This window comes from Nonomuraea mangrovi (assembly GCF_042681425.1).
GTDB lineage: Bacteria > Actinomycetota > Actinomycetes > Streptosporangiales > Streptosporangiaceae > Nonomuraea > Nonomuraea mangrovi.
The window spans coordinates 1-112,175 of record NZ_JBHUFV010000046.1; the positions used below are offsets into that span (position 1 = coordinate 1).

Sequence of the window (112,175 nt, forward strand, 5' to 3'; positions counted from 1 at the left end):
GAGCTTGCGGATCACCAGCGCGGAGATCTCCTCCGGCGTGTACTGCTTGCCGCGGATCTCGAAGCGGGCCTCGCCGTTCGGGCCGGGCACGACATCGAACGAGACGGCGGTCTGCTCGCTCGTCACCTCGTCGAAGCGCCGGCCCATGAAGCGTTTGGCTGAGTAGATCGTCCCCTTGGGGTTGAGGATGGCCTGCCGTCTGGCCAGCTGTCCGACCAGGCGTTCGCCCTGGTCGGTGAAGGCCACCACTGAGGGAGTCGTGCGCGATCCCTCGGTGTTGGGAATGACGGTGGGTTGCCCGCCCTCCATCGCGGCGATCACTGAGTTCGTCGTACCGAGATCGATGCCGACTGCCTTGGCCATCGGAGTGTCCCCTCGTTGTCTTCTAGATCGGGCGGATCTGGAGCAGCTCCCGCGCGCGTTCGGCGTGTGCCGGGGCGACGAGCACCTCGTACCTGTCAGCGATCAGCTGGCTGCTGGCGACGAAGTCCCTGTGTCCGCCGGTGAACAGGTGCGAGATGAAGCCGAACACGGCGCCGGCGATCGCCCCCCAGATCAGGCCCCAGACGATCAGGGCGAGCAGTGAGACCCTCACCGCGAAGATCGCGAAGAACAACCCGACCAGCAGGCCGAACCAGGCGCCGGACAGTGCTCCGAGCCCGGCCGCCTTGAGGGCGGTCATGCGTCCGAGCACCTTCTCCATCAGCTTGAGGCCGCTGCCGACGATGGCGACCTCCTGCACGGGAAAGCGCTCGTCGGACAGGCGGTCGACCGCCTTCTGGGCTTCGAGGTAGCTGTCATAGCCGGCCACGGGCACGTAGCTCGCGACCACCGAGTCAGATGATGCGGCCATCGCTCATCCCGAGATCTTGATGTGCCTGGGCCTCGCGGTCCTCGAACGCGCGAGGCAGCGAGACGCGGCAGGGGCCTTGGTCGCCTCTGCGGTTCTGAAGCAGTCCCATTGCCGGACCTCCTTCTGACGAATAGGGCCCACACCTTCGAGGCTTGCTCCGGACGGCTGACTTGACATCCTCAATTCGGGTAGTCCTTAGGGGCGATATGGGGGTTCGCCGACGGGGACTACCTGGATGGGGGTTGTGCGAGCGGTGCGCATATGCTGCTCGCAGTCGTTTCGTTATCCGCAGGGGGGACGCTCTTCGGAGTGACGGATGCGTGGACGTGAGCGCGAATGGCGCGCTGTTCTTGGACTCTTCCGAGCGGCGAGGCCGGGAGCCGGTGGGGTGCTCCTCCTCGACGGAACCTCAGGCGCGGGCAAGAGCGCCCTTCTGGCCGAGGCCGCCGACACGGCCTCCGCATGGGGATTCTCGCTCGCCGTGGGCCGGGCCGAGATGCTCGGCCGGCTCGTTCCGATGGCGCCGCTGCTGTCGGCGTTCAACGAGTCGTTGACGAATGCCATGGACAGGCCGGTCGTGCTCCTCGAGCGGTTGCGGGGCCGAGCCGAAGTGTTGGCGTCCGTCCACCCCGTGGCCGTGGTCCTCGACGACCTCCACTGGGCCGACCCCGCCACCCTCATGGCGCTGAGGACCCTTCAGCCGCAGCTGTCCGCCCACCCTCTCGTCTGGTTGCTCGCCAGGAACACCGACTTCCGCGGAGCGGAGGCCGAGCAGCTGTTCGCCCTCATGGAGGCGGAGGGCGCCACGCGGATCGAGCTCGGCCCGCTGCCCACCGACGCCGTGGCCGCGCTGGTCGCCGACTTCCTTCCCGCGCCTCCCGGTCGTGAGGTGATGGAGCTGGTGGCGGGAGCCGAAGGCAATCCTCTCCTTCTGACCGAGCTCCTGGCCGGGCTGTGCGACGAGGGCGTGGTCCACGTCGCGGGCGGGCAGTCCCGGCTGATCTCTGAGCGACTTCCGCAACGGCTCAAACGGGCCGTGGGGCGGCGCCTCGAACGACTGAGCGGCCAGGCGCGCCAGGTGGTCGAGACCGCCGCCGTGCTCGGAGGCTCCTTCCTGCCCGAGGACGTCGCAGAGGTTCTCGGCAGGACGCCGGCCGCAATCCTGCCCGCCCTGCAGGAGGCCATGGTCGCCGACGTCCTCGCCGACGCCCCCGACTTCCTCTTCTTCCGGCACGATCTCGTGAGGAAAGCCGTCGTCGACGGACTGCCTCCACCACTACGCCAAGCCCTGCACCACCAGATCGGCGGGATCCTCCTGGACCGCCGCGGCTCCGCCATGGAGGCCGCTCATCTGCGGGTCGACGCCCAGGATCCCGGCAGGAGCACCCTCGCCCGGCTGGGCCAGGTGGTGGACGAACTCCGCGCCGAGACCCCGGAGGCCGCGGCCGCCGCCGGCGGGCGCGCCATGAAGCTGCTCACCGGTGACTCTGCGAGTCGCCACACCCTCACACTCGACGTCGCCCGGGCCATGACGGAGGCCGGGCGGCTGACGGAGGCCGTCGAGCTGATCACCGAGGCCCTGGACCGGGACCCCTCCCCGGCGGACGCCGCCCGCTTGCGCTGCGCGCTGTCGGCCGCGAGCCTCCTCGCAGGCGAGACGGCGCACGCGGTGACCGAGGCCGAGAAGGCACTGGCGACACCCGACCTGCCCGACGCCGTACGGGACCAGGCCAGGCTGGTGCTGCTCCAGGCTTCTGCCGAACAGGAGGACATCGAGCCCGCCGTACGGCAGGCCGCGTCGATCCTCGAAGACGTGGACGGCCACGCCGACGCCGTCGTGGTCGCCGCCTTGACCGTCATGTCGGTCGCGAGCTGGAACGAGGGCAGGCTCGACGACGGGATCCGCCTGGCTCGCGAGGCCGTACGGCGGGCGGGCGAAGGGTCGATGGCGGCGCGCCGTACCCATCCGGGGCTGGCTCTGGTGTCGATGCTCCTCGACGCCGGCTGCCTGGACGAGGCGGAGACAGAAGTGCGCGCGGCGCGCGAGGAGGTGGAGGCGCTCGGGCACACCGCCTGGGCGGCGGGCCCCGCGCTTCTGCGCGCCCGTTGCGAGCTGGCCGGACACCGCCTGGCCGCGGTGGTGTCGGCGGCGGAAGCGGGTCTGGTCGTCGCCGACGCGCTGGGCACCCATCTGTTCACGTCACTGGGCATGGCGGTGCTCGGAGCGGCCGCGTTGCGCCGCGGAGATCTGCAGGCGGCGGCGGCCCTCGTGGAGGGTGAGCGCGCGGAACTGTCCCCCTACGCCGCGGCACACGGGCGGGTACGCTGCCTCCTGCTCGCCGCGCAGGTCGCTGAGGCGCTGGGACGTCCACGCCGGGCCATGGCGCTGATCGCCGAACTCCGCCCCATGATCGAGCGGCGCCGCTCCGTCCTCATCGTCGATCCGAGCATCGCGGCGTGGCTGGTCCGGCTGGCGTTGAGCGAGGGCGATCGGGCGCGGGCCGAGACGTTCACCGCGGCGATCAACGCGCTGGCCGACGACAACCCGGACTTCGCCGTCGTGGTGGCCGCGGCGGCTCACGCCCGCGGCCTGCTCGACGGCGACATGGCGGCTCTGGGCGTCGCCGTCGCCCACGCCGCGGACGCCTACGCGCGGGCGTCGGCCAGAGAGGATCTCGGGGCGGCACTCGCGCTGACAGGCGAGTGCGACCAGGCGATCAGCAGCTTCAACAAGGCGCTCGCCGAGTACGAGGCGACGGGAGCGGTCCGAGACAGCGCGCGGGTGCGTCGCCGGCTGCGCAGGCTGGGCGTACGGCACCGGCACTGGACGCGAGGCGGGGGCGCGACGCTCGGATGGGCGAGCCTGACCGACACGCAGCGCGCCGTCGCCCGCCTCGTCGCGCAGGGGCTGACCAACCGCCAGGCCGCTGACCAGATGTTCATCAGCATGCATACCGTCGCGTTCCACCTGCGCCAGATCTTCAGGAAGCTGGATGTCAGCTCCCGCGTCGACCTGACCCGCTTCATCGTCGAAGAAGATCATCTGCGCGACCGGTCGCCGATCTAGCGCAGATCGTACGGGCGCCTACCGGATCCGCGCGTACGTCACCGAGGAGGAAGGCGAGCCGTTCCCGAGGCTGCACGGCGCGGCCGACGACGAGCGGCCGGGGCAAGGGCCGAAGGTGACGCCGTGCCCGGTCCCGGCGGCAGGAATGGGCACCCCCAGAGAAAGTGACTTATCGCCATAAAAGGTGGAATAACTCCGCCGAAGGGGAATGTGGCAGGTGAGGTCCAGCAGCGGCCTTCGCGTCGGATCAGGCGTGCTACCGGCTGAAATGTCCCGCGCGGCGGCCGCCTGCAAGCTAAGGATCAGAGATGGTCGTCCAGGACACCACGTTCGAAGACATGACCGCCGAAGAACTCCTGGCTGCCATGGCGCACCCGGAGACATCCCCGCTCCGCCGGGAGCGGCTGCGTGAACACATCGTGCGCATGCACAGCCGGCTGGCCATGAAGATCGCTCGCCGCTACCGTAACCGCGGCGAACCCTTGGAGGATCTTGTCCAGGCCGCCTACGTCGGCCTGATGAAGGCCATCAACGGCTACAACGCCGGCCTCGGCCACGACTTCGGGGGATATGCGGTCATCACCATGATGGGTGAGGTCAAACGGCATTTCCGTGACCGTACCTGGGCCATCAGGGTGCCGCGCGTCTACCAGGAGCGCCGCTCGGAACTCAACCGGCTCATCGCCGACCTGAGTCAGACCCTGCAGCGCTCGCCCACCGTGGCCGAGCTGGCCGCCAAGATGCGGCTGTCGGAGGAGGACGTCCTGCTCACCCTCGACGCCGCGACCGCCTACAGCACCTTCTCCCTCGACGCGCCCCTCACCGGCGACGAGGACACCTGCCTCGGCGACCTCATCCCCGACCGGGACGACTCGCTCGAGGTGTTGATCGACACGCAGGCCGTCAAACCGCTCATCGACGCCCTGCCGCCCCGCGAGCGGACCATCCTGCTCCTGCGCTTCTACGGCAACCTGACCCAGGAGGAGATCGCTGCGGAGTGCGGCATCTCGCAGATGCACGTCTCCCGCATGCTGCGCGACATACTCGGCAGGCTGCGAGCCGGGCTCTGCGCGGAAAGCCCGCTCACGGGATGAGCGCGGGCTTTCGTCTCCCCGGACCTTCGACGTGTGGTCGCGCCGGATCCGTTACGGCGACGGCGCGTCGGTCCAGCACTCGGCGCGTTGTCGGCTCGGCGGACATTTCGACCATAACGCATATGGCCTGCTAGACGGGGGTAAAGCGGTCCATGTGGCCTGCGCCGGGGGAGGGCAGGCCGTACTCATCCGGCAGTCATGACACCCGCCACGGTGGCGGAGGGGGAGTGTCCGATGACCATTCACAAGCCACCCGAAGACGAGCCCCTCACATCACCACTCGCTCCGGCCGCGCGTCGGCGCAAGGGAGAGGTGATCGCCAACTGGCTGTCGACGACCGATCACAAGGTCATCGGCTACATGTACCTGATCGCCTCGTTCATCTTCTTCGCCCTGGCCGGTGTGATGGCACTGATCATCCGTGGCGAGCTCGTCCAACCGGGGCTGCAACTGGTCACCGCCCACCAGTACAACCAACTGTTCACGATGCACGGCACGATCATGATGCTGCTGTTCGCCACCCCCCTTTTCGCCGGGTTCGCCAACGTCATCATGCCGCTCCAGATCGGCGCGCCCGACGTCGCCTTCCCCCGCCTGAACGCGGTCAGCCTCTGGCTGTTCCTGTTCGGCGGCCTGATCGCCTTCAGCGGATTCGTCGTCACCGGAGGCGCCGCCGACTTCGGGTGGTTCGCCTACACGCCGCTGTCGGACGTCACCTACAGCCCGACTCCTGGCGGCGACCTGTGGATCATGGGCCTGGCGCTGTCGGGGCTCGGCACGATCCTCGGTTCGGTCAACTTCTTCACCACGATCATCTGCATGCGCGCGCCGGGCATGACGATGTTCAGGATGCCGATCTTCACCTGGAACGTGCTGCTGACCAGCATGCTCGTGCTGATGGCCTTCCCCGTGCTGGCCGCCGCGCTGCTCGCGCTGGAGGCCGACCGCAAGTTCGGCACCCACGTCTACGACCCTGCCAACGGCGGGCCGCTGCTGTGGCAGCACCTGTTCTGGTTCTTCGGCCACCCCGAGGTCTACATCATCGCGCTGCCGTTCTTCGGCATCATCACCGAGGTCCTTCCTGTCTTCAGCAGGAAACCGGTCTTCGGCTACGTCGGGCTGGTCGGGGCGACGATCGCCATCTCCGGGCTGTCGATGGCCGTGTGGGCGCACCACATGTTCCCGACCGGCCAGGTGCTGCTGCCGTTCTTCTCGTTCATGACCTTCCTCATCGCCGTGCCCACCGGCGTGAAGTTCTTCAACTGGATCGGCACCATGTGGCGGGGGCACCTGAGCTTCGAGACGCCCATGCTGTTCGCGGTCGGGTTCCTTCTCACGTTCCTGCTCGGCGGGCTGACCGGGGTCATCCTGGGCTCGCCGCCGCTGGACTTCCAGGTCACCGACAGCTACTTCGTCGTCGCGCACTTCCACTACGTGGTGTTCGGCACCGTCGTGTTCGCCATGTTCGCCGGCTTCTACTTCTGGTGGCCGAAAATGACCGGCCGTATGCTGAACGAGCGACTCGGCAAGTGGCACTTCTGGACGCTGTTCATCGGCTTCCACACCACGTTCCTCGTCCAGCACTGGCTGGGGGCGATCGGCATGCCGCGACGGTATGCGGACTACAGCGCCGCCGACGGTTTCACCACGCTCCACCAGATCTCCTCGGCGGGCGCGTTCCTGCTCGGCGCCTCGACGCTGCCGTTCCTCTACAACGTCTGGTGGGCCGCTCGACGGGCGCCCCGGGTCACCGCGGACGACCCCTGGGGGTTCGGCAACTCCCTCGAGTGGGCCACCTCCTGCCCGCCACCCCGGCACAACTTCAAGAGAATTCCCGCCATCCGGTCCGAACGGCCCGCCTTCGACCTGCACTACCCGCAAGTGGCCATCGGCCCCCAAGCCCACGACAGGGCAGGCGTGGAGAGAGGCCAACCGTGAAGCCCGAACGGGTCACCTGATCCGGAGGTCGCTCATGGAACTCACCAGACGAGAGCGCCAGATGCTGGTCGAGATCGAGAAGGGGTTGATGCGGCGGGACCGGGCCCTCGCGCGCCGGTTCGGCGCGCTGGGCGCGGTCGAGTCGAGGCTGGGCCCCCAACGCTTCGCGTGTCAGGTCAGTCTGCTCGAGATAGTCGTCGTCCTCGTGGTGGCGGTCATGGCCGTCATCCTGCCGGTGCTCGTGATCCTCGGAGCCTGACCCCTGGGGTCAGCTGGAGACGACGTCGCTGCGGGCCAGGGTGCGCAGGTCCTCCAGCATGCGCTCGGGGGTGTCGGCGAGGGCCTGGACGCAGACATGGTCCGCGCCCGCGTCGAGATGGCCTCGAACCCGCTCGATGATCGTCTCGGGGTCACCCCACGCCACGATGGCATCGACCAGCTCATCGCTGCCGCCGTCGGCGAGGTGCCGGTCATCCCAGCCCAGATCGCGCAGGTTGTTGGTGTAGTTCGGCAGGCCGAGGTAGAGCGACATGAAACGGCGGGCGGTCTGCCGCGCCCGATCCGGGTCGGTGTCGAGCACGACCGTCTGCTCCGGCGCCAGCACAGGATCGGGGCCGAGAACGGCGCGCGCTCGCGCCGTGTGCTCGACGGTGACGAAATAGGGGTGTGCGCCGTGGGTGCGTTGCCCGGCCAGTTCCAGCATCCTCGGTCGCAGGGCGGCCAGCATCCGCGGAGCCGGTTCCGGCAGCGGGCCCTCGTACTCCGTGGCGTCCATGGCGTCCAGGTAGGCGCGCATCGCCGACACCGGTCTGCGGTAGTCGTGGCCTCTCGCCGACACGGTGGGCGCGTGGCTCACGCCCAGGCCGAACACGAACCGGCCGTCGAACGCCTCCTCGAGAGCGTTGGCCCCGTTCGTGGCGGCGACGGGGTCGCGGGCCCAGATGTTGGCGATACCGGTAGCGATCATCAGCTGTTGTGTTGCGCCCAGCAGGATCGCCGCATGGGCCAGCGCCTCCTTGCCCTTCGGACTCTCACCGACCCACAGCGTCCCGAAACCCAGGCCCTCCATCTCGGCGGCGGCCTCCCGCTCGAACGAGGCCGGCGCCCCGCTCAGCGTGCTCGCCCAGACCCCCACCCGGCCCAGACGCCGCTTCAGCTCCGCCGCGTCGATGCTGCCATCAGGCATCGCGATCCACCCCGTTCTTGTCACCTGTCGTCGCAGGTCACTGGACTCGCCCCTGTTCACGATAGGCACAGCATCGCCGGGGCGGGTTAATGCCCGATTCATGGCTTGCCGTGATCCTGGAGATCCGGTGCGCGGTCCGCGCACGCCCCTGGCCGCCGACCGGGATGCGGCCCGGGCGCGCCTCCGGCGTGCCGGTGCGTGGAGGGGGCCGGGTGTCAGCGTGGTGGCTCCGCATCGGACGGCCGAGGGGCCCGGCGCTCTCGGCGCTGGGCGAGCTCCTCGGCGTCCACGAGGGTGAGCATCGGCTGGCCGGGTTCGCACAGCATGGTGACGGTGAACCGGAGCGGGACGTCGTCGCGGTTGTTGCCGTCCTGGTAGTGGATGACGTCGACGCCCGGCTCCCAGAACGCCTCACCTGCGCGGACGACCCGCTCCGGCTCGCCTTCCAGCTCCAGCAGCATCTCGCCTTCCATCACGTAGCCGAACGCCGGGCCTGAGTGCCGGTGCGGCGGCGTGCCCGGATCGCCGGGCGGGAACTCGATGACCACGGTCATCACGTGCGCGCCCGCCGGGATGAAGGGCGGTTCGGCCTCCTGCAGCAGTGTGAGCGCCGTCTGCCACGCGGTCGACCTGGGCTTCTGCTCGTTTCCGGTCGGATCGGTGCCTGGCATGGACGTACCTCCGTGACGAATCGGTGATGGTGGGGCCGGGCCGGTGCCGCCGACCACCACGATCTCCATGACGAACCTTCCTGTCCTCGGGGTGTCGGTCGCCTCCGGTCACCAGCGAAGACAGGGCGGCCCTCCGGCCTGTGACAGTCCTGGCGAAGTTCTTCCCGGTCGTCGGCCCACCTGGCCGAGCTATCACATACCGGGACACCGTCCTGTCCTTTCTTGGTACTGGAGGACCGGACTCTCTCGAGGACGGGGGCCGGATTCGTCCGGTTACCGGGCCGGCTCCCCAACCGTGCGCCCGGCGGTCATGGGGCGGAGGCCGTGCCCTTCGCCCCCGCCATGCGGACGCCGCTGAGCAGTTGTCGAATCGCCTGGGAGTACTCGTCCCTGACCCGGCGCTTGTCCGCTTCGGGCGCTTCGGCGAGCGCCATCCCCGCGGCGCCGAGGATGTGGAAGGTGATGCGGGTCATCGGCTCGACGGGCAGCGGCGGCAGATCTCCGCTGTCCACGAGCGCCCTGACGAGGTGCTCGATCAGCCCGTACGCGTACTTCTCTTCGCACTCCTTCCAGCGCCGCCACCCCATCGCGATGGGCGCCTCCTGCCAGACCACACGCCCGTAGTCCGGCTCGCAGCAATGGTCGAGGAACCGCTCGGTGGCCGCCATCGCCGCCTGCCAGGGGTCGGCCGCCTGCGCGCTGGACTCGATGACCTGGTGGATCATGTCGGTCTCCAGCGCCTCGACCACCGCCTCGAACAGCGCGGTCTTGTTCGCGAAGTGGTGATAGACCGCGCCACGGCTGGCCTGGATGTCGGCCGCGACGTCCTCAAGCGCCGTCCCGGCGAAGCCGTGCTCGGCGAAGCGACGTCTGGCCGCTTCGAGGAGGGCGGACCTGGTCGCCTCCGCGTACTGCTCGCGCCGGCGCTTGACAGATGACATGCGTTGAGCATACGACATACACTGTGTATGTGACCGACACGGAGTAGGTGAGACGATGTCGTGGGATCGGGTGCGCCGCCGCCATCAACTGGTCCATGCCGTCCTGGACGACATCGCCGCGACAGGGAAGCCGGAGGTTCCGTCCGGACTGGCGGGGGAAGTCGTCGCCGAGTTCGGTGGATTCGCGGAGTTCCTGTGCGACGTTCAGCGCCGCTGGTACCGGTCCTTCGACGCCCGTCTCGACGCCCTGCTCGAGGAGTCGTCGAAGGACATGCGGGACGCCGTGGTCCGGACGTGGCACGAGCTCGCCGCCGCCATGCCGTCCGCCAGGTTCCTGCTGGACGAGCATGACGGCCATCCGGCCCTGGCCGAGCTGGACGAGCATCACCGGCGCGTGCTGCACGCCGCGACCGGCGTCGACCTGGACCTGGTGCGGTCCGCGCGGCCGTCCGTACGCGCCCCCGCCGCACCGTGGCGTTGGGCATGGCCGCCGTCCGTCGCCCCGAGGCGGCCGCCGTACGGGCCCTTCCGCCGGATGAGCAGGCGCACGAGCTGGTGATCACGACCGGCCGTCCGCTTCGGTCGCCGCCGTACTCGGACGGCGCCCCGGGGCGTCGATCCCGGCGGCGGCGTCGTGCCACAGCAGGGTGGCCGGGAGGCCTTCGAGGGTAAGGCCGAGAATGACGCCTGCCCGTCAGGAACCCGGGCCCCGGCCCGTTCGTCATCACCCTTGTCGACCACATCCGCCGAAAGGGGCCCTCATGCGCAGCGCGCTCTTCGGAAACCTGGACACCCAGGTACCCGCCAACTTCGCCCTGCAGAATGCCAAGATGCTGCGCGTTCAGCTGCCCCACGACGTGCTCGCCAGGCAGGGCTCGATGGTCGCCTTCCAGGGCCAGATGGACTTCGACTACGAGGGGGCGGGCGGGGTCGGGAAGCTGTTCAAGAAGATGGTGACCGGCGAGGGCGCGCCGCTCATGCGCGTCAGGGGTCAGGGCCTGCTGTTCCTGGCCGACAACGCCGACGACATCCATCTGTTCTACCTCGAGAACGACGCCCTCACCGTCAACGGCCGCAACCTCCTGGCCTTCGACGCCTCGCTCACCTGGGACATCAAGCGCGTGCAGGGGGCGGGCGTCGCCGCAGGCGGGCTGTTCAACATGACGGTCAAGGGCACCGGCTGGGTCGCGGTCACCGCCCACGGCACTCCCGTGCTCCTCGACACCGCGCAGATGCCGACCTTCGCCGACGGTCAGTCCGCCGTGTGCTGGAGCGCCGACCTGAACGTGGGCGTCAACCGTACGATGAAGGCCGGAGCACTGATCGGCCGCGGCAGCGGCGAGGCCATGCAGCTCGCCTTCCACGGGCAGGGATTCGTGCTGGTCCAGGCGAGCGAGGGCCCGCCGGTGGTCCAGGCGAAGTAGCGCGAGGCCGCGCGGTCCAGGCGACGTGGCGTTCCGGCGAGGCGGGGCGCTGACCGGGAAGCCGTCACCTCGCTACTGTGCCCTCATGCTGAAAGGTCGAGGCCCGGAGCGCAACCGCCTGGAGCGGATGCTCGCGGACGCCAGGGACGGCCGCAGCGGGGCGCTGGTGGTGCGGGGCGAGGCGGGGATCGGCAAGTCCACGCTGCTCGAGGACCTCGCCTCGGCCGCAGGGGAGATGAGGGTGTTACGGGCACTCGGCATCGAGTCCGAGGCCGAGCTTCCGTTCTGCGGCCTGCACCTGCTGCTGCACCCGTTCGCGGACCGGCTGGAGGGATTACCGGACCAGCAGGCGGCGGCGATGCGCTCGGCGTTCGGGATGGCGGAGTCGCCGGTGCGCGATCCGTTCCTCATCGGCGCCGCCACCCTCACGCTGCTGTCGGACCTGGCGGCGCAGCGGCCGCTCGTGTGCCTGCTCGACGACACCCAGTGGCTGGACAGGGCGTCCTCGGACGCGCTGTTCTTCGCGGCACGGCGGCTGCACGACGATCCGATCGCGATGGTCTTCGCGGTCCGGGACACCGTGCAACCCTTCCCCACTCCCGGGATCGAGACCATGCGACTCGACGGGCTGGACCGGGCCTCCGCCACGGACCTGCTGGCCGAATGCGCGCCCGAGCTGACCGTCCCGGTCCGCGACAGGCTCCTGGACGAGGCGGGCGGCAACCCGCTGGCCCTGATCGAGCTGGCGCACGCACTGAGGGACGGGTTCGTCGACCAGGCAGGGCCGCTACGGGTCACCGGCCGCGTCCAGGACGCCTTCAGAGCCCAGCTGGGGGAGCTGCCCGCGGCCACGCGCCTGCTCCTTCTCCTGGCGGCCGCCGACGGCGCCGCCGAACTGGGCGTGGTCCTGCGGGCAGGGGAGACTCTCGGGGCGTCCCCCGCCGACCTCGGCCCGGCCGAGGAGGCCCGTCTCGTCGTCACGGCAGGCGACGAGATCAGGTTCCGCCATCCGCTCATCCGTGCGGTCGCCTACCAGGACGCCCCCCACCACCAGCGCATCGCCGCGCACCGAGCGCTGGCCGAGTCCCTTCCGGTCGCCGCGGACGCCGACCGGCGCACCTGGCATCGGGCCGCCGCCGCCACCGGCCCCGACGAGGAGGTCGCGGGCGAGCTGGAACGCACCGCCGAACGTGCCCGGCACCGTGGCGGGACCGTGGCCGTCGCCTCGGCGTACGAGCGTGCCGCCCGGCTCAGCGCCGGCCGGCGGGGCAAGGCCCAGCGGATCGTCCGCGCGGCGCGCTCGGCCTACGACGCCGGCCGCCCGGACTGGGCGACCAGGCTGGCGACCGAGGCCGCGGCCCTCACCGACGAGCCAGGCGTCGTCGCCGAGGCGGCCTACGTGCGCGCCCAGGTCGCGTACGAACGCACCTCGCCGGCCGCCGACGCGGCCCTGGCGCTGGAAGGCGCCACCCTCATCAGCCGGAGCGACCCCGAGCGGGCCGTGTCCATGCTGACCGAGGCGGTGTGGGCGGCACGTGACGCCTGCGCTCACGACCTCCTGCGGCGTGGCGTCGCCCTGCTGGAGACCGTGCGGCTGCCCGTGGGCTCGGCGCTCACGCCGGTCGCCGCGGCGCTGATCGGCTACGGCCGGCTCAGCGACGGCGACCCTGCCGCTGCCGTACCGCCGATGCGTGCGCTGGTCACGGCGGTCCAGGCCGGAACCGTCCAGGACTTCGTCGAACGGGTCATCGCGGGATTCATGGGCCTGCTGATCGCCGACGACGAGGCGGCGACGGACCTGCTGGAGGCGCTGGCGGCCGACGTCAGGGCGGCGGGATCGCTCGGCTGGCTCCCCTACCTGCTGGAGCCGCTGGCGATCGGACGGCTGCTGCGCGGCGACTTCCGCGGCGCAGGGGCCGACGTCGCCGAGGGCGTCTGGCTGGCCTCCGACATCGGCATACTGAAGGCCATCTCCGTATGGCTGGCCGCGGTGAGCGGCGACGCCGCCCGATGCCAGGAGCTGGCCGGCGAGGTGCTGGAACACGCGGCACTGCACCCCACCAACGCGGCCCTGGCCTCGTGGGGCCTGGGCCTGCTCGACCTCGCCGACGGGCGCAGCGAGCAGGCGCTCGACCGGTTCGAAGCGGTGTGCTCGGGACCCGCCCGGCACGATCTGCTGATCCGGGCGGTGCCGGACCACGTGGAGGCCGCGGTGCGCTCAGGCCATGCGGACCTGGCTCGGCGGCACGTGCCTGTGCTGTCGGCGTGGGCCGAGCACAACGTCCTCGGCCGCGCCCTCGAGCTGCGTTGCCAGGGGCTGCTCAGCGAAGGGGACCAGGCCGAGGAGCACTATCGCGCCGCCCTGGACCTCGTTCCCGGCCGGCCGTACGAGAGGGCGCGGACCGGCCTGGTCTACGGTGAGTGGCTGCGCCGCCGGCGCCGCCGCTCCGAGGCCAGGGCCGTCCTGGTCCAGGCGGAGGACGCCTTCGCGCGGCTCGGCGCGGCGCGGTGGGCCGCGCGTGCCCGCGCCGAGCTGAGCGTGCTCGGCGACCGGCCCGTGGCCCGCGACCAGGCCGATGACCCACTCCAGCGGCTCACGCCGCAGGAACTCCAGGTCGTGCGGCTGGCCGCGGCCGGATACAGCAACCGGGAGATCGCGGCGCGGCTGTACCTGAGCCCGCGGACCGTGGGGCACCACCTCTACCGGGCCTACCCGAAGATCGGCGTGACCCGGCGGATGGAGCTGACGCAGCTCGAGCTGTGAGCTCGTATCAGTCGACCTACTTACCCGCACCCCGCCGCGAGACCCGCACCCCACCGTCACGGGGTACGGCGCCGCGCTCGCTTGCCGTCCTGATCAGCGGGTCCGCCGGCACGGTCATCCGGCCGATGCCGGTCCTGCCCCTGCGCTCCTAGGTTCGAGCCATCGAATCCGACGGATGGAGTCAGAGATGCTGCTCGAGAACAAGACCGCGGTGATCTACGGTGGCGGCGGGGCCATCGGCGGCGCGATGGCACGGGCGTTCGCCTCGGAGGGAGCACGAGTCTTCCTCGCCGGCCGTACCCCCGGCAGGCTCGACGCCGTCGCCGAGGACATCCGCCGCGAAGGCGGACTGGCCGAGACGGCCGTCGTGGACGCCCTGGACGAGGCAGCCGTCAACGGCTGGGTCGACTCGATCGCGGCGCAGACCGGCAGCGTCGACGTCTCGGTGAACCTCATCTCCCAGGACGCCCTGTTCGTGCCGCTGCTCGACATGCCGGTCGCCGACTTCGGCCAGGCGATGGACAAGCTCGCGCGCTCGTTCCTGCTGACGACCAAGGCCGCCGCCCGGCACATGGTCAAGCAGGGCTCGGGCGTCATCCTGCACTTCGGCGGCGCCGACGCCACCAACTCCACGCCCGGCCTGGGCACCGTACAGGTCGGCTTCGACCTGGTCGAGGCCATGCGCCGCCAGTGGGCCTGCGAACTCGGCCCGCACGCCGTCCGCGTCATCTCGATGCGGACCGGCGGAATCCCGGAAAGCATGCCCGACGTTCCGGAGACGGCGCCGTTCCGGCAGAAGATGGTCGACGCCACCCTCCTCAAGCGGGCCGCGACGCTCGCCGACGTCGGCCGGGTCGCCGCCTTCCTGGCCTCGGAGCACGCCCGCACACTCACCTCCACGCAGGTGAACATCTCCTGCGGCGCGCTCGTCGACTGACGAGGAGAGGCAGCCGAACATGAGCGAGGCGGAATTCGGCGGGGCCGGGGAGGCGAAGGTTCCCCTCCGCCTGGACGCCGAGTAGACGTGCCGGCTCTTCCCCGGCGGGACAGGAACCACCGCGGGCCTGCGATCCGCAGGCCCGCGGCTCGTCGCGTCGCCATCGCGGACTCAGGGTGACATGATCAAAGGAGGGGGAGCGCGGGCGCCGTCGCCTTTCTTGCGTGAAGGGCGTGCGAGGCGGCCGAAGCCTTGTTCCGCCGCGCCGCGGCGGGTTCCGAGCTGAAGGAGCGAGCATCAATGATCTTCATCACCGCGAAGTTCCGCGTGCTGCCCGAGCATGCCGACCGGTGGCCAGAGATCACGGATGAGTTCACCAGGGCCACTCGCGGCGAACCCGGTTGCCTGTGGTTCGACTGGTCGCGCAGCATCGAGGACCCCAGCGAGTACGTCCTGGTCGAGGCCTTCCGCGACGACGAGGCCGGGGCCGCGCACGTCCGGTCCGAGCATTTCACGAAGGCCCGGCAGACGCTCCCCGCGTACCTGGCGGAGACCCCGCGGATCGTGAACGCGAACGTTCCCCAGCAGGACTGGTCGCTCCTCGGCGAGATGGCGGTGCCGCAGGAGCGCGCGTAGCCGTCGCCAGCCCCTTGGCACGGTTGAGGCTCCTGTCTCATGCCATGGAGCGACAATCGTTTCCCTTCGTCGTCCGGGAGGACCCCTTGTCCACCCCCGTCATCCTCGTCGCCGGCCTGCACGCCTCGGCCCGCACCGCCGCCGTCGACCGGCTGCTGCGAACGCACCCCGGCGCCGTCGCCGTCCATCACGATCTGCGCGCCGTCACCGACGACCGGGTCGAGCGCGTGGTCCGCACCGCCCACGGCACACTGGACGTGGCCGACGTTCGGCTGGCGCACGGCTGCGTCACCTGCGCGGTCCGCGAGGACCTGCTCCCACAGCTGATCCAGCGCGCGGGCACCGCCTCGCTGCTGGTGGCCGACCTGTGGGACTCGGTCGAGCCGCGCTCGGTCGCGGAGGCCCTCGACGTCGACGAAGCCGCCGACCTCCTGCGCCTGACCGCGGTGCTCACCGCTCTGGAAGCCGAGCACATGCCCGTCGACATCTCCCGCGGCGACCGCCTCTCCGAATCGGGCAGGGCCGCGGCGGCCGGCGACCAGCGCTACCTCGCCGAGGTGCTGGCCCGGCAGATCGAGTACGCCACCGGGCTGGTCCTGCACGGCGGCGACGAGGAGGACCACGACCTCACGCGCGCCGTCCTCGGTCACCTGGCGCCCTTCACACCGGTGTTCGCCGGACACGTGCCCGATGTGACAGGTGCCGCGCTGTGCACCGCCGAGCTGGCCGAACGCGTCGATCCGGCGACCGCCCAACTGCCCTGCGACGCCCGGACCGGCGAGATCACCACGGTCGTCTGGCACCGGCTGCGCCCGCTCCATCCTGCCCGCCTGTACGAGGCGGTCGACGACCTCGTCAGCGCGTCGGTCCGTTCCCGCGGACGGTTCTGGCTGGCGAACCGGCACGAGCGGATGCTCGCCTGGGACGCCGTCGCCGGGGTCGTCTCGGTGGAGGACGCCGGCCCCTGGCTGGCCACGCTTCCCGAGGCCGCATGGGAACTGGTCGCCCCCGCCCGCCACGCCGTCGCCTCGCTCGACTGGAACGACATCCTGGGCGACCGCGTCCAGCACCTGGTCTTCACCGGCCCGGACCTCGATCGCGAGCGCATCCACGCCCTGCTCGACTCCTGCCTGCTCACCGAGGAGGAGGCCGGGGCCGGCTCCGGCGCGTGGGCCGGATACGAGGATCCGTTCGCCCACATCCTCGATCTCAGGGAGAACGCGTGAGGCCCCCTCCGTACCCTCCTCCGCTGAGGAAGGACCCTTCCTGAGCGTCGGCCGCGCCCCCCATGAGCACGCCGCCGCGGCCCGCTGGTCTACGCTGTGCGCGTGACAAGCGAACGCACGGATGACGACGCGTCGCCGCCTGTCATGCGCGTGGGCGGCCGCCATGGCGTCGGCGGCCGGACGCGGAGGATCTGCTGGGGCGCGCTCGCCCTGTTCCTGGCCGCGTTCGCCGTCTTCGAGAGCGTCAAGTACGGCCTGCCGACCACGGCCGCCATGTTGCTGTTCGTCGCGCTGCCCGACCTGGCGCGGCTGGGTGGAGTCCGCCCGCCAGGGCCGGCCCATCAAGTGGTGCACCGTGTGTGGATCCCGTTGGGGGTGCTGGTCGGCTACACCTTCGGGCCCATCGTGTGGCCGCCGCTCTTCACCGCGGGCCTGGGCTGGCTGACCCGCATCGCCGTCGAGCGAGCCCTCGGACGCGGACCCTCCTCGAGCGAGTGATCGACCCGCTCGCCCTGTGCTGACGCGCGGCGTTCGTGCCCGGTCCGGCACGCTCGCTTCGGCCGCGCCCATCTCGGCCTTCACCCTGGAAGCGTGATCGGCATCCACTGATCCGCAACCGGGTTCCAGGTGATCCACAGTTCCTCTGCGATGGACTCTTTCGCGTTCCGACGAGTACCGACAATGAGAAGGAGTCATCGATGTCGCGTTTCTCCAGGGCCGGCAAACGGATCATGGCCGTCATGCTCGGCCTCCTCGCCGCTGTCCTCATCGGCGGTGCCACCGCCTCCCCTGCCCAGGCGCAGCCCAACGACGGTTACATCGTCTGGGAGTGGTGTTACGTCTGGGACTACGGCTTCTTCGGCCAGTGCGGCCACTATCTGTGATCCGATGACCCGGAGCCTCGAGGGGCTCCGGGTCATCCGGTCAATGAGCAGGGGTCTGGGGTGACCTGGTGGTGTCCGGGGTGACCACCAGGCGGCCTCCTGTCATCACCAGCAGTGGGTATTCGAGGTTCTTGACGCCGCCGTGCCCCTGGCGGATGTCTCCGGCCGCGACGATCAGATCGGCGGGCGCGCCGGGACGCAGGGTGCCCAGCGGTGCCAGCCCCAGTTGTTCGCCGGCGAGCGAGGTGGCTCCCGCCAGGGCCTGTTCGAGGGTCAGCCCGACATGCATCATCAGGCTGAGCTCCTGCGAATCGAATCCGTGAGGGATCTCCGGGTGGGCCATGTCGGTGCCGTAGAGCAGCCGGCCGCCGTGGGAGACGAAGATCCTGGCGTTGCGCAGGGCCCCTTCGGTGTGGGATTCGGTGTCGAGGGTGCTGATCATGCGGACTCCCTTGCGGGCGGCCTCCTTCAGCAGCTCTTCGGGAACGAGGGCACTCGGGCTGTGCGCCCACTCGTCCACGCCCGCGGCGAGCGCGATGCGCACGCCCTGCTCCTCGCCGACATGAGCGGTGACCTTACGTCCTCGACGATGGGCCTCCTGTACGACGGCGCGGGCCTCCTCGATCGACGGCAACGGCCATGGCGGGGGCGTGGATGCGTGCTCGCCGCTCCATGGCGCTCCCGCCTCGCCTCCTGGTTCCAGCGCCATCTTGATGATGGCGGCCCCCTGATCGACCAGCCTGGCCACCGTCGCGCGAGCCGACGCCGGGCCCTTGATCACCGCGGACAGGCCGGTTCCCCACACGGGGGTGGGGTAGCCGTCCTGCACGGTGACGAGAGGTCCCGCGCCCACGTAGCGGAGGCGGCCGGGGCCTTCGTGCGTCGGTCGCAGGTCTCCGCCGAGGTCGCGGATGGTGGTCACTCCGTGGGCCAGGATTCTGTCGAAGGGCACATGACCCTGTGTGGCGTGCACGTGAAGGTCGATCATGCCGGGGGTGATGGTGGCCGACCCCATGGCCAGCCTGCGTGCGGAGGCGTCGCGTACCGAGCGCGCCGGGCCGGAGCGCACGACCTTGCCCTTTCTGACGAGCACGGCGGCGTTCTCCACGAAGCGGTGGCCGTCGAACATGGAGTCGGCGGTGATGAGCAACCCGTCGTCCGCTTCGTTCTGGAAGGTCCAGCCCGGCGCGCCGGCCAGGGCCGCAGCGGCCACGGCCCCTGCCTTGAGGGTCTCGCGTCGGTTGATCCGTGTGCGCATTTCTTTCCATCCCTGTCACCGCCGCGTTCGGAGGGGCGGCGGCGTGGTTCGGCGCCGTAGGCCCGGGTCGGGGGTCCGCCGACGCGGGCCGCGGCAATGTTCTTGTAGTGTCACTACGACAATATTTTTAGAGTGGCACTACAGTCAACTCTGGGAAGAGGGTGAGCGACAGGAAAGGAGAACAGAGGGGGAGAGCTTGCCCGGATAGGCGTCAGAGGTCACGGTCGCGCCGGGTCCGCGGATATCCGGCGGGAGCGCTATGCCGGGTCGGGCAGCGTTGTGAGCAGTCTGGTGAGGGCGTCGACGGCCCATGCCTGCCAGCGAGCGTGTTCCCACTGCTGGTGGTTCACCAGCAGGTTGTAGGTCTCGGGCGACAGGAGTGCCAGGACGGTGTCGGTCGCGCCGTCGACGGTCATGCCGTCGCGGAGAGGTGTCTTGCGCGCCAGTGCCTCGATGAAGACACGCTGGACGATGCGGCGCTGCCGAATGTTGTTCGCCCAGAGCTCGCCCAGGTCGGAGTCGGCCATGGCGGCGCTGCGCACGACATCCAGAAGTGGCGCCGCTCGCAGGTAGATCTCACCGGCGCCGGTCACGTGGCGACGGATCTGTTCCTGTGGGTCGGGGTGGGCGAGGGCGTCCCGTACCCATGAGCGTTCGAGCGTGGGAACGGGCTCGTCGTCACCGGCGACGGCCAGGTCGATGGCGGAGGAAAGGATGGCCTTCTTGGTGCCGAAGGCGTAGTAGACGGTCTGCTCGCCCACGCCTGCCTCGGCGGCGATGGAGTTGATGCTCGTGGCGGTGTAGCCGGCGGTGGTGAAGAGCTCGGTCGCCGCGGCGATGATGCGGGCTCGGGTCGCGCGCGACCGCTCCGTCCGCCCGTCCACGCGGTCGGGACTCTTGCCGGCCGTTCCGCCGGGGCGCGGCGATCTTCCGCTCACACGCTCACTGTAGCAGTGCTATGAAAACATCCTCGTGCGGCAGCCGGAGCGCCCTTTGCGCCGGATACGGCATGTCGCCTGCCGTGGGCGGCGCCGATCTGCCGGGCACCGAGCCGGAGCGCCGCTGCGCCCGGCCGCGGTCCCACCCGCGGTCCCACCCGCGGCCGGCCGGCCCGGCACCCCGGCTTCCACATCCGACGAACATGGGCGAGGCGCGGGCAGGCGGGGTTCGGCCATCCGGTCGTCGCCCGCGAGAGGCGACGGCGGCCCTGATCCACGGTCGAGGTACGTCCCTTACGCGATCGGATGCGGCCTCTGGGAGACGGGGTCGAGAGGTGGTCCGGGCTTTGTCGTTTTGTGTGGTGGAGCGGGTATCGCCCCGATTGTGGGTGGTCCTAGGATCAGGGCTCTAAACGCGCCGTGATCTGGGGGGACGCATGGCTGACCTAGACCTGCCCGAAGATGTGATCCAAGCTCAACGGGCCTATGACGCCGCGGACGCTCGTGTGCAGGAACTGGCCGCGGCGCTGCCGGCGTCGGTGACCGTGGTGAACGGCGAGGCCGCGTTCGACGAGCAGGCGATGGCGGATCTGATCGAGGCTCGTTCGGAGCGGATGCGGATGCTGGAGGCGTTGCGGGACCTTCCGTGGTGGGGGACCGTGCCGAGCAAGCTGGACGCGAACAGGCAGTTGCGGAGCGCTGCCCGCGGTTGATCGGGGACGAACGACCTCACCTTTCCGGCGAACCAGGACCGTCGCCATGAGCCGGTGAAGACGCTCGGCCGGGATGTCCCGGCCGAGCGTCCTTCATGACCGGAGGAGCAGTTCGGCGGCGTACCCGATGCCGGCCGCCGTGACGCCCGGCCGGCTCACGACTAGCGGCCCTCCTGATCGCGGGCGCGGGCGCGCACGACGCCGGGATACCAGCCGGTGAAGCGAAGGGCCCCGACGATCGCCGCGATCTGGATGATCCAGCCGGTCCAGATGTTGTCCGGGTCGCGCAGGACGAGATCCCCGTAGCCGCCCGCGACCGCCGCGATCAGGAAGGCCAGGCCCCAGACGCCGGTGATCACGTAGTTGGCGCGGACGAAGGCGGGCGAGTTCCAGTACGCGCGGTCCACCTGCTCACGGGCGTACTGGAGGGTGAACGGCCTGCGGAACGCCATGGAGCCGAACGCGATCACGGCCAGGGCGGTGTTCGCCACCTCGCCCGCGTAGGTCTCCAGCCAGCGGTGCGTGCCCGCGCTCGCCACCGCGCCCACGGCCGTCAGGCCGGCGAAGAACACCAGCTCGCAGACCTCGAGGAATTTCCAGGAGCTGCCCCGCCGGAGGACGCGGTCCGCCACGATGACAACGACGGAGGCGGCCAGCGCCGACGCCACCGCCATCTCGAACCGGCCGGGGCCGACCAGCAGCGAGAAGATGATCCACGGAGCCATGCCGACGACGGGACTGTCCAGCACGCGGGCGAGCCTCCCGCCGGCCTCGGCGTTCATGGATGAACCTTCCGTGACAGGATCCGCACCACCAGTCTGCGCCTCGCGGCGCGGGCCAGGCACACGGGGTGTCCGCCGCCGTGTACGCCGGCCGGCTGGCGACCGGCGCGCCTCCGGGCCTGCCGGGCGAGGCCGTCAGCGCCGCGCAGGAGAACATCGCCAACGCGGTGGCCGTGGTCGGGGATCTGCCCCCGCGGCTGGGCGGCTCGCTGCTCGCCGCGGCAAGGGACTCCTTCGCCGACGGCATGAACGTCTTCGCCACCGCCAGTGCCGGCGTCCTGATCGTGGCGGCGGTCTTCATCATCACCAGGCTCGGGCACGTGCCACCCACGGGCCAGGAGCAGTCTGTTCCCGCAGGTGAGATCGACGCGGGGCCGGAGCGCGCATCCCCACCGGCCGGGGTCGCCGAAGAGCGTTGACGCCGGTGCTCGGGTGGCGGCGCGGTGGGCGGCTGACAGATCAGTGGGCGGCTGACAGAGCCGCGGCGAGAGCCGCCTCGACGATCAGGTAGAGGACGGTGGGATAGAACCGGGACGGACGCTCGACGATCATGGAGATGATCCGTCCCGCGGCCATGCCGGCGAGTGCCAGGGCCACGGTCGTCGTGACGCCGACACGCAGCCGGACGTCGTGCATGGCGACGGCGAGGGCCGCGGCCACGGCCAGGCCGAAACCGCCGTACACGGCGCGGACCTCGTTGCGGGCGTCGGCCGACAGCAGGGCCGTCCCGAACGGTGCCACCAGCGAGGCGGGCGAGATCAGACCGTAGATCCCCATCCCCGCGAAGAAGACCATCACCACACCGATGACCACCTGGCTCATGGGTTCCAGCATCACGGAACGGCCGTCGCCCGTCGATGACCTCTCAGGTAGGGGGCGGGCGCGTGACGCCTCCGGGCTCGATCGCCGCTGCGTTCGCGCCCGCTCAGGCGACGGTGGCGGGCAGGGTGACGCCGGTGAGGCGTTCGGCCTCGGCCCACAGGCGGGCGATGGCCGCGGAGCCTGCCGGCCTGGTCGGGGACGGCGTGCCGCCGGTCGGGGCGCACGTCACGGCCAGCCCGCCTGAGGCACGCCGACCTGCGTCGCGAGCACCTGGCCTGAGCCTGGCGTCACCATCTCCGGTTCGGTCATGCCCCGCCATTCGGCGGCCACGATGAACAGGGTCGTCCCGTCGGTGCCGCCCAGGGCGCAGGCGAAGGCGCCGCGGTCGAGTGTGACGGTGTCCAGCACCGTGCCGCCCTCGGCCACGCGTACGCACCGCCGGTTGGGCACGTCGGCGTACCACACGGCGTTCCCCGCGTCGAGGCAGATGCCGTCGGGTGTGCCCTCGCCGAGGTCGGCCCAGACGCGCCGTCGCGACAGCCCGCCGTCAGCGCCGATGTCGAAGGCCACGAGGCTGTGCCGGTAGGAGTCCGCGACGATCAGGGTGGAGTTGTCAGCGGTCACCGCCATCCCGTTGGGGAAGGCGATGTCGTCGGCGACCTGGCGCACCGAGCCGTCGGCGGTGGCCAGGAAGACGAAACCGGGTCTGAACGGCTCACCCGCCATCGGGTTGAAGCCGCCGCGGTTGACATAGGCGTTGCCGCGGCCGTCCGCCACGATGTCGTTCCAGCCGGGCGGGCCGAGTTCGGCGTGAGTGACGAGGGACCCGTCGGGTTCCCTGCGCAGCAGCCGCCCGTCCCGGGAGGAGACGATCAGCAACCGATCGTCCGGCAACCAGGCCGTGCACAGCGGCAACGACTCGACGTGCGCGACCACCTCGTCGTCGCCGTCGAGGTCGAGGGCGATGACCTCGCCCGCGGACCAGTCGGAGAAGTACAGCCGGTCACCGTGCCAGCGCGGCGACTCGACCAGTCCCCGGCCGGTGAGCAGCGTCCGGAGCTCGGTCTTCCTCATCACGGCCCCTCTCGCGCGCCGGCACCGTGCCGGCGTCTCGACATCCATACGAACGGCCGCCGGCCGGATCGACAGGCTCGGATCGCCCATCTCTCCGATCGGCAGGGGTGGCGCGATGCCGCAAGCCGTTGACGCGCACGCGCCACAGAACTTAAATTCCATTCAAGTTCGTGGGACGTGCAGCTCTCCCTCGGCATGACGCAGCGCGGCCCTTACGGCCTGCGCCTGGTCAAGCCGTCCGATGAGCACATGAACCGCGAGCCCGTCCAGCAGTGCGTTGAACGACGGCAGGAACTCCTCGACGGTCACCGAGCGGAAGACCCCGCACGCCATGCCGTCCCGGACTATCGCGGACAGATCCCGCATCCACCCGCTGTCGATCTCGTCAGCCGTGCGGCTCATCGCGTCATTGGACACCGCGCGCAGCCAGGCCTCCAGCCACAGCTTCCAGGAGACGTCATGCCGATCCACGGGCAGATAGATCCGTACATACCGCTCGAGCCGCTCCTGCGGTTCGCCGACCAGTTCCCTGGCTCGCCGCTCGGCCAGCTCGCGCTCGCTCCACCGGAAGGTCTCGGCCAAGATCTCATCCCTTGACGGGAAGTAGTAGAGCACCCGCGCCGGGCTCATCCCCGCCCGATCGGCGATCTGCTGCACCTGGATCTCCGCCACCGGCCGCTCGGCGATCACCGAGAGCGCCGCCTCCACCACCTTGCGCCTGGCCTGCCTGCCGCGCTCCTGCGTCTTGCCGCTCTGTCCAGCCATCCACCCGTCGCATTCTGAGGAGAACCCCGTGGAGAATAACCCGCCCCGCCGGGCCGTGCTGGCCGCCGGCGCCGTGGTGGCAGCCTCGGCCGTCGCCGACGGCTTCACCGCGCCCGCCGAAGCCGCCTCGGCCGCCGACCTCGTCCTGACCAACGGCTACGTCTACACCGTCGACGCCCGCGACAGCGTGCACCGCGCATTAGCCGTCTCCGGCGGCCGCATCGTCTACGTCGGCAGCGTCGAGGGCGCGGCCCGCCACATCGGCGACGGCACCACGGTGGTGGACCTGGGCGGCCGGATGGTCATGCCGGGGCTGCACGACGGGCACATGCACCCGATGTCCGGCGGCCAGGGGCTGATCGGCTGCGACCTGAAGTACGCCTCCCTCACCGTCGAGCGGTTCCAGGACGAGATCCGCGCCTACCTGGACAAAACCAAGGACAAGGAGCCCGGCGCCTGGGTCGTCGTCTCCCACTGGTACGTCCAGGCCATGCGTCCCAAGGGAACCAAGCTGACCAGGGCGCACCTGGACGCGCTGGACACCAAGCGGCCGATCATCGTCCAGTCGACCGACGGCCACACCACCTTGGTCAACACGCGCGCGCTCAAGCTCGCGGGGATCACCGCCAGGACGAAGAACCCACCCGACGGCACCATCGAGCGCGACGGGTCGGGCGAGCCGACCGGAGTCCTGCAGGACGGCGCGTCCACCCTGGTCGAGAGGAAGATCCCCAAGCCGACCGCCGCCGAGAACGTGGAGATCGCCCGCACCGCCCTGGCGGCGCTCGCGCAGCAGGGCGTCACCACGTTCATGGACGCCGTCGCCTCCGAGGAGGGGCTGCGGGCGTTCACCACCCTGCAGAAGCGGGGAGAGCTCACCGCCCGAGCCCACTTCGCCCCGCTGATCAACGTCACCGACGCCGACCCGCTCAAGGAACCGGCCCGGCTGCGCCGCCGCTACGACAACGGCAGGGTCACCGCCAGGGCCAAGGTCGCCGTGCACAACGTCAAGCTGTTCATGGACGGGGTCCTGCAGTACCCCGCCCAGACCGCCGGACTGCTCGAGCCGTACCTCGTGCACCGGCACGACCGCTGGGTGCCGGGCCGCGAGAAGGGCGCCCAGTACTGGGAACAGGGGAAGCTCGACGCCGTCGTGCTCAAGCTGGCGAAGGCCGGGTTCGACCCGCACATCCACGCCATCGGCGACCGGGCGGTGCGCGTCGCGCTCAACGCCTACACGCTGCTGCGCCGGTCGGGGTACACCGGCACCCGCCCCGCGATCGCGCACGCCGAGCTCGTCGACCCGGCCGACATCCCGCGCTTCGGCAGGCTGGACGTGGTCGCCGCCATGGGCTTCCACTGGGCCAAACCCGCGCCGGACTCCGTCGAGACGGTCAAGCCGTACCTGGGCGCCGAGCGCTGGGCCACCTACGAGCCCGAGGGCGACATCTTCCGCAAGGGCGGCCGCGTCTCCCTCGGCAGCGACTGGCCGGTGGACCCGCTCGACGAGTGGACCGCGATCAAGACCGTCATCACCCGCACCGCCGCGCCCGGCAGCGCGTTCGCCAAGCAGGGCGCGATGACCCCGCACCAGCGGCTGACCCGCGCCGCCGCCCTCCGCGCGGCGACCGTCAACGGCGCCTACCAGCTACGGCAGGAACGGCACACCGGCTCGCTGGAGGTCGGCAAGCTGGCCGACCTGATCGTGCTCGACCGCAACGTCATGAAGATCCCCGCGGAGGAGATCGCGAAGACCAAGGTCCTGCTCACCATGGTGGGCGGCACCATCGTGCACGGCTCGGCGGACTTCGGCTGACGGGTGGTGGACGCGGGAGGACCCCGGCGGGTACTCCCGCGCCGCGCCAGGCACGGAGGGCGCGCTAGATGGCGCGTTCGAACGTGACCAGCGCGGTGCCGGGGCCCGCGTAGCCGGGAACGGGGTCGCTGACGGTGAAGCCCATGCGCCCGTGGAACGCGATGGACGGCGCGTTGACCGGGGAGGTCACCGCCTTCACCGTCCGCCTGCCGTGATCGCGGGCGATCGCGAAGAAACGGTCGTACAGGCTGCGGCCGACGCCGCCTGCCCTCGCCTCAGGGGAGACGCCCACGAAGTGGATGTAGGCCTCGTCCAGCAGGGAAGGGGAGGGGAAGCCGATCAGGAACCCGGCCATCTGGCCGTCCTCGCGCTCGGCGACCAGGCTGGTCCGGTGGAAGTGGTCGAGGAACAACCTGGGCAGCGACGGCAGGATCGGCCGTCCCCACCAGTCGTCGACCACGCCGGCGATCGGGTCGTAGTCCTCGGGGACCGCGGGACGCAGGACGTAGGCAGTCATCATCCCATCGTGCCAGGGAGATCGTGACCCTCATCAGGGAGCGGTACGGCCAGGGCGGATCCTCGGAGAACGGGTCGGCCACACGCGCCCGTGGCCGACCGCCGCATCACGTCATCGCAGGTCGGTGGCGATGATCTTCTCGATGTTCCGTTCGGCGAGCGCCGTGATCGTGACGAACGGGTTGACGCTGGTGTTGCCCGGGATCAGCGAGCCGTCGATGACGTACAGGCCCGGGTGACCGGTGAGGCGGCCGTAGTTGTCGGTGGCCTTGTTCAGCACCGCGCCGCCGAGCGGGTGGTAGGTGAGGTGATCGCCCCAGATCTTGTAGACGCCGAAGAGGTCGGTCCGGTAGATCGTCCCCTCCTTCGCGTTGATCTTGTCGAAGATCGTCTTGGCCATGTCGATGGACGGCTGCTTCCAGGCCGTCTGCCAGTTGAGGTCGACCTGGCCCGTCGCGGCGTTCCAGGAGAACTGCGCGCGGTTCGGGTTCTTGGTGATCGACAGGTAGAACGAGGCGTAGGTCTCGATCCCCGTCGGCAGCGGCGCGACCTCGGCGAACGCGCCACCGGCGGCCCAGTTGTCGATACCGGAGCAGGGAATGGTCGACTGGAGCTTGCCCGTCGGGTCCCACAGATGGTTGGCGCGGCCGCACATGACGTTGCCGTTGTCGCCCCAGCCCTTGCCGACCTCGTCGTTCAGGTTGGGCAGCGCGCCGGTCGCCTTCAGCTTGACCAGCAGCTTGCTGGTGCCCACGCTGCCCGCGGCGAAGAACACCCTGTCCGCGGTCACGGTCTTGGTGGCCGTGGTGTCGCCGTTGGTGTTGAGCTGTTCGATGACGACCGTGTAGCCGCCACCGGCCGCCGGGGCGACCGAGGTGACCTTGTGCAGCGGCGAGACGGCGACCCTGCCGGTGGCCTTCGCCTGGGCGATGTAGGTCAGCTGCAGTGATTTCTTGCCGTGGTTGTTGCCGTAAAGGATCTCGCCGGCCAGCGCCGACTTGGTGACGGTGCCGGCCGCCTCCTGCTTCATGTAGTCCCAGTCGTACACGTCGGGCACGAAGACGAACGGGAAGCCCGAACGCTGGGCGTGCTTGCGGCCCACCCTGGCGTACTGGTAGCAGGCGGCGGAGTCGAACCAGGCCGGGTCGATCGTGTTGACCCCGAGCCCCGCGTTGGCGCGCGGGTAGTAGATGTCGTACATCTCGTCGGCGTTCACCGACGGCAGGACGGCGCCGAAGTTCTCCCGCCTGGGGGTGACCGCCATGCCGCCGTTGACCAGCGAACCGCCGCCGACCCCGCGACCCTGGTAGACCGTGATGCCGCTGAAGTCCTCGGCGTCCAGGATCCCGGTGTAGCGGGAGATGTTCCTGTCGATCGGGAAGCCGAGGAAGTAGTTGAGCGGCGCCTTGGTCCTGGTGCGCAGCCAGTAGGACCGGTGGTCGGGCTCGAGCGTGTTGCAGAAGATCTTGCCGTCGGGGCCGGGGGTGTCCCAGGCCATGCCCATCTCGATCATGTGCACGTCGACGCCCGCCTGGGCGAGTCGCAGGGCGGCGACGGAGCCGCCGTACCCGGTGCCGACCACCAGGGCGGGGACGTGGGCCCCGTTGGCGATCGGAGGGGCGGACGCTACGGCCTGCGCCCTGGCCGCGCCGGCGCGGCCGGTGAGAGCCGCGACTCCCAGAATGGAGCCGGTTCCAGCGATGAATCCGCGGCGCGACAGATCTCTGGGGCCTGTAGAACGCGAGGTGGTGCTCATGCGACGTTCCTCACACTCGACTAAATGAGAACAGGTTCTACATGGTGCTCGCGCCTTGAATCGGTAGCCGGTTGTCTGATGGTCGGGTCGCAGCGGGGCTATCGCCTGACAGAGGGCGATGGACCGCTGGGCAGCATGCACACGGTGTCGAGTCCCAGCACGCGGTTGAGTCGGCCGAACGCCAGCCAGGAACCGAGGCTCATGGTCAGCTCCACGATCTCGAGCTGGCTGTAGTGCGCGGTCATCCGAGTCCAGAACTCCTCGTCGAGGCCGTGGTGATCCAGGGCGTACCGCTCGGCGTACTCCGCGGCCAGCCTGGTGCGGTCGTCGAAGGCGTCGGTCGTGCGCCACTCGGCCACCGCGTCGGCGAAGCTCTCCTCGACCTTCTGCCCGTCCCGTTCGGTCCGCCAGTCGAGGCAGAAGACGCACCCGTTGATCTGGGCGATCCGCAGCCGTGCCGCCTCGAACTCGCGGAGCCCGAGAGTGGTGTTGGCGTAGACCGACAGCGAGAAGTTCGAGGCGGCGATCCCGATGCCGGGGACCATCTCGCCCCACACGTACTCGATCGCGTCCTTGCCCTCAGGGATGTCGATGTTCACGGCTGTTTCCTCCCGAGTTTGCCGACCGCGGGGCGCAGGGGGACGTCGAGCGCGTCGTAGAGGCCGGGTTCCGCCTGCACCAGCCAGTCGATGGCGCTCACCAGCCGGCCGGCCGCGGTGGCGTTCCCGCCCGCGGACCGGTTGCCGCCCTCGTCGGTGGCCTCGACCGTGACCTCGATGCGCGGGCGGCCCTCGATGATCACCCGGTGCGCTCCTTCGCCGTCGGGCGGCGTCGGCCAGTCTGGCGCGCAGGACGGGTGGATGCGGGTGACATGCTCGACGACGATGCGGGGTTCGCCCTCGACGACGCCCTGCACCTCGAACCGCACCGCGCCCTGGGTGCCGGCCTCGAACGCGCCCATCGTCCTGGTGCTCACCGTGGATTCGAGCGGACGCCGGTCGACGGTCTCGCGGATCTCGTCGAGTTCGACCCCGAGAGCCCTGGCCATCAGCCGTACCTGCCCGCCCCACACCATGGTCGGGACCGTCGGCGCGATCATCGGCGGCTCGTAGTCCATCGGCTGGCCCATACCGACCAGGTACCTGACCGAGTCGGGCTGGTCGTAGGTCGAGTAGTCGAAGATCTCCTGGCAGCGGATCACGTCCACAGTGGTGCCGAGCCCGCTGATCAGCAGGGGCAGCACGTCGTTGCCCCAGCCGGGGTCGACGCCGGAGACGAACAGCGAGCCGCCGCCGTCCGCGATGGCGGCAAGCACCGGCTCCCGCAGTTCCCGCGGGGCGTTGCGCTGGTCGTAGAGCGCGTACATCGAGGGAGTGACGACCACGGCTCCCGCCCGGATCGCCCTGATGATGTCGGCGAGGGCCTCATCGGGGCGGATGTCGCCGGACGCCGCGTAGACCACGGCGCGGGGGCCGGCGGCCAGCACCGCGGCGACGTCGTCGGTCGCCGCGATCCCCAGGTCGTAGCCGAGGTCGCCGAGATCGCCTGCGTCGCGGCCGACCTTGCCGGGGTCGTGGACGAGCACGGCCGTGAGATTCAGCGCCGGATGGGCCTCGACGGCACGGATGGCCGCACGGCCGACGTTGCCGGTACCCCAGACGATCGTGGGCGTCATGGGCGGAGCGTAGCAAGCGCTTGGTTCGGTGTATAGTGCCGCCGCGATACCCGCCGCAGGCGGCGATCAGAGGGTGCTGCCCGGCCGTACCGCCGACGCCGCCCACCCTGGCGGCGTGGACGGCGGACGACTGGACACACCCGGCGACGGCGGGCCCTGGTGCGCGTGCTGAGGCGTCAGATCGGCCAGGGCTCGTACCCCGGCGGCCGGTAGTCGGAGTCCACGGGCACCCGTCCGCACCAGTCGTGGACCTCGCAGATCACCATCACCGACGCCTGGACGATCTCCAGGGTGAGCGTGGCGTGCGAGCCATCATGGTCCTCCGCGGCAGGCACGTATCGCGCCGGCTCCCATCCGGTGATGCTCAACCGGTCATAGTGGGGGACGACCTGACACATTGGTCCACGACTCATGGACATACCTGCCTCCAACCCATGCTGAAACGGATATCACCGAAGGCGGGGGTTATCTGAGTACAACACATCACGGAGCGTCACCTCCGCGTGGGGGTGCCCCGCGTCGTTCAACCTTTCCCCACACACCCCTCAGAGTCCGGTCGCCAGGAACGTCACATGATCTGGAGGGTCTCAAGGATGTGGGGCCACGCCGCGGTCCCCAGCGCGGCATCCGCCTCGTCGGAGCCTCCGTAGACGTAGGCCGTGGACGGCGGGGCCGGCGCTTCGCCAGGAAGCCGGGGGCGATGGCCGGCGTCCGGACTGCTGACGAGGCGCGTCGAGTGCCCCGACGCGGTACGGCGGGCCACCAGCTCCTCGGCGAACGGCAAGGAGGGCCACATGAGGTCGTCTCCGCCCGCGACGAGAAGGAGGTCGCAGGCCGCGTGCTCGATCGGGATCGCCGCGGCCTCCGCTTCACGCGCGAAACGCTGTCGGCTGCGTTCGTAGAGCGCACGGAACGCGACGGGCGCGCCGGAGCGCGACCACGGCGTCGACGCGCGGATCGAGTCCGGCGACCAGCAAGGCGGCCTCGGCGCCCTTGGACAGACCCACGATGCCGACGCGCCGGACGCCGCGGCGCTCCAGCAGACCGATGGCGGTGGAGAACCGCTCCAGTGGGACCTCGCAGATTCCCTCCTGCTGGCCAGGTCCGCCGAACCAGCGGATCGACAACGCCACGGCGCCTGTCCGCGCCAGCAGGCGCGAGCGCTCCGTCGCGATCCGGCCGCTCGAGCCCGCCAGGACCAGGACGCCGACGTCTCCACCGCCCACGGGTTCCACCATCACTCCCTCGAAGGGGACGGTGAGGGCGCGTTCGACGAGTTGTGGAGGGGAGAACGCCACGAGGCTACCGTTCGTGATCGGCGGCGTGGTCCTCGTCGAAGATGTCGGCGGCGGAGATCACGATGCGTGGATCGGGGATGCCCACCACGTCGGCGTCCTTGTCGTCGTAGTCGAACCTGCTGAGGACGTGGCGCATCGCCTCCAGCCGGGCACGCTTCTTGTCGTTGCTCTTGATGACGGTCCACGGCGCCGCCTCGGTGTCGGTGTGCAGGAACATGTCCTCCTTGGCCCTGGTGTAGTCGTTCCACTTGTTGAGCGAGGCCAGATCCATCGGCGACAGCTTCCACTGACGTACCGGGTCGACCTGGCGGATGATGAACCGGGTCCGCTGCTCGGCGCGCGAGACCGAGAACCAGAGCTTGATCAGGTGCAGCCCCGACTCGACGAGGAGCTGCTCGAAGCGCGGCGCCTGCTCGATGAACTCCCGGTACTCCTCCTCGGTGCAGAACCCCATCACCAGCTCGACACCCGCGCGGTTGTACCAGGATCGGTCGAACAGCACCATCTCGCCCGCGGCGGGCAGGTGGGCGACGTAGCGCTGGAAGTACCACTGGGTGCGTTCGCGCTCGCTGGGCTTCTCCAGCGCGACCACGGTGGCGCCGCGCGGGTTGAGGTGCTCCATGAAGCGCTTGATGGTGCCGCCCTTGCCCGCGGCGTCGCGCCCTTCGAACAGCACCACGAGTCGCAGGCCCGTGCGCTTGATCCAGTACTGCAGCTTGAGCAGTTCGATCTGCAGGAGCCGCTTGTCGTGCTCGTACTCCGCTCGCTGGAGGCGGACCGGGTAGGGGTAGTGCTGGCGCCACGTGTCGACCGGGCTGCCGTCGGCACGCAGCAGCACCGGGTCGTCGTCGTCGCGATCATCGACCCACAGGCCTGGTGTGGCGTCGAGCAGCTCGCTACCGTCGGCCGCGGCGAACGGATCGACCACGATCCGGGGTCGCATCTGCGAGTTGCTCATGCGGCCGGGCAGGCGAAGATGATGGCGTCCATATCGTCACCCTTCACAGCCAGAAGGTCGTTTAACCACATGCCGGGGTGTTCTCCTAAGAATTCACCCTACCGCCGCCCGGACGCCGCCGGATGCGGCCGAGAAAGGCGACATCACGAGGCTGCCGCGTCCCGGCGGGTCCCGGCCAAGAGAGATCATCGGCATCATGGACGAGGGGCGGAACGGCTAGGCTCAGGTCATGATCGTCTGGTTGAACGGCACTTTCGGCGCGGGCAAGACGACCACTGCGGGCGAGCTCGTCGAGGTCGTTCCCGATGCGCGGATCTTCGACGCCGAGCAGGTGGGCTACATGCTCTACCACGTCGAGGGCCTGCCCAAGGTCAGGAACTTCCAGGAGTGGACCCCGTGGCGCGCGCTGGTCGTCCAGACCGCCTTCCGCCTGCTCGACTACGTGGGCGGAGTGCTCGTCATCCCGCAGACGGTGCTGATCGAGGAGTACTGGACGGAGATCCGCGCCGGGTTGGAGAAGGAGGGCATCCCCCTGCGTCACGTCGTGCTGCACACCGACCAGGACACGCTCACCCGGCGGATCGAGACCGACACCATCGAGACCGGCGCACGCCAGTGGCGGCTCGACCACCTCGCGGACTACCGCGACGCCTTGCCGTGGCTGACCCGCGAAGCCGAGGTCGTCGACACGACCGGCGTCGCGCCCGCGCGGGTCGCCCAGATCATCGCCGAAGGGTCAGGCGGCTGACCTTTCGGGGCGCAGATAGCGGAGCAGGACGACCCCGTTGCCGAAGGCCCTGGTCTCGATGAGCCGCAGCTCGGCCCTGGAGTCCGATGGCCGGAACAGGGGCCTGCCCCGCCCGATGACGACCGGGTGGACGTAGAGCCGGTACTCGTCGACCAGGTCCTCGCGCATGAAGGTCGCGGCCAGATCAGCCCCGCCGAGCGCCATGTCGCCACCTGGCCGCGCCTTGAGCTCCCTGATCTGTTCAGGGTCGACGTTCCGCAGCACCGCGGTGTTCCAGTCGGCCTTCTCCAGGGACCGGGAGAACACGATCTTCGGCATGTCCCGCCAGATACGGGCGAACTCGACCATCGGCCGGGTGCTCGACGGGTCTTTGTCGGCCGTCGGCCAGGCCTCGGCCATCAGCTCGTGGGTGACCCGGCCACTGAGGAAGGCGCTCATGGCGCCGAGTTGTTCGTTGAAGTGGTCGTGCAGCTCGTCGTCGACCAGATGCCAGTCGAGCTCGCGGTCCGGTCCCTCGAAGAATCCGTCAAGCGACACCGACATCATCAAGATGATCTTTCTCATCGCGGTTCCCTCCGCACTCGCCCAGGAGTCACCGTGATTGTTTCCCAGGCATGCGCGCGCGTGCAGGCCGTTCGCGAGGACGAGGCTCCAGGAGGAGTCGCCGAGCATGGCGGCTGCGCTGCCGCGTGCGGGAGGCGCTCGAGTCGCCCGCTGTCGGCGAGAGGGGCGAGCGGAAGGGCTTGAGTCTCCAGCGGCTGGAAGGTCCACACTCATGGTCATGGACGACGACCGCGGCGAACCGCTCACCATCGGCCGGCTGTCCCAGCATACGGGGATGCCGGTGCGCACGATCCGGTACTGGTCCGACGTCGGGGTGCTGCCGCCGGCGGGCCGGAGCGAAAGCGGCTACCGGCTCTACGACGCCCGGTCCGTGGCCCGGCTGGAGCTCATCCGGAGCCTGCGCGAGCTCGGGCTGGGACTGGGGGACGTGCGCCGGGTGCTGGAGGAGCGGACCACGATCGCGGACGTCGCCGAAACCCACGTCATGGCACTGGACGCGCAGATCCGCGTCCTCCGGCTGCGCCGGGCGGTGCTCAGCACGCTCGCCAGGCGACGCCCCCGACCAGAGGAGTTGACCCTGTTGGACAGACTGGCCAGGCTCACCGGCGACGAGCGCCGTCAGATCATCGAGGACTTCCTGGAGGAGGTCTTCGGCGGCCTCGACGCCGACCCCGAACTGAAGGAGGGCATGCGCCACACGCCGGCGGACCTGCCCGCCGACCCCACCCCCGAGCAGGTCGACGCCTGGATCGAGCTCGCCGAGCTCGTCCAGGACAGGGACTTCCGGCGGCGGATGCGCGCCATGGCCGAGCAGCACGCCGCCGGACGTCCTCCGGAGGGGCCGGGCCGCGAGCCCGGCGCCTACCAGTGGTTCGCCAAGAAGGTAGGCGGGATGGTCGGCGAGGCCCGTGAGCGCGGGATCGGCCCCGACTCGGCCGCGGCGGCCCACGTGCTGGACCGGCTCCTCGGCCCGGCCGACCGGACCCAGGTGCTGGCGCGGCTGGAATCCGGAGGCGACGCTCGAACCGGGCGCTACCGGCAGCTCCTCGCGACCGTCAACGGCGAACCGGCCCCCTCCTCGCGCCTGGACGACTTCGCCTGGCTGGCAGCGGCGCTCCGAGCTCATCCCTGACCGCGCGGTGCGGGCCGGCGGGGGTCGGCGCGCGACGATACAGGAGCCCGTCGCTCTGCTGTGCTCGGGCGGAGCGACGGTGGCGGCGTGGGTGTTGATCCAGACGATGCCCGTGTCCAGAGCCCGGGCGGCGCTTCCAGCTCATTCAGGGCATGCTCGCCGACAGTGCCCAGCTTCAGGCCGCACCCCCGCGGGCGAGCAGGTACCAGCCGGAGCGGGTGAACCCGGTCACCCGGTAGCCGCGGCCGAGCGCGTCCCCGAGCCCGCGTTCCAGCGCCGCCCGCCACCGCCCGGCCGCCGCCGGGTCCGCCGCGCGCATCGACTCGACGTCCGCCGGGGTCGCGCAGAGCAGCAGCGGCGCGTCACCGGCTTCCCGTATCGTCCCGGCCTCGTCGACCACCACCACACCATCGTGGTCCGACAACGGCGGGGGAGCGGCCGCATCCGTCGGCCAGGTGACGTAGAGCCGGTCGGAGGGTCCGCCGTCGTTGATGCCGTCGGTCATCGGCCCGTAGAAGTCGGGCAGGTAGGCGTCGACGCGGGCGCCCAGCCGGGCCAGGTTGAAGAAGGCGTTGCGCCGCACCAGAGGGTCGAACGTCCACGACACGGCGGCCAGCCCCTGCTCGGCGGCCCACGCCCGCTGGTGCTCCTTCAGCGCCCTGCCGACGCCACGCCCGCGTGCGCCCGCAGCCACGCCCGCGACGTGCGAGTGCAGGCTGCGGTCCGCCGCGCGGAACCCCGCGGCCACCCCGACGAGCTCCTCGCCGATGAAGGCACCGCCCACATACCCGCCGGTGTGGGCGAACGCGCACAGCAGATCCAGCGGGATCGGCGGGTCGTCGCCGCGTCTCGTTCCCCAGACCCCACGCAGAAGTCGGTCGGCGCACTGCAGTGCCCGCGTGCCATGGAGGGAACGGATCGTGACCCCGGCCGGGGCGGAGATGAGGAGTTCGGCCATGAGCTTCAGCATCGCGGCACGCGCCGTCCTGCGCGTTGGCGTCCACGCCGAACTTCACCCCCTCCCTTTTGTGGCGCCGTTCAGCCGCGCAGGCTCGTCCTCCCACCTCTCAACGCGGTGTCGGAGGGCTCCGCTCCACCTTGGCGGGAACGCGCAGCCCGAGCGCACCGTCCTGCTCGGGCGGGACGGCCGATCTCCAGGAGATCGGCCCCGGGGCTGTTCAGGCCGATGTCCAGTGCACAGCACCGGCATTGCAAGCGGTCGTCAACCGGCGTCCCGCACGGTGGTAGCCCGAGACAGCCGCCGACGGGGGGACGATGGTGACGTACACGCGGCAATCCGCCTCGGCGGCCGTGCGCGAAGCCGGCCGCCCACCGGAACCGAGCGCGGGACGAGACCCGCGGGTGAGCCAGGTCGAGCGATGGTTCGTGCGCCAGGGGCTGCCCACGCTCCGCCTCGATGACGGCCGGCGCGACACACTCGCCCGGATGGCACCCGTGCTGGCCTTCGTGGGCGTGACGGGCCTGTTGGAAAGGCCGCTGCAGAACATGGTGATCGTCCTGTACTGCGTCGCCGCCGCTGGAGCGTTCGCGCTGCGTTACTGGATCGGCGTCACGCGTCGCTCCGTCGCCGTGCGCTGGACGAGGTTCGCGTCCGTCTGCCTCTACTGGGCGAGCGCGATCGGGATGGTCGAGTTCTCCGGGCCGGAGGTGACGGTAAGCGCCGTCGGCAGCGTAGTGATTTTGGGGACGTTCTTCCCTGTGGCCTACCTTGCCACCGCCTACGGGCTCGTGCCGCTGGCCGGGCGCGCCCTCCTGCACGTCGTCCGCGACGTCAGGGACAGCGTGCAGTTGCAGGCGCGCAGCCTGCCCCTGTTGCTGTTCCTCACGCTGTTCTTCTTCTTCACCGGCGAGTTGTGGCAGCTGGCCGACAGGTTGTCGTGGTGGCGGGAGAGCGTGGTGATCGGGATCTTCGCGACCGTGACCGTCTGCGCCTCCGCCGCCCGGCTGCGCGAGGAGATCCAGCAGATCGAGCAGCGCCTGTCCATCCCGGAGATGCTCTCCGCCTGTCGCGGGACGCCTCTCGAAGGGGCGTTGGACGAATGCGCCGCCGCGGTCCCGCTGACCCGCAGACAGAGCTTCAACCTGCTGCTCCTGCTGGCCGGCAGGCAGCTCACCCAGGCGGCCGTGGTGGGCGTCGGCATGTTCCTGTTCTTCGTCTCGATCGGGCTGGTGCTCATCGACCCGGCGACGATGCAGCAGTGGATCGGATCGCCGCCGAACCCGTCCAATCTGATCCCCGTGCTCCCGGTCGCGCTGTTGCGGGTGTCGCTGCTGCTCGCCGGGTTCGCGAGCATGTACTTCGCGATCTCCACCATGACCGATCCGCACTACCGCAAGGAGTTCTTCCCGCCGGTGATCCGCGAGCTCGAGCGCGCGCTCGCCGTACGCGCGGCCTACCTGACGCTCATGGGTCGAGGCGGTAGAAGCGCCACAGGTCATGCTCGACAGGCAGGATCGTGACGTTGCTGAAGCCGGCTTCGTGGGCGTAGCGGCGGACCGTCTCCGGGCGGATCACCGTCCCGGTGGCGGCCGACTCGGGGTCGACCATGGAGGCGGCCAGGCAGTGCAGGGCGCTCCAGCCATACTGGAAGCGCTCGACGTCGTCGCCGGGCGCGGTGAAGGTCTCGGCGACCTTTTCGTCGCCCACCAGCACCGTTCCGCCGGGAGCGAGCATGCCCCTGACCGCCCGCAGCACCTCGACCGGCCTGGACATGTCGTGCAGCGTCTCGAAGAGCGTCACCAGGTCGTAGCGCCCGCTCAGGCCGGGGTCGGCCGCGTCACGGCAGGCGAAGGTGACCCGCTCGGCCAGCCCGGACCGCTCGGCCCTGCCGCGGGCCGTCTCGATCGACCCCTCGTCGAGGTCGATGCCGTCGACGCGGGCGTCAGGGTAGGCCTGGGCGAGCGCGAGGGTCGACCAGCCGGTCCCGCAGCCGAGGTCGGCGACGCGCGCGGGAGGGTCGGTACCGCGTAGCCTGGCCTCGATGTCGGGCAGCGCCGGGATCCACTCGGCGGCGAGCTGGTTGACGAACATCGGTCGGTTGCCGCGGGCGATCGCGTCGGCCACGCCGGGATAGGCCTCGTACGGCACGCCGCCCCCGCTGCGGAACGCCTCGACGACCTGCGGCAGCGCCTGGGCGAGGCTGACCACGAGCGGCGCGAACGGCGCCATGTAGTACAGGCTCTCCGGCTCGCACAGCACCTCGTCGGCCCCGGGCGGGAGCCGGTAACGGCGCCTGTCACCGTCGTCTTCCATCACGTCCAGGATGCCCGCGACGGCCTGCTGTTCCAGCCACTCGCGGGCGTACCGCTCGGCGATGCCCGCCTGGTCGGCGAGCTCCTGCGGGGACATCGACTCGGCTCCCGCGAGCGCGGTGTAGAGCCCGAGCCGGTCGCCCACGTAGATGTGCAGCATCTCCTGCATGGCGATGGTGTCGCGGAAGAGCCTGTCGGCGAGCGCGTCGCGCCGCTCGGTGTCTGCGTTTGCACTGGTCTCGGGCATGCCGTCCACTCCCCCCGTCCCGCCTCCCCCAAGGCGGGGCCGTACTTCACCCCACGATAGTTGCGGCACCACGACTCCTCTGCGCGGCCCGGCGATGCCCGGGTGACGATCCGTACAGGCGGGTGGTCGGCCCATGTTCCGTCGTGCCGACGGACGGGCTGATCAGCGCCTCGCACCCGCCGGAGATCTCCGAGGGCGAGGAGATCGAGGTGAGGAACGCCGCCGGCGGATCTGCCTCTCGTCGAAGGACTGCCCGCAGCTCACATGGGTCGACTTCGTGATCACGTTCTGCGGCGGGGACCCGGACCTGTTCATGCTCATGTCCGGCTACCGGACGGTCCTGGGACTGGAAAGGTCACTCTTCGGGGCACAAGCGGGTGCCGACCACCGCGAGCGCATGCCGTCGTCCGCGAAACGCGGATAACGGCTCTGCGGGGCCGCAACAAATGCGGACATACGCCAGCAAAGAGTGAGGTTGATCCGCTAGATATATGACCATGCAAAAATACGCGCCTCACTCATCCGAAACGGCGGCCGGAAGGTGGACGCGGGAATGCTGAGCAGGCGGAGATTCCTCCAGGCCGGTGCCGTGACGGTGCCGGCCATCACATGGGGCGCCACGGCGGCCCGCTCCGCACTCGCCGCGACGGTGGAGACCTCAGGGGTGGCGCCCACCGCGCTCGCCGGCTTCGACAGGGTGCTCAAGACCTTCATCGTCGAGCGCGGAATCTCCTGCGCCCAGCTCGCCATCTCCAAGAACGGCAAGCTCGTGCTCGCCAGGGGCTACCGGTACTCCGACGACGGCAGGGCCATCCCCGCGGTGACCCCGACCTCGCTGTTCCGCATCGCCAGCCTGAGCAAGCACATCACGGCCACGGCGATCATGAGGCTGGCGCAGGACGGCAAGCTCAACCTGTCGGCGTCGGTCGCCACCCTCCTGGGACTGCCGACCACCGCCGACGCCCGGCTGGCGAAGGTGTCGGTGTGGCGGCTGCTGCAGCACACCGGCGGCTGGGACCGCGACGTCTCCGGCGACTACCTCTACATGGACCACGCCATCTCCAAGGCGCTCGGCGTCCCGCTGCCGATCACCCAGGACCACATCATCAAGTACGCCGGCAGCCGCCCGCTCGACTTCGAACCCGGCACGAAGTACGCCTACAGCAACTACGGCTACATGCTGCTCGGGCGGATCGTCGGGAAGGTCTCGGGGATGAGCTACGAGTCCTATGTCAGGCAGCGCATCCTGGCGCCCGTGGGCATCACCCGCCTCAGGCTCGGCCGTACCCTCAGGTCGCAGGCGGCGCCCGGCGAGGTGATCTACGAGTCCGACGGCACCGCCGTGACCGTGACGGACGCGTCGGGCGCGGTGGTGCCGAGGCCGTACGGCGGCTTCAGCATGACCAACCGCGGGCCGGGCGGCGGATGGCTGGCCTCAGCGGTCGACCTGGTGCGGTTCGCGAAGGTGCTCGACGCGCCGGGAGCGGTGCTGAACGCGACGTCCATCAACAGGATGCTCGCCAAGCCGAACCCACTCCTCACCGACGGCGTCGCCTGGTACGGCGCCGGCTGGTGGGTGCGCCAGGTGCCTGGACACCTCAACACCTGGCACAACGGGTCGTTGCCCGGGACCTACACCTACCTGGCCAGGCTGCAGAACGGTTTCACCTACGCGGCTCTGTTCAACAGGGGCGAGGAGAGCGGGTCCCCCGACTTCGACGGGCTCAGCCCGCTGATCAACGCCGAGATCGGCAAGGTGACCACCTGGCCGACCACGGACCTCAGCTCGCGCTACTTCTAGCTCGGCCTCGCCTCGCCGGCTCAGCATGCGTCGCCTCGCGCGGGCTCACGTTCGTCGCCTCGTGTGCAGGGGCGTCCAGCTCCGTGATCGTCGGGTACGGCCGGGCAGGGGTTCCCCGCCCGGCCGTACCCTCCACGCCGTCACACCGCGGGCTGCCAGGAGGCCCGAACCAGGGCCCGTTCCGTCGCGGCGAGATGCGTCGCGGCGGCCAGCCACGCCCACGCGTATCGATCGGCGTCGGACTCGGCCAAGCGGCCGAACACGTCGCGAGACCTGCGGTCGGCCTCGGCGGTGAGCTCGGTGACCAGCTCCGCGGCGGCCATGAACCCGGCGCCGCGCAGGGCGGAGGCCTGGACGCGGGCGTCTCCGCTGCGCGCCGGTTCGGCCACCGCCCTGCGCCCGCCCGACACGGCCAGCTCGACCAGGCGACGCACCCGCCACAGCGGCGCGCCCGCCAGCGGGTCCACGTCGTCGCCCGCTTCCGCCTGCCACGGGAGGCACGCGTCCTCCGGGGGAAGGTGGGAGCCCTGCAGGCGGTCGTAGCCGAGGTCGGCCCTGCCCTGCCATTCGGGCGGAAGGCGCAGGGTCGCCTCCGCGCCCGGCACGGGCCCCACGGCGAGCGGCACCAGGGTGGCGGCCCTGTCGGGATCCACCCGGCCCACCACGCGCACCAGCAGGCCGGGGCGTGAGGCGAGCCGCCGCAGGTTGTCGAGGTGGGCCAGGGCGGGATGCAGGCCGGCGGGTACGAGCCGGATCAGCGGCCCGCCAGGCCGCGCCCGCGGTACCGGACCGCCGGCCGTCCGGCCCGCGCCGGACGGACCGCCCGGGACGGAGTCGTCGGCTGTGGTGACGGAGCCGGTCGTCACGCCCCCTGCGGCATCGGTCGTTTCGGCCGCGGGGGCGGGCAGGAGCTCGCGAGCGAGTACGGCGTCGCCGGCCGTTCCGACGATCACCAGGTCGCAGCCGACCGGTTCGCGGGCCACGTCCTGCTCGCGCCACGCGTCACCCGACAGTCGCGTCCCTGTGACGTCGGCCAGCGGGCGCGCGAACAGCGCGGCCAGCGGACCGGTGGTCCACGGCCTGCTCGGGAGCGGGGTGGCACGCACGCCCGCGCCCGCGCCCAGGCGGCCGTCGGGCGAGATCGTCGCACCGGTGATCAGCAGTCCCGCCCGCGCCAGTTGCGCGTGGTTCAGCATGGCCGAGCCGATGGCGACGGTCGCGGTGGCCGCACCACGGGCGCGCGCCGCCCCGCCCGGCTTGACGTCGGCCACAGAGAACCACCGGCCGTCCTCGGTGACCAGGTGGGTGACCACGCCGCCGTATCCGGTGGCGCTGATCAACGGCTCCCTGCAGACGCCGTGCACCCGCAGGCTCCCGCCCTGCTCGTAGTTCCTGCGAACGCTGCCGACCAGCGCCGGATCAGGGTCGGCCATGGCCAGCCTGCCCGCGGTGAGCAGGAGCTCGCGAAGGGCGGACACCAGGTCGGCGAGGCGGTGACTGTCGTGGCGTTCGCGAGCCGCTCTCAGGCCGCGCACGACGCGCAGCGCGGCGGCCTCCGCGTTGGGCAGCCCGGCCAGCCGGGCGGTGTGGGCGGCTCTGAGCAACTCCGCCTGGGGGACCGCTCCTGCCGCGGGCACCCCCGCCGAAAGCACCGCCGCCGCGGCGTCCCACAGCGCCGAGGCGGCCGCGACCTGCGCACGGGTGGGATCCGCCTGTTCGGGCGTGCCCGCGTGTCCGGCCGCGCCGGCGGAGGAGGCGGGATGGGGACCTGATCCGGAGCCGGTGTGGGATGCGGGAGCGGGGACCGCGCCCCCCTGGGCATCGGTGCCGGCCCCGGTGACGGTGCTCGTCACCGGGTCGGTGACAGCCGTGGTGACGGCGCCAGTCGCGGTGCCGGCATCCACCACCGTGTCGGCGGGTGCGGGGGTGTCGGCGTCCGGTACCGGGCAGGCGCTCAGTACCGCCGCGCGATGCAGGCAGCGGGGTGCCAGCAGGCAACTGCACCGCGCCTGCCCCTCTTCCGCGATCACACCCGACGACCCCGGTGAGAGGGTGACCACCGCGTCCTCGCCGCAGGTGATGGTGATGCCCTCGCCGTCGGTGACGGCGGGCACGGCGGCGTACTGCTCGACCGCCGCGTCCAGCTTCTTCCGCAGCCTGGAGGTCAGGCTCTCGACGGCCGCGGCCACCACGGGCGGCGCGGCGGGCGGGAGTGCTCCCGCTGACGGATCGGTTGACATCGGGGCGTTCACCGGGCTTCTCCGCGGAGGCGGTCGCCCACCCATCGGGCGAGGGCGAGCGGGCTGAGGGCGGCGACGGGCATCCCGGCCGCGACGAGCTGCTGGGCGACGGGTATCGAATAGCGGGGGACACCGCTGTCGTCGAGCGCCGCACACCCCAGCAGGTGGACGCCCGAGCCCGCCAGGGAGCGGACCTCGGCGAGCAGGCCGCCGATCGGGTACCCCTCCTCGAAGTCGCTGACGACCACGACGAGCGTGCGGCTCGGCACGGTGACCAGGGACCTGGCGTGGGCGAGCCCGGCGGCGATGTGCGTTCCGCCGCCGACTTGCACCTCCAGCAGCAGGGAGAGCGGGTCGGCGACCCTGCCCGTCAGGTCGATCACCTGCGTGGAGAACGACAGGAAGTGGGTGGAGAGCGCCGGCACGCCCGCCAGGACCGCGGCGGTCAGCGCCGACCAGATGACCGACGCCTCCATCGAGCCGGACACGTCGACCACCAGGATCAGCCGCCAGTCGGCCTCCTTGCGGGCTCTGGTGCTGAACACGGGCCGTTCGGGGACCACCATCAAGCTGCCGTCGTCCATGCGGCGCGTGTGCGACAGGTTGGCCCGCAGGGTGCGGGGGAGGTCGAGCCGTCCGCCAGGACGGCGGGTCGGGCGCGGCGTGGCCAGCCCGCTCAAGGCGGGCCGCAGCCTGGTGGCGAGCTCGCGGGTGAGCTCGGCGACCAGGTGGCGGACGAGTGGCCTGAGCTTGGCCAGCCGCTGCTCGGGCAGGCCGCCCGCCAGCGTCAGCACGGAGGTCAGCAGCTCGACGGACGGCCGCACCGCGGCGGGGTCGAGGACGTCCAGCACGTCGGTTCGCCCGGCCTCGGCGGCTCTGGCCAGTACCTCCTCACGGACGTCCGTGCCGAACAGCGCCTCGAGCTCTTCGGCCCACTCGCGAGCGGTGGGGAACGAGTCGCACCTCCCGCCGGAGTTCCCTCCTTCGTCCTGGCCGGGCCCGAAGTCGTTCGCGCCTTCGCCGCGACCGGCGCCGTACAGCTCGTCCAACGCGCGCGCGTAGGAGCGCGCGCCCGCGGGGAGCCGGTCGGACTCCCTGCCGAGCAACAGCCGCCACCGGTCGGCCGGCCTGAACCTCCGCGCGACGACGAGCCCCGGAGCGGCCATGCCATCCGGTACGGCCGGGCGGCCCTCAGGGAGCGCGTCACCCGGAGGTGCCTGCGGGGCGTCGGCCGGCTGATCCGGATTCTCGGATGGCCGGCTTCCCGCGTCGAGCGATGCGTCGGCCGGCTGATCCGGATTCTCCGGTGGGCGGCTCCTCGTGTCGAGGGATGCGTCGGCCGCGCGATCGCGCGTCTCGGGAGAGGCGCCCGGCTCGTCGGAGAATCCCTCGCCGAGAGGGAGCCGGAGCGCCCGCAGGGCGGCCAGGCCCGCCGCGTCGGCCGCGGCCCACATCGCGAGCAGCGCGGGCGGGGCGTCCAGCGCCACGTCGAGCCGGTCGCCGAGCCGTTCCGACACCGCGTTCAGCAGCCTGGCGCGTCCGGCAGGGGCCAGGGTGTCGAACCCGCCCCGCAACGCCGGCAGCCGGTCGAGGAACTCCTTGTCGGCCAGCGCGTCGACCCGGTCCATGAGCGGGCCGAGCGCCGCGGGAGCCGACTGGAGCAGGGGCGCCGCCGCCGCGAGCACGCCGCTCAGCAGCCGGCTCAGGCGGCGGCGCCCGTCCGCGTCGGTGGCGGTGTCGACCCATCCGGCAGCCCTTGCTCCGAGCACGTCGGGGCCGTCGAGGTCGAGCAGTACCCGAGCGGCCAGCGCCGCCCCCTGGATGAGCGGCGATCCGGAGCGCGCGAGAGCGGCCAGCGTGTCGTCCATCCGCAGCCCGAGGCGTTCCTCCCCGGCCCTGCCTGCCAGGGCGACCAGCGCGGCCGCGTCCTCCGGCTGGTCGCTTCCCGCCAGGCCGGGCAGCGCGCGGACCGCGGCGTCGAGCAGTGTGCCCGCCAGCTCCGCCGCGTGCTCGCGCCCCTCGGGCGTGGTGCCGGGCAGGTGCTCGCGGCGCAGCGCTTCGAGCAGGTCGAGCGCGTCGAGCAGTTCGGCGAGCGTGGCGGCGGCGGGCAGCGCGTCGGCGGCGTCGGAGAGACGGTCGGCCACCAGTTCGGGCAGGTCGCAGCGGGCCGCGGCGCGCAGGCCGTCCAGGATCAGCGCGCAGGTGGGTCCTGCCTCGGCGGACTCGCGGCGGAAGTTCTCGCGCAGCGTGCCCGCGGCGGCCTGGGCGAGGGTCACCCCGCGGACGCCCGCCAGGTCGAGCAGCGCGGGGACCGCAGGAGTCCAGGCCAGGCGCCATCTGGTGGAGAGCGCGGTGCCGTCACCTGTTCCCGCCACCTCGACGGGTTCGCCGTATCCAACGCCGCAGACCACCAGGCGGCGCAGCGCCACCTCCCTGCGGGCGTCCAGGTCGGAGCGGAGCGGGTCGAGCCGTACCTCCCGGGGCTCGGGGTTGTCGGGGCACGGGAGCCGCAGGGCGGCGAGCTCGGCCTCGACGGCGGGACCGAGCCCGGACCGGGGAGTGCCGGGGGCGGTCCTGCCTCGCTCCGCGCCGACGAGCACCTTGTCGAGAGCCTGGGCCAGCGCGCGGCCCCTGCCGAGGGGTTCGCCCTGGCCGAGTACGGTCGTCACCGCTTCGAGCAGCTCGCCCCTGCCGGGGGCGGGCAGCCCGCGCAGCCGCGCGAGGTCGCAGGCCAGGCGGAGAGTCTCCACGGCCTCGCCGGTGCCCGCGGTGTGCCCGGCGGCGCGCAGCTCCCTGCACACGTCGGTGATCGCGCGGGCGGCGCCGTCCCTGACCAGGTCGGGGTCGCCGCCCGCCGCGAACACCGCCTGCTGCCAGCGGGGGTCGCGGATGCCGGCGGGGTAGCCGGACCGCGAGTCGAGCAGGTCGAAGGCGTAGGGCACGAGCGAGGTGACAGACGCAGGAGTGCCGGGCACCGCAGGATCGGGCGGCGGATCGGAGGAGACCAGCGCCGGAGCGTGGAAGGCGCCGACCACGGCCGCGACGCGCCGCCCACCGGCCGCCGCGCCGGCGAGGACACGGCGCATGTGCGCCTCCCGCGCCAGGTCCCTGGCCGGCACGCCGCCTGCCGCCTCGGCGTCGCGGCGCAGCGCCCAGCCGACGCCGAGGGCGGCACGCCGCACCGCTTCGGGCGGGCAGCCGGGCGCGAGGACCTCCACCGCCCTGTCCCACATGTCGTCACCCTCGCGGCCCGTGCCGGAGGCGGACAGCCCGCGGGCGTACGGCGCGCCGCCCGAGCCGCCGGCGGACGCGTCGGGCGCGTGCCAGCCGGGGTCCGACAGCGGGAGGTCGCAGCAGATCACCTCGGCGCCGCGCTTCCACGCCCACCGGACGGCCACCAGCTCGGGAGAGAAGTCGGCGAACGGGTAGAACCCGAGCCGCCCTTCCGCCCCCGACCCCGCGAGGGCCACCGGCGCGATGGTCGCGGGATCGGCCAGGTACTCCAGCCACGGCTGGAAGTCCGAGGGCAGCTCGACACAGACCACCTCGACGTCGGCCGCGTCGAGCAGCGCGGGCAGCGCCACCGCCAGCGCGGGGCTGTGGTGGCGCACCCCCAGCAGGTACGGCACGCCGGACGCCGCCAGCGCGGCGACGGCCCGCCGGGGATCGGCTGCCCGGTCGTCGTGAACCAGTGCGGTCAACGGAGGCTCTCCCGCAGGTCCCAGAGCCTGCGCCACATGGCCGAGCCGTCCTCGGCCCTGCGCCGCACCGGCCCGTCCCAGTAGCCGAGCAGCCGCCCGTGGTCGGCGGGGTCGTCCTTGCGGACCACGCCGAGCAGGTGGCCGGGCACCAGGTCGAGGACGTCGCCGCTCGGCAGGTAGGCGGCGGCGACGCCCAGCGAGGCGGCGACCTGCACGGCCTCGGCGGTGGACATCACCGTGCCGGGCCGTTCGACGTCCCAGCCCTCGTCCGAGCGGCCGGTGCGCAGGTCGCGGAAGACCGTGACCAGCGCCTCGAGCACGGCGTCGTCCACGGCGAACGCGGCGCCCGCCCGCTGGACGACCGCGGTGGCCTGCCGGCGGACGAGGGTGGTCTCGGCGCCGGCGTCGGAGATGGGGTCGACGGTCTCGAAGTTGAAACGCCGCTTCAGCGCGGCCGACATCTCCGAGACGCCGCGGTCGCGAAGGTTGGCCGTGGCGATCACGGTGAAGCCCGGCGCGGCGGCCACCTGCGCGTCGGCGGTGCCGGCGAGCTCGGGCACGCTGACCCGCCGGTCGGACAGGATCGACACGAGCGCGTCCTGCACCTCGGGCAGGCAGCGGGTGATCTCCTCGATCCTGGCGACGCGTCCCGACCGCATGGCGGTCAGCACGGGGGAGTCGACGAGCGCGCCGCGGCTGGGGCCCTGCGCGAGCAGCAGCGCGTAGTTCCAGCCGTAGCGGAAGGCGTCCTCGGTCGTGCCCGCGGTGCCCTGCACGGTGAGCGCGCTGGTGCCGCACACCGCGGCGGCCAGCAGCTCCGACAGCATGGACTTGGCGGTGCCGGGCTCGCCGACCAGCAGCAGTCCGCGTTCGCCCGCGAGGGTCACCACACACCGTTCGACGAGCGCCCGTTCGCCGATGAACTTGGCGGCGATCTTCATGCGGGCCGGGGTGCCGTCGTCGGGACGGCGGTTCTTCGGCACCTCCAGCGTGTCGTCACCGCTGCCGCAGATGAACGTCACGACCGCGCGCGGCGTCAGGGCCCAGCCGGGCGGGCGGGGGCCGTCGTCGTGGGCGGCGAGGAAGGAGAGCTCGGCGGCGTGCCGCTCCTCGGCGGGCAGCACCTGCCGGGGAGCGGTCGCCTGGTCTTCTGTCAGGGTCATGGAAGGGAAGTCCTCGAGGTCGTGGATTGGGGTAGGTGACCGGGCTCAGCGGCGCTTGCCGCGCCTGACCTGGAGCTCGGCGAACCGGGGGGCGTCGCCGTCCTTCACGCGCCGCCAGGCCCTGCCGTACAGGCCGGCGGCGGGCTCGGCGGGAACGAGCGGGCCGTTCCGGTTCTCGGACACGTCGAACAGGGGCGTCTTCCACTGTTCCAGCGGAAGGCGCGGCGACCTGAGCTCGCGCCAGCCGCCGGGCAGGAACAGCGAGCGCCCTGCCCGGTTCCTGGTGGCCTCGACGACGAGGTCCGTGGCGGCCAGCTCGGCGCGGGCCGACCTGAGCCTGGCGGGCTTCCAGCCGGTCCATCGGGCGACGTGGCGATCGGTGGGATCGGGCATGGCCAGCAGCATCAGGTACAGGGCCGCGGCGTCCTCGCCGAGGCCGTGCTCCTTCGCCACCTCGACCACCAGGTCGGGCACCGACCTGGTGGGGTCCTGCGGCCACCATGTGCCGTCGGCGTCACGCTCTCCCGCCACGGGGTCGCCGGGGTCGGCGAGGAGCGCCTCGAACCGCGGGTCGCGGGCGGTGCGCAGCGCGATGTCGACGGGGAACGGCTCCTCGGTGGCGAGGAGGGCGCGCAGGTAGGGATCCTCGCCCGCCGCGTCGAGCAGGGCGACGCGGATGCCGGGCGCGGGCCGGTCGTCGTAGGTCGGCATGACGAGCGCGCCGTACCTCTCGTAGCCCTCGGTGACCTCGGTCGGCGCGCCTGCGGCCTTCCTGAACGCGGGCAGGTCGACGTACCGGTCGAGGTCGAGCATCAGGCCAGGGGCGGCCAGCCGCGCGCGGACCGCCGCCAGTGTCTCGGGCAGCTTCGCGCGGATCGGGTCGCCCGCGGGGAGCCGGTGCGCCAGCCAGCCCGCCGTGTCGACGGCCACGACGAGGGCGTCGCCGGTGAACCCCGCGCTCGCCCCTTCGGTGGCCGCGACGCGGTCGCCGCTGACCGTCCACACCAGGTCGCGGGTCAGCTCGGGCGCGGCGGCCGGGTCGAGGAGCATGCCGAGCGCCCGGGCGCTGTCCCATTCGGTCTTCAGCGCGCGGCCGGCCTCGGCGGCGAGCCATTCGGGGATCGGCCTGCGCCGCCCCACCGCCTCGATCCAGATCCGGGCCGCGCGGGCGACGTCGGGGCCGTCCGTCCAGAGCCTCGCCGGGTCGTCCGGCAGGAGAGCCGCGACGACCGCCCTGCGGACGGTGACGCTCACCTCGCGCAGCTCGTCCTTGGCGATGGCGGCGTCACCGACCTTCACCCCGAGCGCGGCGCGCGTCTCCTTCGGCAGGAAGCTCCGCTCATGGCTGTCCACGTACGGCATGCCGGACACGACCAGCCTGGCCAGCGTCGGCGAGACGCCGGTGAGCAGCGCGAACTCCTCCGCCGCCGCCGGCCGCCACGGCGCGGGGCCCCGCGCGTCCAGCTCGGCGAGGAACGCCTCGAGCCAGCCCGCCTGCCCGGTTCCGCCGACAGGGGAGGATGACTTGACGGTGTAGGGGGCGGGGACCTCGAACCGGCCCGCGGGGTCGTGGAACAGCGCCGTCCACTCACCCCCCGCGTCGTCGACCGTCCAGCGTACGAAGGCGAGCAGCGCGCCGCCGGCCAGCGGGAGCAGGCCGAGCCAGGTGCCGGCGCGCAGGCCGCCCTCTGCCGTGCGCACGTGGTGGTTGTCGAGGCGCAGCGACATCCGGCGCCACCGGTCCTGACCGGCCGTGACGGGCAGGCCGAGGCCGTGCAGGTCGCCGAGCAGGCCGCGCAGTACCGTGCGGTGATCCTCCTCGGTCGTCGCCGCCGCGGCCTTGACCGCCGCCGCGGCGGGGTGGTCGAGCAGCGCGTCCCAGTGCAGCGCTGAGTCGGGCAGGCCGGGCAGGTCGAGGTGGGTGCGGCCGGCGGGCGCGGCGGGCGCGCCCTCCGCCACCGCGGCGCCGATCGCGTGCATGTGCCGGTGGGCGCCGTCGGTGTCCTGGCGGTGCCAGTAGTAGGGAACGAAGCTGCCGAGGCCGTTGAGCGCGGCGTCGATCAGCTCGTCCGTGGGCCCCACAGGTGCTGTCTCCCTGTGGCCGCCTTCGAGCACCTCGGTGAGCCTGGTCACGACGTCGCGCAGCGCGGTGCGCTGGGCGGCGGCGAAGCGCACGACCCCGGCGATGCCGGCCACGAGCGCGTCGTCGCTCACCTGCGGCAGCACCGCACGGATCCGCGCGGGCAGGTCGTTCTCCTTCGCCTCGCCCGCGTCGAGCAGGGCGGACGCGGTGTCCCTGCCGACGCGGCGCAGCGCGGCGGAGCCGTCCGCGTCTCTCGGCCTCAGGCAGTGCCAGTAGCGCACCGGCGGCAGGATGAGCGTGCCCGCCGCGAACGCGCCGGGAGCGGCGTCGGTCCTGGCGGTGGCCGTGACGACACCGTCGGCGTCGACCAGGGCGACCTGGTAGCTCCCCGGCCGCACGACGGCTGTGTGCCGCTCGTCCGACGGGAACGTCAGCGCGCGCACCGGAGGCCCGCCGTCGGGTCCGACGGTGACGGTCCGACCGGACAGGTCCTCGCCGCGCATCGATCCGTCGGGCAGCCGCACCACCCGCCAGCCATATACGCCGTCCACGGGGACGGCGGCCGGGGTGACCTCGTCCGAAGGGGCGGGCAGCACCCAGCCCGCGTGGAAGGCGCTGCCGGCCGGCGCGGAGCGCAGCGCGTCGGCGAGGAAGCCCGGCCTGGCCTTCCTGCCGCGGCGTCCGCCGACGGGGTCGAACTCGTGCCAGTCGGCTCCGCCCCGGTCGTCCTCCTCCCACGTCCACACCCAGAACGAGGTGCCGTCGCTGATCACCGATCGCTCGTCGGGCATGGCCGTGTCGCCCTTGTGCAGCAGCGTGTGGCCGGTCGTCCGCCCGCCCCCGGGAACCGGCAGGGTGACGGGGTCGTCGCCGCGGTACCAGTCCATGCGGGTGCCGCGGGGGCCGCTGCCGCCTTCCATCGGGCGCGGACGGTCGGGGGCGTTGTGCCAGTATCCGCGCAGCCCGCCGTCCAGCGCGCGGGACTGCCAGTAGACGAGCAGCTCGCCGTCCACGTGGTGGAAGCCGAGGTCGCTCCAGGTGTCGTCGGCAGGCACGCGGAGGTCGTGGGTGAGCACGGCGCCCTCGGCGCCGAGCACGCGGACCTGCGCCGAACCCCCGACGACGAGGTACGGCCAGGCGTCGGCGACCACCAGGTCGTCGATGTCCTTCTTCGGCACGAGGGCCGCGGCCGCCTCGTCCCACGCCGGCCAGCCCAGCTCGTCGAAGAGCCCGGCGCGCAGGGTCCTGGCGAGCACCTCGGCGACGTCGGCGCCGGCGGCCGCGCGCACCTCCTCCTCCGCCAGGGCCAGCGCCTCGCCGGGCAGCCAGGCCAGCTGCCGCATGGCGCCCGGCAGGTCGGGCAGCCCCGCGGCCGACGACCGCGCGGCCACCTTCCGCACCCACTCGGCCAGCAGGGGCCGCCCGCCGGGGGATCCGGCCAGGAGCCGGACGGCCCGCCTGCCGTCCTCGTCGTCGCAGAACCTGTCGGCGGCGTAATGGAAGGCCCGGTGATAGCGGGCGTCGGCGGCCAGGGCGAGCAGGTCGCGCTGGCCTTCGCCGCGTGCCCACTCCTCCAGCCGCAGTGAGCCCGACGCCGCCGAGTCGGCCACGGGGATGTCGAGAGCGAGCAGGAGATCCAGCAGGTCGACGTCGTACTCGACGGTCAGCGCCCCTCCGGAGGCGGCGAGCTCGGACCGCACGACGTCGGCCACTCGCTCCACCAGCGCGTACAGGGCGGGCAGGCGGGGCGGGACGCCCCAGGCCTCGTCGCGGGCCTTCAGGAAACGCTCGAGCCAGCCCGCGGTACCGTCGCCCGGCCGCTCCTGCTCGGGCACCTCGCCGCCGGCCAGGCCCACGGTCGCGCCCGACCCTTCGAGGATGTCCAGCCAGAGACCGGGCAGGTCGTGATCCCCGGCCTGCGGCATGACGTTCAGCAGCTTCCCGCGCGTCTCGGGATCGCGCAGGGCCAGCGCCGTGATCGCCGGACGGTGCGCCTTCCACCAGCCGGTCGGGGCCAGCAGGGTGGCAGACAGGCCGAGCAGCCGGGCCAGGAACGCCTGCTCCTCGGCGTCGGCGTCGGCGCCCGCGGCCTTGGCCAGCCTGCGCAGATCCGTCGCCATCTGCGTCGACGGCGGGAGCCCTCCCGCGGTGCGCCGCACGCACAGCCGCGCGAACCTGCGCAGCGCCTCGTCCGCCGGCAACCGGGCAGCCAGCTCCCTCGCGTAGCCGGACAGCACCTTGACCGGTAGCGCTCCCGCCAGCGCGAACTCGAGGAACACCGCGTCGAGCCGGTCCTCGTCGACCGCCAGGCCGTGCTGCGCCTCCGCCTTGCGCGCGTGGCCGAACAGCTGCGCGGCGTAGGTGGCGTTCTCGACCTCGAGGAACACCCGGCCGGCCTGCTCGTAGAACGTGGGCAGGAAGTGCGGGACCGACGCGGCCAGCCTGCCGGCGAGCTCCTGGTAGGCGTCCAGCGCGGCCTTGGGCTTGGACTTGGCCTGCCGCGCCGTGCGCTCCAGCTCCGGCACGACGGCGAGCGCGTGGTGACCGTCCTCAGGATGGTGCACCAGCACCCACTCGGGGAAGCCGAGAGACCGGCGCGAGCCGAGGCCGACGACCTCCGGCTCCCTGTCGGGCGACAGGCCGAGGAAACTCGCCGCCAGGTCCTCGGCCGCGCCGAGCTCGGCGGCGACCAGGCGGACCACCACCCGGCCGTCTAGGCCCGGATGGCGGTAGGTCCTGGCGGTCAGCGGCACCGCCCGCTCGCCGGCCCCCTCGGTGCCCGGAGGCAGCACCGCGCCCGCCCTCAGCAGCTCCTCCGCCGGCGACATCCGCATGCTCACGCGTCCTTCCCCTCGTCGACCCGCCGTCCGGCGTAGAGCGCCGCCGCCATCCGCATCCCCTCCGACCAGGCCACAGGGCCCACCTCGCGAAGCGGGAGCGACCTGCCCTCCTGGTCGTTCCAGCTGAGGCCGCCCGTCGTCACCTCGTCGTCCCAGTACGGCTCGCCGATCCACACACTGGCCTCGGTGATGCGCTCCGCGTCGCGGACCCTGCAGGTGGCGTAGCCGCCGGACACCCGGTAGCCGAGCGAGGTGGCGCGCGCGGCCAGCCCGAACCTGGAGTCGTACCTGCCTCCGGCGAACTCCTTCACCTCGGTCGCCTTCTCGGCGAGCTCCGCCGGCTTGTGCCAGGTGGCGCGGTGGATCTGCTCGACCTTCTGGACGAGGCCCAGTTCGGCGGCGAACTCGCGCAGGTCGTCGAGATCGGGCAGCAGCACCGGGTGCGGCAGCGTCACCGTCGTGGGCGACAGCCGTACGGTCTCGCCGTCGAGGTTGACCACCCGCAGCTCACCGGCATCGGTGGCGTCGCGCAGGAACCCCACCTCGTCGGGGTCGTCGCCGACCACGGCCATGTCCCGCAGCGCCGACTGCCAGGCCTCATCCGGCCACACGCGGGCCAGCAGGCCGGTCGGGACGGGCAGGGCCGAGACCATCCAGAGGTCGACCTGGGCCACGCACGCGGCGGCGTGCCGGTCGAGCCACTCGGCGAGGCGGCGCAGCCGGTCGACCTCCGGATGCTCCTTTAACGCCTTCGGCAGCGATTTCAGCTGCCGTCCCGCCGCCCTGCCGGACGTGGCCCTCGCCGCGACCCTGCCCTCTATGAGGGCGACTTCGTACCCGTCGCCCGCCGCCAGCCAACCCAACGCTGCCCCGCCTTTCGCCGTCGTCGAACACACGGGAACGTCAGCTCCCGCCCGCTGTGATGCGCGGAACGCTAGCGGCGCCGACCGACAAAAGCACCCGAGTCCGACACTTCGGGGTAAGGGGGCGGCCGAAGAGATCGCGTACCGGCGCGGCTGCCGCCCCGCGACCCGCCGGGGTCAGCCGACGGCAGGACCGACAGGGAAGGAGTGGTGCTCATGGACGACCACCCAGCGGCCGTCGTCCTTGCGGAGGCCGAGCGTCAGCCGCAGGCGATTGTCGGGGTTGGCGGCGAACTCCTCCCGGGTGCCGCACCGCAGCAGCGCGTGGGCGAAGGCGACGTCCTCACCGGCGGTGACCTCCAGCGACTCGATCTCGAACGAGGCGCCGTTCGCCTGCCACTGGAAGAAGGGCGGCCACGTGTCACGGTAGGCGTCGAGGCCGCGCACGCCCTCGTAGGGCGGCGGAACGTCGAACATCACGATGTCCTCCGCGTGATCAGCGAGAACCCCCTTCAGGTCACCGCCGTGGACCGCTTCGGCCCAGAGCTCGATCAGTGCGCGGATCCGCTCGTCGTCGGTCTGCATGACTTTCCTTTCGGGTCGGTGCGTCCTTCAGGACTACAACCCGCGCGGATCCGCAGACTCATCGCGAGGCCGCCGAGGGCCGGAACCCGCTCGCGCCGCGGGCTCCGACCGTGCCTGGCGGCGAACCTAGGCGGACGGGAAGCTGGCGAAGTAGCCGGCCGCCATGTCGTCGTCGCCGTGCCCCTGCGACTCGGCTCGCCTGAACCGCTCGCCGGCGGCCTCGGCCAGGTCCACCGACACGCCCGCCCTCGCGGCCGCCTCGGCGATGAGCCGCGTGTCCTTCTCGGCGTTGCGCACGGTGAAGCTGGGCGTGTAGTCCCCGCCGACGATGGCCTTCATCTTCGCCTGCAGGTAAGGGCTGTCCATCGGCCCGCCGGTGATGACCTCGCCGAACAGCGCGGGGTCCACCCCGAGCCCCTTGGCCAGCGCGAGAGCCTCGGCCAGCACGGAGGTCAGCGCGATCCCGAAGCCGACCGTCGTGAGCTTGAGCCGGGTGGCCGCCCCCGGCTCGCCGACCCACAGCGTCTTGCCGCCGACGGCGGAGAAGACAGGTTCGAGCCGCTCGTCGGCCGGCCCCGCCGCCAGGATGACCAGGGTCCCCGCTTCGGCGGGCTGCCTGGTGCCCTGCACCGGCGCGTCCACGAAGACGAGACCGTGGGCGCGGGCGAGTTCGCCGAGCCGTTCGAGGGCGGCCACGCCGACCGTGCTCATCTGCGCCCATACCTGACCGGAGCGCAGTCCGGGGGCGGCGGCGGACATGGCGTCATGGACCGCGTCGCCGTCGTTCAGCATCGTGATGACGACGTCGGCGCCGGTCACGGCCTCGGCAGGGTCGGCGGCGACGACGGCGCCGTCCGCCTGCAGCGGCAGCGCCTTGTCCTTGGTCCTGTTCCAGACCCTGACATCGAGGCCGGCCTTCAGCAGGTTGCGTGCCATGGCCGCGCCCATGATCCCCGTACCCAGCAGCGCGACGGTGGTCATAGCGAACTCCTATCGTGAATGAACAGTACAGATAGCGCCAGATCGACGACCGCCACGAGGCGCCGCCGGTCGGCGCCCGCCTTGCCCTGGACGCGCAGCCCCTGGATCGTCGTCATGACGAAGTCGGCCATCGCGGTCACGTCGGCGTCGGGCGGCAACTCGCCGCGCGCCCTGGCGCCGCGCAGCAGGGCGGTGAGGGCCATGGCATTGCGGTCGAGGGCCCCGCCGGCCACGCGGGCGGCCACGGGGTCGCCCGGCAGTCGTTCCGTCACCGTGTTGGTGATCAGGCAGCCGCGCCGCTCCGGGTCCGCGACCGTCGCGTCCACGAGGTGAAGCAGCACGTCACGGAGCACCTCGTGGACGGGGGCCGCGCTCTCCATCCGGGCGATCAGTTCGGCTGAGGACCGCTCGGCGTAGCGCGTGAGCGCGGCCTCGTAGAGCCCCTCCTTGCTGCCGAACGCGGCGTACAGCGAGCCGCGGCCGATCCCCGTCGCCTCGACCAGATCCTGGACCGAGGTCGCGGCGTAGCCCTTTCGCCAGAAGACGCCGACCGCCTCGTCGATGACCGCGTCGGTGTCGAACTCCCTCGTCCTTGCCACGCGAGGTACTCTAGTCCAGATCTGGAACAAACAGTCAAGATTCGAGGTCGGCCAGGGCCCTCCGCGCGTAGGCGCGCACGTCCGCGTCGGCGTCGGTCAGCACCGATCGCAGGGCGGCGCCGACCTCAGGGGAGGCCGCCCACGGTGTGAGCGCGAGCACGGACGCCTTGCGCACGTCGAGGTTGGCGTCCGACAGCGCCGCCACGAGCGGCTCCACGGCCGTCGACCGGTCCGCCGCGCCCAAGCAGCGGGCCGCGCCCACCCGCACCTGCCAGTCGGCGTCCTTCAGCCCGCGTACGGCCTCCGCCTCCAGCGGCTGCCCGACGGTGCCCGACGACTCCAGCGCGGCGGCCCTGACCAGCGGATCGCCGTCGGCGGCGAGCACCGCCAGCGCGCCCGACGGCTTGCCGAGCAGCACGTCGAGCCCGGTCGCCCGGACCACGGCGTCCGCGCTGGCCAGCCGTTCGGAAAGCGCGGCGCCCAGTTCGGGGGTGGCGGGCAGGACCTCGACGAGCTCCCTGAGACCGGTGGCGGCGGCCCGCCGCTCGGCCAGGCCGAGCAGCCGGTGCAGGCCGTGCGGGTACTTCTCGGCGGCCACCGTGGTGCCCACGCCAGGGCAGCGCTCGACCAGACCCTCGTCGCGCAGCAGGTCGAGCGCCTCGCGGACGGTGTTCCTCGAGACGCCGAACTCGCGTGCGAGCGCCGCCTCCAGCGGCAGCTGGCCGCGCGCGACCTGCCCGTGGACGATCTGCCTCCTCAGCAGGTCCGCGACCTGCCTCGCCCGATCCGCCCGGCGTCGTCGGACGTCCGGCACGGCCGCAACCCGGTCCATACCCGCCTCCCTGCTCGCCCTCCGTCGCGCATCAAGATCTGCCACCGCCGCCGGCCGTACGTCCGGCTGTGGCGGGCCGTCAGCCCGCGTGACGGCGACGTCACCACCCCGCGTGCGGTCCCGCGTCGCCGCCGGTCAGCAGCCCGTCGGCGCTAGTCGGGGAGCAGCGGTCGCATGAACGTCCGTTCGTACCGCACCACGCAGCCGCTCTCGTCCCTGATCCTGTCGGCGGCGATGAAGTCGGGATGCTTTCCGAACAGCCCGCGATACTGCTCATAGGCGGCGAGGCTGGGGAAGCTGAACAACGCGAGCGCCTTGTCGCTGGCGCCTTCGGCGGGAAGGAAGTACCCGTGATGTGATCCGCCGTGCCGGTTCACCAACGCGATCCAACGGCGCGCGAACTCCTCGAACGCGGCCAGCTTCGTGGGGTCGATCGTGTAGTCGACGACACAGGTGATCACTTCTGTTCCCTCGGTGGGTTGTCGGTCGGATGTGCGTACCTGTCAAGGCCTGGTGAACGGTGAGCTCTTGCCCGCCGTCGTGACCTTCCATGCGCAGGCCGATCCAGCCGCGGGCTTCCATCCGTGTCGGGCCGGGCACGTCCTGCGGCGGTCGGGGGAGACGATCGCTTGACCTGCACCCGAAGGGACAGGTTTAGCGTGGGGGAGAGAGGTGACGCGAAGGGAGATTCCGTTGCGCGCGAGTGAGGCCGCTGTCGCCGCCGGGGTGAGCGTGAAGGCCCTGAAGTACTACGAGGACCTCGGCCTCGTGCGGCCTGCGCGCCTTCCCAACGGCTATCGGGACTACAGCGGGCAGGACGTCAGGCTGGTGGCGGAGATCCGCAACCTGACCTCGCTCGGCCTGTCACCGAAGGAAACCCGGCCATTCCTCGACTGCCTGCGCGAGGGGCACGAGGTCGGTGACGACTGCCCGGAATCGCTGGCGGCGTACCACCGCAAGATCCAGCAGCTGGACGCGTTCATCGCACGCCTTTCGCGGACCCGCCGGCAGCTGACGCGGCAGATGCACGCGGCGGCAGGGCGGGGCTTCGGATCCCATCACCCTGACCAGGAGCCGCCTGACATGCTGCCCCAGCCCGACATCCTGCCCGACGACCTGCCCGCTCCCGTCGACGACGGGGCCGCCCGGCACCTGCCGGGGCTCACCTTGCCGAAGCTCGCGTTCCCCGCCACCGACGGCGGAGAGGTACGGCTCGACGACGTGTGCGACGGACGCTGGGTACTGTTCGTCTATCCGCTGACCGGCAAGCCGGGGGCCGACATCCCCAGGGCTGGGACGAGATCCCCGGCGCCCGCGGATGCAGTCAGGAAGCGTGCGGCTTCCGGGACCTTCTGGCCGCCCTGCGTGCGGAGGGCGCCGAGCGGGTCGTCGCGCTGTCGACGGACCGAGCCGAGTACCAGCGCGAGCTGGTCCGGCGCCTGCATCTGCCGTACCCCATGGTGTCCGACCCGACGTTCGCCCTCGGTCGCTCGCTTGACCTGCCGACGTTCGAGGCGAACGGCCTGACGTTGTACAAACGCCTCACCATGGTGGTGCGAGGCAACACGGTCGAGCACGTCTTCTATCCGATCTTCCCGCCGGACACGCACGCCGCCGAGGTGCTGGACTGGCTGCGCCGGAACCCGCTTTCCCACGCGTGAGCAGGTGACGCGGCGACGGGTCGTGGTCCGTCTCAGCCTCGCCGGGAGGCGCGCGGTCGCAGGACGTCGGCGATGTCGTCGGCGAGCCGGGAGGCGTCGGCGAGGTCGAGGGTCGACGTGGTGACGCGGATTCCCGGAGGGCAGGTCTTGCGGTAGGCGCCGCCGGGGCTGACGGCCCAGCCGCGGTGAGCCAGATCCACGGCCGCGTTGCCCTCCTGGTGGACGGGCACCCACACGTTCAGCCCTGTCGCTCCGTGGGCGGGCACGCCCCTGAAACGCAGCTCGGCGAGCAGCGCGTTGCGGCGCGCGTCGTAGAGCTCCCTGGCCTGCCGCAGCCCCGCCTGGACCGCCGGGTCGCGCAGCAGGTGGACGACGGTGCGCTGCAGGACGTGCGACACCCAGCCAGGGCCGAGCGCGTGCCGGCCGAACACCCTGGCGAACAGGTGCGGCTCGGCCGCGACGATGGCCAGCCGCAGGTCGGGCCCGAGTGACTTGGCCACGGACCGCGCGACCGCCCACCGCTGGACCCGTCCGGCCAGGCTGGCGCGCGGCGGTTCCATGAGCGACAGGTGCTGGTCCTCGATCACGACCAGGTCCGGCCGGTCGGCGAGCGTCTGGGCCAGCTCGGCCGCCCTCCTGCCGGACAGGCCGGAGCCGAACGGGTTCTGCCCGCTCGGGGTGTGGACCAGCGCGGACGCCCCCCGCTCCAGCGCGGCCCGTACGGCCTCGGGCCGGAGACCCTCGTCGTCGACGGCGGCAGGGACGGCCTGCAGCCCGGCCGCGCGGATCAGGTCGAACAGGTCCGGGTAGCCGGGGTCCTCGACGATCACCCGGTCGCCCGGGCGGCAGCAGGCCAGCAACGCGCGTTCGACGAGGTCGAGCGCGCCGCTGGTGACCCCGACGTGATCGGCGGACAACCCCTTCACCAGCTCGTGCAACTGGGGCAGGACCAGGGAACGCAGCTCGGGGTCGATTGTGGGCTGGCCGTACAGCCGGGGGGTGTGGCTCTCCTCGGCGGCCGCGAGGAGGGCCGGTCGTAGGCTCGGCAGCAGCGCGCGGTCGGGCCCGCCGTGACTGAGGTCGATGCCAGGCGGCTGCGAGGGCGGGGCAGGGCTCGCGGGCAGGTCCAGCTTCAGCGGCGGTACAGGTGCGACGACGCTGGTGCGGCGCTCGTTCGTCACGATCACCCCGCGTTGCCGCAGTTCTGTGACGGCGCCGACGACCGTCGAGGGGCTGACGCCGAGATGGCGGGCAAGGACGCGGACGGAGGGGAGCGGCTGGCCGGGCGCCAGCGTTCCGGCGCTGACCGCGCGCTCGACGCTGAGCACCAGCTCCTTCCTGCTGCGTCCGGTGATGACGTCCTGCCAACCGCTCACTGTGCCTCCTCGTCGCCGACGCCTGGGTTCATCATGCCGAGCGCCTTGACCTCTCACCACGCTGGATGCTTCTATGACAGAACAGATGAACAACTGTACCAGTACAGAAGTCCTCATGGGGAGGAAGACGATGATCGCCCGTATCTGGCACGGCGCCACCTCGCTCGACAAATCCGGCGACTACCTGAGGCTGATGCGCGAAGTCGCCATCCCCGACTACCGCTCCACCCCCGGCAACCAGGGCGCCTACGTGCTGCACCACGAGGACGCGGAGGCGGCCCACTTCCTCACGCTGACGTTCTGGGAGTCCGAGCGGTCGATCGCCGCCTTCGCAGGCGACGACGTCACCGTCGCCAAGTACTACGACTTCGACAGCGACTACCTGCTGGAGAAGGAATCCCGTGTGACCCACTACCACCTGTACGACCGGTGAGCGCCCTGGACCTGCTGGTGGTCGGCGGGGGAGTGACGGGTACCGCCACGGCCTCGGCCGCCGCCCGGCGGGGACTGCGCACCCTCCTGGTCGAGCAGTTCCACATCGGCAACCCCCACGGAAGTTCCCACGGGCCGTCCCGCATCATCCGACTCGCCTACGACGGCGCCGACTACGTCGCTCTCGCGCGCGAGGCCTACGGGCTGTGGCGGAGGGTGGGGCACGATGTCCGGCAGCGGCTGCTGCGCGGGACCGGCGGGCTCGACTTCGGTTCAGCCGACACGCCGTCATTGCGGGCCACCGCCAGGACGATGGAGGCGTGCGACGTCGAATTCGAGCGGCTGTCGCCGGACGAGCTGGCCGGCCGGTTCCCGCAGCTGCGCCCGGACCCCGGCATGGAGGGCCTCTACCAGCAGGACGCCGGTGTGCTCGACGCCGACACCTGTGTACGCGCGCTGGCCACGGATGCCAGGGCGCACGGGGCCGAGATACGCGAGCAGGCACGCGTGCGCCGGCTCAGGCCCGTGCCCGGCGGAGTGGCCGCCGACGTCAACGGCGTGGACGTTCGCGCCGCGGCGGCCGTGATCGCCGCGGGATCGTGGACCCGTCCGCTGCTGGCCGAGATGGGACGCCCCCTTCCGCTGTCGGTGACGCGCGAGCAGGTCGCCTACTTCGCCGCCCCCTCCACCGCCTTCGGGCCTGACCGCTTCCCCGTCATGATCGAGCACCGGGCCGGCCGGCCCCCGATGATCTCGATGTTCCCCGAGCTCGAGCCGGGCGGCGGCGTGAAGCTCATGCTCGACCGCGACGGCCCGGAGATCGATGCCGGCGATCTGTCAGGAGTCGTGCACGAGCCGGCGCTCAAGCGGCTCATGGCACACGCCCGCCACCGGCTGCCGGGACTCGGGCCGCTCGTCCGTGCCGAGACCTGCCGGTACACCATGACACCCGACGAGGACTTCGTCCTCGACCTGCTTCCCGGCCAGGCCACGATCGGCGTCGCGTCGGCATGCTCGGGTCACGGCTTCAAGTTCGGCCCGGTCCTGGGGGAGATCATGGTCGATCTGCTCACGACGGGAACGACGGCGCGCCCGGTCTCCCGGTTCTCTCTCGACCGCCCGGCCCTGGCCGTACCGGCCTCCTCGCGATGACCGCCACGGCCCCACGACGCCGTCGAGGCGCCGCCGACCTCCGACCACAGGACAGGAGCGAACACATGCTGCTCGACCGCGACGTCGCCGAGATCAGCACCATGGCCGGACGGCTCCGGCCCGAGACGCGCGCCTTCATCGACGGCGAGTACCGCACCGGCGCGCTCGGTCACGCCTTCGCGACCGAGAACCCGGCGACCGGCGAGGTGATCGCCAAGGTGGTGATGTCCACCGGAGAGGACGTGGACGCCGCCGTCGTGTCGGCCAGGGCATCCTTCGACGACGGGCGCTGGTCAGGCCGCTCGCCCCGCGAGCGCGGCCGTGTGCTGCGACGCCTGGCCGAGCTCATGGACGAGCACCGGGAGGAGCTGGCACTGCTGGAGTGCCTCGACACCGGCAAACCCGTCCGCGACGTGCTCACCGGGGACATCGCGAAGTCGGCCGACATGACCCGATGGTACGGCGAGGCCGCGGACAAGCTGTACGACGAGGTGGCGCCGACGAGAACCGACGTGCTGGCCGTGGTACGCCGCGAGCCGCTCGGGGTGGTCGGCTGCGTCACCCCGTGGAACTTCCCGCTGTACCAGGCCGCCTACAAGCTCGGCCCTGTGCTGATGTCCGGGAACAGCCTGATCATCAAGCCTGCCGAGCAGACCCCGCTGACGACCATCCGGATCGCCGCCCTCGCCATGGAGGCAGGCCTGCCGCCCGGCGTGCTCAACGTGGTTCCCGGCGACGGCCCGACCACGGGTGCCGCTCTGGGCCGCCACCCGGACGTCGACGTCCTCGCCTTCACGGGCTCGACGCGGACGGCACGCCGGTTCCTCGGCTACGCCGCCGAGTCCAACGCCAAGAAGGTGTGCGTCGAGGCGGGCGGCAAGTCGCCGCACATCGTCTTTCCCGACGCCGCCGACCTCGAGGTCGTGGCCGAGGCGGTGATATGGGGGATCTTCTACAACCAGGGCCAGGTGTGCAGCGCGGGAAGCAGGCTGTTCGCCCACCGGGAGATCGTCGACGACCTGCTGGACCTCGTCGTACGGCGCGCACGCGAGCTGCGCGTCGGCGACCCGCTCGATCCGGCGACGCAACTGGGCGCGCTGATCAGCGCGGAGCAGAAGGCGCGGGTCATGCGGTACGTCGAGCGCGGCCGCGCCGAGGGCGCGCGGCTGGTCACCGGCGGCCACGAGGTGCTCGCCGAGACCGGCGGGCACTTCCTCGCGCCGACCGTGTTCGACCAGGTCCGCAACGACATGACGATCGCCCAGGAGGAGATCTTCGGGCCTGTGCTGTCCGTCCTCACCTTCGACGAGGTCGACGAGGTGGTGCGCATGGCCAACGACACCGTCTACGGCCTCGGCGCCGGACTGTGGTCCAGGGACATCGATCTGGCACTGCACGTGGCCGGGCGGCTGCGGGCCGGGCAGGTGTGGGTGAACGACTACGACGGCAGCGACTGGTCGGTCCCGTGGGGCGGGTTCGGGCAGTCGGGCACCGCGCGCGACAAGTCCCTGCACGCCGTCGAGGAGTACACCGCGCCGAAGGCGACCTGGATCCAGACGAGACCTCCCCGGCTCACACCCCGCTGACGCCCCTCTGCTCGCCGCTGAGCCCGCCAGGGCGGTTACACACCGTAGCGGAAGGATACGAAAGCCCGTACAGGGTGCGCTGGAATGGGGGACCGCATGCAGGGCAGTGCCGATCCGCCGGCGAAGAGCCTGCGCACTCCCCGCGCCGCGGGCGCCGCGGGCATCCTCGCCGCCCTGATGCTGGGCGGCGCCATGGTCCTGGTGCGCCTGGCGTTCCCCGACCGGCCGCTCGACGCGGCCGAGTACCTCGCCGACACCTCAAGCCACCGTGCCCTGCGGGTGGCCCTGGTGCTGCTGCCGTACGGCGGGATCTTCTTCCTGTGGTTCATGGGGGCCCTGCGGGACTCGATCGGCGCGCGTGAGGACAGGTTCTTCGCGACGGTCTTCTTCGGCGCGGGCCTGCTGTACGTGGCGATGCTCCTCGTCTTCGGAGCGACGGCAGGCGCCTACCTCGACACGATCGAGGAGATGAAGGCCGCCGGACAGCCGGGCAACCTCCACCATTTCGGGCGCTATCTCACGTTCACCCTGCTCGCCGAGTACGCGCCCCGCATGGCCGCCGTGTTCACGCTGACGGCCACGACCATCGCCACCCGTCTCGGCATCTTCCCCCGCTGGCTCAGCGCACTCGGCTATCTCGCCGGGCTGGTGCTCCTGCTCGTCGTCAGAACCGTCGTCTGGACGGAGATGCTGTTCCCCGTCTGGGTCCTGGCCGTGGGCTGCTTCCTGCTCGGCGCACCGCCGGCGGGCAATGGCGTCCGCCTGACCGCGAAAATACCCAATCCATGACCTTTCCTCGCTTATCGCCGAGAGAGTGCCGGGTAAGGGGGTGTCAGATCGGCCTGGGGGCGTGTCCCGGCCCAGATCGACGGGGGAGTGGCTGTGAGAGTTGTCGTTGATCTCACGCGCTGTCAGGGATACGGGCAGTGCGCCTTCCTGGCGCCTGACGCGTTCACGATGCACGGCCAGGAAGCCCTCATGTACGACACCGACCCTGGCGACGAACAGCGGGAGAAGGTGCTGCAGGCCGCCGCCGCATGTCCGGTCCAGGCCATCCACGTCGACAGGATGGCCACCCAGCACAGAACCGTGGACCCCGAGTTGCGCCATCCCACCAGGGACGGTGACGACGAGTTCAAGCGCAACGGGCACATCGTCATCGTCGGCGCCTCGCTCGCCGGTGGCCGGGCCGCCGGCGTCCTGCGAAGGGACGGCTTCAAGGGCACGGTGACCCTGATCGGCGACGAGCCGTACCCGCCGTACGACCGGCCGCCGCTGTCCAAGCAGGTGCTCGCGGGCAAGGTCGACGCCGAGCACACCATGCTTCCCCAGCTGCGCGACATCGACGTCGAATGGCTCGCGGGCACCCCGGCGACGGGACTGGACATCGGTGCCAAGCAGGTGCGCCTGGCCGACGGCAGGCAGATCGACTTCGACAAGGTGCTGATCGCCACGGGCGCGCGCGCCAGGCCATGGCCGAAGAAGGAGGAGGCGGCGCTCGACGGCGTGTACGTGCTGCGCACGCTGGACGAGGCCGACCGGATGCGCGAGCGGCTGGCCGCAGGGGTCGGGCGGGTGCTGATCATCGGGGCCGGGTTCACCGGCTCGGAGGTGGCCTCGGTCTGCCGCAGCCTCGGGCTGGAGGTGACCGTCGTCGAAGCGGGTCCCGCTCCGCTGGTCGGCGCGTTCGGCAAGGTGATCGGCGACATCGCCGCTGACATGCAGCGCGAGGCCGGAGTGGACCTGCGCTGCGAGGTCACGGTCACGGCGCTGGAAGGAGACGCCGACGGGCGGCTGGTCGGCGCGCGGCTGTCCGACGGCAGCAGGGTCGAGGCCGACATGGCCGTGGTCGCGCTCGGCGCGCTCCGCAACGTCGAGTGGCTGGAGGGTTCCGGCCTCGCGGCGGGACCCTGGGGGGTGGCCACCGACGCGGGCTGCCGCGCCGTCGACATCAACGGCCTGGTCACCGATGACATCTTCGTCGCCGGCGACGTCGCGCGGTTCCCGCACCCGGTCTACCACTACCAGTTCATGGCGCTGGAGCATTGGGGCAACGCCGTCGCCCAGGCCGAGATCGCCGCCCACAACATGCTCAGCGACCAGGCCCACCGCTGGCCGCACCTGTCGCTGCCGGTCTTCTGGTCCAACCAGTTCAACACCAACATCAAGTCCGTCGGCGTGCCCAGCGTCGCCGACGAGGTCGTCATCGCGCAGGGCTCGGTCGAGAACCGCCGGTTCGTCGCCGTGTACGGATACCGCGGAAGGATCACCGCCGCGGTCACCTTCGACCAGGCGATGTGGCTGGACTTCTACCGCGACCTCATCGAGCGGGCCGAGCCGTTCCCGCCCGACTTCCACATGGTCGGCAGACCCGAGGAACTGCGGCCCGTCCCGGCCGAGGTCCCGCAGCGGATGGCTCCAGCGGAGGGCGCGACCGTCGTGGTGACCGGCCACGATCCGGCCGAACGCCGCGTCTCGCTCGTTCGGCATCAGCAGTAGGACCCTCGAACGACGAGACAGGGAGGCACGCTCCGTGGAGCCGGCAACCATCTACGAGCAGATCCACCAGTTCGCCAACCGGGCGAACCCGTACCCGCTGTACGCCGAGCTCCGCAAGACGCCCGTCTTGAGGCTGGAGGACGGCAGCTACGTCGTCAGCACCTACGACGAGATCGTCGCGCTGCTGCACGACCCGCGCATCAGCTCAGACAAGCGCAAGGCGGACAACCCGCCCCCCGAGGAACCGCTGCCGCCCTCCTTCATCACCACCGACCCGCCCGAGCACGACCGGCTCAGGGCGCTCGCGATGCGTCACTTCGGACCACCCCATGCGCCACGCACTGTCGACGACATGCGCGGAGAGCTGCACGAGATCGTCAAGGACCTGATCGACGGCATCGCGGACAGGACGCAGGCCGACGTCGTCGACGACATCGCCTACCCGTTCCCCGTCACCGTCATCTGCCACCTGCTCGGCGTGCCCCGCGAGGACGAGCCCAAGTTCCACCACTGGGCGGAGGAGATCGTGGAGACCCTCGGCGTCGGCGAGGGCGGCGTGGAGGAGCGGGCCAGGCGCCGCCACGCCGCCATCATGGCGCTGGCCACGTACCTGGGTGGACTGGCCCAGGCCCGCCGCGAGAACCCGGGCGACGACGTGCTGTCGGGACTGGTCACCTACGAGGGTCCCGACGGGGCGCTCTCGGAGATCGAAGTGATCACCACCGCCACGTTGCTGCTGATCGCGGGGCACGAGACCACGGTCAACCTGATCACCAACGGGATGCTGACCCTTCTGCGCGATCCAGGGCTGATCGAACGGATCCGTAACGAGCCCGACCTGGTGATCCACACGGTCGAGGAGCTCCTGCGGTTCGAGCCGCCGGTGCAGTTCCTGCCGCAGCGTGTCGCGCTCGACGACATCACGATCGCGGGCGTCACCATCCCCAAGGGCTCCTCCATCGCCCTGGCCCTCGCGTCGGGCAGCCGCGACCCGGCGCACGTGCACGATCCCGACCGGTTCGACCCCGACCGCCCCTACATCCAGCACCTCGGGTTCGGCGGGGGGATCCACCACTGCTTCGGCGCTCCGCTGGCCCGCCTGGAGGCCCAGATCGCCCTTCGCGAGCTCGCGAGGCGGCTGGTGAACCCGAGGCTCGTCACCGACCCGCCGCCCTACCGCCCGAGCTCGACGCTGCGCGGCCCGCGCCACCTCGCCATCGAGTACGACCGGGTCCTGCCGTACCAGCCTTGACCCAGGCGATGTGCCCGAGCGGCAGCGTGGCCGTGGCCGCGATGGACGGGTCCAGGTCGACGATGTGGCTCGGGTGGAAGAGACCGGATGCCTGGTTCGCTCATCTCTCCGCTCGCTCGCGCATTCGTGAGCGCACGCCTTCGCGATCTCCGGCGACGTGGGCCCGGCGTCAGGGTAGGGGATGGGAGTCGGCGCGGGGTTCGTCGGGCGAGGGCTGCCCGCCGGCGCGGTCGGCGGCGTCGCGGTACGCGAACCAGGGCATGAAGAACTGGGTGATCGGGCCGACCGCGAGTGCGTACAGCACGGTGCCGACTCCCACGGTCCCGCCGAGCAGCCAGCCCATCGCGAGCACGGTGAGCTCGATCCAGGTACGGACGAGCCGGATGGAGCGTCCGGTGGCGGCGGACGCGCCCGTCATCAAGCCGTCCCTGGGACCTGGGCCGAAGCGCGCGCCGACGTAGACGGCGACGGACAGTCCGTTGAGGAGGATCCCCCCGGCGAGCAGACCGGCCCGGGCGGGGAGCCCGAGGTCCTGGGGGATGAGCAGGAGGCCCAGGTCGGACGAGCACGCCAGGACGGCGATGTTCGCGACGGTGCCGAACGTCGGTGCCTGCCTGAGCGGGATCCACAGCAGCAGCACCACGACGCCGATGACCGCGCTGATCGTGCCGAAGCTCAGGGGCGTGTGGCGTTCCAGCCCCTCGTACAGGACGCTCCACGGGTTGACACCGAGCGAGGCCCGCACCATGACCGAGAGGCTGAACCCGTAGAGGGCGAGGCCGATGAACAGCTGGGGGAGACGTCGCAGTGGACGTTCGGTGAGGCGGACGTAGGTGAGCGGGGGAGGGGAGGGGGTGGAGCGAGGGGCCGGCCGAGCCGTGACACGTGCCCGACGGCGGCGCTCCAGCCGGTGCCCGTCACCGTCGGTGATCTCCTGCTCCATACCGCTCGCCTCCAGGGGTTCGTCTGACTTCAAGGCCAATGAGGCGAGTCTGTAGAGTGATTGGCTCAGAAGACATGGCCAATCTCAGGGGAATGGTTGGTATGGCCGACTCGAACCCGCTGGAACGCGGCGATCGGGCCCTGGGCAGCCGGCAGCTCGCCGCCATGCTGCCCGACCTCGCCGGAGCGCGGCCCGCCTATCGCCACCTGGCGGAGGCGATCAGCGCGCTGATCCTGGACGGACGGATCGCGCTGCACGTACGGCTGCCCGCCGAGCGGGAACTGGCGATCGTCCTGAACACGAGCAGGGCCACGATCACCGCCGTGTACGACCTGCTGCGCGAGCGCGGGTTCGCACACAGCCGCCAGGGTTCGGGCACCTGGACGGACCTGCAGGAAGGCCGCGGGACCACCGGCGTCACCCGGCTCCTCGGCCCGGAGGACATCGCGATCGACCTGGCCAGGGCAGCCCCCGGACTGCCCGGGCAGGCGCTGGCGGACGCTCTCGCGACCGTCGCCCCCCACCTCTCGGAGCACGCGAACACCCCCGGCTACCACCCGTACGGCCTGCCCGACCTGCGCGCCGCCGTCGCCGAGCGCTTCAGCCGGCGCGGCCTTGCCACCGTGCCCGAACAGATCCTGGTGACCTCCGGCGCCCAGCACGCGTTCACGCTGGTCCTGGCGCTGCTGTGCCGCCCCGGGGACCGCGTCATGGCCGAGAATCCGTCCTATCCGAACGCTTTGGACGCCATGCGCAGAGCGCGGCTGCGCACCGTGTCCGTCCCGGTGACCGACACCGGCTGGGACATCGAGATCATCGAGTCGACCCTGCGCCAGGCGGTGCCCCGCCTCGCGTACCTGATCCCCGACTTCCACAACCCGACCGGTTGCCTCATGCCCCAGCAGGAGCGCGCCCGTCTCCTGCGAGCCGCGCAACGCTCCGGCACGTGGCTCGTCGTCGACGAGACGCTGGCCGAACTCGCCCTCGACGTCCCCGCCCCGCCGCCTCTCGCCTCCCACGCCACGCCTCGCGGGAGCGGCCAGATCATCACCATCGGCTCGATGAGCAAGACCCACTGGGCGGGATTGCGCATCGGCTGGCTGCGCGCCCCCGCGCGCCTGGTCACCGAACTCGCCGGGCAGCGGGTCGCCACCGACATGGGCGGCTCGGTCCTGGATCAGCTGCTGGCCCTCACCCTGCTGGCCAGGGCCGGAGAGCTGGTGCCGCCTCGCCTGGAACACCTGCGCGAGCAGCGCGCCGCCCTGGCCGCCGCCCTGAACGAGCACCTGCCTGACTGGACCTGGCGACCGCCGCCCGGCGGCCTTTCGCTGTGGGTCGACCTGGGCGAGCCCATCGCCTCGGCGCTGGCCGAGCGCGCGCTGGACTACGGCGTGCGGATCGAGGGCGGCGCCTACTTCGCCACCGACCCCGGCATCTTCGAACAGCGCCTGCGCATCCCCTACACCATGCCGCCGGACACCCTGCGCGAGGCCGTGCGCCGGATGGCCACCGCTCTCGCCGACGGCCCATCGCCGTCACCCGCTTCCCGGCGACCGCACTGGGTCGCGTGAGGGCATCCCCCGGGCGGCGACGCCCGGGTCAGTTCCGCCCCTCCTTGCGCGCCCTGACGGCGCGGTTGGAGGGGCCGAGCCACATCAGGACCAGTGCCGCGACCGTGGCCGCCACGCCGACACCGTCCAGGAAGCGCAGGATCGTCGGGACGTCGTCGGTGAGGTCCAGCAACCAGATGCCGAGGCCGATGAGGGCGAACGGGATGACCGCGATCCGTGCCCAGTTCCTTCGCGCCCAGACGAACGCCCCGAAGAACAGGAACGTCACTCCGACGAACGCCATGATCGAGGTCCGCGCGGTGAGCGTGGAGTAGGCGTCGTCCAGGGCCGCCGCGATCAGCGTCTCCCCAAGGCTCGCGGCGTCCGCGGAGCCGCCCAGCTCCCTCTTGATCACTTCGTCGATCAGGCCGCGCAGCAGCTCCCTGCCGCCGGTCAGCGCGACGACGAGGCTGCCGATGCCCGCGAGCGCCGCGAGCGCGAAGAGGGCCGCGGCCGCCCTCAGCGTCGCCGGTCTCGCCGGCGGCCGGCCGCCGTGTTGCGGCGCGGCTGTATACGCGTGCGATGATGCCATGATCACTCCTGGTCAGAGACGATTGTCATGCTGAAATGCCCGGCGCACCGGACGGCGCGGACGGCCCGCTTTCGAGATGAATCCCGGCGGGGGCGAGAAGCAATGCTCTATGTTTCGATCACCGATGTCCATCGGAAGTCGAAAGAATCTTCGGATGAGTTCGGCGGGAACTGGGATCAGTTTCCACGGGACCTTCCGTGCAACACGAAAGTGAGGATGTGAGCCGCACATGTCAGCGCCGCTTCCCGAACTGGTGCCGCCGGCCGACCCGATGGCCGAACTCCTGAGTTGCCCGCCCGCGCTGCTCGACACCACGTTGGACCAGCTCCGGACGTTGATCGTCGTTCGGCGGACGGGGTCGGCGCTGCAGGCGGCACGGCTTCTCGGCAGGGAGCAGTCCAGCGTCCAGAAACAGCTCGACACGCTCAACCGCAATTTCCAGTCGTTGTGCGGCGAGATATTGGTGAGCAAGCGCGGCAGAGGGAAGGACTTCGTTTTCACCCCCACCGGCGAGATCCTCGTCGAGGGCGCGCGAGCGGTGCTCGCGCGCTCGATGGACGACCTTCACGAATCTCGGCGGCGCATCGGGAAAACGCTCACGGTGGGCACGACGGAATTCACGCTCTGGATTCTCGCCCGTGCCTGGGAAACGCTCGCGGACGAATTCGCGCGCCTTGGCGTCGAATTCCGGCTCGTGCACGTCCGCACCAGGGATTTCTGGTCCCGCCTGGACGAGGGGCAGGTGGACCTGCTGTGCGGCAGCGTCGTCACGCCGGTCGGTGACCACGCCAGCCACGGCAAGTACGACAGCATCGAATGGCGCCGCGGCAGCCCCGTCCTGCTGACCAACCTTCCGGAGGCCGACCTGCCCGGTGACGCGGTCGCCACCAGCGCACTCGGCGGACTGCCGCTGATCGTGCCCGTGAGCGGGCTGATCGCCGACTTCCTTGCGCGCTGGTTCGGTCCCGCGTTCCGTGACCGGCTGAACATCGTGGCCGAGATCGAGGATCTCCAGTACGGCGTCGCGCTCCTGAGGGCGCGGCTGGCCAAGGGCTGCATGATCGTGACCCGCACGCTCGGCCGCCGTGCGGTCGAGGCGGCGGACGGCACGGCACTGCGCGTCGTCGAGCTGACGCACGACGTCGATCCCAAGCTGGAGATGGTCTCGGCGGTGTTCACCAGGAAGGGCGAGCGCGAGCGGTACGGGCCCGATCATCCGCTGAACCTGCTGTGGGAGGCCCTGGGCAGAGAGGCGGCCGAGACCGGCCACCCCGCGGGAGGGTAGCCGGGCAGCTCGGGGACGGCGGGCGGCGGGTGTGTCCGCCTTCGGATCGGCGCCGTGGTAACGGCACCGCCGACGGCCGTGACGGGCCCGCGCGGGTGCCGGTCAGGTCGAGCCCATGGCGGTCCTGACCTGCTCCATCAGCGTGGCGTCCCCGGACCGGGCCGCGAGGCGGTGGCACAGCTCGTACGCCTCGCGGGCCGCCGCGCGGTCACCCTGTTCGGCGCGTGCCCGCCCGAGCTGGAGCACCGCCTGGACGACGTCCTCCGTGAGGTCCCCGGCCAGTTCGAGCACCCAGTGGAACGACGCCTCCGCCTGCGACGGGTCCCGGTGCACCGCCCACAGCAGGCAGGTCGCCGCGGGGTAGGCGTCACGAGCCGTCCGCGGCACCCGCCGCCAGGCGGACTCGGCGCCCGCCAGATCGCCGCGCCGCATCACCAGCACCCCGTGGAAGAACCACGCCCTCGCCTCCAGCGGGCCGAGTCCCACCTCGCCCAGCCGGCCGATCCCGATCTCCGCGCCCCGCGAGCCGTGCTCGTACGAGAACATGAGCCCGACCAGGGCGGCTCCCCACGCCGCGTGCAGGGGATGGCCGGTGTCCATGGCCCGCTCGTACGAGCGCACCGCCGCCCCGATGTCCCCTTGCGCGAGGAAGTGCTCGGCGGCCTGGAGCGCAGCCGTACCCACCAGGTCGGGATCGTTCAGATCCACCCCCTCCACCGTGCTGCGCGCCTGGTCCAGGTCGCCGAGCAGGCTGAGCTGCTCGAGCGAATCCTGGGCCCTGGCCCGGTCCTCGGGGGTGCCGATCTGGAGCGCGAGCAGCCAGGCGGCCTCGGCGCCCCTGAAGTCGGTCTCCCTGGTCAGCAGGACACCGAGGTTCACGGCGGACTTGCCGCTGAACATCGGCTGCCGCAGGTCCGCGGCGTCCTGGTAGGCCCGCCGCGCGCCGTCGGCGTCCCCGTTCTCCTCCAGCAGGGTGGCGAGGTTGAACAGCCCGCCCGCGGCGGCCAGCGGGTCCGGGCTGTGGGAGACCTGGCGCAGCTCGGCGATGCCGGCTCCGAGATCGCCCAGCTCGCGGGCGAGCAGCACCCCGACGTTGACCGCGGCCATGGCCGCGGCCCAGCCCTCCCCGTGCTGTGCCTGTCTCAGCACGGCGACCGCGCGGCCGGCCTGGCCCCGGGCGCTGAGAATCGAGGACAGGTCGATCGCCGCCATGGGCCCGTACCTCCGATGTCCGGTGGCGATCGCGCGTTCGAGCACGGGCACGGCACGTTCGTGCTCACCCGCCATGGAGAGCGCCGAGCCCAGGTAGGCGAGCCCTTCCGCCGCCACCTCCAGGATCGGGGAGTCCGAGGCCTGCCCGAACGCCTCGGCGGCAGCGTCCAGATCCCCTTCGGCCACCCACAGCCGGCCGCGTCCGAGCGCCGCGCGGCCGACCACCTCCTCGGCGGTGGCCGGGGTCTCGCGAGGGGTGATGTCGTGCCGGGCGAGGACCTTCATGTTGTCGCGCCCGGCCTTCCCGACTCGCTTGGTGCCATGGTCGGTGGCGTAACGCCAGGCGGCCTGGGCGGCCTCCAGATCCTCGTCGACCAGCACGTCGCCGATGCGCAGGGCCGCGTGTGGGGCGAGCTCGGGCTCGCCGCCCTCCACGATGCGCGAGAACCAGTCGAGCGCCTCCGCGCGAGAACCGTTCGCGAGCAGCGTCTCCGCACACTCGGCGAGCATCTCCGCCCCCTCCCGCGTACCGGAGATGTCGGCGGCCATGGCCAGGATCGCGATGTTGAGACCGCTCTCCGGTGGCAGCCGAGGGATCCTGCCGATGGTCCGAGTCATGCCGCTCCTGCCTCGCCTTCTTCACGTGCCAACCACGATCAAAGTGCGTTTCTACCAAAAGGCACGTCCGGAACGTCGCTATTTGCGGTGATTATCTCGGGATCATTTGTAGTAATCCTCTAGACATCTCTGTGGGTCCACCCCACCTGGACGATCTCGATCGGCTGGTGACGCCAGGCTCGCCGGCCGCTCTCCAGCCACCACGTGATCGCCTGGAGGAACATGCCGCTGCCCGCGGCAAGCTGGTGATCGTGATGGACGACGACGTCCCGCGCGCGCGAGCAGGTGACCCGGCGTGATCCCCGTGCGTGATGCCCGTGCGGGGTGAACCGGCCGGTGGTGGGCGACCGGTGGGCGGCCGGTCAGGAGTCGCGGCCGCGCCGCGCGCCCTGAAGCGCGGCGTAGTTGGCGCGGCAGGTGGCCAGCACCGGGTGGTCGGGCGAGACCGCGCCCTCCAGGATCGCCAGGGCGCGGTGGTACAGCGCCGCGGCCTCCGCCCTGTCGCCCTGGTCCTCCTTCAGCAGGGCCAGATTGTTGAGCGTGGGAGCCAGCTCGGGATGCACCGAGCCGAGCGTGTGTCCCTTGACGGCCAGGGATCGCCGGTAGAGCTGCTCTGCTCTGGCCAGGTCGCCGCGCCGGTAGGCGATCGCGGCCAGGTTGTTGCAGGTGACGGCGACCTCGGGGTGGTCGTCGCCGTAGACGCGGGTGAAGACCTTCAGCGCCTGGATCAACAGCGCCTCCGCTTCCTCGTGCCGGCCGAGGGCGTCCAGGATCGCGGCCAGGGCGGCACGGTCGGCGGCGGTGACAGGGTGATCGGCGCCGAGGGCGCGCTCGCTCAACGCCAGCGAACGGCGGGCATGCGGTTCGGCGGCGGCGAAGTCGCCTCTGGCGTGAGCGAGCCCGCCCAGGTTGTGGTGGACGGCGGCCAGGTCCAGTTGGTGCGGGAGCAGCGCCCGCTCCAGGAGTTCGAGGACCTGATGGTAGAGCTGTTCGGCCTCGGGAAAGCGGCCGGAGTACTTGAACGTGACGGCCAGTTCGTTGAGCAGGCTGGCCAGTTCGGGCGGCTCGGGCCCCGGAAGTCGCCTGGCCCGGGCGATGGCCGCGCGCAGGAGCCGTTCGGCCTGGTCGTAGTCGCCGTCGGTGCGGTGGACGGCGGCGAGTTCGCCCAGGACGGACAGCGTCAGCCGGGCCCCCTCGATGGTGGCGCCTGCTCGCTCGCTCAGGGTGAGCGCCTCGTTCAGGGTCGTCGCGGCCTGCGGCAGGTCACCGAGGTGCCGGCGCAGGCCGCCTTCCATGAGCAGGACCGCGGCCAGCGCCTCGGCCGTGTCGGCTTCGGTCGCCGATCCGCTTCCGGTCAGCAGGAGGCGCGCCTGGACGGCGTGCTCCAGCGCGGCGGAATAGTTCCCCTCGCTCCTGTGCCGCACTGCTTCGGCCAGGGCGTGGACGATGTCCTGCTCGGATTCCATCGGTTTCGTGCTTTCAGGCGTGGATCAGGATGGTCTCGTTGTGGTTGAGACTCAGCCGGTTGTCGGGCCTGGGCTTCGCCGCGGCGTCGGCCGCGCCGGTGGTGGCCGCTGCCGCGCCGGAGGCCAGCAGGAGCGTGAGCAGTCCGGCGGCAAGCCGCCGTCCGGTCTCGGCTCCCGGCTTCTTCTCGTGTGCGGACATGCTGTCCTCCGTGCCGCGCGGTCAGTCTCGGACCAGCACGGTCTCGTTGTGGTTGTGGCTGAGCCCTGGCGACGGTCCCGGCCTGGCGACTGAGGCGTCGGCAGTGCCGGCGGTGACCGCCGCCGCGCCGGAGGCGAGGACGAGCGCGAGCGCCGCGGCGGCGGTGAGCCGGCGTCCGTTTCCGGGCTTCGCATGGGTGTCGGGTGTGGGCATATGTCTCCCCGTGGTGAGCTGTCCTGCGCGGACAGGCGATTCCCCCGGCCGCCCGCGGTTTCGCGGGCGGCCTTCAGCCTGCGGGACCTGCCGGTAACGGCGGCGCGGGCGGTCGCGACCGCCGGGAGTCGGCCAGGACGGACGGGAGTACGGCCCGGCGGCCGCTGAAGGTTTCGGCGGGAGTGGCGTGTGTTGTCATCCACTTTCTCCGATATCGATCGGGCGGCCTCGAACGCGGTGGGCGGCCGGCCTGACCTCCCGTACCGGCGATCCGAGAACCACGCAGTCATATGCCCGCTTTGTACTCGATTCTGCTTGTTAATCCCTTTCAGTTCACTTGCAAGGGAGTTGACAGCCGAGGTCAGATGCGGCGGGCCTTGCGCCAGGACCTGTCGTACAGCATCTCGCCGTCGAGCGTCGACGGGCCGCCGACGTCGGCGAGCGTCGGCCCGTTGACGGACTTGCGGCTGGAGACGAACCTGTGCCTGCCCGTGGAGTCGATGCCCAGGTAGACGCCTACGTGGTCGATGGCCGTGCCGTCATCGGACGAGCCGTCCCAGAACAGCAGGTCGCCAGGCTGCAGGTCGGCGTACGAGGCGGGCTTGGCGCCCTTGCCGTCGATGACCGTCACCCCAGGGGCCGTGTCCTCGGCCATCTCGACCGCGCGGCGCGGCAGCGCCCCCGCGGGCATCGCGCCCTCGACGCCCAGCGGCAGCCCGCCGCGATACCCGAAGACCATGCGGACGAATCCTGAGCAGTCCAGGGCGCCCTTCTGCTTCGCCTCAGGCGCGTCGGTCTTGCCGGGGTAGGACCAGGGGACGCCGAGATAGTCGTTGAAGTCCGACCCCTCCTGCCGGGTCCCGTCCGCCAGGAGCGGCCCGTAGTCGGCGTCTCCCGCGTAGCGCAGGCCGTCCTTGGTTCTGTCGGGAGCCTGCGCGAGGTACTGCGTGGCGATCGCCAGCAGGTCCTCCTCGCCGGCGTCGCGCGGACGATCCAGCCATTCGCCGGCCCACGGCGCCCCGAGCGCCCACGGCGCGGGCAGCAGCGACACCCGGGCCCTGGTGGCCACGCTCGCCTTGCTGTTCGCCTCGGTCAGGGTGCGGAGGTCGCCGAACGTCAGCGCGGTCCGCGCCCCCACGGTGAACGCGGCCCGCACGCGCCCGTTCCGGTAGGCGAGAGTCTGTCCCTGCCTGCCCGCGGCGTAGCCGGAGAAGGAGGTGTTCGCCGCGCAGGCCGTGGCGTCGGCGAAGACGGAGGTGAGGCCGGCCAGGCCGGTTCTGGCGGTCCTGCGGGCCTGCCAGACGGGGGCGCCCGCGAGCGGGTCGGCGTGGCGCTCCCACCATAGCCGGCCGGTGAGGTCCAGGCCGTACATGACCCCGCCGCCGGCGGCCGACATGCTGCGGTAGCCGTCCCAGCCCTCGCCGACGACGAGCCCGGTGCCCTCGCCGAAGGCCGTTCCGCCGCCGCGGGGGTCGGTGTGGCGGTACCAGCGGACGTACCCCTTGGTGTTGACGCCGTAGAGCGTGCCGTCCCTGCCGGTCATCAGGCGGGTGACGGCCGTCCATCCGGAACGGATGACCTTGCCGCTGCCGGCCGCCCAGCCTTCGGCGCCCGTGGTGGGGGACAGATGGCGGTACCAGCGCAGGTCACCCGACCTGTCCAGGGTGTAGATGACACCCGAGCCCGTGGAGACCGCGTCCACGATGTCGTGCCAGCCGGTGCCGATGACCGTCCGCTTTCCCGGAGCCCAGCCCTCCTCGCCGGTGGAGGGGGCGAGGTGGCGGTACCACTTCAGGTCGCCGTCTCTGTCGATGGCGTAGATCACGCCGGCGCCGCCGGAGAACACCTTCGTGAGCGTGTTCCAGCCGTGGCCGATCTCTCTGCCGCTGCCGTCGGCCCAGGCGTCAGCGCCGGAGGCGCCCTGGCGGTGACCGTACCAGCGGAGCTTGCCGCCGCTGTCGACGGCGTAGACGGGCACGACGGCCGAACAGGTCACCGGGGTCGTCGCGGCGGAGGCGGGAAGGGGGACGCCGACGAGTCCGGCGCCCACCACGAGGGAGGCGACTAAGGCCCCAAGATCGCGCATGCCGGGAATCGTACTGCCTCACCCCTTCCCGCCTGCCTCCGCAGGCGACGGGCGCTACTTCAGCGCGCCCGCCGTCAGTCCCGTGACGATGCGGCGCTGGAAGAACAGGACCAGGAGCACCAGGGGGATCGTGACGAGGACGCCGGCCGCCATCTGCGTCCCGAACGGGGTGTCGTACTTGGCGGCGCCGGTGAACTGGGCGATGCGGACGGTCGCCGTCTGCGTCGCCGGGTCGTTGATCATGGTGACCGCGATGATGAACTCGTTCCACGTCGCGATGAACGCCAGGATCGCCGTGGTGAAGAGCCCGGGCGCCGCCAGCGGGAGCATCACCCGCCGGAAGGCGGTGAACGGCGTGCAGCCGTCGATCATGGCCGCCTGCTCCAGCTCGAACGGCAGCTGCCGGAAGAACGTGGTGAGATTCCACACGGTCAGCGGCAGCGCGAACGACATCGACGGCGCGATCATCGCCTGGTAGGTGTTGATCCACCCGATCGCCGTGAACAGCTTCAGCAGCGGCACGATCAGCAGCGCCCCGGGGAACATGGACACCGCGATGATCAGCGCCAGGATGAGGTTCTTGAAGCGGAACGTCAGCCTGGCCAGCGCGTAGGCCGCGAGGGTGCCGACGAGCAGCGTGACCGCGGTCGTCACCCCTGCGACGATCAGGCTGTTGACGAGCGACCGGCCGAACCCGACGCCCTCCTCGAAGACGGCCTGGTACGACTCGACGGACCACGGCACGGGGACGGGGGTCTTGTCGTACATGTCGGCGGTGCGGCGGAAGCTCGACACCACCATCCAGTAGAACGGCACCAGGCAGTAGAGCGCGATGCCGATCATGCCGGTCCTACGCAGCATTCACGGCCTCCTTCCCGCGGCCGCGCACGTCGCTCAGCAGGTCCGCGCCCAGCAGCCTGACGAACACGAACGCGATCACCGCGATGTACAGGAACAGGGCCGTGCCGTACGCCGAGGCGGGCCCGTAGTGCACCCTGGTCGCCTCGTCCCAGATCAGCCCGGACAGCGTCTCCACCGAGTGTTTGCGCGGGCCGATCAGGACGTACGGCAGGTCGAAGATGCGCAGCGCGTCCATCAGGCGGAACAGCACCGCCACCAGCAGAGCGGGCCTGACCAGCGGCAGCGTGATCCGCCAGAACGTCTGCCTGGGCGAGGCCCCGTCCACCCTGGCCGCCTCGTACACCTCGTGCGGGATGATCTGCAACCCGGCCAGCACCAGCAGGCCGACGAACGGGGCCGTCTTCCATACGTCCGCGATGATCACCGCGAACTTGGCGTGGACGCCCTCGGCGGTCCACAGGATCTCCGTGCCGAGGAGCGCGTTGGCCACGCCGTCCGCCTGGAAGATCCACTTCCACATGAGCCCCGACACCGCGGTCGGCACCGCCCACGGGATGAGGATGCTGGCCCGCAGGACCGCCCGCCCGCGGAAGGCCCTGTTCATGACCAGCGCCATCGCCACTCCGAGCACGACCTCGAGCGTGACGGTGACCACGGTGAACAGCGTGGTGTTGAAGGCGGCGTTCATGAACCGCTCGCCCACCACGCCCGCGTAGTTGGCCAGCCCGGAGAACTGCTCGCCCTCCACCACGAAACCGTCGGCGTCCAGCGTCTCGCCGCTGGTGTAGAACGACTCGCGCATGGCCGCCACCAGCGGATAGAACACCACCAGCGCGAGCACGATCAGCGTGGGCGAGAGCATGGCCGCAGCCAGCCACGAGTGGCCGCGCGCCCCCGCCCCCCTTCGCCGCCTGCCGGACCCGGTGGTCACCGGGCGCGGGTTCTCGGTCAGCGTGACCACCGTCCTGCTACCTCCCTCGGTCCGTACGGCGTGCCGTACCGGATGGCGGTTACTTGAGCAGCGGAGCCAGCGCGGACTGCAGCTCGGTCAGGGCCTGGTCGGCGGGCTTGGCGCCGGAGACGATCGCGTAGGCGGACTCCTGGATGGCCGCGGTCACGTCGCCGTACTTGACCGCGGCGGGGCGCGGCTTGGCCGCCAGGATGCCCTCCTTGAGCGCGGGCAGGTACGGGTACTTCTTGATCAGGTCGGGGTCCTCGTACAGCGAGGCGCGGGCCATCGGCGTGGAGTTGATCAGCGCGAACGCCTTCTCCTGCTCGGCCGAGGTGACGAACGCGATGAAGTCCCTGGCCGTCTCCTTGTGCTTGGAGAAGGCCGAGACCGCCAGGTTGTTGCCGCCGAGCGTGCCCGCGCCGGGGCCGGACAGCCCGGGAATGGGCGCCACGTCGAACTTGCCGTTGACCTTGCTGGAGCCGTCGGTCTTGTTCGCGGCCTCGTACATGTAGGCCCAGTTGCGGTAGAAGAGGAGCTTTCCCTCCTGGAAGGCGACCCTGCCCTCCTCCTCCTTGAACGTGATGGCCTCCTTGGGGATCAGCCCACTCTTGAAGCCGTCGGCGAGGAACTGCGCGCCCTGCTTGGCCGCGTCGCTGGTGACCTGGGGCTGTCCCGCCGAGTCGAGGAACTGGCCGCCGGCCGAGTTGACCGCCTCGGCGAAGTTCACCGTCAGGCCCTCGTACTTGTCGAACTGCCCGCCGTAGCAGCTCATGCCCTTCTGCTCGGGCAGGACCTCGTCGCAGATCTTCTTCATCTCGGCCCACGTCTTGGGCGGCTGCTCCACCAGGTCCTTGCGGTAGTACAGCAGGCCGGTGCCGGTGAACAGCGGCATCGCGTAGAGCTTGTCGCGGTACTTGCCGGTCTCGATGGACGGCGGGAGGAACCCGGTCACGTCGAAGCGCGGTCCCGTCAGCTCCTCGGCCCACCGGTTCGCCGCGAACTCGCTGGTCCACACGGCGTCGATGAGGATCACGTCGAACGAGTCCGACTTGGTCTGGGCGTTCTGGATGAGCTTGCGGCGCTGCTCGTCGGCGCTCTCGGGGAGCAGGTTGGAGGTCACCTTCTCGTCAGGGTGCTTGGCGTTCCAGGCGTCGACGATCTTCTGGGTGGCCTCGGCCTCGAACTTGCCGCTGGCGAACGTGATCGGCCCTCGGTCGCCGCCGGACTCCGCGCTTTCCTCCGCGGTGGGGGTCGAGGATCCGCAGGCCACCAGGCTCATGCCCAGGGCCAGGACGGCCGCGATCTGCTTACCGTGCATGGGGGGTTGTTCCTTCCAGAGTGACGGTCTCGCCGTTGAGACGTGACCTCTCGGCCGCCCAGGCGATCAGATGGCTGTGCAGGCTCTCGCCGGGCGAGGAGAGAATGGGGGAGCGGTCCCTGGTGGCGACCGCGGTGAGGAACGCGTCGACGAGCCCCTGGTCGCCGCCGCCGTGCCCACCGGCGGCCGTGGAGTCGCCCATGGGCCGGGTGTCCACGGTCTCGACCTCGCGGGTGACGAAGTCGTGGATGGTCAGGCGCTCTCCGTCGCCCTCGACCGAGCCGCGGGTGCCGAAGATGCGGGTCTGCCGGTGCGCGGCGGGGGTGAAGCCGGTCATCGTGAACGACGCGGTGGCGCCGCCCTCGAACTCCATGTTCACGACCTGGTGGTCGACCACGTCGTTGTCGCAGTCGTAGACGCACCTGCCGTAGGGGCCGGTCCTGAGCGCCTCGAGCAGCCCCCGCTCGGAGACGTCCTCGGACAGCACGGACACCGGCCACACGTCCTGCCCGGCGAGTGGCAGGTAGATACGCAGAGCGGAGTACGGGCAGTCCGCCTCGACCGCGCAGTCCAGGCAGCGGCCTGCGGCTCCTTCGGGCTTGTTCTCGGGCCGGAAGTGGTGCAGCCCGCCGAACGACGACACCCTGGTGACCGACCTGCCGGTGATGTGCACCAGCCAGTCGAGGTCGTGGCTGGACTTGGCGAGCAGCATGAACGTCGACTGGTCGGCCCTGCGCCAGTTGCCGCGGACGTAGGAGTGCGCCTGGTGCCACCAGCCGACCGGCTCCAGGTGCTGCACGCTGACGATCTCGCCGATCCGGCCCGCGTCGAGCAGCGACTTCAACGTCCTGGTGTAGGGGGTGTAACGCATGACGTGGCAGACGGCGAAGACGGCGTCGTGCCGCTCGGCCGCGGCCACGATCCGGTGGCAGTCCTTCTCCGAGACCGCCATCGGCTTCTCCAGCAGGATGTCGTAGCCGAGTTCGGCGAAGCGCTCCGCGGGTTCGACGTGGTCGGCGTCCTGTGTGGCGATGATGACCGCGTCCGCCTGGCGGGGGAGCGCGGCCAGTGCCCGCCAGTCGGTGTACGGCGTCGCCTCGGGGAATCTGTCCCGCCGTACGGCCAGCGGATCGGCCACCGCGACCACCTCGGCCCGGCCGGACGCGATGGCGTGGCGGGCATAGGAGGTCCCCCGAGAACCCGCGCCGACGACGGCGAGAGTCACCATCTTGCCTCCACTTATGTAACCGGCTTACGTATGTCGGCTGATGCTAGAATCCTGGCCGTTGGACGTCAATGGGGCAGTTACGAGAGTAGGTCTCATAAGTGCTGGGGGACGCGTCTCTGGTACGCAAGGTCAACACCCAGGCCACGCTGCGTGCGCTGCGGAGTGAGGGCGTGGCCACACTGACCAAACTCGGCCGCATCACCGGGCTGTCCAGGCAGACCGTCGAGGCGGTGCTCGACGAACTGGGCGAGCGCGGCTGGGTCAGGGAGATCCCGCCCGACGGCGGCGTCATGGGCAGGCCGGCGCGGCGCTTCGGCTTCCGCGCCGACGCGGGCTACGTGATGGGCGTCGACGTCGGAGCCAACAAGATCCTCGCCTCCCTCGCCGACCTCAACGGGCGGGTGGTCGCCTCCGAGCGGACCGTCGTCGAGGACGCCGCGGGCGCGCCCGAGCGGCTGGCCGCGGCCGAACGCACCGCCCTGGCCTGCGCCGACGGGTACGGCATCGCCAGATCGCGCGTCTGGGCGGTGGCGGCGGGAACGGTCGGCATCGTCGACAGGACGGGCCGCGTCACGCTCTCCCTGGTGCTGCCCGGCTGGACCGGCGTCGACCTGGCCGCGCACGCGGGTCGCTGGTTCGGGTGCAAGGGCCTGGCCGACAACGACGCGAACCTGGCCGCGCTGGCCGAGCACTGGTGCGGCAGCGCCCAGCACGCCCAGGACATCGTCTATGTGCTCGCCGGGCGCAGGGCGGGCGCCGGCATCGTCATCGGCGGCAGGGTGCACCGCGGGCGCGGCGGCGGCGCCGGCGAGATCGGCGCTCTTCGTCAGGTCGGCTGGGAGGACGCGGGCCGCGCGCTGACGGAGAAGGGCAGGCCCGACGAGGTGTTCGCCGCCGCGGGCGCGGGCGAGGAGTCGGCGGTGGACGCGGTCGACGGCTTCGCGTGGAACCTCGCGGTGGGCACCTCGGCGCTCGTGCTCGCCATCGATCCCGACATGGTGGTGATCGGCGGCGGCTACGCGCGCGCGGGCGAGGTGCTGCTCGCCCCGCTCCGCCGCCACCTGGACGACCTGTGCCTCAGCGTGCCCGAGGTCGTGACCTCCACGTTCGGCGACGAGAGCGTCGCGCTGGGCGGGGTACGGCTGGCCCTGGACCACGTGGAGCGCGAGGTGCTCGGGCTCTGAGCACGCCCTCGGGCGGTCATGGAGCGCCCGGCTCGGGAGCCGGGGGTAGCGCGGGGATGTCCGCAGGGTAGAGGCTGAGCAGCAGGCCGTGGGGCTCGCCCCGGCGGTCGTCGTTCTCGCGCTGCGCGGCGGCGAACTCCTTGATCCGTGTCACCAGCGCGCCGGCCTCCTCGGGGGTGAGCCAGAGGTGCTGCAGCACGGTGTGCCCCTGGTCCTGGCGGACCGGCAGCATCTCGGCCATGGCCTCCTTGAGGAGGAACTCGGCGCCCATCTCAGGGGCGAGCCTGATGACGCCGGCGGCCCTGGTGAAGTACTGCTCGGTGCCACCGCGCACCTGCCGGGTGTAGGCCAGGCGAACGAGCCCTGCCTCCCGCAGGACGCGGACGTGATAGGCGATCGTGCCCTTGGCCGATCCCAGCGCCGAGGCCAGCTCCGCCAGCGTCGCGGGCCGCTGACGCAGCACGTTCATCATGCGCTGCCGTACGGGATGCCCGAGCGCCTTGAACTGCGCGGACGTACGCAACGTCAGCTGCTCGTCGTCGGTCGGCCGGTCGTTCACAAGAAAAGTGTCGAGGAATCTCGACGTTTTGACAAACGCCCTTAAGTGTCGAATATTGTCGACGCTTCCTCGTCGTCCAGCCGAAGGATTTCCGATGCCCTCCTCGACCGCGCACGTCGCGACCGACCGCCCCGAGCGCTACATCAAGCAACTGGTCTCCCACCTGGGGAACAAGGCGACCACCGAGCTGTCGAGCGACGGCAGGGGGACGGTCACCCTGCGCCACGGTGGCTGCGTGCTCGCCCCGGCCGGCGACCACCTGCGCCTGATCGCCACGGCGGCCGACACGGAGGCGCTGGCCGGCGTCCAGGACGTCGTCACCCGCCACCTGCTGCGCTTCGCCACGCGGGAGGAGCTCCGCGTCGAATGGACGGCGCCCCTGCGCGGCGACGACATGCAGATCATCGACCCGGTCGTCGAGGACTACGTGCTCACCCATTGCACGCCGGCCGACGAACTGCTGCGGGACCTGGTGAACGCGACGCGCGAGGCGACCGGTGACGCGGCGGGGATGCAGATCTCGCATGACGAGGGCGCGCTGCTGACCATGCTGGTCAGGATGATCGGCGCGCGCCGCGCGATCGAGGTCGGCGTGTTCACCGGTTACTCGGCCCTCTGCATCGCCCGCGCGCTCCCGGCCGACGGCCTCCTGCTCGCCTGCGACGTGAGCGAGGAGTGGACGTCCATCGCCCTGCCGTACTGGCGGCGCGCGGGCGTGGCCGACCGCGTCGACCTGAGGATCGGCCCCGCGCTCGACACGCTGCGCGCGCTCCCCGCCGAGCCCGCCTTCGACTTCGCCTTCATCGACGCCGACAAGGTGAACTACCCGGCCTACTACGAGGAGATCGTCCCGCGGCTGACCACGGGTGGCCTGATCGTCCTCGACAACGTGTTCCAGGGCGGACGCGTCTTCGACCCGGCATTCCAGGAGGACAACCAGGTGGCGATGCGGCGCATGAACGAGATCGTCCTCGGCGACGACCGGGTCGAGTCCGTGATGCTGCCGGTGCGCGACGGCGTGACGCTCGTTCGCAAGCGCTGAGCCCTACACGGCCCCGTGGTCCTTGGCGCGGAAGGTGTGGCGGTAGGCCGTGGGCGAGACGCCGACCGCGGCGGCCAGGTGCTGGCGCAGCGAGGCGCCGCTGCCCAGCCCCGCCTCGGCCGCCACGCGGTCCACGGACAGGTCCGTGGTCTCCAGCAGCCGCCGGGCGTGCCGGACGCGCTGCTGGGTGAGCCACTGCAGCGGGGTCATGCCCACCTCCTCACGGAAGCGGCGCGAGAAGGTGCGGACGCTCATGCGGGCGTGCTCGGCCAGTTCGGGCAGCATGATGGGCTCGCCGAGCCGTTCGAGCGCCCATGCCCTGGTCGCCGACGTGCCCGAGGCTGACAGCTCGGGCAAGGGGCGTTCGATGAACTGCGCCTGGCCGCCCTCGCGCCATGGCGGTACGACGCAGAGCCGCGCCACCCGGTTGGCGACCTCGCTGCCGTGGTCGCGGCGCAGGATGTGCAGGCACAGGTCGACCCCTGCGGCCACCCCGGCCGCGGTGAGCACCCTGCCGTCGTCGACGAACAGCACCGCCGCATCGACCTTGACCCGCGGGAACATCCGCTGGAAATGATCGGCCTCGTTCCAATGCGTGGTCGCGGGGCGCTCGTCGAGCAGGCCGGCCGCGGCCAGCACGTACGACGCGGTGCAGATCGACACGATCCTGGCCCCGGGCTGGACGCGGGCGAGCGCCGAGGACAGCTCCTCGGGCAGCCAGTTCCTCTCCTCCGCGGGGCCGCAGGTGAACGGAGGGATCACCAGGGTGTCCGCGCTCTCCAGCGCCTCGCCCCCGTGCTGGACGGCGAGCGCGAAGTCGGCGCTCGTCGTGACGGGGGCGCCGTCAAGGCTGCAGGTGATGACCTCGTACAGCGGCGCGCCGTCGTTCGCGGTGGCGGTGCCGAAGATCCGGACCGGGATGCTCAGCTCGAAGGGGTAGACGCCCTCGAGGGCCAGGACGACGACGCGATGCATGGCCAGATCCTTCCACATATTGGCTATCTGGCCACTCGTGGGCCCCCGCCGGCCGCGCCAGGCTTACTCCACACGAAACGGGAGGAATGCGATGATGCGCGCTGTAGGTCAGGACTCTTTCGGCGGCCCTGAGGTGTTGCAGGTGGTCGAGGCCGAGCGGCCTGAGCCAGGCCCGGCCGAGGTGCTCGTGCGGGTGCGCGCGGCCGGGGTCAACCCGACCGACATCTGGCACCGGGCCAGCGGGGGCCTGGCGGGCGGCGACGCCCCGGTCAGGCTGGGCTGGGACGTGTCCGGCGTGGTGGAGGCCGTCGGGCCGGGCGTGACCACGATCGAGCAGGGTGACGAGGTGTTCGGTCTGCCGCGCCACCCGCTGCCCGCCGGCACCTACGCGGAGTACGTCACCTCGCCCGCGCGGCACCTGGTCCGCAAGCCCGCCGGGCTCTCCCGCGAGGAGGCGGCCGCGCTGCCGCTGGCCGGGCTCACCGCATGGCAGGCGCTGGTGGACACCGCCGACGTGCGGTCCGGCCAACGGGTGCTGATCCACGCCGCGGCAGGCGGCGTCGGCCACCTGGCCGTCCAGATCGCCAAGGCGCGCGGCGCGTACGTCGTCGGCACCGCCCGCGCGGCCAAGCACGAGTTCGTGCGTGGCCTGGGCGCCGACGAGGTCATCGACTACACCGAGGCCGACTTCGGCGTCGCGACCGGCGACATCGACGTGGTGATCGACACCATCGGCGGCGAGTACGGCCCGCGCTCGCTGCGGACGCTGCGCGCGGGCGGCATCGTCGTCTCGCTGGCCTCACCGGCCGAGGCGTACCTGGCGGCCGAGGCGCGCCCGCTCGGGCTCCGCGCCGCCTTCATGATCGTCGAAGCCGACCAGGCGGGCATGCGGGAGATCGCGGCCCTCGCCGCGGCCGGCCGCCTGCGCCCCAGGATCGAGGCGGCGCTGCCCCTGGAGCTGGCGGCCAAGGCCCACGAGATCGCCGAGAGCGGCCGCACCACCGGAAAGATCGTCCTGACCGTCGCCTGAGAGCGCCGGTCCACCACTCCATGGAGAGCAGTGTGAAAGCCCTCAGCACCATCGCCCTCGTCCTGTCCACGCTCAGCGCCGGACTCATGGCAGGGCTCTTCGCCGCCTTCGCCTACGCGGTGATGCCCGGTTTACGGCAGAGCGCCGACCGCAGCGCACTGGCGCCAACCTATTCTCCAGTTGGATAATAAGGTGGACCTCGGCCGCGCGAACCGGGCGGCACCCTCGCGTGGTGCGAGGCGTGGATCGACATGACAGGACTGAACATGATGGAGCATCCCGGGCGCACGGAGGACCAGCAGGTGCGGGCCTCCGACCACGAGCGTGACCGCGCGGCGGACCGCGTGCGGGTGGCCGCCGCCGACGGGCGGATCGACTTGGCCGAACTGGATACGCGGCTCACCAGGATCTACGAGGCCAAGACGCACGCCGACCTGGAGCGGGTGTGTCGCGATCTGCCCGAACCGGGCCGCACGGACCTGCTCGTGGTGGACCAGCAGCCCACCTCCCGCTTCGCGCTGGGCCTGTTCGGCGGGTTCGAGCACGAGGGTCAGTGGGTCGTCCCGCGCAGGTTCTCCGTCGTGTCGATGTTCGGCGGCGGCAGGATCGACCTGAGCGAGGCCGCCTTCACCGCCCACGAGACGCGCATCCGCGCTCTCGCCCTGTGGGGTGGCACCGAGATCGTCGTCCCCGACGACATCGAGGTCAAGGTCAGAGGCCTGGGGCTGTTCGGCCTGTTCGGCAAGCGCGGCACCAGGCGCGGCAAGCCGGGCGCGCCGCGCATCGTCATCAGCGGGCTCGCCATGTTCGGCGCCGTCGTCATCAGGACAAGGCGACAGGCGACACGCGGCGGCCTGACCGACCGTCCTGCGGCATGAGGAGCCGATGCTGGGAGATCATGGATTTCTCCTGCTGATTCCCGCGTTCCGGTCGCGCTCGTGATCGTGGCCTGGCCGCGGGTCAGCCGGCCTCGTCCATGCCCGGCACGTGGGCCCCGGACGGCACCCCCGCCGTGAGATACGCGTCGTAGTAGACCTTCCAGGAAGGCGTCATGCCCGCGAAGGCGGGCCGCCCGCGTTCGGGACGGGCGCGGGCTCTATGAAGGCGGGGCCGCGCACTCGCCGAGCTTGGTGACGAGCTTCGACCCGACCACCACGATCTTCATGTCGAACCCTTCTGTACGCCGGGGCCCTGCCGCCTTCGGTCGCCAGCTAAGACCGGGCAGCCTCCCCGCCTGTGACAGCCTCAGCGAAAATTTCCGAGTCGTGAGGGGCAGCGGGGCCGTCCCGTAACGCGGCACCCGAGGGGCAGGCGGCAGCCGAAGTGGCGGAAAGATGGAACCACCGGCGGTGTGTGGGACACCGGCGAATCAGGGGGCGATGACAGTGGCAGATGCCGTGGCGGAGAGCGGATCCGGCGGGCCGGAAGGCCTCGAACAGGCCGCAGAGGTCTTCGCCGGCGTGCGGCCGCGCCTGTTCGGGATCGCGTACCGGATGCTGGGCAGCGTCGCCGAGGCCGAGGACCTGGTGCAGGACGTCTGGCTGCGCTGGCAGGCCTGTGACCGCGCCGCGGTGGTCAACCCGGCCGCGTTTCTGGCGACGACGGCCACGCGGCTGGCCATCAACGCCGCCCAGTCCGCGCGGGTCCGCCGCGAGGCCTACGTCGGCCCCTGGCTTCCCGAACCCGTCGACACCACCGCGGATCCACACCTCGGCGCCGAGCGCGGCGAAGCTCTGGAGTTCGCGGTCCTGCTCCTGCTGGAACGGCTCTCGCCCACCGAACGCGCGGCATACGTGCTGCGTGAAGCGTTCGACTACCCCTACCGGCAGATCGCCGACATCATCCAGCTCAACGAGGCGGCGGTCCGCCAGCTGGTCAGCCGAGCCCGCAAACACGTGCTCCGCGGGCGCCGCGCGTCCGTGACCAAAGCGGAACAGCGCAGGCTGCTGACGGCCTTCGTCGCCGCCGCCCGCTCCGGCGACCTGGGCGCGCTGGAAGAGCTCCTGGCCGCCGACGTCACCAGCTACTCCGACGGCGGCGGCGCCGTCCGTGCCTCTCGCATCCCCGTCGTCGGCGCATTCCGGGTGGCGAAGTACGTCAAGGCGTTCGCGAACCAGTTCTGGGACGGTGTCGAAGTGGCGTGGGCCAGCACGAACGGACAGACCTCCGCCCTGTTGCGCCGCGACGGGCAGGTGTTCACCGTCCTCACGGTCAGCGCCTCCGCGCAGGGCATCGACCAGGTGCTGTGGATGATGAACCCGACCAAGATCACCGCAGCGTCGCCGCGCCATGACCTGCCGCGAGACGCTGGTCGCGGCGAGCCTTCAACCGAGCTGCGGACCGTCCTTCACGCTCACCCGATGCCGACGTCCGGGCATCACGCAGGACCCGCAGGGTGGTGACTGAGCGTCGACCTGGCCACCGGCGCGCGGAACTCCGCCACAGTCACAAGATCGGCGGGAGAACCCTGCCGGCCAGATCCTGCACGATCCGGGCGACCTGCGCCGGATGCTTCAGGTCGGCGCCGTGGTCCCGCCCGCGCATCACCACCCGTTCGGCGCTCGGCATCACCCGCTGGAGGGCGTCGAGCCGCTCGACGAGGTGCGCCGGGCTGCGGTCTCCGCCGAGCAGGATCACCGGAACCTCGATCGTGGCGTAAGCGCCGAGGCGAACACCCAGCCGGTCCAGCGCCTCGAGGTCGTCGAGCTGGCACGGCACCAGCCTGCGGTAACGGGGGACAAGGGCCGTGAGCCGGCCCGCCAGCCGAGCCTGCAGGTCCGGCAGCCCCACGGTGTCCCGCATGAAGATGGTCATCGCCTGGCCGGGCCTGCCTGCCTCCATCGCCGCCCGCGCCCGCTCGAGCACCTCGCCGCCCGCGCTCGCCAGCGGCGGCCCTGTCACCGCGGCCGGCTCGAAGATCACGGCGCCGGCGAACGAGGACGGCGATGCCACCAGGGCTTCGAGGGCGACGACCGCGCCGGAGGAGTGGCCGTAGAGCACGGCCGGTGAGCCGGCCGCCCGCGCCACCGCGAGGACGTCCTCGGCCTCCTCGGCGACGGAGCACGGTGAGCCCTGCCGGAGATCGGTCTTGAGATCCAGCCGGTACTGCCGGCGGTGCAGGCGCAGCACGCGAAAGCGCCCGGACAGGAGCGTGGCGACCTTCTGGAGCCGGGTCCCGTCGTCCAGGCCTGGCCCGACCATCACGATCGGCGGGCCCTGCCCATCGTCGTAGGCGCGGACCTCGGTGCCGTCGGCCGAAACGGTCGTGAACATCATGCCCCCGGTGTGGCCGAGAGTTCCTTAGCACTGCTAAGCCTGACTTAGCGATGCTAAGGTGTCAACCGTGCGCGCGAGCAAGCGGCCAGGTCTGACCCGGCAGACGTTGATCGACACCGGGTTGAGGCTGCTCGACGACGTCGGGCTGGAGGGGCTGACGGTACGCAGGCTGGCCGCCGAACTGGGTGTCCAGTCGCCGGCCTTGTACTGGCACGTCCGCACCAAACAGGAACTGCTCGACGGGATGGCCGACGCGATCGTCAGGGCCGCCGGGATGGGGCCGCCCCGCGACGGCGAGCCCTGGCAGGAGTGGCTCACCCGCCGTGCCCGCGCCTACCGCGCCTCCCTGCTCGCCCACCGCGACGGCGCCCGCGTCGTCGTCAACGCCCGGCAGTTGAGCCTGGAAGCGACGCGGATGTTCGACGACGAGCTGACCGCCATGGTCGGCTGCGGATTCACCCCGGTGCTGGCGCTGCGCACGATCACGGCCGTCAGCCACTACGTCACCGGCTTCGTCCTCCAGGAGCAGAGCGTGCCTCGCGAGCAGGCCGACACCCCGCAGGACCGGTTGGCCGCGCTGGCCGACGTGCTCGAGGGCGGCGCCTCGGCCACCCTGCTGCGGGCCGTCCGCGAGGGCGGCCCCCCGCTCGGCGAGGACGCCTTCGAACACGGCCTGCGGACGCTCGTCAACGGCACCGCCGCCGCCCTGTCCGGGCCTTAGCCCCGCGTGGACAGGGACCGCGCGTCAACGCGTCCATGGAGGGCAGTACTCCACGTGGATGTCCTGTCCACCGCCCGGATCCAGATGCGGCCAGTAGAACAGCCGGCAGACGTGGTAGTTGCACGCGCCAGAGATGTACAGCGACCTCGCGGCAGCGACCGGCCCCTCCTTCGCCACGGCGAAGAAGTGACGGGCCGGCTCCCTGAACGCCGCGGCGCTGCCGGTCAGGAACAGCGTCTCGGCGTGCACACGCTGGTGGAGCGCGTCCCTGTTCTCGTGGAAGTTCAGGGCCCGGTAGTCGATGTCCTCGTCGGCGGGCAGGTCGGCGTCCGGGACGCTCGCGGTCCGGAGCTCGTGCGGAGGGCTCCCCGCGGTGATCCGCGCCCGCAGCCGCTTCCAGCGTGACGGTGGGAACTGCAACGAGTGGTGGGCCAGCACGAGGTCGAGCGGCCGGTCCGGGCACCTCTCCTCCCGGTCGAGGTCGGGGTTGATCCCGGGGGCGGGCGGGGTGGAGCGCATCGGCAGGTATGTCAAGGAGCGCGGAGATCGCGCGGCGAGCAGCCACAGCGTGCCGATTCGCCGGCCGTCCACCCGGTCCACGTACATGGCGTAGTGGCGGCCGTCGTCGTAGAGAGCCCCGTTGGTGAGAGGTCTGGCCGGGCGGATCACCCGGTACTCCTCGCCCTCCATGCGCACCCGCTGGACGATGATCTTCATCCGCACGGGTCACCATCCAACACGATGTGGGCTCGCGGGGTGGAGTCATGGTCACACTCGGGTCCAAGGCCTGTCACAGGGGCGCTGAAGATCGTTTTGTTTCGCTGGGGCCATGGAGAGAATCTCGGCCTGGGTCCTGCGCCGTAAGCGACTGGTCACCCTGCTGGCCTTACTGGCCTTTCTCGTCGGCATGGGCGCGACCCCGATCGCGATCCAACGCCTGTCGGAGGAGTACGCCCACCCGGGGATGCCGGCCTTCGAGGCCAACCAGGAGATCGTCAGGATCTACGGCAACGGCGGCCACCAGCGGCCCTTCGTACCGGTCGTCGTGCTGCCGCGCGGGCGGCGCGCGGACACGAGCAGGGAGGCGATCGGGCGTGCCTTCGCCGCCGTGGCCGCGAAGCTGCCCCAGGCACGTGTCGTGTCGTATGCCGACACCGGTGACCCCGGACTGGTCGGCGCCGACGCCCGGACCACGTTCGGGCTGGTCTTCCCCGGCACCCACTCCGACGGCAGCCCGCCGGGCGGCGGCCTGGGCGAGACGCCCGACGAGAGCCCGGCCATCGTCGAGGCGATGATCCCGCACCTGCCGGCGGGCACCCGGGTGCACGTCACCGGGCTGGACACGCTCGCCCCCAGCGTGGACGCCGGCGGCGTGGACGTGCCCGCCAAGATCGGTGTCGGGGTGCTCGCCGCCGTGATCGTGCTGTCGCTGGTGTTCCGCTCGGCGCTGGCGCTGGTCCCGATCCTCATCTCCGTCCTGTCGGTCTTCGTGTCGTTCATCGTGATTCTGCCGCTCACGCTCATGATGACCGTGCACGACGTGGCGCTGACCACGATGCCGCTGCTGGGCCTGGGCATCGCCGTGGACTACTCGCTGCTGCTGGTGGCCCGCTGGCGTGAGGAGCAGGCCGGCGGCGTGCGCGGCGACGAGGCGGTGCACCGGGCCATGGCGGCCGCCGGACGCGCGGTGCTGTTCAGCGGCGCCGCGGTCGCCACCGGGCTGGTGACCATGGTGGTGCTGCCGGTGCCGTTCCTGCGCAGCCTGGGCATCGCGGGAATGATCATCTGTGCGGTGAGCGTGGCGGCGACGCTGACCGTGCTGCCGGTCCTGCTCGCCCTCACCGGCCGGCGGCTGGACCGCCGCGGCGCTACCGGCGCGCGGTTCGCCCGCGAGGCCGCCGCGGGGCGGGCGTGGTCGGCCTGGGCCCGCGGCGTGGTACGGCTGCGCCGGGCCGCGATCCTCGGCGCCGGCGGGCTGCTGCTGGCTCTGGCCGCGACCGGTCTCGGCGTCAACCTCGGCCTGCCGGAAAGCCGTCACCTGCCGGCCACCGGCCCCGGGCACGAAGGGCTGGCCGCGCTCACCCTGGCCGGCATTCCCACGGGCGTGATCACCCCCATCGACGCCCTGGTCACCGGGGATTCGTTCGGCGTCGTCGACCGGGTCAGGCAGGTGGAGGGAGTGGCGGCCGTGCTCGCGCCGGAGTCGTCCGCCTGGCGGCGTGACGGGAGCGCGGTCATCTCCGTGCTGCCGGAGGCCGAGAGCGGCGCCGTCGACGGCGAAGCGACCGTCACCCGCGTCCGCGCCGCCGTACCGGAGAGCGTGCTCGTCGGCGGGAACGCGGCACAGAGCATGGACTTCCGGGCTCACACCTACGGGGCGGTCCCATGGATGCTGGCCATGATCGCGCTGGTCACCTTCGTGATGCTGGCCCGCGCGTTCCGGTCGCTGCTGCTGCCGGTCAAGGCGATCGCGCTCAACCTGCTGTCGCTCGGCGCGGTGATCGGCGCGATGGTGCTGCTGTGGCAGTTCGGCTGGGGCACCCGCGAGATCCTCGGCATCCAGCCCACCGGATCGATCGGCGAGTTCGTCCCCCTCACGATCTTCGCGTTCCTGTACGGCCTCAGCATGGACTACGAGGTGTTCATCCTGGCCCGCATGCGCGAGGAGTACGACAGGACCGGCGAGACCCGCCACGCGGTCGTCGAGGGCGTCGGCCGCACCGGACGGCTGGTCACCTCCGCGGCGCTGATCCTGTTCGTCTCGTTCGCGGCCCTGGCCATGACCCCCGAACTGGACGTCAAGGTCTTCGCCAGCGGCCTGGCGCTGGGCGTCCTGCTGGACGCCACCCTCATCCGCGGCGTCCTCCTCCCGGCGGCCGTGGCGATGATGGGCCGGTGGAACTGGTGGCTGCCCGCCTGGGCCGCCCGGCTCCTTCGTGTCCCGGCCTCCCCGCTCAAGGACGAGACCCCGGCGTTGTGAGCTCCCCTGGGGAAGGCCCGGTCAGGGAGTGGGAGTGGCGACCTCGGTAAGCGTCCAGCCTGCCGCCCGCTCGCGCTGCCGCCAGTAGGCGGCGAACCTGCCCTCCCGGGCCAGCAGCTCGGCCGGCGTCCCCGACTCCACCACGCGCCCCGCCTCCAGGAAGATGATCTGGTCGGCGCGGGCGATGGTGCTGAGCCGGTGGGCGATGATCAGGGTCGCCCGCTCCCTGCCGCTCGCCTCCAGAGCGCCGACGACGGCGCGCTCGTTGCCGGTGTCCAGCGCGGCAGTGGCCTCGTCCAGCAGCAGGATGGGCGCGTTCTTGAGCAGGGCGCGGGCGATGCTGACCCGCTGGCGCTCCCCGCCCGACAGGCTCGCGCCCCGCTCGCCGACCCGGGTGTCCCAGCCGTCGGGCAGGCGCTCCGCCAGCTCGCCGAGCTGGGCCGCCGAGGCCGCCGCCCGGACCTGCTCGTCGGTGGCCCGCGGGTCTCCCAGCCGGACGTTGTCGCGCAGGCTCGCCTCGAACAGGTAGACGTCCTGGAAGACGATGCCCAGCCGGCCCATCAGCGCGGCCGGGTCGAAGTCCCGCACGTCGTGGCCGTCCACCCGGATGCTGCCTGAGTCCACCTCGTGGAAGCGGGCGATGAGGGCCAGCAGAGTGCTCTTGCCCGCGCCCGACGGGCCGACGACGGCGGTGGTGGTGCCGCGTTCCACGGTGAAGGAGACTCCGTCGATCGTGGCGCGGCCAGGCTCGTAGCCGAACCGCACGTCGCGCAGTTCCAGGGCCGGAGCACCGGGATCCGGTGCCGGCCGGGAGCCGTCGAGCACGGGTGCCTCGAGCAGGTCGCGCACCCGGGCGAGCGTCCCGCGCAGGTTCTGCAGCGCGGGGGACAGGTCGGCCAGGGTGGTGAACGGCTCGACGAAGCGGACGGCGACGATGACGAGGGCGACGATCTCGGGGGTCCCCAGCTCAGCCAGCACGGCGGTGGCCACCAGGGCGAGCAGGACCGCCTGCGATGCCAGCCCGAACATCAGCTGCCCCGGCAGGCCGTACCCGATCAGACGCAGCGCCGCCGCGCGCTGCCCGGCCAGCGCCCTGCCGACGGCCGTGCCCTTCGTGCCCGCGCGGCCGGCCGCCCGTAGCGCGGGCTGGGCGAGGGCCAGCTCGATGATGCGCTCACCCGCCTCGCCCGACGCCGAGGCGTAGGAGTCGTCCGCGGCGCGCACGCACCGCATGCTCGCCCACAGGGCGCCCAGCAGCAGCGGCACGGCCGCCAGCGCCACCAGGCCCAGCGCGGGGGCGACCGGCAGGAGGCCCAGCCCGACCAGCGCCGGGGTGAGCAGCGCGTTGGCGGCCGGGGTCACCAGCCACGCGACCGCCTGGCACAGCTCGCGTCCCGACGAGGTCAGCGCCCGCCGCCCCTCGGCCTTCCGCTCGGTGGTGAACCAGCCCAGCGGAGTGCGCTGCAACCGGTCGACCAGCCGGTTCTCCAGGCCGCCAAGCAGCTCGAAGCCGATGGCGAAGCCGGCGTCCGCGACGCGGTGGTCCAACGCCCAGCCCGCCGCCACGAGCACCGTGAGCGCCGCCACCCAGAAGAGCGCGTCGCCGCCGGAGAAGAGCGCCGACAGCAGCGGGACCAGAGTCAGCACGGCCCCAGCTCTGACCACGGCGCTCGTCGCGAGCAGGCAGGCGTAGCGGGTGACCGCACGACGGTCGTCGATCAGGCTCAGGATCATGCGGTCACCTCGGAGGACTGGGCGGCCTGCCACAGCTCGCGGTAGAGGCCTGCCACGGCCAGAAGTTCAGGGTGCGTGCCGCGCTGCACGACGCGCCCGCCGTCGATCACCACGATGGCGTCGGCGCCGGCGATCGTGTGCAGGCGGTGCGCGATGACCAGGACGGTACGGCCGGCCACCAGGCGGCTGAGCGCCTGCTGCACCTGGTGCTCCGACTCGGGGTCGGCGAAGGCGGTCGCCTCGTCCAGGACGAGCACGCTGGGATCGGCCAGCAGCGCCCGGGCGATGGTGATCCGCTGGGCCTCGCCTCCGGACAGCCGGGCGTGCGTGTCGTAGCCGTCGGGCAGGCGCGTGATCCGGTCGTGGATGTTGGCCGCCCTGGCCGCCCGCTCCACCTCTTCGCGCCTCGCCTCCGGCCGGGCCAGCGCGATGTTGTCGTGCACGCTGCCCCGGACCAGGGAGACGTCCTGGAAGACGAAGCCGACCTTGCGGTACAGCTCGGCCAGGGAGAGTTCGCCGAGCTCGACGCCGTCGAGGGTGATACGCCCCTCGGCCGGGTCGTGGAAGCGCGCCAGCAGCGCGGCGAGGGTGGACTTGCCCGCGCCGCTGGGGCCGACCAGCGCCGTCACCGTGCCGGGAACAAGCTCCAGATCGATACCCTCCAGGACGGCGTGCCGCCCGTCGTAGCTGAAACCGACGTTCTCGAAGCGGACCGTGTGGCGCTCGCCCTGCGGGGAACGGGGCCGGTCCGGCTCGGCCAGTTCCGGCTCCTCCAGCAGCAGGCCGATGCGCTGGGCCGCCGCCTGCGCCTCCCTGATCGAGCCCATGCCGTACGCGGCGCTCAGGAGCCGGCTGCCGAAGGTCACCCCGAGCAGCAGGAACGGCAGCAGGTCGGCCGCGCTCAACAGGCCGCCTTCCAGCATCAGACCGCCCGCCACGATGATCAGCAGCAGGGAGGTGAGCGGGCGGGTCACCAGGTCGACCAGGGTCTTGCGGCTCGACAGCGGCCGCTGCCAGGCCTCGAGGAAGCGGGCGCGCTCGGCGAGGGTGGCCCGGAAGCCGCCCGCAGGACCGGCGTCGTAGGCGCGCACCACGGCCAGGCCGTCCAGATAGGCGACCGCCTCCGAGCCGACCCGTGCCTCCCACGCCGTGAACCGGGCCAGCTGCGAGGTGGAGGCCTGGACCATTCGGGCGCTCAGGACGAAGAAGACCAGCAGCGGGATCAGCAGGGCGGCGGCGAGCCGGCCCGAGACGGAGAACAGGTAGGCCAGCACGGCCAGCGGGGTCACCAGGGCCGCCACGACGTCGAGAACCGCGTGGGTCACCAGATAGTGCAGGTCGGCCGCGTCGTCCTGGACCGCCTGCTTGATCCTGCCCGAGCTGTGGGCGGTGAACCAGCCCAGGGGGAGGCGGGACAGCTTGTCCACCACCTTCACCCGCACCTCATGGCCGAAGCGGGCGTCCAGCACGTGCATCGCCACGACCAGCAGGCCTGCCAGGGCCGCGCCCGCGCCCATCAGGATCAGGGCGAGCACGCCCAGTTCGGCCAGGCGGGTTCCGCCCGCCAGCAGCCTGCGGCACAGCTCGACCAGTAGGACGTAGGGGGCGAGCTGGAGCAGCGAGACCACGGCCTGGAACAGGCCGGCCAGCAGGAGACGGGTGCGCAGCGGGGCCAGGAGGTGCGCGCCCGCCCGCGACCGCCACCGCCCGCGGCCGGACGTTCCTGGCCGCGTGCCGCGTGGCTGGTCGGTCGCTCCATCGCGGGGCGCGGACGGCTCCCGGTCCACGGCTCCCTCATGGGGCGCGGACGGCTCCTGGTTCACGGCTCCCTCACGGGGCTCGGCAGGTTCCTGGTCCACGGCTCGCTCGCGGTCGACCCCCATCGCCTTGCCTCGGGTCCAGTACGCCCTGCCGTGCATGTCCGGCCTGGGGAAACCGAGCTCCTTCAACCTGGCCCTGACCTGCTTGGCCGCCGCCGTCTCGCCGGTGACCCAGGCGTACCAGTTCGACCAGTCCCGCTCGCCGATCGCGCGGGCCAGCGTGGCCGGGTCGCCGGTGGTCCGCAGCCACGTCACCGTGCACCGCGGATGTGCGGTGATCGGGATCTCCCCGTCCTCGTCGTGGAACCGCTCCAGCAGCAACTCCACCGGCGTCGTGTCCGGCACCGCGGTGAGGATCGCGTTGATCCCCGGCAGCGAGGCCGCGTCGCCGACCAGCAGGTAACCCTCGGGCGCGGGGTAGGGGGCGGCGAAGTGGGTGGAGGCCCACCTCGTCACCTCGACGGTGTCGCCGACCCCGGCCCGTCCCGCCCACGCGCACGCAGGACCCGCCGGCTCGTGCAGCAGGAACTCCAGGCTGACTCGCCGCAGGCCAGGGTCGGGGTCGACGAGGGTGTAGCCGCGCTGGTGCTCGCGTCCAGGACGGTCGGGATCGGGCGCCCACAGGCGTACCCAGGCGGCCGGCTCGATCGGCCCGCCGTCGAAGAGGGTCGGCGCGTCGAACGTGATGCGGCGAAAGTGCGGGGTGATGTCCTGGACGGCCACGACGGTGAGCGTGTGGTCCTGCGCGCCGAACGCCTTGGCGACAGCGCCGCCGTACCCTCTCGCCATCAGCCGGCCGTCCCCGGGACCGTGATCGGCCGGCCGGGTGGGAGTCGGGCGACCAACCCCTCGGCGGCCGCGGTGAGCATCAACACGAAGAAGTCCTCCGGAGTGTGCGCGGGAATGCCCGCCTGGGCTTGCCGCACGAGTGCCGAGCCTGCCATCGCGGCCAGCGCCTCGTCGGTGGTCTCGGAATCGAGGTGGGCCGCGCGCTCCTGCTCGGCCACGGTGACCCCCAGGGTGATGGTGGCGATCGCGGAGCTGAGCACGGTGGCGGCGGCAGGGTCGTAGCCGCGCCGGCCCAGGGCGGTGATCTGGTGCTCGAGGAGCCGGATGCCCGATGGCCCGCGCGGGAACAGCCGCTGGAGGTACTGGGCCGTGCCCGGACGCCCGAGCGTGAACCGCCGCAGTTGCGCGGCGAAGCCGACGAGGTGGGCGACGGTGGGTTCGGCCGGGTCGTCGACGAGGATCAGATCCTCCAGGATGGCCTCGCCGACCAGGCTCTCCAGCGCCGAACGGCTCGGTACACGGCGGTAGACCGCCGCCGTCGTGACGCCCAGCGCGTCGGCGACGCCCTGCACGGTGAGCTCGGCCAGACCGATCCGCGTCCCTGCGCGGACCACGTCACGGAGGGTGAAGGCGGCCGTGCGCCCACCGGTTTTCATAGGTAAGCCTTCCCTTAGTTATGGGCCATAACTTAGAGGAGGGATCGGCCTGGCGCAAGGGTCTGGTGGCGGGCCTGGAGGATCGCAGCCGCCGGGCAGACGCGTGGCTCCGCCGGGGGCCGCGGTACGGCTAGCGCACGCCGAGCCCTGTCACCCTGACCCTGGTCAGGTCGAGGGCCGGGAGGGAGCGCCCGCCGGCGGTGAGGGTGATCACGCCTGTTCCGTCGATGCCGCCGACCCTGGCGGCCGACAGGCCACGGGAGGTGAAGGCGTGCACGCAGGCGTTGGTCTGGCCGCGCTCGCAGGTCAGCAGGAAGCCGTAGCAGGGGAAGCACGTGCACCACCACGCCAGCGGCACGTCACGGGGCGCGGGGAGAGCGGCCAGACCGACCTCCGCGCCGAACGTGCCCCATTCGAGGAGCATCGCGAGGGAGCCGACAAGTCCGGCCATGCTGATGTCCTTGGCCGCCACCGCCAGGCCCTTCCTCGCGATGTCGGCCAGGAGGCGGACGTCCCCCGCGAGATCCTGTCCGCGCTCGTCGAAGGAGGGGAAGAACGGGAAGTCCTCGCGCATGACGCCGTCGGTGCAGGCGGCCACGACCAGGTCCTGCCCCTCGCGCACGTGCGTGGTGGAGAGCAGGGCGTCGGCGGATCCGACGGCGAAGGCGGAGATCGAGGGGGCGGCGTCGGCGGAGATCGTGAGGTGGCCGCCGACGATCGGCACGTCGTACAGCCGCGCCGCCTCGCGCATGCCCTCCAGGGCGGAGCGCGCGGTGGCCTCGTCCGCGACGACGGTGTCGACGATCCCCAAGGGCAGACCGCCCATCGCGGCCACGTCGTTGACGTTGGTCAGCACCGCCGCCACACCCGCGCCGTAGGGGTCGGCGCGCACGAACGGTGGCCACAGCGCCTCGCCGCAGGCGATGACCGTGCGGCCGTCCACGTCGACGGCGGCGCCGTCGTCGCCTGGCCCTTCGACCCAGCCGGAGGCGCCGAGCACCTCCGACACCAGCCCGATCGAGCGCTTGGCGCGGATCGCCGGGCTTGCCGCCACTGCCGCGACGACGTCGTCGAGCTCGGCCATGAGAGCCCGCCTCTTGTCGGAAAGTAAACAGAAATCGTAACATAGACAACGTGGGACCTGGTTTTCTCGCACTACCCACCGTGGCGGGCCGTACCCACGTCCTGGACAGGGGCCTCGCCCCCGATGCCGTTGCCGGCGTGCTGGAGCTCACCGGCGAGCACATCGACGTCTGGAAGTTCGGCTGGGGCATCGCCTACCTCGATCGCGGTCTCGACCGGAAGCTGTGGCTGTTGCGCGAGCATGAGGTCATCAGCTGCCTGGGCGGGACACTGCTCGAGATCGCCTGGTCACAGGGCAAGTCGGAGGAGTGCCTGGCCTGGGCCGAGCGCGCGGGTCTGGACGCCGTGGAGGTTTCCCGCGGAGTCGTCGAGATGGACCTGGACGACAAGCGCGAGCTGATCAAGCGGGCCTGCCAGGCCTTCACCGTGTTCGCCGAGACGGGCCGCAAGGACGCAGGGACGGCCGTTGAGGCCGGCGAGTGGCGGGAGGAGATCGCCGAGGACCTGGCCGCCGGCGCCGCATGGGTGATCACCGAAGGCAGGGAGAGCGGGACGGTCGGCATCTACGACGGGTCGGGCCGCCCCCGGCAGGACATCGTCGAGGCCGCCGTCGACGCGGCCGGCATCGAGCGGGTGATGTTCGAGGCGCCCCGCATGGCGCAGCAGGCGTGGCTGATCAACCGGTTCGGCCCCGCGGTCAACCTCGCCAACATCGCGCCGGACGACGTGCTCCCGCTGGCCACGCTCCGGCGGGGACTGCGAGCCGACACCGCAGCGCTGTCGCTGCGATGAACCCGAACGATGACCTCGAACGATGACCCCGGACGATGGCGCCGGACGATGACGCCGAACATGGTCCCGAGTGCCTACCGCGGCGTTTCCGTGGCACGCCTCGGCAGGATGGACGGGCGGCTCCTCCTCGGGCGGGAGGCCTACCGGCGCACGCGGTTCGTGGTGGTCCGCGACGAGCGGGGCGGCACGACGTTGCTGCGGGTCGAGAAGGAGTCGGAGGTGCCGCTGTTCTCGCCCATCACGAAGATCGAGGTGCTCGCGTCACCGGAGGAGTGCGCCTACGTCGTGGCGCCGGAGGCCGATACGGCGGTGCCGTCCACGCTGGCCCGCATCGCGCTGACGCGGGCGCAGGGCGTCAGGGCCGTGGTGGTCGAGGGCAGGTACGGGCATGTCAGCTTCATCGTGAACCCCGACCCGTTGCGGCTGGCCGTACAGGAGATCGTGCCTCCGGAGCCGCCCAAGCTGCTCGACCAGGTGCGGCGCCTGCTCGCGGTGGCGGAGGACCTGCCGCCCATCGTGCCGGTCGCCGACACGGTCGGCTTCGAGGAGCTCGCGGCGCGCGCCCCGGCCGAACGCTATGTGCTGCCGTGCGGCGGGTCGGGCGTGACCGTCGGCGATGTGCCGGCGGCCTACCTGGACCGGCGGCCCGCGCTGGAGAAATGGACCCTCCTGGGATGCGCCAGGTCGCGGGAGATCCACGAGTGGTTCTACGGCGAGCCCGCCGCGGCCACCGTCGAGATCTGCCCCAGGGCGCGCGGCCGCGCCTCCGGCGTCCCGACGCTCACCAAGTGCTGCCTGCTCGAGGACCGGATCGAGCGATCCGACGGGCTGGTCGTCGTGCCATGGGGCGCCACGCTCGGTCAGGTGCGCGCCGCCCTGGAACACCTGGCGCGCGGATGGGAGCCGTCATGGCGACCCGTCTGACCGAATCGGCCGAGTACGCTCACCTGTGGAGCACGCCGAGGCTCCGCGCCGTCTTCGACGAGCGGCTGCAAACCTGGCTGGACATCCTGGTGGCGCTGGCCGCGGCGCAGGCCGAGCTCGGGCTGATCCCCGCGGCGGCGGCCGGTCAGATCGCCGAGCACGCGCGGGCGGAGCGCCTCGATCTGGAGTTCGTGGCCGCGGAGACGCGGCGCACCTCGCACTCCACGCTGGGACTCATCCGCGGACTGCAGCGGTTGCTGCCCGAGCCCGCGCGGGAGTACGTCTACTACGGAGCCACCGTCCAGGATCTCACCGACACCTGGTTCGGGCTGGTGATGCGGGACGTCGGCAGGCTCGTCCAGGACGACCTGACCAGGACGCACGGGTCGCTGCTGCGACTGGCGGCGCTGCACCGCGACACGGTCATGAGCGGGCGCACCCACGGCCAGCCCGGCGCCCCCATCACCTTCGGCTTCAAGGTCGTGACCTGGGCCGACGAGGTGGCACGCCATCTCGTGCGGCTCTCCGAGGGCGCCGAGCGCTGGTCGGTGGGCCAGCTCGCGGGGGCGGTCGGCGTGCTGGGCTTCTTCGAGCCGCATGGCCAGGAACTGCGCGGGCGCTTCTGCGCCCGGCTCGGACTGCACGATCCGCTCCTCTCCTGGACCTCGGCGCGCGACCGTGTGGCGGAGTTCGGGACGGTCCTGAGCATGGTCGCGGCCACGCTCGCCCGCATCGGCGACGAGGTCTACGAGCTGCAGCGACCGGAGATCGCGGAGCTGTCGGAGCGTACGGCGCAGGACGCCGTCGGCAGCATCACCATGCCGCACAAGCGCAATCCCGAGACCAGCGAGCATCTGGACACGCTGGCCAGGCTCGCCAGGGCGGCGTCGAGCGTCCTGGTCGAAGGCATGACCGGCGGGCACGAGCGGGACGGACGTGCCTGGAAGGCCGAATGGGCGGCGCTGCCCGATGTCGCGCTCGCGGCGGGCACGGCCGCCGCACTCGCCGCCGACCTCGTCGACGGCCTGGTCGTCGACGCCGACCGCATGAGGGAGAACCTCGGGAAGACCAGCTGGGCGTCGGAACGCGTCCTCGCCGAGCTGTCGAGGCACCTGGGCAAGCACCGTGCCCAGGAGCTGATGCAGGAGGCGCTCCACACGGACGCCGACCTCGTGACCGCGCTCGCCTCCAGCGGCGTGGCCGACCCGGCCCGCCTCGCTCGCTGGACCGCACGCCCCGAACTCGCCACCGCGGCGGCCATGGTCGACGCGGTGGTCGCCCGCGGCACTCCAGGAGTCCAGCGATGAACCCGCCGCGCCGCCGCCTGGCCCTGCTGCCCACGCCGCTCCAGCGGTTCGCCGGCATGTACCTCAAACGGGATGATCTCACTGGGTTCGGGCTCGCAGGCGCCAAGGCACGCGCCCTGGAGTACCTCCTTGGCGATGCGCTGGCACGTGGCGCGGACGTGCTGGTCACGGGCGGTTCCCCGGCCTCCAACTTCGTCGCGGGAGCGGCGCTGGCGGCGTCGGTCTGCGGCATGGAATGCGAGGTGCTCGTCTCCGGGACGGCCGGGGAACAGGCGCCCGCCACCCTGGACCTGGTGCGCTGTTCGGGAGCGAAGGTGCACCTCACCGGCGCGGACAGGACCGAGCTCGACAAGCTGATCGGCGAGCGCGCGGCGCACCTGCGTGATCACGGCCGCACTCCCTACGCGATCCCGCGCGGCGGCGCCACTCCCGTCGGCGCGCTCGGCTTCTCGCATGCCGCGCAGGAGCTGGCCGCGCAGCTGGCCTTCGACGAGGCGATCGTCGTGCTGCCGGTGGGATCGGGGGCGTCGATCGCCGGACTGCTGGTCGGAAGGGCCGCCATCGCGGCGAAGTGGCGCGTCTACGGCGTGTCGGTCAGCCGGCCGCTGCCCCAGATCCGGAGCGAGATCCTCGGCCTGGTCGCGCGCATGGGCCACGAAGGGGTGGCCGGCTGGGAACTGATCGACGCGACAGGTCCGGCGGACGACCAGGACGTGCGCACCATGCTGGCCGCGTTGCGCGCCGACGGCGTGCTGGTCGACGCCAAGTACGGCACGAAGACGCTGGCCGCCGCCGCGCGGCTGCGGGCCGCCACGCGGACTCCTCTCGTGCTGTGGCACACCGGCGGCCTTCCCGCCGCGCTGGACCTGCTGGCGAGGGCGGCGACATGACCGGCGGGCCCGCGGACGAACTGGTGGCGGCGGGCTACGCGTGGGAGGCGGCCGACGCGCCCTGGCTGCACGCCGCGCTGGGCCTCGCAGACCTGGCCCACGGCGTCGAGCTCGCCGACCGGGACGTCCTGCCCGCCAGGGTGCGCGGCCCGCTGCTGGGCGCGCTGCTCGACCTGGCCGCCATGCCCGCCGAGGCCGTCGGCTACGACCCCCGCGACGGCGAGCCGTACACCTCTCGCGAACGTCACCTCACACAACGCATCGGCGACGACGCGGGGTGGCTGCGGGCAGGGCGGACCCGGCGCGAGGCCGTGCGCACCGCCTTCCGCATCCGGGTGCGAGGGCAGATCCTCGACCTGGTCGAGGACGCCGCCGGCCTGGCGGCGTGCCTCGCCGACCAGGCGGAGCGGCACCTCGGCACCCTGATGCCCGACTACACCTACCTCCAGCAGGCGCAGCCGACCACGTTCGGGCACTACCTGCTCTCCTTCGCCGACCCCGTGCTCCGCGACGCGATGCGGCTGTTCGCCGAGTTCGGGCACGTCAACGCCAGCCCCGCCGGGTCGGGGGCCGCCAACGGCTCGCGCATCCTCGACGACCGCGACGCGACCGCCCGGGTGCTCGGCTTCGACCACGCGATCACGCACACCCGCGACGCCATGTGGCAGACCGACCCGTTCACGCACGTGATGGCCGCGGCCACAAGCCTTCTCCTCACCCAGGACAAGCTCGCTGAAGACCTGGAGATCTTCGCCAGCGCCGAGTTCGGCTTCGTCGAGCTGGCCGAGGGGTACGGGCGCCCGAGCGTCGTCATGCCGCAGAAACGCAACCCGTACTCCCTCACGGTCGTCCGCGGCACGGCGGGCGTCATGCTGGGCCGCCTCACCGGCCTGACCGCCGTCATCAAGACCCCGTCGGCCCGCAGCGACAACCTCATCTACCTGTACGGCGAGCTCCCGCGCTCCCTCGACCTGGCCCACAGGACCACCCGCCTCACCACCGGCGTGGTCCGCACGCTCGAGGCCGACACCGCGCGCATGCGCGGCGCCCTGGACACCGCCTTCACCCAGGCCGCCGACCTCGCGGAGCTGCTCATGTGGCGCTTCGGCGCCGACTACCGCACCGCCCACCGGGTCGTCCAGCACGCCGTACGGCAGAGCGGCGCGCTGGACGCCGCGGCGATCGCGCGCGCGGCCACCGAGGTCGTCAGCGCCTGCTGGTCGCTCGACGACGAGGAACTGCGGGTGAGGCTCACGCCGGAGGCCCTGGTCGCCTCGCGCACCGGCCTGGGCGGGGCCGCGCCGCAGGCCGTGATGCCGATGGTCGAAGGGGTCCGCGACCAGGCCGCCGAGCTGAGTCAGGACGCGGCCGCCCGCCGCGCGGCGCTCCACGCGGCGCAGGACGCCATCCGCGCCCGCGCCGCCTGCCTGGCAGGACGCTGAGGAGGTGGCGACGATGGAGGTCGTCAATCTGGGGCTGCGAGCATTCGCCGACGCGGTGGCGGCGCAGGGAGCGGCGGTGGTCCACGTCGACGCAAGACCGCCGGCGCGCGGCGATCCGGTGCTGGTGCGAGCGCTGACGGACCTGTACTCCGCCGACCTGGAGAGCGCGAACGCCGACGTGACGGGCAGGCTCGACAGGGAGGTTCCCTCCGTGGTCGACGTCCGCCCGGCGATCGACGTGGTCCCCGGGATCGGCGACCGCACGATCCTGCACGCCGGGCCGCCGATCGTCTGGGAGGCGGTGTGCGACCCCTTGCGGCGCTCGATGCGGGCCGCGGTCGTCGCCGAGGGCTGGGCCGACGACCTGGCAGGAGCCGAGAGGGCGCTGACCGGCGGACAGGTCGAGCTGGCCGCGGCCAACGAGCACGACAGCGTGGTGCCGCTGGCGACGGCACTCGGCCCGAGCATGCCGGTCTGGGTGGTGGACAACCCCGCGGGAGGCACGCGCGCCTTCGCCCCGCTGGGCCAGGGTCCCGGAGACGTGGCCTGGCTCGGCAGGGAGTCGGCCGCGGCCGTCGAGCGGCTCGTCTTCCTCCGTACGGTGGCAGGTCCGCTGCTCAAGGAGATCGTGTCGCGGACGGGGCCGATCGACACGTTCGCGATCGCCGCCCAGGGCGTGCAGATGGGCGACGACGTGCACATGCGCGTCCAGGCGTCGACCAACCTCCTGCTGCGCTCGATGCTGCCCGCGATCGCCGCGCTCGACGACGCGGTACCGCTGGCCGCGTACCTGTCGGCCAACCACCTGTTCTTCCTCACCATGGCGATGGCCGGCGCGAAGGCGCTGACCATGTCGGCCGAGCGCGTGGCGGGCTCCAGCATCGTCACGACCATGGCGCGCAACGGCACCACGTACGGCGTGAAGCTGGCGGGGGACCGGCGGTGGTTCGTCACCGACAGCCCGCCGGTGGAGGCCGCGCTGTTCCACGCCGGGTACGGGCCACCAGACGGCGCGCCCGACATCGGCGACAGCGCCGTGCTCGAGCTGGTCGGGCTGGGCGGCGCGGCGACGGCGGGCTCGCCGGCGGTGGCGGCGTTCCTGGGCGGGACGATGGCCGACGCCGCCCGGGTCACCGGCGACATGCGCCGGATCTGCGCGGCGGAGAGCACCAGGTTCAAGCTGCCCGTGACGGACTTCCGCGGCACGCCGCTCGGCGTGGACGTGCGCAAGGTCGTCGAGACCGGGATCACGCCGCGGGTGAACACCGGCGTCCTGCACGCCCGCGACGGATCCGGCCAGATCGGCGCGGGCGTGGCCACGGCGCCACTGGCGGCGTTCCAGGCGGCGCTGCTGGCCCTGGCGGAGGCCCGATGAGCACGCGCACGGTCGGCGCCCGGTGGCGGGGCGGATACCGGGTCACCGTGACCGCCGGTGGTTTCCGGTTGCCGGTCGACGAGCCGGAGAGCGCGGGCGGCACCGACACGGGACCGCAGCCCACGGACTACCTGCTGGCGGCCATCGCGTCGTGCTTCGCGCTCGCGCTGGTGCACAGCGCGAGGAAACGCGGTGAGGAGCCGGCCGCGGTCGAGGTGAGCGTCACCGGCACCTACGACGGGCCGCGCTACAGCGAGATCGCGATCGAGATCGTCTCCACCCTGACCGGCGAGCAGGCGGAACGTCTCATCGAGGCCGCGCAGCGGGTCTGCTACGTCACCAACACGCTGCGCGAGCCGCCCCGGATCACCTTCCGCCACACCACGCGTTAGGAGCGTCTTCCCGGGGTGGGGCTCGCCGGCGGACACGCCGTGCCCGATGGAGCACCGGCGGCAGCCCGGCATGATGCGTGGCAGCATCCTGCCGAATCGAGGCAGTCCTGCCACTCGTGGTCGATGTCCCGCCTCGGGCACCCTGATGGTCCGCACCGGAACCGCAGGCGAGGCCCGGCCGGCAGATCGCGGAACTGACCAGGTCGTCCCGCCAAAGAAGATGAAGAGGAGTCCCATGCAGGTGATGAAAAGGGCCGGAACCATGGCCGGTGCGGTCGCACTCGCCGGGGCGGTCGTCCTCACCACGGCACCCGCGCACGCCGAGCCGGTCAAGGGCCCTTCCTGCGGTGCGGGCTTCTACCTCCAGGAGTCCCACAAGATTCGGGATACCGGCGCGGGCCGTGTGGCCGGGGTGGTGTACCTGTACTACAACACGTCGACCGGCTACAACTGTGTGATCACCCGCCGTGACAAGGACTTCAGGACGGACAGTATCGCGGCGACGGTTCGGCGGTCCGGTGACAATGAGCTCTCCCGGGACAAGGGCTACCGGAGCTACGCGGGTCCCACCTACCTGCACGCCAAGGGCCAGTGCGTCAAGTTCGGCGGTCAGTTGGTCGGGCGGTTCCCCTTCGGGAATCGCTCCAAGGCCGAGTGGATCAGCGGCTGGGGCCACTGCGGCTGACGGGGGCGCCCAAGGCGGGCGCTCTCTAGCCGTTGCGCAGGGCGATCCAGATCGCCTTGGCCGGGTGGTCGCCGTCGTTGGCCCAGCGATGCGGCACCTCGCCCGAGAAGTGCAGGGAGTCGCCCGCGGACAGCGAGAAGGTCTGATCGCCCACCTGGAAGGTCAGCGTGCCCTCGGTGACGTGGACCAGCTCCTCGCCCGGATGCTGCATGCGCTTGGCGCCGCTCGACGCGCCGGGCGTGACCGTCGCCATGGCGGCGGCCGTCTGGAACTGCCGGTAGGAACCGGTGATCCCGGCCAGGGCCAGGCCCTCGTGCGGCGTGTAGACGGTGGGGCGCCGATCGCTCGGCGTGTAGTGCACCGGCTCCGGCGGCTGGTCGTCCTCCTCGACGAAGTAGCGGACGGGGACGCCGAGCGCCGTCCCGAGCTTGAGCAACGTGGTGATCGTCGGAACCATCCCGTTGCGCTCGATCTTGTGGATGGCGGCGGCGGACACGTCGCTGATGGTGGCCAGCTGTTGCAGGGAGTGGCGCTGCGCCGTACGGAGCGCGCGCAGTTTGGGACCGATCTGGCTGACGATCTCGTCGACCTGATGACCCTCGGTCATGAAATCCCCTCGTCATTGACATCACGAAGCGCCATGCAGGATAGTCAACGTGAAGTCCTCTATAATGTATGGATATTGTGCCGTACGGGCGGGAGCTGAGTCCATGGCACGGAGGATGGTCATCATTGGCGGCGGCGCCGCCGGCATCGGCGCGGCGGGTGCGGCGAAGGCCGCCGCGCCTTCGGCGGAAGTGATCGTCTACACCGCGTTCGAGGACGTGGGATACAGCCCGTGCGGCATCCCGTACGTGCACGGCAAGGAGATCCCGGACTTCACGTCGCTGTTCCTGGCCGAGAAGCAGGCCTACGCCGACGCGGGGATCGACGTCAGGTACGAGACGACGGTGCTGGGCTTCGACCCTGAGTCACGGACCGTCCAGGTCGAGGGCGAGGGCCCGAGCGGCTACGACGCCCTGATCATCGCCACCGGCTTCGACTACAAGCCCCCCGGCGTGCCCGGCGAGGACCTCGGCGGCCTCTACTACGTCAAGAACATCCGCAGGGCCATGGAGTGGGACAAGATCCTCGACAACGTACGGCACGCGGTCGTCGTCGAAGCCTCCCCCCTTGGTCTGGAGATGGTGACCGCCCTCGCCCATCGCGGCATCGACACGCACGTCATCGACCCGCACCCGTGGGCGCTCGGCGAGCTGTGCGATCCCGACATCGTCGCCCCCGTCCAGGAGTCGTGGGCCGAGATGGGCGTCACGACGCACTGGGACACCAGGCTCCTCGGATTCACCGGCGACCGCGAGGGTCACGTCAGGACCGTGGCCACCACGGACGGTGAGCTGCCCGCGGAACTGGTCGTGGTGGCCACGCACAAGGTGGCGAACAACGCGCTGGCCGTGGCCGCCGGGCTCAGGACGGGCTCGACGGGAGGCCTGGTCGTCGACGACCACATGCGCACGTCGGCCCCGCATGTCTGGGCGGCGGGCGACGTCTGCGAGATCCCGCACGGCGTGGGCGGGCTGCCCCTGCAGGGGCTCACCGGCAGCCACGCCTACGCCCAGGGCAAGGTGGCGGGCACCAACGCCGCGGGCGGAGAACGCGCGTACCAGCCGGTCTACGTCCCGTGGGGAATGGTCGCCGGCACGTGGATGATCGGCGGCGCGGCGCTGGGCGAGGTGGCGGCCACCGCGCTGGGCGTCCCGCACGTGGTCGGCAAGGCGACGGGCATCTCCAGAGCGCGCTACTTCCCCGGCGTCAGGCCGGTCACGGTCAAGCTCCTCGCCGAGCCGCGGACGTTGCGCCTGATCGGCGCGCAGATGGTCGGCGGCGAAGGGATCAAGGAGCGGGCCGACTTCCTGGCGCTCGCGGTCAGGAAGGGCATCACCCTGCACGACCTGGCCTCGATGGAGAACGTCTACTCGCCGCCGATCGGCGCCCTCAACGAGCCCATCGTGACGGCCGCGCAGGCCGGGGTGTCGACGTGATCAGCCGGTGGCTGCGCGAGAACGCCCAGCAGTACCTTCTCAGGGACGCGCAGGCGCGGGTGGCGCGCGCCCACGGCAGGACCCCGCCGCCGATCCGCGGCTCCTTCTTCTGGCGCAGGATCTTCGTCCCGATCTATCGGCTCACACCCTGGCCGGTCCGTCGCAGGTTGCTGGCCGCGATGCCCGGGAGCCACCGCCGGCACTGGCCCAAGCCGACGACGCCCGCCGGCCCGGCCGTCTAGTCAAGGAGGTCACCATGCCGAAGACCGTCACCACCGAGCTGCCAGCCGAAGGCGAGACCCTGTACGACACCGAGGAAAAGGTGTTCGCCGACGTGCGGGCCGAGCCGGGGCAGAAGGCCTACGTCTTCATCCACACCGTCCCGTACGAGGGTTCGGTCGCCCTCGTCAACCTGCTCACCTCGACGCGCCTGGTGCGCAAGGGCTTCGACGTGAACATCATCCTGTACGGCCCCGGCGTGCTGCTGGCGTCGGGCACGCGGGGTTACCCCGGCGTCGGCCAGGAGGCGTTCCCCGGGCACCTCGCGATCAACAACCAGATCAAGACCCTCATCAAGGAAGGCGCCAACATCTACGCCTGCCGCTTCGCGATGGGCGCGCTCTACGGCTTCCGCGAGGACGACCTGATCCCCGGCGTGACACCGTTCAACCCGCTCGACGTGCTCGACGCCGCGCTCACCGCGTGGAAGGAAGGCGCGTTCCAGCTGAACACCTGGACGGTCTGAGCACCGCCCGACGCCAGGTGAGAGCGCGTTCGCCCGGCGGGGCGGCTGGGAGGCGACGATGAGCAAGGCCACCGGTATCCACGACATGGGAGGCACCGAGGGCTGGGGAGCCGCGCCCGTGCCCCGACCCGACGAGCCGGTCTTCGCCGAGCGATGGCAGGCCAGGGCCTTCGCGCTCGCGGTGTTGTCCATACGGCTGTCGGGCACGAACCTCGACGCCTTCCGGCACGCGATGAACCGGCTCGACCGGCGGGACTACCTGGACGACGGCTACTACGGCCGCTGGCTGCACGGCGCGGAGAACCTGCTTCTCGACAGCTCGATCATCGCGCAGGGGACGGTGGAGGCGCGTGCCGCCAACATGTCAGGGGGCTCGGCCGAGGAGCTGGGGCCGCCGGAGCCGAACAAGCCGGACTACGCCCCGGCCGCCGCGGGCTCCCTCCGGGAGGTCTCGTCGGCGCCCCGGTTCGCCGTGGGCTCCGCCGTACGCGCCAGGGCCTTCGATCCGCCGGGGCACACGCGGCTGCCGCGCTACGTGATGGGGCACACAGGCGAGGTCGTGATCGTCCAGCCCGCGCAGGTGCTGCCGGACACGAACGCCCACTTCCAGGGGGAGAACCCGCAGTGGGTGTACACGGTGCGTTTCGGCTCGGCCGAGCTGTTCGGCTCCGACGCCGAGCCGTTCGCGCTTCACGTCGACCTCTACGAGGACTACCTGGAGGAGGCGCCATGACGGATGAACGGGTGCCGATCGAGCTGCGCGTCGAGGCGCTCGAGCAGCTGCTGGTCGAGCGCGGCCTGATCGATTCGGCGGTCATGGACAAGTACATCGCGATGTACGAGACGGACGTCGGGCCGCTGAACGGCGCGCAGGTCGTGGCGAAGGCGTGGACGGATCCCGACTACAAGGAGCGGTTGCTCTCCGACGGCACCGCCGCCGTCGCCGAGCTCGGGTTCAAGGGACCGCAGGGCGAGCACATCGTGGTCCTGGAGAACACGCCGGCCGTCCACAACGTGGTCGTCTGCACGCTCTGCTCCTGCTACCCCTGGCCGCTGCTCGGCCTGCCGCCCTCCTGGTACAAGGATCCCGCCTACCGGGCCAGGATGGTCCGCGAGCCGCGCGCCGTCCTGGCCGAGATGGGGCTGCGGCTGCCGGACGACGTCGAGGTCAGGGTCTGGGACAGCAGTTCAGAGGTGCGCTATTTCGTGCTCCCCTCCAGACCGGCCGGGACCGAAGGACTCTCGGAGGAACAGCTCGTGCCGCTCGTCACGCGGGACGCGATGGTGGGCGTGGCCCAGGTGACGCCATGACGCTCCCCGTCCGGCTCGACGTCGACAGCCCGGCCGCGCCGCCGCGCTCCAACGGCGAGCTGGTGTTCGCCGAGCCATGGGAGGGAAGGGCGTTCGGCCTGGCCGTGGCCGCCAGTGAGGCGGGCGTCTTCGCCTGGGAGGACTTCCGCAGGGCACTGATCGCGCGCATCGCGGCCCGGCCGGAGGCCCGGTACTACCTCTGCTGGTTCGAGGCCCTGGAACAGGTGCTCGCCGTCGAGGGGCAGGTGCGCGAGCGGGCGGCGCTGCTGGCCGGCAGGCCCGCCGGCCACGATCACACGATGGAGCGGTAGATCTCGACGTGCCTGGCGGCGCAGGCCGCCCACGTGAACCGCGGCACGACCAGGCGGCCACCGGCGACGAGGGTGGCGCGCAGCGCCTCGTCGGCCATGATCCGCTCCAGGGCGGCCGCGAGTGCCTCGGGGTCGCCCACGGCGGGCAGCAGGGCGTCCACGCCGTCCGTGAGGAACTCGCGGAACACCGGCAGATCGCTGGCCACGACCGGCAGATCGCAGGCCTGCGCCTCGAGCGGTGCCAGGCCGAACCCCTCCTCGATCGACGGGTACGCCAGGGCGTCGGCAGTGCGGTACCACGCCGCCAGCCGATCCTCGGAGACCGTCCCCACCTGCACCACGTCGAGGCCGAGCGCGGGCAGGAGGGCCAGCGCCTCGCGCCGGTAGGCCTCGTGGTCGCGGAAGGACTGGCCGCCGACGATCGCCAGCACCGGCCGCTCACCCCGCAGCAGGCCCAGGGCGCGGAACAGCGTCTTGCTGCCCTTGCGCGGTTCGACGCCGCCCACCGCCAGCAGCAGGAACCGGCCCGCCGCCCCCACGGACGCGCGCAGGGCGGCGCTCCGCCGGGTGCCGACCGGCGGGAACCTGGCCGGGTCGACGCCGTTGCGCACGACCTGGGCGGCGACGCCGTAGTCCCGGAGCAGCACGTCGCGCCAGTGCTCGCTGACGACCAGGACGTGGCCCGGATCCAGGATCGCCCTGCGCTGGCAGTCGACGAGGGCCGGCGTGGTGAAGTCGTCGACGTGGTGCACGGTGCGCACCACCCGGGCGTGCACCTGCGGCGCCGCCCTGCCGGTGATGCAGTCCTGGGCGTGGAGGATGTCGAACTCGCCCGCCACCCTCGCCAGCCCGGCGACCATGGCGTCCACCGAGGCGAAGACCTTCTCCTCCAGCGAGTCGCCCTCGACCGTGACGGGGAACAGCGTGAACGGCACCTTGAGCGAGCGGAAGAAGGCCTCCTCGCCCAGGGCGAAGACGTGCACGTCGACGCCCAGGTCGGCGAGCGCCTCGGCGAGGGCGAGGGTGTGGACGACTCCGCCGCGCGGTCTGGTGGAGTACGTGAGGAGCGCGACGCGGCTCATGAGGTGCTCTTCCTGGTGGCGATGGCCGCCGCGGCGCGTGCCGCGCGGGCGGCGGTCGCGGTGACCGCGCATCCCGCGGCGGCCAGCTTGCGTACCTGGTCGTGATACCCCTGGGGATCGAGCTCGGTGCCCAGGACGTAGGCGACCACCTGCGGACCGTCCAGTCGGGCCAGCTCCGGCGACAGGATCCCGGCGGGGTCGGGATGCGAGCCATGGCCGAGGACGACGTCGAGCAGCACCACGGCGACGTCGGGCCCGGTTTCGCGGAGCAGCTCGATCCGGGCCCCCGGGTCGATCATCGGATGCGGCCTGCCCTTCGTGAACTCCTCCTCGCCCAGGTCCAGGCAGACGTGGCGACCCGGTGGCGCGGGCAGGCCGTAGCGGGGGTCGATCGGGGTGTTGGACCAGACGGGACCGAGCACGCCGCTCAGCACCACGAGGGCCTCGTAGCAGAGCGTGCCGCCGGAGAACAGCCCGCGCACCGTGGTGCGCGCCGGCGCGAGGCGGGCGATGGCCTCCTCCACACTCGGTCCGCGATGCAGGTCGAAGGGCGGCACCGGCCTGCCCAGGACGCCGAGCGCCTTGACCACGCCGCCTTCGAGCGTCTCGCCGCCCACGCCGACCAGGCTGGCGACCAGGGGCGTCGCCCGCGCGGCCGCCATCACTCGACGCGCCACCTGCTCGTCGGGCGGCTTGGACACCAGGAGGATCAGCTCCGTCTCCGGGTCCTCGTCGAGCATCCGGACGGCTCGCGCCGCCATGCGCCCGCCCACCTCGGGAGACAGGTCGCGACCGCCCACGCCGACCACCTGCGACACGCCGACGCCGCAGCGGTCGAGCAGGCACATGACCTCCTGTGCCCCTGTGCCCGCCGCCGCGACGACCCCCACGGGGCCACGACGC

The 112,175-nt window shown here is 71.6% G+C and carries 106 protein-coding genes and 1 pseudogene (1 of these 107 running past the window's edge); 51 read left to right on the forward strand and 56 right to left on the reverse strand.

Annotated features, from left to right (window positions below; genetic code table 11):
- Positions 1–363, reverse strand: a 363-nt coding sequence (locus tag ACFSKW_RS29495) for an Hsp70 family protein (RefSeq protein ID WP_379575732.1), incomplete at its 3' end; no start/stop codon positions are given.
- A 22-nt stretch (positions 364–385) separates the two neighbouring features.
- Complete coding sequence (locus ACFSKW_RS29500) at positions 386–853, reverse strand: YflT domain-containing protein (protein WP_379575733.1); 468 nt, start codon at positions 851–853, stop codon at positions 386–388.
- Between the two features lie 316 nt (positions 854–1,169).
- On the opposite strand from ACFSKW_RS29500, the gene ACFSKW_RS29505 reads away from it, so the two are divergent.
- From ACFSKW_RS29505 to ACFSKW_RS29520, 4 genes are all read left to right on the forward strand, one after another.
- Positions 1,170–3,920 (forward strand): helix-turn-helix transcriptional regulator, encoded by a 2,751-nt coding sequence (locus ACFSKW_RS29505; protein ID WP_379575734.1) that lies wholly within the window; start codon positions 1,170–1,172, stop codon positions 3,918–3,920.
- Positions 3,921–4,228: 308 nt separating this feature from the next.
- A complete protein-coding gene (locus tag ACFSKW_RS29510) occupies positions 4,229–5,014 on the forward strand; it encodes a SigB/SigF/SigG family RNA polymerase sigma factor (protein ID WP_379575735.1) in 786 nt (261 codons plus the stop codon).
- Between the two features lie 234 nt (positions 5,015–5,248).
- On the forward strand, positions 5,249–6,952 hold the full coding sequence (ctaD, locus tag ACFSKW_RS29515; RefSeq protein WP_379575736.1) for an aa3-type cytochrome oxidase subunit I: 1,704 nt from the start codon (positions 5,249–5,251) through the stop codon (positions 6,950–6,952).
- 34 nt (positions 6,953–6,986) lie between these two features.
- Positions 6,987–7,211 (forward strand): DUF3040 domain-containing protein, encoded by a 225-nt coding sequence (locus ACFSKW_RS29520; protein ID WP_379575737.1) that lies wholly within the window; start codon positions 6,987–6,989, stop codon positions 7,209–7,211.
- A gap of 9 nt (positions 7,212–7,220) precedes the next feature.
- Here the strand turns inward: ACFSKW_RS29520 and ACFSKW_RS29525 are convergent, their stop codons facing one another.
- The 3 genes from ACFSKW_RS29525 to ACFSKW_RS29535 form a co-directional block, all read right to left on the reverse strand.
- Entirely contained in the window at positions 7,221–8,138 is a 918-nt protein-coding gene (locus tag ACFSKW_RS29525) for an LLM class F420-dependent oxidoreductase (protein ID WP_379575738.1), read from the reverse strand.
- A 215-nt stretch (positions 8,139–8,353) separates the two neighbouring features.
- Positions 8,354–8,809, reverse strand: coding sequence for a cupin domain-containing protein (locus ACFSKW_RS29530; protein WP_379575739.1), 456 nt, complete (start codon positions 8,807–8,809; stop codon positions 8,354–8,356).
- 308 nt (positions 8,810–9,117) lie between these two features.
- On the reverse strand, positions 9,118–9,750 hold the full coding sequence (locus ACFSKW_RS29535) for a TetR/AcrR family transcriptional regulator (RefSeq protein ID WP_379575740.1): 633 nt from the start codon (positions 9,748–9,750) through the stop codon (positions 9,118–9,120).
- Between the two features lie 55 nt (positions 9,751–9,805).
- On the opposite strand from ACFSKW_RS29535, the gene ACFSKW_RS29540 reads away from it, so the two are divergent.
- The 8 genes from ACFSKW_RS29540 (at position 9,806) to ACFSKW_RS29575 (ending at position 17,621) form a co-directional block, all read left to right on the forward strand.
- Positions 9,806–10,309 (forward strand): hypothetical protein, encoded by a 504-nt coding sequence (locus ACFSKW_RS29540; protein WP_379575741.1) that lies wholly within the window; start codon positions 9,806–9,808, stop codon positions 10,307–10,309.
- 202 nt (positions 10,310–10,511) lie between these two features.
- Positions 10,512–11,174: an AIM24 family protein gene (locus ACFSKW_RS29545; RefSeq protein WP_379575742.1), complete on the forward strand. Its 663-nt coding sequence runs from the start codon at positions 10,512–10,514 to the stop codon at positions 11,172–11,174.
- Between the two features lie 85 nt (positions 11,175–11,259).
- On the forward strand, positions 11,260–13,938 hold the full coding sequence (locus ACFSKW_RS29550; protein ID WP_379575743.1) for a helix-turn-helix transcriptional regulator: 2,679 nt from the start codon (positions 11,260–11,262) through the stop codon (positions 13,936–13,938).
- 187 nt (positions 13,939–14,125) lie between these two features.
- Positions 14,126–14,875, forward strand: a complete 750-nt coding sequence (locus ACFSKW_RS29555) for an SDR family NAD(P)-dependent oxidoreductase (RefSeq protein ID WP_379575744.1) — start codon at positions 14,126–14,128, stop codon at positions 14,873–14,875.
- 300 nt (positions 14,876–15,175) lie between these two features.
- Positions 15,176–15,511: a putative quinol monooxygenase gene (locus ACFSKW_RS29560; RefSeq protein WP_379575745.1), complete on the forward strand. Its 336-nt coding sequence runs from the start codon at positions 15,176–15,178 to the stop codon at positions 15,509–15,511.
- Positions 15,512–15,597: 86 nt separating this feature from the next.
- Positions 15,598–16,737, forward strand: coding sequence for a CobW family GTP-binding protein (locus tag ACFSKW_RS29565; protein ID WP_379575746.1), 1,140 nt, complete (start codon positions 15,598–15,600; stop codon positions 16,735–16,737).
- A 102-nt stretch (positions 16,738–16,839) separates the two neighbouring features.
- Complete coding sequence (locus ACFSKW_RS29570) at positions 16,840–17,235, forward strand: hypothetical protein (RefSeq protein WP_379575747.1); 396 nt, start codon at positions 16,840–16,842, stop codon at positions 17,233–17,235.
- Between the two features lie 200 nt (positions 17,236–17,435).
- The gene (locus ACFSKW_RS29575; protein ID WP_379575748.1) at positions 17,436–17,621 is read left to right on the forward strand and encodes a hypothetical protein; all 186 of its coding nucleotides are present in this window, start codon (positions 17,436–17,438) and stop codon (positions 17,619–17,621) included.
- 40 nt (positions 17,622–17,661) lie between these two features.
- On the opposite strand, the gene ACFSKW_RS29580 is transcribed toward ACFSKW_RS29575, so the two are convergent.
- Both ACFSKW_RS29580 and ACFSKW_RS29585 read right to left on the reverse strand, forming a co-directional pair.
- Positions 17,662–18,879 (reverse strand): amidohydrolase family protein, encoded by a 1,218-nt coding sequence (locus ACFSKW_RS29580; RefSeq protein ID WP_379575749.1) that lies wholly within the window; start codon positions 18,877–18,879, stop codon positions 17,662–17,664.
- A 257-nt stretch (positions 18,880–19,136) separates the two neighbouring features.
- The gene (locus tag ACFSKW_RS29585; protein WP_379575750.1) at positions 19,137–19,817 is read right to left on the reverse strand and encodes a TetR/AcrR family transcriptional regulator; all 681 of its coding nucleotides are present in this window, start codon (positions 19,815–19,817) and stop codon (positions 19,137–19,139) included.
- Between the two features lie 437 nt (positions 19,818–20,254).
- Here ACFSKW_RS29585 and ACFSKW_RS29590 point away from each other — a divergent pair, with 437 nt between their 5' ends.
- Complete coding sequence (locus ACFSKW_RS29590) at positions 20,255–20,530, forward strand: hypothetical protein (RefSeq protein WP_379575751.1); 276 nt, start codon at positions 20,255–20,257, stop codon at positions 20,528–20,530.
- 161 nt (positions 20,531–20,691) lie between these two features.
- Here the strand turns inward: ACFSKW_RS29590 and ACFSKW_RS29595 are convergent, their stop codons facing one another.
- Positions 20,692–21,312, reverse strand: coding sequence for a DUF3159 domain-containing protein (locus ACFSKW_RS29595; protein ID WP_379575752.1), 621 nt, complete (start codon positions 21,310–21,312; stop codon positions 20,692–20,694).
- Between the two features lie 68 nt (positions 21,313–21,380).
- Between ACFSKW_RS29595 and ACFSKW_RS29600 the strand changes: the two genes are divergently transcribed.
- Positions 21,381–21,731, forward strand: coding sequence for a hypothetical protein (locus ACFSKW_RS29600; RefSeq protein WP_379575753.1), 351 nt, complete (start codon positions 21,381–21,383; stop codon positions 21,729–21,731).
- 40 nt (positions 21,732–21,771) lie between these two features.
- On the opposite strand, the gene ACFSKW_RS29605 is transcribed toward ACFSKW_RS29600, so the two are convergent.
- The 4 genes from ACFSKW_RS29605 to ACFSKW_RS29620 form a co-directional block, all read right to left on the reverse strand.
- Positions 21,772–22,134 (reverse strand): DUF4345 family protein, encoded by a 363-nt coding sequence (locus ACFSKW_RS29605; protein WP_379575754.1) that lies wholly within the window; start codon positions 22,132–22,134, stop codon positions 21,772–21,774.
- A 103-nt stretch (positions 22,135–22,237) separates the two neighbouring features.
- Positions 22,238–22,363, reverse strand: coding sequence for a hypothetical protein (locus tag ACFSKW_RS29610; RefSeq protein ID WP_379575755.1), 126 nt, complete (start codon positions 22,361–22,363; stop codon positions 22,238–22,240).
- Positions 22,360–23,208, reverse strand: coding sequence for an SMP-30/gluconolactonase/LRE family protein (locus ACFSKW_RS29615; protein ID WP_379575756.1), 849 nt, complete (start codon positions 23,206–23,208; stop codon positions 22,360–22,362). The genes ACFSKW_RS29610 and ACFSKW_RS29615 overlap by 4 nt, the downstream gene beginning before the upstream one ends.
- Before the next feature lie 162 nt (positions 23,209–23,370).
- The gene (locus tag ACFSKW_RS29620; RefSeq protein WP_379575757.1) at positions 23,371–23,973 is read right to left on the reverse strand and encodes a TetR/AcrR family transcriptional regulator; all 603 of its coding nucleotides are present in this window, start codon (positions 23,971–23,973) and stop codon (positions 23,371–23,373) included.
- A 28-nt stretch (positions 23,974–24,001) separates the two neighbouring features.
- Between ACFSKW_RS29620 and ACFSKW_RS29625 the strand changes: the two genes are divergently transcribed.
- The gene (locus tag ACFSKW_RS29625; protein WP_379575758.1) at positions 24,002–25,789 is read left to right on the forward strand and encodes an amidohydrolase; all 1,788 of its coding nucleotides are present in this window, start codon (positions 24,002–24,004) and stop codon (positions 25,787–25,789) included.
- Between the two features lie 64 nt (positions 25,790–25,853).
- Here the strand turns inward: ACFSKW_RS29625 and ACFSKW_RS29630 are convergent, their stop codons facing one another.
- From ACFSKW_RS29630 to ppk2, 8 genes are all read right to left on the reverse strand, one after another.
- Positions 25,854–26,306, reverse strand: coding sequence for a GNAT family N-acetyltransferase (locus tag ACFSKW_RS29630; protein ID WP_379575759.1), 453 nt, complete (start codon positions 26,304–26,306; stop codon positions 25,854–25,856).
- A 111-nt stretch (positions 26,307–26,417) separates the two neighbouring features.
- Positions 26,418–28,061: a GMC oxidoreductase gene (locus ACFSKW_RS29635; protein ID WP_379575760.1), complete on the reverse strand. Its 1,644-nt coding sequence runs from the start codon at positions 28,059–28,061 to the stop codon at positions 26,418–26,420.
- A gap of 98 nt (positions 28,062–28,159) precedes the next feature.
- A complete protein-coding gene (locus ACFSKW_RS29640; RefSeq protein WP_379575761.1) occupies positions 28,160–28,660 on the reverse strand; it encodes a carboxymuconolactone decarboxylase family protein in 501 nt (166 codons plus the stop codon).
- Positions 28,657–29,736, reverse strand: a complete 1,080-nt coding sequence (locus ACFSKW_RS29645) for an NAD(P)H-dependent amine dehydrogenase family protein (RefSeq protein WP_379575762.1) — start codon at positions 29,734–29,736, stop codon at positions 28,657–28,659. The genes ACFSKW_RS29640 and ACFSKW_RS29645 overlap by 4 nt, the downstream gene beginning before the upstream one ends.
- A gap of 176 nt (positions 29,737–29,912) precedes the next feature.
- Positions 29,913–30,104, reverse strand: a complete 192-nt coding sequence (locus ACFSKW_RS29650; RefSeq protein WP_379575763.1) for a hypothetical protein — start codon at positions 30,102–30,104, stop codon at positions 29,913–29,915.
- Between the two features lie 200 nt (positions 30,105–30,304).
- Positions 30,305–30,694, reverse strand: a complete 390-nt coding sequence (locus tag ACFSKW_RS29655) for an acyl-CoA thioester hydrolase/BAAT C-terminal domain-containing protein (RefSeq protein ID WP_379575835.1) — start codon at positions 30,692–30,694, stop codon at positions 30,305–30,307.
- A complete protein-coding gene (locus ACFSKW_RS29660; protein WP_379575838.1) occupies positions 30,606–31,034 on the reverse strand; it encodes a dienelactone hydrolase family protein in 429 nt (142 codons plus the stop codon). Before ACFSKW_RS29660 ends, ACFSKW_RS29655 begins: the two co-directional genes overlap by 89 nt.
- A 4-nt stretch (positions 31,035–31,038) precedes the next feature.
- Positions 31,039–31,992, reverse strand: coding sequence for a polyphosphate kinase 2 (ppk2, locus tag ACFSKW_RS29665; RefSeq protein ID WP_379575764.1), 954 nt, complete (start codon positions 31,990–31,992; stop codon positions 31,039–31,041).
- Between the two features lie 229 nt (positions 31,993–32,221).
- On the opposite strand from ppk2, the gene ACFSKW_RS29670 reads away from it, so the two are divergent.
- The gene (locus tag ACFSKW_RS29670) at positions 32,222–32,740 is read left to right on the forward strand and encodes an AAA family ATPase (protein WP_379575765.1); all 519 of its coding nucleotides are present in this window, start codon (positions 32,222–32,224) and stop codon (positions 32,738–32,740) included.
- Here ACFSKW_RS29670 and ACFSKW_RS29675 read toward each other — a convergent pair.
- On the reverse strand, positions 32,729–33,304 hold the full coding sequence (locus tag ACFSKW_RS29675; protein WP_379575766.1) for a dihydrofolate reductase family protein: 576 nt from the start codon (positions 33,302–33,304) through the stop codon (positions 32,729–32,731). The two genes, ACFSKW_RS29670 and ACFSKW_RS29675, sit on opposite strands and share 12 nt — an antisense overlap.
- A gap of 217 nt (positions 33,305–33,521) precedes the next feature.
- Here ACFSKW_RS29675 and ACFSKW_RS29680 point away from each other — a divergent pair, with 217 nt between their 5' ends.
- The gene (locus ACFSKW_RS29680) at positions 33,522–34,436 is read left to right on the forward strand and encodes a MerR family transcriptional regulator (RefSeq protein ID WP_379575767.1); all 915 of its coding nucleotides are present in this window, start codon (positions 33,522–33,524) and stop codon (positions 34,434–34,436) included.
- Positions 34,437–34,611: 175 nt separating this feature from the next.
- On the opposite strand, the gene ACFSKW_RS29685 is transcribed toward ACFSKW_RS29680, so the two are convergent.
- Complete coding sequence (locus ACFSKW_RS29685) at positions 34,612–35,394, reverse strand: GNAT family N-acetyltransferase (RefSeq protein WP_379575768.1); 783 nt, start codon at positions 35,392–35,394, stop codon at positions 34,612–34,614.
- Positions 35,395–35,798: 404 nt separating this feature from the next.
- Here ACFSKW_RS29685 and ACFSKW_RS29690 point away from each other — a divergent pair, with 404 nt between their 5' ends.
- Positions 35,799–36,917 (forward strand): hypothetical protein, encoded by a 1,119-nt coding sequence (locus ACFSKW_RS29690; RefSeq protein ID WP_379575769.1) that lies wholly within the window; start codon positions 35,799–35,801, stop codon positions 36,915–36,917.
- Here ACFSKW_RS29690 and ACFSKW_RS29695 read toward each other — a convergent pair.
- Complete coding sequence (locus ACFSKW_RS29695) at positions 36,862–37,956, reverse strand: class I SAM-dependent methyltransferase (RefSeq protein WP_379575770.1); 1,095 nt, start codon at positions 37,954–37,956, stop codon at positions 36,862–36,864. The genes ACFSKW_RS29690 and ACFSKW_RS29695 overlap by 56 nt on opposite strands.
- Before the next feature lie 553 nt (positions 37,957–38,509).
- Between ACFSKW_RS29695 and ACFSKW_RS29700 the strand changes: the two genes are divergently transcribed.
- Positions 38,510–39,757, forward strand: coding sequence for a serine hydrolase domain-containing protein (locus ACFSKW_RS29700; protein WP_379575771.1), 1,248 nt, complete (start codon positions 38,510–38,512; stop codon positions 39,755–39,757).
- Positions 39,758–39,897: 140 nt separating this feature from the next.
- Here the strand turns inward: ACFSKW_RS29700 and ACFSKW_RS29705 are convergent, their stop codons facing one another.
- The 10 genes from ACFSKW_RS29705 to ACFSKW_RS29750 form a co-directional block, all read right to left on the reverse strand.
- Positions 39,898–41,997 (reverse strand): hypothetical protein, encoded by a 2,100-nt coding sequence (locus ACFSKW_RS29705; protein ID WP_379575772.1) that lies wholly within the window; start codon positions 41,995–41,997, stop codon positions 39,898–39,900.
- Between the two features lie 8 nt (positions 41,998–42,005).
- Positions 42,006–45,698, reverse strand: a complete 3,693-nt coding sequence (locus ACFSKW_RS29710; RefSeq protein WP_379575773.1) for a DUF5682 family protein — start codon at positions 45,696–45,698, stop codon at positions 42,006–42,008.
- Entirely contained in the window at positions 45,695–46,861 is a 1,167-nt protein-coding gene (locus ACFSKW_RS29715; RefSeq protein WP_379575774.1) for an ATP-binding protein, read from the reverse strand. Before ACFSKW_RS29715 ends, ACFSKW_RS29710 begins: the two co-directional genes overlap by 4 nt.
- A gap of 45 nt (positions 46,862–46,906) precedes the next feature.
- Positions 46,907–51,778, reverse strand: a complete 4,872-nt coding sequence (locus ACFSKW_RS29720) for a DNA-binding protein (protein ID WP_379575775.1) — start codon at positions 51,776–51,778, stop codon at positions 46,907–46,909.
- Positions 51,779–51,780: 2 nt separating this feature from the next.
- Positions 51,781–52,647 (reverse strand): DUF4132 domain-containing protein, encoded by an 867-nt coding sequence (locus ACFSKW_RS29725; RefSeq protein WP_379575776.1) that lies wholly within the window; start codon positions 52,645–52,647, stop codon positions 51,781–51,783.
- A 177-nt stretch (positions 52,648–52,824) separates the two neighbouring features.
- Positions 52,825–53,232 (reverse strand): YybH family protein, encoded by a 408-nt coding sequence (locus ACFSKW_RS29730; protein ID WP_379575777.1) that lies wholly within the window; start codon positions 53,230–53,232, stop codon positions 52,825–52,827.
- A gap of 126 nt (positions 53,233–53,358) precedes the next feature.
- Positions 53,359–54,213, reverse strand: coding sequence for an NAD(P)-dependent oxidoreductase (locus tag ACFSKW_RS29735; RefSeq protein WP_379575778.1), 855 nt, complete (start codon positions 54,211–54,213; stop codon positions 53,359–53,361).
- Positions 54,210–54,812, reverse strand: coding sequence for a TetR/AcrR family transcriptional regulator (locus tag ACFSKW_RS29740; protein WP_379575779.1), 603 nt, complete (start codon positions 54,810–54,812; stop codon positions 54,210–54,212). Before ACFSKW_RS29740 ends, ACFSKW_RS29735 begins: the two co-directional genes overlap by 4 nt.
- A gap of 34 nt (positions 54,813–54,846) precedes the next feature.
- Positions 54,847–55,644, reverse strand: coding sequence for a GntR family transcriptional regulator (locus ACFSKW_RS29745; protein WP_379575780.1), 798 nt, complete (start codon positions 55,642–55,644; stop codon positions 54,847–54,849).
- Between the two features lie 152 nt (positions 55,645–55,796).
- Entirely contained in the window at positions 55,797–56,105 is a 309-nt protein-coding gene (locus ACFSKW_RS29750; RefSeq protein WP_379575781.1) for an NIPSNAP family protein, read from the reverse strand.
- Positions 56,106–56,316: 211 nt separating this feature from the next.
- On the opposite strand from ACFSKW_RS29750, the pseudogene ACFSKW_RS29755 reads away from it, so the two are divergent.
- A pseudogene (locus ACFSKW_RS29755) lies at positions 56,317–56,649 on the forward strand (MerR family transcriptional regulator); the annotation flags it as partial.
- A 218-nt stretch (positions 56,650–56,867) separates the two neighbouring features.
- On the forward strand, positions 56,868–57,305 hold the full coding sequence (locus ACFSKW_RS29760; protein ID WP_379575836.1) for a redoxin family protein: 438 nt from the start codon (positions 56,868–56,870) through the stop codon (positions 57,303–57,305).
- A gap of 32 nt (positions 57,306–57,337) precedes the next feature.
- On the opposite strand, the gene ACFSKW_RS29765 is transcribed toward ACFSKW_RS29760, so the two are convergent.
- Positions 57,338–58,681, reverse strand: a complete 1,344-nt coding sequence (locus ACFSKW_RS29765; protein ID WP_379575782.1) for an aminotransferase class I/II-fold pyridoxal phosphate-dependent enzyme — start codon at positions 58,679–58,681, stop codon at positions 57,338–57,340.
- 130 nt (positions 58,682–58,811) lie between these two features.
- Here ACFSKW_RS29765 and ACFSKW_RS29770 point away from each other — a divergent pair, with 130 nt between their 5' ends.
- The 6 genes from ACFSKW_RS29770 (at position 58,812) to ACFSKW_RS29795 (ending at position 65,602) form a co-directional block, all read left to right on the forward strand.
- Positions 58,812–59,114, forward strand: a complete 303-nt coding sequence (locus ACFSKW_RS29770; protein WP_379575783.1) for a hypothetical protein — start codon at positions 58,812–58,814, stop codon at positions 59,112–59,114.
- Positions 59,111–60,265, forward strand: coding sequence for an N-methyl-L-tryptophan oxidase (solA, locus tag ACFSKW_RS29775; protein ID WP_379575784.1), 1,155 nt, complete (start codon positions 59,111–59,113; stop codon positions 60,263–60,265). The genes ACFSKW_RS29770 and solA overlap by 4 nt, the downstream gene beginning before the upstream one ends.
- A 65-nt stretch (positions 60,266–60,330) precedes the next feature.
- Complete coding sequence (locus ACFSKW_RS29780) at positions 60,331–61,851, forward strand: aldehyde dehydrogenase (protein WP_379575785.1); 1,521 nt, start codon at positions 60,331–60,333, stop codon at positions 61,849–61,851.
- 84 nt (positions 61,852–61,935) lie between these two features.
- Positions 61,936–62,640, forward strand: a complete 705-nt coding sequence (locus ACFSKW_RS29785; RefSeq protein ID WP_379575786.1) for a hypothetical protein — start codon at positions 61,936–61,938, stop codon at positions 62,638–62,640.
- A gap of 93 nt (positions 62,641–62,733) precedes the next feature.
- Complete coding sequence (locus ACFSKW_RS29790) at positions 62,734–64,350, forward strand: FAD-dependent oxidoreductase (protein ID WP_379575787.1); 1,617 nt, start codon at positions 62,734–62,736, stop codon at positions 64,348–64,350.
- A gap of 34 nt (positions 64,351–64,384) precedes the next feature.
- Positions 64,385–65,602: a cytochrome P450 gene (locus tag ACFSKW_RS29795; RefSeq protein ID WP_379575788.1), complete on the forward strand. Its 1,218-nt coding sequence runs from the start codon at positions 64,385–64,387 to the stop codon at positions 65,600–65,602.
- Between the two features lie 169 nt (positions 65,603–65,771).
- Here the strand turns inward: ACFSKW_RS29795 and yczE are convergent, their stop codons facing one another.
- A complete protein-coding gene (gene yczE / locus ACFSKW_RS29800) occupies positions 65,772–66,584 on the reverse strand; it encodes a membrane protein YczE (RefSeq protein ID WP_379575789.1) in 813 nt (270 codons plus the stop codon).
- Between the two features lie 62 nt (positions 66,585–66,646).
- Here yczE and yczR point away from each other — a divergent pair, with 62 nt between their 5' ends.
- Entirely contained in the window at positions 66,647–68,116 is a 1,470-nt protein-coding gene (yczR, locus tag ACFSKW_RS29805) for a MocR-like transcription factor YczR (protein ID WP_379575790.1), read from the forward strand.
- A gap of 28 nt (positions 68,117–68,144) precedes the next feature.
- On the opposite strand, the gene ACFSKW_RS29810 is transcribed toward yczR, so the two are convergent.
- Positions 68,145–68,687, reverse strand: coding sequence for a hypothetical protein (locus ACFSKW_RS29810; protein WP_379575791.1), 543 nt, complete (start codon positions 68,685–68,687; stop codon positions 68,145–68,147).
- Between the two features lie 229 nt (positions 68,688–68,916).
- On the opposite strand from ACFSKW_RS29810, the gene ACFSKW_RS29815 reads away from it, so the two are divergent.
- A complete protein-coding gene (locus ACFSKW_RS29815; protein ID WP_379575792.1) occupies positions 68,917–69,972 on the forward strand; it encodes a LysR family transcriptional regulator in 1,056 nt (351 codons plus the stop codon).
- A 102-nt stretch (positions 69,973–70,074) separates the two neighbouring features.
- On the opposite strand, the gene ACFSKW_RS29820 is transcribed toward ACFSKW_RS29815, so the two are convergent.
- The 9 genes from ACFSKW_RS29820 to ACFSKW_RS29860 all read right to left on the reverse strand — a co-directional run bounded on the left by ACFSKW_RS29820 (position 70,075) and on the right by ACFSKW_RS29860 (position 80,125).
- Positions 70,075–71,802 (reverse strand): tetratricopeptide repeat protein, encoded by a 1,728-nt coding sequence (locus ACFSKW_RS29820; protein WP_379575793.1) that lies wholly within the window; start codon positions 71,800–71,802, stop codon positions 70,075–70,077.
- Between the two features lie 362 nt (positions 71,803–72,164).
- Positions 72,165–73,268: a tetratricopeptide repeat protein gene (locus ACFSKW_RS29825; RefSeq protein WP_379575794.1), complete on the reverse strand. Its 1,104-nt coding sequence runs from the start codon at positions 73,266–73,268 to the stop codon at positions 72,165–72,167.
- 13 nt (positions 73,269–73,281) lie between these two features.
- A complete protein-coding gene (locus ACFSKW_RS29830; RefSeq protein ID WP_379575795.1) occupies positions 73,282–73,467 on the reverse strand; it encodes a hypothetical protein in 186 nt (61 codons plus the stop codon).
- Positions 73,468–73,488: 21 nt separating this feature from the next.
- Positions 73,489–73,680 carry a hypothetical protein gene (locus ACFSKW_RS29835; protein WP_379575796.1) on the reverse strand — a complete coding sequence of 64 codons (192 nt, stop codon included), beginning with the start codon at positions 73,678–73,680 and terminating at the stop codon, positions 73,489–73,491.
- 361 nt (positions 73,681–74,041) lie between these two features.
- Positions 74,042–75,766, reverse strand: a complete 1,725-nt coding sequence (locus ACFSKW_RS29840) for a tachylectin-related carbohydrate-binding protein (RefSeq protein ID WP_379575797.1) — start codon at positions 75,764–75,766, stop codon at positions 74,042–74,044.
- A gap of 54 nt (positions 75,767–75,820) precedes the next feature.
- The gene (locus ACFSKW_RS29845; RefSeq protein WP_379575798.1) at positions 75,821–76,627 is read right to left on the reverse strand and encodes a carbohydrate ABC transporter permease; all 807 of its coding nucleotides are present in this window, start codon (positions 76,625–76,627) and stop codon (positions 75,821–75,823) included.
- Positions 76,617–77,588 (reverse strand): carbohydrate ABC transporter permease, encoded by a 972-nt coding sequence (locus ACFSKW_RS29850; RefSeq protein WP_379575799.1) that lies wholly within the window; start codon positions 77,586–77,588, stop codon positions 76,617–76,619. Before ACFSKW_RS29850 ends, ACFSKW_RS29845 begins: the two co-directional genes overlap by 11 nt.
- A 49-nt stretch (positions 77,589–77,637) precedes the next feature.
- On the reverse strand, positions 77,638–78,897 hold the full coding sequence (locus tag ACFSKW_RS29855; RefSeq protein ID WP_379575800.1) for an ABC transporter substrate-binding protein: 1,260 nt from the start codon (positions 78,895–78,897) through the stop codon (positions 77,638–77,640).
- Entirely contained in the window at positions 78,887–80,125 is a 1,239-nt protein-coding gene (locus ACFSKW_RS29860; protein WP_379575801.1) for a Gfo/Idh/MocA family protein, read from the reverse strand. The genes ACFSKW_RS29855 and ACFSKW_RS29860 overlap by 11 nt, the downstream gene beginning before the upstream one ends.
- Positions 80,126–80,223: 98 nt before the next feature.
- Between ACFSKW_RS29860 and ACFSKW_RS29865 the strand changes: the two genes are divergently transcribed.
- Entirely contained in the window at positions 80,224–81,309 is a 1,086-nt protein-coding gene (locus ACFSKW_RS29865; RefSeq protein ID WP_379575802.1) for an ROK family transcriptional regulator, read from the forward strand.
- Between the two features lie 16 nt (positions 81,310–81,325).
- Here the strand turns inward: ACFSKW_RS29865 and ACFSKW_RS29870 are convergent, their stop codons facing one another.
- Positions 81,326–81,868, reverse strand: a complete 543-nt coding sequence (locus ACFSKW_RS29870) for an ArsR/SmtB family transcription factor (RefSeq protein WP_379575803.1) — start codon at positions 81,866–81,868, stop codon at positions 81,326–81,328.
- 94 nt (positions 81,869–81,962) lie between these two features.
- Here ACFSKW_RS29870 and ACFSKW_RS29875 point away from each other — a divergent pair, with 94 nt between their 5' ends.
- Complete coding sequence (locus tag ACFSKW_RS29875) at positions 81,963–82,910, forward strand: DUF2218 domain-containing protein (protein ID WP_379575804.1); 948 nt, start codon at positions 81,963–81,965, stop codon at positions 82,908–82,910.
- 3 nt (positions 82,911–82,913) lie between these two features.
- Here the strand turns inward: ACFSKW_RS29875 and ACFSKW_RS29880 are convergent, their stop codons facing one another.
- On the reverse strand, positions 82,914–83,885 hold the full coding sequence (locus tag ACFSKW_RS29880) for a GlxA family transcriptional regulator (RefSeq protein WP_379575805.1): 972 nt from the start codon (positions 83,883–83,885) through the stop codon (positions 82,914–82,916).
- A 94-nt stretch (positions 83,886–83,979) separates the two neighbouring features.
- Between ACFSKW_RS29880 and ACFSKW_RS29885 the strand changes: the two genes are divergently transcribed.
- From ACFSKW_RS29885 to ACFSKW_RS29900, 4 genes are all read left to right on the forward strand, one after another.
- Positions 83,980–84,915, forward strand: coding sequence for an NADP-dependent oxidoreductase (locus ACFSKW_RS29885; protein ID WP_379575837.1), 936 nt, complete (start codon positions 83,980–83,982; stop codon positions 84,913–84,915).
- Between the two features lie 32 nt (positions 84,916–84,947).
- Entirely contained in the window at positions 84,948–85,103 is a 156-nt protein-coding gene (locus ACFSKW_RS29890; protein WP_379575806.1) for an anthrone oxygenase family protein, read from the forward strand.
- 63 nt (positions 85,104–85,166) lie between these two features.
- Positions 85,167–85,793 (forward strand): DUF1707 SHOCT-like domain-containing protein, encoded by a 627-nt coding sequence (locus tag ACFSKW_RS29895; protein WP_379575807.1) that lies wholly within the window; start codon positions 85,167–85,169, stop codon positions 85,791–85,793.
- Positions 85,794–86,294: 501 nt separating this feature from the next.
- Positions 86,295–87,317 carry an RNA polymerase sigma-70 factor gene (locus ACFSKW_RS29900; RefSeq protein WP_379575808.1) on the forward strand — a complete coding sequence of 341 codons (1,023 nt, stop codon included), beginning with the start codon at positions 86,295–86,297 and terminating at the stop codon, positions 87,315–87,317.
- A 43-nt stretch (positions 87,318–87,360) separates the two neighbouring features.
- On the opposite strand, the gene ACFSKW_RS29905 is transcribed toward ACFSKW_RS29900, so the two are convergent.
- Positions 87,361–88,191 (reverse strand): alpha/beta fold hydrolase, encoded by an 831-nt coding sequence (locus tag ACFSKW_RS29905; protein ID WP_379575809.1) that lies wholly within the window; start codon positions 88,189–88,191, stop codon positions 87,361–87,363.
- Positions 88,192–88,258: 67 nt separating this feature from the next.
- Between ACFSKW_RS29905 and ACFSKW_RS29910 the strand changes: the two genes are divergently transcribed.
- Positions 88,259–88,912: a TetR/AcrR family transcriptional regulator C-terminal domain-containing protein gene (locus tag ACFSKW_RS29910; RefSeq protein WP_379575810.1), complete on the forward strand. Its 654-nt coding sequence runs from the start codon at positions 88,259–88,261 to the stop codon at positions 88,910–88,912.
- Between the two features lie 24 nt (positions 88,913–88,936).
- On the opposite strand, the gene ACFSKW_RS29915 is transcribed toward ACFSKW_RS29910, so the two are convergent.
- Entirely contained in the window at positions 88,937–89,629 is a 693-nt protein-coding gene (locus ACFSKW_RS29915) for a hypothetical protein (RefSeq protein ID WP_379575811.1), read from the reverse strand.
- 112 nt (positions 89,630–89,741) lie between these two features.
- Between ACFSKW_RS29915 and ACFSKW_RS29920 the strand changes: the two genes are divergently transcribed.
- A complete protein-coding gene (locus tag ACFSKW_RS29920; protein ID WP_379575812.1) occupies positions 89,742–91,892 on the forward strand; it encodes an MMPL family transporter in 2,151 nt (716 codons plus the stop codon).
- A gap of 21 nt (positions 91,893–91,913) precedes the next feature.
- On the opposite strand, the gene ACFSKW_RS29925 is transcribed toward ACFSKW_RS29920, so the two are convergent.
- From ACFSKW_RS29925 to ACFSKW_RS29940, 4 genes are all read right to left on the reverse strand, one after another.
- On the reverse strand, positions 91,914–93,626 hold the full coding sequence (locus ACFSKW_RS29925) for an ABC transporter ATP-binding protein (RefSeq protein ID WP_379575813.1): 1,713 nt from the start codon (positions 93,624–93,626) through the stop codon (positions 91,914–91,916).
- Positions 93,623–96,235 (reverse strand): ABC transporter ATP-binding protein/permease, encoded by a 2,613-nt coding sequence (locus ACFSKW_RS29930; protein WP_379575814.1) that lies wholly within the window; start codon positions 96,233–96,235, stop codon positions 93,623–93,625. Before ACFSKW_RS29930 ends, ACFSKW_RS29925 begins: the two co-directional genes overlap by 4 nt.
- The gene (locus tag ACFSKW_RS29935; protein WP_379575815.1) at positions 96,235–96,891 is read right to left on the reverse strand and encodes a TetR/AcrR family transcriptional regulator; all 657 of its coding nucleotides are present in this window, start codon (positions 96,889–96,891) and stop codon (positions 96,235–96,237) included. The genes ACFSKW_RS29930 and ACFSKW_RS29935 overlap by 1 nt, the downstream gene beginning before the upstream one ends.
- 130 nt (positions 96,892–97,021) lie before the next feature.
- The gene (locus tag ACFSKW_RS29940) at positions 97,022–97,975 is read right to left on the reverse strand and encodes an AIR synthase related protein (protein ID WP_379575816.1); all 954 of its coding nucleotides are present in this window, start codon (positions 97,973–97,975) and stop codon (positions 97,022–97,024) included.
- A gap of 50 nt (positions 97,976–98,025) precedes the next feature.
- On the opposite strand from ACFSKW_RS29940, the gene ACFSKW_RS29945 reads away from it, so the two are divergent.
- The 8 genes from ACFSKW_RS29945 to ACFSKW_RS29980 all read left to right on the forward strand — a co-directional run bounded on the left by ACFSKW_RS29945 (position 98,026) and on the right by ACFSKW_RS29980 (position 105,781).
- Positions 98,026–98,766, forward strand: coding sequence for a phosphosulfolactate synthase (locus tag ACFSKW_RS29945; RefSeq protein WP_379575817.1), 741 nt, complete (start codon positions 98,026–98,028; stop codon positions 98,764–98,766).
- Positions 98,767–98,814: 48 nt separating this feature from the next.
- Complete coding sequence (locus ACFSKW_RS29950) at positions 98,815–99,690, forward strand: XcbA family protein (protein ID WP_379575818.1); 876 nt, start codon at positions 98,815–98,817, stop codon at positions 99,688–99,690.
- Positions 99,675–100,997 carry a class-II fumarase/aspartase family protein gene (locus ACFSKW_RS29955; protein WP_379575819.1) on the forward strand — a complete coding sequence of 441 codons (1,323 nt, stop codon included), beginning with the start codon at positions 99,675–99,677 and terminating at the stop codon, positions 100,995–100,997. Before ACFSKW_RS29950 ends, ACFSKW_RS29955 begins: the two co-directional genes overlap by 16 nt.
- A complete protein-coding gene (locus tag ACFSKW_RS29960; RefSeq protein ID WP_379575820.1) occupies positions 100,994–101,887 on the forward strand; it encodes a 1-aminocyclopropane-1-carboxylate deaminase/D-cysteine desulfhydrase in 894 nt (297 codons plus the stop codon). The genes ACFSKW_RS29955 and ACFSKW_RS29960 overlap by 4 nt, the downstream gene beginning before the upstream one ends.
- A complete protein-coding gene (locus ACFSKW_RS29965; RefSeq protein WP_379575821.1) occupies positions 101,884–103,329 on the forward strand; it encodes a lyase family protein in 1,446 nt (481 codons plus the stop codon). Before ACFSKW_RS29960 ends, ACFSKW_RS29965 begins: the two co-directional genes overlap by 4 nt.
- A gap of 13 nt (positions 103,330–103,342) precedes the next feature.
- Positions 103,343–104,704 (forward strand): YlbE family protein, encoded by a 1,362-nt coding sequence (locus ACFSKW_RS29970; RefSeq protein WP_379575822.1) that lies wholly within the window; start codon positions 103,343–103,345, stop codon positions 104,702–104,704.
- Positions 104,701–105,096, forward strand: coding sequence for an OsmC family protein (locus ACFSKW_RS29975; protein ID WP_379575823.1), 396 nt, complete (start codon positions 104,701–104,703; stop codon positions 105,094–105,096). Before ACFSKW_RS29970 ends, ACFSKW_RS29975 begins: the two co-directional genes overlap by 4 nt.
- A 235-nt stretch (positions 105,097–105,331) precedes the next feature.
- Positions 105,332–105,781 (forward strand): hypothetical protein, encoded by a 450-nt coding sequence (locus ACFSKW_RS29980; RefSeq protein ID WP_379575824.1) that lies wholly within the window; start codon positions 105,332–105,334, stop codon positions 105,779–105,781.
- A gap of 25 nt (positions 105,782–105,806) precedes the next feature.
- Here ACFSKW_RS29980 and ACFSKW_RS29985 read toward each other — a convergent pair whose 3' ends face one another.
- Complete coding sequence (locus tag ACFSKW_RS29985; protein WP_379575825.1) at positions 105,807–106,388, reverse strand: helix-turn-helix domain-containing protein; 582 nt, start codon at positions 106,386–106,388, stop codon at positions 105,807–105,809.
- 103 nt (positions 106,389–106,491) lie between these two features.
- Between ACFSKW_RS29985 and ACFSKW_RS29990 the strand changes: the two genes are divergently transcribed.
- Genes ACFSKW_RS29990 through ACFSKW_RS30015 form a run of 6 tightly spaced genes read left to right on the forward strand, consistent with a single transcriptional unit; the run spans position 106,492 to position 110,190 of the window.
- The gene (locus ACFSKW_RS29990; RefSeq protein WP_379575826.1) at positions 106,492–107,823 is read left to right on the forward strand and encodes an FAD-dependent oxidoreductase; all 1,332 of its coding nucleotides are present in this window, start codon (positions 106,492–106,494) and stop codon (positions 107,821–107,823) included.
- Complete coding sequence (locus ACFSKW_RS29995) at positions 107,820–108,065, forward strand: hypothetical protein (RefSeq protein WP_379575827.1); 246 nt, start codon at positions 107,820–107,822, stop codon at positions 108,063–108,065. Before ACFSKW_RS29990 ends, ACFSKW_RS29995 begins: the two co-directional genes overlap by 4 nt.
- Before the next feature lie 14 nt (positions 108,066–108,079).
- On the forward strand, positions 108,080–108,568 hold the full coding sequence (locus ACFSKW_RS30000) for an MSMEG_0572/Sll0783 family nitrogen starvation response protein (protein ID WP_379575828.1): 489 nt from the start codon (positions 108,080–108,082) through the stop codon (positions 108,566–108,568).
- A gap of 58 nt (positions 108,569–108,626) precedes the next feature.
- Positions 108,627–109,301 (forward strand): nitrile hydratase subunit beta, encoded by a 675-nt coding sequence (gene nthB, locus ACFSKW_RS30005; protein ID WP_379575829.1) that lies wholly within the window; start codon positions 108,627–108,629, stop codon positions 109,299–109,301.
- On the forward strand, positions 109,298–109,879 hold the full coding sequence (gene nthA / locus ACFSKW_RS30010; protein WP_379575830.1) for a nitrile hydratase subunit alpha: 582 nt from the start codon (positions 109,298–109,300) through the stop codon (positions 109,877–109,879). The genes nthB and nthA overlap by 4 nt, the downstream gene beginning before the upstream one ends.
- Positions 109,876–110,190 (forward strand): nitrile hydratase accessory protein, encoded by a 315-nt coding sequence (locus tag ACFSKW_RS30015; protein ID WP_379575831.1) that lies wholly within the window; start codon positions 109,876–109,878, stop codon positions 110,188–110,190. The genes nthA and ACFSKW_RS30015 overlap by 4 nt, the downstream gene beginning before the upstream one ends.
- Here ACFSKW_RS30015 and ACFSKW_RS30020 read toward each other — a convergent pair.
- Together ACFSKW_RS30020 and ACFSKW_RS30025 are read right to left on the reverse strand one after the other, a co-directional pair.
- Positions 110,172–111,272, reverse strand: coding sequence for an MSMEG_0565 family glycosyltransferase (locus ACFSKW_RS30020; protein ID WP_379575832.1), 1,101 nt, complete (start codon positions 111,270–111,272; stop codon positions 110,172–110,174). The two genes, ACFSKW_RS30015 and ACFSKW_RS30020, sit on opposite strands and share 19 nt — an antisense overlap.
- Positions 111,269–112,175 carry the 3' portion of an FdrA family protein gene (locus tag ACFSKW_RS30025; RefSeq protein WP_379575833.1) on the reverse strand. 542 nt of this gene lie beyond the right edge of the window, so 907 of the gene's 1,449 nt are visible here — the last part of the coding sequence; its start codon lies beyond the right edge, outside the window; it ends in the stop codon at positions 111,269–111,271. Before ACFSKW_RS30025 ends, ACFSKW_RS30020 begins: the two co-directional genes overlap by 4 nt.

Excerpts from the sequence above, each read along its gene's own strand:
- ACFSKW_RS29520 (WP_379575737.1), top strand. The coding sequence starts at position 6,987 with ATGGAACTCACCAGACGAGAGCGCCAGATGCTGGTCGAGATCGAGAAG.
- ACFSKW_RS29960 (WP_379575820.1), top strand. The coding sequence starts at position 100,994 with ATGAACCCGCCGCGCCGCCGCCTGGCCCTGCTGCCCACGCCGCTCCAG.
- ACFSKW_RS29925 (WP_379575813.1), bottom strand. The coding sequence starts at position 93,626 with ATGATCCTGAGCCTGATCGACGACCGTCGTGCGGTCACCCGCTACGCC.
- ACFSKW_RS29875 (WP_379575804.1), top strand. The coding sequence starts at position 81,963 with ATGCCCTCCTCGACCGCGCACGTCGCGACCGACCGCCCCGAGCGCTAC.
- ACFSKW_RS29635 (WP_379575760.1), bottom strand. The coding sequence starts at position 28,061 with ATGAGCACCACCTCGCGTTCTACAGGCCCCAGAGATCTGTCGCGCCGC.
- ACFSKW_RS29695 (WP_379575770.1), bottom strand. The coding sequence starts at position 37,956 with ATGCCCGAGACCAGTGCAAACGCAGACACCGAGCGGCGCGACGCGCTC.
- ACFSKW_RS29845 (WP_379575798.1), bottom strand. The coding sequence starts at position 76,627 with ATGCTGCGTAGGACCGGCATGATCGGCATCGCGCTCTACTGCCTGGTG.
- ACFSKW_RS29700 (WP_379575771.1), top strand. The coding sequence starts at position 38,510 with ATGCTGAGCAGGCGGAGATTCCTCCAGGCCGGTGCCGTGACGGTGCCG.
- ACFSKW_RS29840 (WP_379575797.1), bottom strand. The coding sequence starts at position 75,766 with ATGCGCGATCTTGGGGCCTTAGTCGCCTCCCTCGTGGTGGGCGCCGGA.
- ACFSKW_RS29715 (WP_379575774.1), bottom strand. The coding sequence starts at position 46,861 with ATGACCCTGACAGAAGACCAGGCGACCGCTCCCCGGCAGGTGCTGCCC.
- ACFSKW_RS29860 (WP_379575801.1), bottom strand. The coding sequence starts at position 80,125 with ATGGTGACTCTCGCCGTCGTCGGCGCGGGTTCTCGGGGGACCTCCTAT.
- ACFSKW_RS29590 (WP_379575751.1), top strand. The coding sequence starts at position 20,255 with ATGGCTGACCTAGACCTGCCCGAAGATGTGATCCAAGCTCAACGGGCC.
- ACFSKW_RS29835 (WP_379575796.1), bottom strand. The coding sequence starts at position 73,680 with ATGCCCACACCCGACACCCATGCGAAGCCCGGAAACGGACGCCGGCTC.
- ACFSKW_RS29675 (WP_379575766.1), bottom strand. The coding sequence starts at position 33,304 with ATGAGAAAGATCATCTTGATGATGTCGGTGTCGCTTGACGGATTCTTC.
- ACFSKW_RS29615 (WP_379575756.1), bottom strand. The coding sequence starts at position 23,208 with ATGAGGAAGACCGAGCTCCGGACGCTGCTCACCGGCCGGGGACTGGTC.
- ACFSKW_RS29815 (WP_379575792.1), top strand. The coding sequence starts at position 68,917 with ATGTCAGCGCCGCTTCCCGAACTGGTGCCGCCGGCCGACCCGATGGCC.
- ACFSKW_RS29685 (WP_379575768.1), bottom strand. The coding sequence starts at position 35,394 with ATGGCCGAACTCCTCATCTCCGCCCCGGCCGGGGTCACGATCCGTTCC.
- ACFSKW_RS29720 (WP_379575775.1), bottom strand. The coding sequence starts at position 51,778 with ATGCGGATGTCGCCGGCGGAGGAGCTGCTGAGGGCGGGCGCGGTGCTG.
- ACFSKW_RS29670 (WP_379575765.1), top strand. The coding sequence starts at position 32,222 with ATGATCGTCTGGTTGAACGGCACTTTCGGCGCGGGCAAGACGACCACT.
- ACFSKW_RS29555 (WP_379575744.1), top strand. The coding sequence starts at position 14,126 with ATGCTGCTCGAGAACAAGACCGCGGTGATCTACGGTGGCGGCGGGGCC.
- ACFSKW_RS29885 (WP_379575837.1), top strand. The coding sequence starts at position 83,980 with ATGCGCGCTGTAGGTCAGGACTCTTTCGGCGGCCCTGAGGTGTTGCAG.
- ACFSKW_RS29550 (WP_379575743.1), top strand. The coding sequence starts at position 11,260 with ATGCTGAAAGGTCGAGGCCCGGAGCGCAACCGCCTGGAGCGGATGCTC.
- ACFSKW_RS29525 (WP_379575738.1), bottom strand. The coding sequence starts at position 8,138 with ATGCCTGATGGCAGCATCGACGCGGCGGAGCTGAAGCGGCGTCTGGGC.
- yczR (WP_379575790.1), top strand. The coding sequence starts at position 66,647 with ATGGCCGACTCGAACCCGCTGGAACGCGGCGATCGGGCCCTGGGCAGC.
- ACFSKW_RS29950 (WP_379575818.1), top strand. The coding sequence starts at position 98,815 with ATGACGCCGAACATGGTCCCGAGTGCCTACCGCGGCGTTTCCGTGGCA.
- ACFSKW_RS29915 (WP_379575811.1), bottom strand. The coding sequence starts at position 89,629 with ATGAAGATCATCGTCCAGCGGGTGCGCATGGAGGGCGAGGAGTACCGG.
- ACFSKW_RS29970 (WP_379575822.1), top strand. The coding sequence starts at position 103,343 with ATGGAGGTCGTCAATCTGGGGCTGCGAGCATTCGCCGACGCGGTGGCG.
- ACFSKW_RS29595 (WP_379575752.1), bottom strand. The coding sequence starts at position 21,312 with ATGAACGCCGAGGCCGGCGGGAGGCTCGCCCGCGTGCTGGACAGTCCC.
- ACFSKW_RS29510 (WP_379575735.1), top strand. The coding sequence starts at position 4,229 with ATGGTCGTCCAGGACACCACGTTCGAAGACATGACCGCCGAAGAACTC.
- ACFSKW_RS29935 (WP_379575815.1), bottom strand. The coding sequence starts at position 96,891 with ATGAAAACCGGTGGGCGCACGGCCGCCTTCACCCTCCGTGACGTGGTC.
- ppk2 (WP_379575764.1), bottom strand. The coding sequence starts at position 31,992 with ATGAGCAACTCGCAGATGCGACCCCGGATCGTGGTCGATCCGTTCGCC.
- ACFSKW_RS29505 (WP_379575734.1), top strand. The coding sequence starts at position 1,170 with ATGCGTGGACGTGAGCGCGAATGGCGCGCTGTTCTTGGACTCTTCCGA.
- ACFSKW_RS29605 (WP_379575754.1), bottom strand. The coding sequence starts at position 22,134 with ATGAGCCAGGTGGTCATCGGTGTGGTGATGGTCTTCTTCGCGGGGATG.
- ACFSKW_RS29965 (WP_379575821.1), top strand. The coding sequence starts at position 101,884 with ATGACCGGCGGGCCCGCGGACGAACTGGTGGCGGCGGGCTACGCGTGG.
- ACFSKW_RS29535 (WP_379575740.1), bottom strand. The coding sequence starts at position 9,750 with ATGTCATCTGTCAAGCGCCGGCGCGAGCAGTACGCGGAGGCGACCAGG.
- ACFSKW_RS29900 (WP_379575808.1), top strand. The coding sequence starts at position 86,295 with ATGACAGTGGCAGATGCCGTGGCGGAGAGCGGATCCGGCGGGCCGGAA.
- ACFSKW_RS29770 (WP_379575783.1), top strand. The coding sequence starts at position 58,812 with ATGATCGCCCGTATCTGGCACGGCGCCACCTCGCTCGACAAATCCGGC.
- ACFSKW_RS29905 (WP_379575809.1), bottom strand. The coding sequence starts at position 88,191 with ATGATGTTCACGACCGTTTCGGCCGACGGCACCGAGGTCCGCGCCTAC.
- ACFSKW_RS29630 (WP_379575759.1), bottom strand. The coding sequence starts at position 26,306 with ATGACTGCCTACGTCCTGCGTCCCGCGGTCCCCGAGGACTACGACCCG.
- ACFSKW_RS29990 (WP_379575826.1), top strand. The coding sequence starts at position 106,492 with ATGGCACGGAGGATGGTCATCATTGGCGGCGGCGCCGCCGGCATCGGC.
- nthA (WP_379575830.1), top strand. The coding sequence starts at position 109,298 with ATGACGGATGAACGGGTGCCGATCGAGCTGCGCGTCGAGGCGCTCGAG.
- ACFSKW_RS29560 (WP_379575745.1), top strand. The coding sequence starts at position 15,176 with ATGATCTTCATCACCGCGAAGTTCCGCGTGCTGCCCGAGCATGCCGAC.
- ACFSKW_RS29680 (WP_379575767.1), top strand. The coding sequence starts at position 33,522 with ATGGACGACGACCGCGGCGAACCGCTCACCATCGGCCGGCTGTCCCAG.
- ctaD (WP_379575736.1), top strand. The coding sequence starts at position 5,249 with ATGACCATTCACAAGCCACCCGAAGACGAGCCCCTCACATCACCACTC.
- ACFSKW_RS29825 (WP_379575794.1), bottom strand. The coding sequence starts at position 73,268 with ATGGAATCCGAGCAGGACATCGTCCACGCCCTGGCCGAAGCAGTGCGG.
- ACFSKW_RS29830 (WP_379575795.1), bottom strand. The coding sequence starts at position 73,467 with ATGTCCGCACACGAGAAGAAGCCGGGAGCCGAGACCGGACGGCGGCTT.
- ACFSKW_RS29920 (WP_379575812.1), top strand. The coding sequence starts at position 89,742 with ATGGAGAGAATCTCGGCCTGGGTCCTGCGCCGTAAGCGACTGGTCACC.
- ACFSKW_RS29855 (WP_379575800.1), bottom strand. The coding sequence starts at position 78,897 with ATGCACGGTAAGCAGATCGCGGCCGTCCTGGCCCTGGGCATGAGCCTG.
- ACFSKW_RS29985 (WP_379575825.1), bottom strand. The coding sequence starts at position 106,388 with ATGACCGAGGGTCATCAGGTCGACGAGATCGTCAGCCAGATCGGTCCC.
- ACFSKW_RS29735 (WP_379575778.1), bottom strand. The coding sequence starts at position 54,213 with ATGACCACCGTCGCGCTGCTGGGTACGGGGATCATGGGCGCGGCCATG.
- ACFSKW_RS29895 (WP_379575807.1), top strand. The coding sequence starts at position 85,167 with ATGACAGGACTGAACATGATGGAGCATCCCGGGCGCACGGAGGACCAG.
- ACFSKW_RS29940 (WP_379575816.1), bottom strand. The coding sequence starts at position 97,975 with ATGGCCGAGCTCGACGACGTCGTCGCGGCAGTGGCGGCAAGCCCGGCG.
- ACFSKW_RS29780 (WP_379575785.1), top strand. The coding sequence starts at position 60,331 with ATGCTGCTCGACCGCGACGTCGCCGAGATCAGCACCATGGCCGGACGG.
- ACFSKW_RS29545 (WP_379575742.1), top strand. The coding sequence starts at position 10,512 with ATGCGCAGCGCGCTCTTCGGAAACCTGGACACCCAGGTACCCGCCAAC.
- ACFSKW_RS30020 (WP_379575832.1), bottom strand. The coding sequence starts at position 111,272 with ATGAGCCGCGTCGCGCTCCTCACGTACTCCACCAGACCGCGCGGCGGA.
- ACFSKW_RS29540 (WP_379575741.1), top strand. The coding sequence starts at position 9,806 with ATGTCGTGGGATCGGGTGCGCCGCCGCCATCAACTGGTCCATGCCGTC.
- ACFSKW_RS29730 (WP_379575777.1), bottom strand. The coding sequence starts at position 53,232 with ATGCAGACCGACGACGAGCGGATCCGCGCACTGATCGAGCTCTGGGCC.
- nthB (WP_379575829.1), top strand. The coding sequence starts at position 108,627 with ATGAGCAAGGCCACCGGTATCCACGACATGGGAGGCACCGAGGGCTGG.
- ACFSKW_RS29500 (WP_379575733.1), bottom strand. The coding sequence starts at position 853 with ATGGCCGCATCATCTGACTCGGTGGTCGCGAGCTACGTGCCCGTGGCC.
- ACFSKW_RS29980 (WP_379575824.1), top strand. The coding sequence starts at position 105,332 with ATGCAGGTGATGAAAAGGGCCGGAACCATGGCCGGTGCGGTCGCACTC.
- ACFSKW_RS29580 (WP_379575749.1), bottom strand. The coding sequence starts at position 18,879 with ATGCGCACACGGATCAACCGACGCGAGACCCTCAAGGCAGGGGCCGTG.
- ACFSKW_RS29705 (WP_379575772.1), bottom strand. The coding sequence starts at position 41,997 with ATGTCAACCGATCCGTCAGCGGGAGCACTCCCGCCCGCCGCGCCGCCC.
- ACFSKW_RS29745 (WP_379575780.1), bottom strand. The coding sequence starts at position 55,644 with ATGGACCGGGTTGCGGCCGTGCCGGACGTCCGACGACGCCGGGCGGAT.
- ACFSKW_RS29575 (WP_379575748.1), top strand. The coding sequence starts at position 17,436 with ATGTCGCGTTTCTCCAGGGCCGGCAAACGGATCATGGCCGTCATGCTC.
- ACFSKW_RS30015 (WP_379575831.1), top strand. The coding sequence starts at position 109,876 with ATGACGCTCCCCGTCCGGCTCGACGTCGACAGCCCGGCCGCGCCGCCG.
- ACFSKW_RS29645 (WP_379575762.1), bottom strand. The coding sequence starts at position 29,736 with ATGACGCCCACGATCGTCTGGGGTACCGGCAACGTCGGCCGTGCGGCC.
- ACFSKW_RS29530 (WP_379575739.1), bottom strand. The coding sequence starts at position 8,809 with ATGCCAGGCACCGATCCGACCGGAAACGAGCAGAAGCCCAGGTCGACC.
- ACFSKW_RS29620 (WP_379575757.1), bottom strand. The coding sequence starts at position 23,973 with ATGGCTGGACAGAGCGGCAAGACGCAGGAGCGCGGCAGGCAGGCCAGG.
- ACFSKW_RS29930 (WP_379575814.1), bottom strand. The coding sequence starts at position 96,235 with ATGGCGAGAGGGTACGGCGGCGCTGTCGCCAAGGCGTTCGGCGCGCAG.
- ACFSKW_RS29820 (WP_379575793.1), bottom strand. The coding sequence starts at position 71,802 with ATGACTCGGACCATCGGCAGGATCCCTCGGCTGCCACCGGAGAGCGGT.
- ACFSKW_RS29785 (WP_379575786.1), top strand. The coding sequence starts at position 61,936 with ATGGGGGACCGCATGCAGGGCAGTGCCGATCCGCCGGCGAAGAGCCTG.
- ACFSKW_RS29880 (WP_379575805.1), bottom strand. The coding sequence starts at position 83,885 with ATGCATCGCGTCGTCGTCCTGGCCCTCGAGGGCGTCTACCCCTTCGAG.
- ACFSKW_RS30000 (WP_379575828.1), top strand. The coding sequence starts at position 108,080 with ATGCCGAAGACCGTCACCACCGAGCTGCCAGCCGAAGGCGAGACCCTG.
- ACFSKW_RS29955 (WP_379575819.1), top strand. The coding sequence starts at position 99,675 with ATGGCGACCCGTCTGACCGAATCGGCCGAGTACGCTCACCTGTGGAGC.
- ACFSKW_RS29810 (WP_379575791.1), bottom strand. The coding sequence starts at position 68,687 with ATGGCATCATCGCACGCGTATACAGCCGCGCCGCAACACGGCGGCCGG.
- ACFSKW_RS29975 (WP_379575823.1), top strand. The coding sequence starts at position 104,701 with ATGAGCACGCGCACGGTCGGCGCCCGGTGGCGGGGCGGATACCGGGTC.